Annotated in this window: 96 protein-coding genes and 4 riboswitches (1 of these 100 cut by a window edge); of the genes, 30 read left to right on the top strand and 66 right to left on the bottom strand. The window is 35.9% G+C overall.

Annotation, left to right across the window (positions count from 1 at the left end):
• The 6 genes from MHI47_RS19050 to MHI47_RS19075 all read left to right on the top strand — a co-directional run.
• Window positions 1-411: the final stretch of an alanyl-tRNA editing protein gene (locus MHI47_RS19050; protein ID WP_340831889.1), read on the top strand. It extends 762 nt beyond the left edge of the window; 411 of the gene's 1173 nt are visible here — the last part of the coding sequence; its start codon lies beyond the left edge, outside the window; it ends in the stop codon at window positions 409-411.
• Between the two features lie 67 nt (window positions 412-478).
• Window positions 479-961 (top strand): hypothetical protein, encoded by a 483-nt coding sequence (locus tag MHI47_RS19055; protein ID WP_340771168.1) that lies wholly within the window; start codon window positions 479-481, stop codon window positions 959-961.
• A 148-nt stretch (window positions 962-1109) separates the two neighbouring features.
• The gene (locus MHI47_RS19060; protein WP_340771170.1) at window positions 1110-1505 is read left to right on the top strand and encodes a MarR family winged helix-turn-helix transcriptional regulator; all 396 of its coding nucleotides are present in this window, start codon (window positions 1110-1112) and stop codon (window positions 1503-1505) included.
• A gap of 188 nt (window positions 1506-1693) precedes the next feature.
• Window positions 1694-2866, top strand: coding sequence for an MFS transporter (locus MHI47_RS19065; RefSeq protein WP_340831890.1), 1173 nt, complete (start codon window positions 1694-1696; stop codon window positions 2864-2866).
• Between the two features lie 103 nt (window positions 2867-2969).
• Window positions 2970-3506 carry a superoxide dismutase family protein gene (locus tag MHI47_RS19070; protein ID WP_340764165.1) on the top strand — a complete coding sequence of 179 codons (537 nt, stop codon included), beginning with the start codon at window positions 2970-2972 and terminating at the stop codon, window positions 3504-3506.
• 14 nt (window positions 3507-3520) lie between these two features.
• Window positions 3521-4606 carry a CAP domain-containing protein gene (locus MHI47_RS19075; protein ID WP_340831894.1) on the top strand — a complete coding sequence of 362 codons (1086 nt, stop codon included), beginning with the start codon at window positions 3521-3523 and terminating at the stop codon, window positions 4604-4606.
• Between the two features lie 57 nt (window positions 4607-4663).
• On the opposite strand, the gene MHI47_RS19080 is transcribed toward MHI47_RS19075, so the two are convergent.
• The 4 genes from MHI47_RS19080 to adh all read right to left on the bottom strand — a co-directional run bounded on the left by MHI47_RS19080 (window position 4664) and on the right by adh (window position 8055).
• A complete protein-coding gene (locus tag MHI47_RS19080) occupies window positions 4664-5299 on the bottom strand; it encodes a DNA alkylation repair protein (RefSeq protein ID WP_340771528.1) in 636 nt (211 codons plus the stop codon).
• Between the two features lie 35 nt (window positions 5300-5334).
• Window positions 5335-6066 carry an oxygen-insensitive NADPH nitroreductase gene (gene nfsA / locus MHI47_RS19085; protein ID WP_340831896.1) on the bottom strand — a complete coding sequence of 244 codons (732 nt, stop codon included), beginning with the start codon at window positions 6064-6066 and terminating at the stop codon, window positions 5335-5337.
• Window positions 6067-6154: 88 nt separating this feature from the next.
• Window positions 6155-6511: a DUF779 domain-containing protein gene (locus tag MHI47_RS19090; protein WP_340764170.1), complete on the bottom strand. Its 357-nt coding sequence runs from the start codon at window positions 6509-6511 to the stop codon at window positions 6155-6157.
• A gap of 23 nt (window positions 6512-6534) precedes the next feature.
• On the bottom strand, window positions 6535-8055 hold the full coding sequence (adh, locus tag MHI47_RS19095) for an aldehyde dehydrogenase (RefSeq protein WP_340831898.1): 1521 nt from the start codon (window positions 8053-8055) through the stop codon (window positions 6535-6537).
• 396 nt (window positions 8056-8451) lie between these two features.
• Between adh and MHI47_RS19100 the strand changes: the two genes are divergently transcribed.
• Window positions 8452-9264, top strand: a complete 813-nt coding sequence (locus tag MHI47_RS19100; RefSeq protein WP_093538028.1) for a YitT family protein — start codon at window positions 8452-8454, stop codon at window positions 9262-9264.
• A 68-nt stretch (window positions 9265-9332) separates the two neighbouring features.
• Here the strand turns inward: MHI47_RS19100 and MHI47_RS19105 are convergent, their stop codons facing one another.
• The 3 genes from MHI47_RS19105 to MHI47_RS19115 all read right to left on the bottom strand — a co-directional run bounded on the left by MHI47_RS19105 (window position 9333) and on the right by MHI47_RS19115 (window position 12690).
• Complete coding sequence (locus MHI47_RS19105; protein WP_340764174.1) at window positions 9333-10847, bottom strand: acetyl-CoA hydrolase/transferase family protein; 1515 nt, start codon at window positions 10845-10847, stop codon at window positions 9333-9335.
• A gap of 222 nt (window positions 10848-11069) precedes the next feature.
• Complete coding sequence (locus MHI47_RS19110) at window positions 11070-11714, bottom strand: LytTR family DNA-binding domain-containing protein (protein ID WP_340831899.1); 645 nt, start codon at window positions 11712-11714, stop codon at window positions 11070-11072.
• Window positions 11715-11739: 25 nt separating this feature from the next.
• On the bottom strand, window positions 11740-12690 hold the full coding sequence (locus MHI47_RS19115) for a TRM11 family SAM-dependent methyltransferase (RefSeq protein WP_340832101.1): 951 nt from the start codon (window positions 12688-12690) through the stop codon (window positions 11740-11742).
• 140 nt (window positions 12691-12830) lie between these two features.
• Between MHI47_RS19115 and MHI47_RS19120 the strand changes: the two genes are divergently transcribed.
• On the top strand, window positions 12831-14492 hold the full coding sequence (locus tag MHI47_RS19120; RefSeq protein ID WP_340831900.1) for an FAD-binding dehydrogenase: 1662 nt from the start codon (window positions 12831-12833) through the stop codon (window positions 14490-14492).
• A 76-nt stretch (window positions 14493-14568) separates the two neighbouring features.
• Here MHI47_RS19120 and MHI47_RS19125 read toward each other — a convergent pair whose 3' ends face one another.
• Complete coding sequence (locus tag MHI47_RS19125) at window positions 14569-15369, bottom strand: serine hydrolase (RefSeq protein ID WP_340771191.1); 801 nt, start codon at window positions 15367-15369, stop codon at window positions 14569-14571.
• A gap of 176 nt (window positions 15370-15545) precedes the next feature.
• Window positions 15546-15734, top strand: a riboswitch (cobalamin riboswitch).
• A gap of 36 nt (window positions 15735-15770) precedes the next feature.
• Between MHI47_RS19125 and MHI47_RS19130 the strand changes: the two genes are divergently transcribed.
• Both MHI47_RS19130 and MHI47_RS19135 read left to right on the top strand, forming a co-directional pair.
• Window positions 15771-15902, top strand: coding sequence for a hypothetical protein (locus MHI47_RS19130; protein ID WP_340771192.1), 132 nt, complete (start codon window positions 15771-15773; stop codon window positions 15900-15902).
• 52 nt (window positions 15903-15954) lie between these two features.
• Window positions 15955-16182, top strand: coding sequence for a hypothetical protein (locus MHI47_RS19135; protein WP_340764182.1), 228 nt, complete (start codon window positions 15955-15957; stop codon window positions 16180-16182).
• Between the two features lie 40 nt (window positions 16183-16222).
• On the opposite strand, the gene MHI47_RS19140 is transcribed toward MHI47_RS19135, so the two are convergent.
• Entirely contained in the window at window positions 16223-16399 is a 177-nt protein-coding gene (locus MHI47_RS19140; RefSeq protein ID WP_093537944.1) for a hypothetical protein, read from the bottom strand.
• 98 nt (window positions 16400-16497) lie between these two features.
• Between MHI47_RS19140 and MHI47_RS19145 the strand changes: the two genes are divergently transcribed.
• Window positions 16498-18423, top strand: coding sequence for a translation factor GTPase family protein (locus tag MHI47_RS19145; RefSeq protein WP_340831901.1), 1926 nt, complete (start codon window positions 16498-16500; stop codon window positions 18421-18423).
• Between the two features lie 175 nt (window positions 18424-18598).
• On the opposite strand, the gene MHI47_RS19150 is transcribed toward MHI47_RS19145, so the two are convergent.
• Entirely contained in the window at window positions 18599-19207 is a 609-nt protein-coding gene (locus MHI47_RS19150; protein ID WP_340831903.1) for a class I SAM-dependent methyltransferase, read from the bottom strand.
• A 15-nt stretch (window positions 19208-19222) separates the two neighbouring features.
• On the bottom strand, window positions 19223-20314 hold the full coding sequence (locus tag MHI47_RS19155) for a CapA family protein (protein ID WP_340831904.1): 1092 nt from the start codon (window positions 20312-20314) through the stop codon (window positions 19223-19225).
• Between the two features lie 163 nt (window positions 20315-20477).
• Here MHI47_RS19155 and MHI47_RS19160 point away from each other — a divergent pair, with 163 nt between their 5' ends.
• The 4 genes from MHI47_RS19160 to tatA all read left to right on the top strand — a co-directional run bounded on the left by MHI47_RS19160 (window position 20478) and on the right by tatA (window position 24708).
• Complete coding sequence (locus MHI47_RS19160; protein ID WP_340831905.1) at window positions 20478-22097, top strand: glycosyltransferase family 2 protein; 1620 nt, start codon at window positions 20478-20480, stop codon at window positions 22095-22097.
• Window positions 22094-23212: a non-hydrolyzing UDP-N-acetylglucosamine 2-epimerase gene (gene wecB, locus MHI47_RS19165; RefSeq protein WP_340831907.1), complete on the top strand. Its 1119-nt coding sequence runs from the start codon at window positions 22094-22096 to the stop codon at window positions 23210-23212. Before MHI47_RS19160 ends, wecB begins: the two co-directional genes overlap by 4 nt.
• Window positions 23213-23690: 478 nt before the next feature.
• On the top strand, window positions 23691-24446 hold the full coding sequence (tatC, locus tag MHI47_RS19170; protein WP_340764195.1) for a twin-arginine translocase subunit TatC: 756 nt from the start codon (window positions 23691-23693) through the stop codon (window positions 24444-24446).
• A 58-nt stretch (window positions 24447-24504) separates the two neighbouring features.
• Window positions 24505-24708, top strand: coding sequence for a twin-arginine translocase TatA/TatE family subunit (gene tatA / locus MHI47_RS19175; RefSeq protein ID WP_093537949.1), 204 nt, complete (start codon window positions 24505-24507; stop codon window positions 24706-24708).
• A gap of 65 nt (window positions 24709-24773) precedes the next feature.
• Here the strand turns inward: tatA and MHI47_RS19180 are convergent, their stop codons facing one another.
• From MHI47_RS19180 to mtnK, 7 genes are all read right to left on the bottom strand, one after another.
• A complete protein-coding gene (locus tag MHI47_RS19180; protein ID WP_340831908.1) occupies window positions 24774-25757 on the bottom strand; it encodes an EAL domain-containing protein in 984 nt (327 codons plus the stop codon).
• 84 nt (window positions 25758-25841) lie between these two features.
• A complete protein-coding gene (locus MHI47_RS19185; RefSeq protein WP_340831910.1) occupies window positions 25842-27008 on the bottom strand; it encodes a TraB/GumN family protein in 1167 nt (388 codons plus the stop codon).
• A 158-nt stretch (window positions 27009-27166) separates the two neighbouring features.
• Complete coding sequence (locus MHI47_RS19190) at window positions 27167-28186, bottom strand: ABC transporter permease (RefSeq protein ID WP_093537952.1); 1020 nt, start codon at window positions 28184-28186, stop codon at window positions 27167-27169.
• Window positions 28161-29666, bottom strand: a complete 1506-nt coding sequence (locus MHI47_RS19195; RefSeq protein ID WP_340764203.1) for a sugar ABC transporter ATP-binding protein — start codon at window positions 29664-29666, stop codon at window positions 28161-28163. The genes MHI47_RS19190 and MHI47_RS19195 overlap by 26 nt, the downstream gene beginning before the upstream one ends.
• Window positions 29667-29726: 60 nt before the next feature.
• Window positions 29727-30815, bottom strand: a complete 1089-nt coding sequence (locus tag MHI47_RS19200; RefSeq protein ID WP_340764204.1) for a sugar ABC transporter substrate-binding protein — start codon at window positions 30813-30815, stop codon at window positions 29727-29729.
• Window positions 30802-31872, bottom strand: coding sequence for an S-methyl-5-thioribose-1-phosphate isomerase (gene mtnA, locus MHI47_RS19205; protein WP_340831913.1), 1071 nt, complete (start codon window positions 31870-31872; stop codon window positions 30802-30804). Before mtnA ends, MHI47_RS19200 begins: the two co-directional genes overlap by 14 nt.
• Entirely contained in the window at window positions 31872-33059 is a 1188-nt protein-coding gene (gene mtnK, locus MHI47_RS19210) for an S-methyl-5-thioribose kinase (RefSeq protein ID WP_340831914.1), read from the bottom strand. The genes mtnA and mtnK overlap by 1 nt, the downstream gene beginning before the upstream one ends.
• 75 nt (window positions 33060-33134) lie before the next feature.
• Window positions 33135-33291: riboswitch (SAM riboswitch) on the bottom strand.
• Window positions 33292-33448: 157 nt separating this feature from the next.
• Window positions 33449-33553: riboswitch (SAM riboswitch) on the top strand.
• A 104-nt stretch (window positions 33554-33657) separates the two neighbouring features.
• On the opposite strand from mtnK, the gene mtnW reads away from it, so the two are divergent.
• The 5 genes from mtnW to MHI47_RS19235 all read left to right on the top strand — a co-directional run bounded on the left by mtnW (window position 33658) and on the right by MHI47_RS19235 (window position 37117).
• Window positions 33658-34872, top strand: coding sequence for a 2,3-diketo-5-methylthiopentyl-1-phosphate enolase (mtnW, locus tag MHI47_RS19215; RefSeq protein WP_340831915.1), 1215 nt, complete (start codon window positions 33658-33660; stop codon window positions 34870-34872).
• A 4-nt stretch (window positions 34873-34876) separates the two neighbouring features.
• Window positions 34877-35542 carry a 2-hydroxy-3-keto-5-methylthiopentenyl-1-phosphate phosphatase gene (locus MHI47_RS19220; RefSeq protein WP_340831917.1) on the top strand — a complete coding sequence of 222 codons (666 nt, stop codon included), beginning with the start codon at window positions 34877-34879 and terminating at the stop codon, window positions 35540-35542.
• Window positions 35539-36153, top strand: coding sequence for a methylthioribulose 1-phosphate dehydratase (locus tag MHI47_RS19225; protein ID WP_340764214.1), 615 nt, complete (start codon window positions 35539-35541; stop codon window positions 36151-36153). The genes MHI47_RS19220 and MHI47_RS19225 overlap by 4 nt, the downstream gene beginning before the upstream one ends.
• A gap of 15 nt (window positions 36154-36168) precedes the next feature.
• A complete protein-coding gene (locus MHI47_RS19230; RefSeq protein ID WP_340764216.1) occupies window positions 36169-36702 on the top strand; it encodes a 1,2-dihydroxy-3-keto-5-methylthiopentene dioxygenase in 534 nt (177 codons plus the stop codon).
• Window positions 36703-36778: 76 nt separating this feature from the next.
• Window positions 36779-37117: a heme oxygenase gene (locus MHI47_RS19235; protein WP_093537961.1), complete on the top strand. Its 339-nt coding sequence runs from the start codon at window positions 36779-36781 to the stop codon at window positions 37115-37117.
• 16 nt (window positions 37118-37133) lie between these two features.
• Here the strand turns inward: MHI47_RS19235 and MHI47_RS19240 are convergent, their stop codons facing one another.
• The 4 genes from MHI47_RS19240 to MHI47_RS19255 all read right to left on the bottom strand — a co-directional run bounded on the left by MHI47_RS19240 (window position 37134) and on the right by MHI47_RS19255 (window position 40381).
• The gene (locus MHI47_RS19240; protein ID WP_340831918.1) at window positions 37134-37868 is read right to left on the bottom strand and encodes a hypothetical protein; all 735 of its coding nucleotides are present in this window, start codon (window positions 37866-37868) and stop codon (window positions 37134-37136) included.
• Window positions 37869-37891: 23 nt separating this feature from the next.
• Window positions 37892-38626, bottom strand: coding sequence for an amino acid ABC transporter ATP-binding protein (locus tag MHI47_RS19245; RefSeq protein WP_340764222.1), 735 nt, complete (start codon window positions 38624-38626; stop codon window positions 37892-37894).
• Window positions 38627-38644: 18 nt separating this feature from the next.
• Complete coding sequence (locus MHI47_RS19250; protein WP_340764224.1) at window positions 38645-39406, bottom strand: amino acid ABC transporter permease; 762 nt, start codon at window positions 39404-39406, stop codon at window positions 38645-38647.
• A 129-nt stretch (window positions 39407-39535) separates the two neighbouring features.
• Window positions 39536-40381, bottom strand: a complete 846-nt coding sequence (locus MHI47_RS19255; RefSeq protein WP_340831920.1) for a transporter substrate-binding domain-containing protein — start codon at window positions 40379-40381, stop codon at window positions 39536-39538.
• A 124-nt stretch (window positions 40382-40505) separates the two neighbouring features.
• A riboswitch (Lysine riboswitch) is annotated at window positions 40506-40689 on the bottom strand.
• Between the two features lie 189 nt (window positions 40690-40878).
• Between MHI47_RS19255 and MHI47_RS19260 the strand changes: the two genes are divergently transcribed.
• Complete coding sequence (locus tag MHI47_RS19260; RefSeq protein WP_093537966.1) at window positions 40879-42279, top strand: purine-cytosine permease family protein; 1401 nt, start codon at window positions 40879-40881, stop codon at window positions 42277-42279.
• A gap of 188 nt (window positions 42280-42467) precedes the next feature.
• Here MHI47_RS19260 and MHI47_RS19265 read toward each other — a convergent pair whose 3' ends face one another.
• On the bottom strand, window positions 42468-42632 hold the full coding sequence (locus MHI47_RS19265) for a YvrJ family protein (RefSeq protein WP_093062371.1): 165 nt from the start codon (window positions 42630-42632) through the stop codon (window positions 42468-42470).
• Between the two features lie 442 nt (window positions 42633-43074).
• On the opposite strand from MHI47_RS19265, the gene MHI47_RS19270 reads away from it, so the two are divergent.
• Both MHI47_RS19270 and MHI47_RS19275 read left to right on the top strand, forming a co-directional pair.
• Complete coding sequence (locus MHI47_RS19270) at window positions 43075-44379, top strand: helix-turn-helix domain-containing protein (protein WP_340831922.1); 1305 nt, start codon at window positions 43075-43077, stop codon at window positions 44377-44379.
• 1 nt (window position 44380) lies between these two features.
• Window positions 44381-44512, top strand: coding sequence for a hypothetical protein (locus MHI47_RS19275; protein WP_281249759.1), 132 nt, complete (start codon window positions 44381-44383; stop codon window positions 44510-44512).
• 175 nt (window positions 44513-44687) lie between these two features.
• Here the strand turns inward: MHI47_RS19275 and gltP are convergent, their stop codons facing one another.
• From gltP to MHI47_RS19290, 3 genes are all read right to left on the bottom strand, one after another.
• The gene (gene gltP, locus MHI47_RS19280; RefSeq protein ID WP_093537968.1) at window positions 44688-45968 is read right to left on the bottom strand and encodes a glutamate/aspartate:proton symporter GltP; all 1281 of its coding nucleotides are present in this window, start codon (window positions 45966-45968) and stop codon (window positions 44688-44690) included.
• Between the two features lie 120 nt (window positions 45969-46088).
• Window positions 46089-46973, bottom strand: coding sequence for a response regulator (locus MHI47_RS19285; RefSeq protein ID WP_340831923.1), 885 nt, complete (start codon window positions 46971-46973; stop codon window positions 46089-46091).
• Window positions 46974-46977: 4 nt separating this feature from the next.
• Entirely contained in the window at window positions 46978-48243 is a 1266-nt protein-coding gene (locus MHI47_RS19290) for a sensor histidine kinase (RefSeq protein WP_340831925.1), read from the bottom strand.
• Window positions 48244-48380: 137 nt separating this feature from the next.
• Between MHI47_RS19290 and pgeF the strand changes: the two genes are divergently transcribed.
• Both pgeF and MHI47_RS19300 read left to right on the top strand, forming a co-directional pair.
• Entirely contained in the window at window positions 48381-49142 is a 762-nt protein-coding gene (gene pgeF, locus MHI47_RS19295; RefSeq protein ID WP_340831927.1) for a peptidoglycan editing factor PgeF, read from the top strand.
• 112 nt (window positions 49143-49254) lie between these two features.
• Window positions 49255-50445: a M14 family metallopeptidase gene (locus tag MHI47_RS19300; protein ID WP_340831928.1), complete on the top strand. Its 1191-nt coding sequence runs from the start codon at window positions 49255-49257 to the stop codon at window positions 50443-50445.
• Between the two features lie 77 nt (window positions 50446-50522).
• On the opposite strand, the gene MHI47_RS19305 is transcribed toward MHI47_RS19300, so the two are convergent.
• Window positions 50523-51326, bottom strand: a complete 804-nt coding sequence (locus MHI47_RS19305; protein ID WP_340831930.1) for a hypothetical protein — start codon at window positions 51324-51326, stop codon at window positions 50523-50525.
• A gap of 287 nt (window positions 51327-51613) precedes the next feature.
• Here MHI47_RS19305 and MHI47_RS19310 point away from each other — a divergent pair, with 287 nt between their 5' ends.
• Window positions 51614-52147, top strand: coding sequence for an ECF transporter S component (locus MHI47_RS19310; RefSeq protein ID WP_340831932.1), 534 nt, complete (start codon window positions 51614-51616; stop codon window positions 52145-52147).
• A 120-nt stretch (window positions 52148-52267) separates the two neighbouring features.
• On the opposite strand, the gene MHI47_RS19315 is transcribed toward MHI47_RS19310, so the two are convergent.
• From MHI47_RS19315 to MHI47_RS19350, 8 genes are all read right to left on the bottom strand, one after another.
• On the bottom strand, window positions 52268-52492 hold the full coding sequence (locus MHI47_RS19315) for a DUF1540 domain-containing protein (RefSeq protein WP_093537975.1): 225 nt from the start codon (window positions 52490-52492) through the stop codon (window positions 52268-52270).
• 169 nt (window positions 52493-52661) lie between these two features.
• Entirely contained in the window at window positions 52662-54170 is a 1509-nt protein-coding gene (locus MHI47_RS19320; RefSeq protein ID WP_340831933.1) for a malate:quinone oxidoreductase, read from the bottom strand.
• 369 nt (window positions 54171-54539) lie between these two features.
• Window positions 54540-55364, bottom strand: coding sequence for a MetQ/NlpA family ABC transporter substrate-binding protein (locus MHI47_RS19325; protein ID WP_340764251.1), 825 nt, complete (start codon window positions 55362-55364; stop codon window positions 54540-54542).
• 25 nt (window positions 55365-55389) lie between these two features.
• Window positions 55390-56052, bottom strand: a complete 663-nt coding sequence (locus tag MHI47_RS19330) for a methionine ABC transporter permease (protein WP_340832102.1) — start codon at window positions 56050-56052, stop codon at window positions 55390-55392.
• Window positions 56045-56794, bottom strand: coding sequence for a methionine ABC transporter ATP-binding protein (locus MHI47_RS19335; protein ID WP_340831935.1), 750 nt, complete (start codon window positions 56792-56794; stop codon window positions 56045-56047). The genes MHI47_RS19330 and MHI47_RS19335 overlap by 8 nt, the downstream gene beginning before the upstream one ends.
• 209 nt (window positions 56795-57003) lie before the next feature.
• Window positions 57004-57912 (bottom strand): ABC transporter ATP-binding protein, encoded by a 909-nt coding sequence (locus MHI47_RS19340; protein ID WP_340831937.1) that lies wholly within the window; start codon window positions 57910-57912, stop codon window positions 57004-57006.
• A gap of 15 nt (window positions 57913-57927) precedes the next feature.
• On the bottom strand, window positions 57928-59118 hold the full coding sequence (locus tag MHI47_RS19345) for an ABC transporter permease (RefSeq protein WP_340831939.1): 1191 nt from the start codon (window positions 59116-59118) through the stop codon (window positions 57928-57930).
• Between the two features lie 12 nt (window positions 59119-59130).
• A complete protein-coding gene (locus tag MHI47_RS19350; RefSeq protein WP_340831941.1) occupies window positions 59131-60249 on the bottom strand; it encodes a hypothetical protein in 1119 nt (372 codons plus the stop codon).
• A 231-nt stretch (window positions 60250-60480) separates the two neighbouring features.
• Here MHI47_RS19350 and MHI47_RS19355 point away from each other — a divergent pair, with 231 nt between their 5' ends.
• Entirely contained in the window at window positions 60481-61380 is a 900-nt protein-coding gene (locus MHI47_RS19355; RefSeq protein ID WP_340831943.1) for an EamA family transporter, read from the top strand.
• 427 nt (window positions 61381-61807) lie between these two features.
• A complete protein-coding gene (locus MHI47_RS19360) occupies window positions 61808-62353 on the top strand; it encodes a glutathione peroxidase (protein WP_340831945.1) in 546 nt (181 codons plus the stop codon).
• Between the two features lie 116 nt (window positions 62354-62469).
• Here the strand turns inward: MHI47_RS19360 and rlmH are convergent, their stop codons facing one another.
• From rlmH to rpsF, 17 genes are all read right to left on the bottom strand, one after another.
• Entirely contained in the window at window positions 62470-62949 is a 480-nt protein-coding gene (gene rlmH / locus MHI47_RS19365; RefSeq protein WP_093537986.1) for a 23S rRNA (pseudouridine(1915)-N(3))-methyltransferase RlmH, read from the bottom strand.
• An 87-nt stretch (window positions 62950-63036) separates the two neighbouring features.
• Window positions 63037-63261, bottom strand: coding sequence for a CxxH/CxxC protein (locus MHI47_RS19370; protein ID WP_445678304.1), 225 nt, complete (start codon window positions 63259-63261; stop codon window positions 63037-63039).
• 109 nt (window positions 63262-63370) lie between these two features.
• A complete protein-coding gene (locus MHI47_RS19375) occupies window positions 63371-64603 on the bottom strand; it encodes a S1C family serine protease (protein WP_445678305.1) in 1233 nt (410 codons plus the stop codon).
• 141 nt (window positions 64604-64744) lie between these two features.
• Window positions 64745-65533 (bottom strand): MBL fold metallo-hydrolase, encoded by a 789-nt coding sequence (locus MHI47_RS19380; RefSeq protein WP_093537989.1) that lies wholly within the window; start codon window positions 65531-65533, stop codon window positions 64745-64747.
• A 12-nt stretch (window positions 65534-65545) separates the two neighbouring features.
• On the bottom strand, window positions 65546-66349 hold the full coding sequence (locus MHI47_RS19385) for a two-component system regulatory protein YycI (protein ID WP_340831948.1): 804 nt from the start codon (window positions 66347-66349) through the stop codon (window positions 65546-65548).
• Window positions 66336-67664, bottom strand: a complete 1329-nt coding sequence (locus MHI47_RS19390) for a YycH family regulatory protein (RefSeq protein WP_340831949.1) — start codon at window positions 67662-67664, stop codon at window positions 66336-66338. Before MHI47_RS19390 ends, MHI47_RS19385 begins: the two co-directional genes overlap by 14 nt.
• Window positions 67655-69478 (bottom strand): cell wall metabolism sensor histidine kinase WalK, encoded by a 1824-nt coding sequence (gene walK / locus MHI47_RS19395; protein WP_340831951.1) that lies wholly within the window; start codon window positions 69476-69478, stop codon window positions 67655-67657. The genes MHI47_RS19390 and walK overlap by 10 nt, the downstream gene beginning before the upstream one ends.
• A 5-nt stretch (window positions 69479-69483) precedes the next feature.
• Complete coding sequence (yycF, locus tag MHI47_RS19400; RefSeq protein ID WP_093537993.1) at window positions 69484-70188, bottom strand: response regulator YycF; 705 nt, start codon at window positions 70186-70188, stop codon at window positions 69484-69486.
• Window positions 70189-70435: 247 nt separating this feature from the next.
• Window positions 70436-71914, bottom strand: a complete 1479-nt coding sequence (locus MHI47_RS19405) for a M23 family metallopeptidase (RefSeq protein ID WP_340831953.1) — start codon at window positions 71912-71914, stop codon at window positions 70436-70438.
• A 355-nt stretch (window positions 71915-72269) separates the two neighbouring features.
• Window positions 72270-73556, bottom strand: a complete 1287-nt coding sequence (locus tag MHI47_RS19410; RefSeq protein WP_093537995.1) for an adenylosuccinate synthase — start codon at window positions 73554-73556, stop codon at window positions 72270-72272.
• 202 nt (window positions 73557-73758) lie between these two features.
• A complete protein-coding gene (gene dnaB, locus MHI47_RS19415; protein WP_093537996.1) occupies window positions 73759-75114 on the bottom strand; it encodes a replicative DNA helicase in 1356 nt (451 codons plus the stop codon).
• A gap of 12 nt (window positions 75115-75126) precedes the next feature.
• Entirely contained in the window at window positions 75127-75576 is a 450-nt protein-coding gene (gene rplI, locus MHI47_RS19420; protein ID WP_093537997.1) for a 50S ribosomal protein L9, read from the bottom strand.
• Window positions 75573-77549 carry a DHH family phosphoesterase gene (locus MHI47_RS19425; protein ID WP_340771259.1) on the bottom strand — a complete coding sequence of 659 codons (1977 nt, stop codon included), beginning with the start codon at window positions 77547-77549 and terminating at the stop codon, window positions 75573-75575. Before MHI47_RS19425 ends, rplI begins: the two co-directional genes overlap by 4 nt.
• Before the next feature lie 12 nt (window positions 77550-77561).
• Window positions 77562-78503, bottom strand: a complete 942-nt coding sequence (locus MHI47_RS19430; protein WP_340831955.1) for a YybS family protein — start codon at window positions 78501-78503, stop codon at window positions 77562-77564.
• 232 nt (window positions 78504-78735) lie between these two features.
• Entirely contained in the window at window positions 78736-78972 is a 237-nt protein-coding gene (gene rpsR / locus MHI47_RS19435) for a 30S ribosomal protein S18 (protein WP_093538000.1), read from the bottom strand.
• Between the two features lie 49 nt (window positions 78973-79021).
• Window positions 79022-79522 (bottom strand): single-stranded DNA-binding protein, encoded by a 501-nt coding sequence (gene ssb, locus MHI47_RS19440; RefSeq protein ID WP_093538001.1) that lies wholly within the window; start codon window positions 79520-79522, stop codon window positions 79022-79024.
• Window positions 79523-79561: 39 nt separating this feature from the next.
• Window positions 79562-79870, bottom strand: coding sequence for a 30S ribosomal protein S6 (gene rpsF / locus MHI47_RS19445; RefSeq protein ID WP_093538002.1), 309 nt, complete (start codon window positions 79868-79870; stop codon window positions 79562-79564).
• Between the two features lie 168 nt (window positions 79871-80038).
• Between rpsF and MHI47_RS19450 the strand changes: the two genes are divergently transcribed.
• Window positions 80039-80596 carry a DUF3267 domain-containing protein gene (locus tag MHI47_RS19450; RefSeq protein WP_340831957.1) on the top strand — a complete coding sequence of 186 codons (558 nt, stop codon included), beginning with the start codon at window positions 80039-80041 and terminating at the stop codon, window positions 80594-80596.
• Between the two features lie 214 nt (window positions 80597-80810).
• On the opposite strand, the gene ychF is transcribed toward MHI47_RS19450, so the two are convergent.
• The 3 genes from ychF to MHI47_RS19465 all read right to left on the bottom strand — a co-directional run bounded on the left by ychF (window position 80811) and on the right by MHI47_RS19465 (window position 83050).
• Window positions 80811-81911, bottom strand: a complete 1101-nt coding sequence (ychF, locus tag MHI47_RS19455) for a redox-regulated ATPase YchF (RefSeq protein WP_093538004.1) — start codon at window positions 81909-81911, stop codon at window positions 80811-80813.
• Window positions 81912-81997: 86 nt separating this feature from the next.
• On the bottom strand, window positions 81998-82198 hold the full coding sequence (locus MHI47_RS19460) for a DUF951 domain-containing protein (RefSeq protein WP_093538005.1): 201 nt from the start codon (window positions 82196-82198) through the stop codon (window positions 81998-82000).
• Window positions 82199-82231: 33 nt separating this feature from the next.
• On the bottom strand, window positions 82232-83050 hold the full coding sequence (locus MHI47_RS19465) for a mechanosensitive ion channel family protein (RefSeq protein WP_340831959.1): 819 nt from the start codon (window positions 83048-83050) through the stop codon (window positions 82232-82234).
• A 78-nt stretch (window positions 83051-83128) separates the two neighbouring features.
• On the opposite strand from MHI47_RS19465, the gene yyaC reads away from it, so the two are divergent.
• The gene (gene yyaC, locus MHI47_RS19470; RefSeq protein WP_093538007.1) at window positions 83129-83731 is read left to right on the top strand and encodes a spore protease YyaC; all 603 of its coding nucleotides are present in this window, start codon (window positions 83129-83131) and stop codon (window positions 83729-83731) included.
• On the opposite strand, the gene MHI47_RS19475 is transcribed toward yyaC, so the two are convergent.
• From MHI47_RS19475 to rpmH, 11 genes are all read right to left on the bottom strand, one after another.
• Window positions 83687-84391 carry a DUF554 domain-containing protein gene (locus MHI47_RS19475; RefSeq protein WP_093538029.1) on the bottom strand — a complete coding sequence of 235 codons (705 nt, stop codon included), beginning with the start codon at window positions 84389-84391 and terminating at the stop codon, window positions 83687-83689. The genes yyaC and MHI47_RS19475 overlap by 45 nt on opposite strands.
• Before the next feature lie 64 nt (window positions 84392-84455).
• Entirely contained in the window at window positions 84456-85298 is an 843-nt protein-coding gene (locus tag MHI47_RS19480) for a ParB/RepB/Spo0J family partition protein (protein WP_093538008.1), read from the bottom strand.
• Entirely contained in the window at window positions 85291-86052 is a 762-nt protein-coding gene (locus tag MHI47_RS19485; RefSeq protein WP_093538009.1) for a ParA family protein, read from the bottom strand. Before MHI47_RS19485 ends, MHI47_RS19480 begins: the two co-directional genes overlap by 8 nt.
• Before the next feature lie 134 nt (window positions 86053-86186).
• Window positions 86187-87056, bottom strand: a complete 870-nt coding sequence (gene noc, locus MHI47_RS19490) for a nucleoid occlusion protein (protein ID WP_093538010.1) — start codon at window positions 87054-87056, stop codon at window positions 86187-86189.
• Between the two features lie 88 nt (window positions 87057-87144).
• Complete coding sequence (gene rsmG, locus MHI47_RS19495; protein WP_340764292.1) at window positions 87145-87861, bottom strand: 16S rRNA (guanine(527)-N(7))-methyltransferase RsmG; 717 nt, start codon at window positions 87859-87861, stop codon at window positions 87145-87147.
• 23 nt (window positions 87862-87884) lie between these two features.
• Window positions 87885-89774: a tRNA uridine-5-carboxymethylaminomethyl(34) synthesis enzyme MnmG gene (gene mnmG / locus MHI47_RS19500; protein WP_093538012.1), complete on the bottom strand. Its 1890-nt coding sequence runs from the start codon at window positions 89772-89774 to the stop codon at window positions 87885-87887.
• 22 nt (window positions 89775-89796) lie between these two features.
• Window positions 89797-91182: a tRNA uridine-5-carboxymethylaminomethyl(34) synthesis GTPase MnmE gene (mnmE, locus tag MHI47_RS19505; RefSeq protein ID WP_340831961.1), complete on the bottom strand. Its 1386-nt coding sequence runs from the start codon at window positions 91180-91182 to the stop codon at window positions 89797-89799.
• Window positions 91183-91417: 235 nt separating this feature from the next.
• Window positions 91418-92161, bottom strand: coding sequence for an RNA-binding cell elongation regulator Jag/EloR (jag, locus tag MHI47_RS19510; RefSeq protein ID WP_340831962.1), 744 nt, complete (start codon window positions 92159-92161; stop codon window positions 91418-91420).
• Window positions 92158-92928 carry a membrane protein insertase YidC gene (gene yidC, locus MHI47_RS19515; RefSeq protein WP_340764299.1) on the bottom strand — a complete coding sequence of 257 codons (771 nt, stop codon included), beginning with the start codon at window positions 92926-92928 and terminating at the stop codon, window positions 92158-92160. Before yidC ends, jag begins: the two co-directional genes overlap by 4 nt.
• A gap of 65 nt (window positions 92929-92993) precedes the next feature.
• A complete protein-coding gene (rnpA, locus tag MHI47_RS19520) occupies window positions 92994-93341 on the bottom strand; it encodes a ribonuclease P protein component (protein WP_093538016.1) in 348 nt (115 codons plus the stop codon).
• Window positions 93342-93406: 65 nt separating this feature from the next.
• Window positions 93407-93541, bottom strand: coding sequence for a 50S ribosomal protein L34 (gene rpmH, locus MHI47_RS19525; protein WP_090567297.1), 135 nt, complete (start codon window positions 93539-93541; stop codon window positions 93407-93409).
• Window positions 93542-94057 lie beyond the last annotated feature (516 nt).

Here is a 94057-nt window from a genome sequence, read left to right on the forward strand (position 1 = left end):
GCAGCCAAAAATCTTTTAGCACAAAATTCCGCATTAGAAAAGGAAATAAAAGATCTATCCAATTCTCTTTTAACATATAAAGCAAGAGAGTTAAGAGAAAACTCAGATGGAACTACGATTACTTGTATACTCGAAAATAGATCGATGCAAGAGCTTCAAAAACTAGCTAAATTAGTCATCCAAGACACCCCACAATCTATGTGTATTTTAGTCTCTCACAATGATGACAAGCTACAAATTGTCGTTGCGAAAGGAAGTAATGTAGTACAAAGTATGAAAGATCTCATTACACATATTTTGCCTTTTATCCATGGCAAAGGCGGGGGCAACGAGAACATGGCTCAAGGTGGTGGAGAGAAAATAATAACAAGTGAACAATTAATCGAAATAGCTAAATCATATATCCATTAAGCACCGTTCCACAAATGTCCTCCTGACATATACTAAGTTGATTACTCTATGAAAGGAGGATTAAGCAATGAACAATCAATTTCCTTTTCCACAAGGTCCAGGCGGTCCCCAAGGATTTCCACCTATTGAAGGACAACAATTTAGAAATCCACAGTTTCCTGGAAGTATGATGCCACCATTTGGAAATCAACAATTTCCTGGGAACTTCTTCCCTCCGTTTGGTCAACAACAAGGGCCATCATTCCCTCCTAGCTTTCCACCAGGGGGTCAACAAGGTGGTCAACAAGGCGGTCAACAAGGAGCTCCGACTAGCCCACCACCTTCTTTCGTTCCACAAAGACAAAGTGTCGGGGTATTTGCTGTAGATCCTGGTTCCATCCGAGGTTGTCTATTCCGCAATACGTATGTCTGGCTGAATAACGGCAATTCTTTTTGGCTTTACCCTACGTTTGTCGGCAGAAGATCTGTATCAGGGTTTAGATGGAACGGATTCATGTGGACTTACTACGGAACAGATTTGGAGAGAATTTCCTCTTTTCAATGTTTTTAATCTAGAAAATGTACCGAGCATATTGCTCGGTTTTTTTATTTCACTTAAATAGCATAACTATGTACTCTTTACAAATATTATTTTTCGCCGTAACATATATTTAGTTAGCTAAGTAATTTGGATTTACATAAAAGGAGAGTTTCACTCAATGAATCCACTTATTCACGAGCTTTTTCAAAAATATCGTTTTTTAAAACAGGAAGTTAATCATACTTTAAAAGAATTTAATTTATTCGCTTCGCAGTGGTCAGTTCTTTACTGTATCCAAAAGCATAATGAAATGACATTGACACAGATTTGGAAATACTTAAACGTAGAAGCACCCACTATTACAAGAACGGTTAATAGATTAGCTGAGCTTGGTTGGATTGAAATCTCTTCTGGTAAAGATAGACGAGAAAAAATTGTAAAACTGTCTGAACATGCGCTACAACAGTTTCCAGTTATCAACGAAGCGATGAAGGAATTTGAGGAACGAGTTCTCAATGGCTTGTCCAAAGAAGAAGAACTTCAATTGTTTGAACTGCTACAAAAGGTAAAATAAAGAGATAAATTAAAGTTAGAAGGAAGCGATTGACCTAGACGAAGCCACATGTGGCATCTTCTAGGTTCTACTTCGTGCTTTGATGGGTTAGTATATCTCTGAACTCTTACGATGATATGGACGCCAATGTAGGATTACTGGACTCCCTTTGTTCAGACCATAAATACGAGATATACAGGAGGATTATTATGTTAAAAACTAAAGAGCCTATATGGACGAAAGCATTTATAAGTTTGTTTACTACAAACTTTTCTATTTTTATAATTTTTTATGGACTTGTATCGGCACTTCCACTTTACGCTACAGATGTATTATCGCGCTCAGACGAAGATGCGGGTCTATTAATGACTATCTTTTTAGTTTCTGCAATTGTTACTCGTCCTTTTTCTGGGAAAATATTAGACCTAATTGGAAAGCGCAAGGTATTATGGCTTACTCTGTTCCTGTACTTAGTATGTACAGGCCTTTATTATTTTATTGAACCTTTTGAAGGCTTGTTAGTACTACGATTTGTACAAGGTATTTTCTTTAGTATTGCTACTACCGCTAGTGGTTCGATGGCTGCAGATAATATTCCTATTTCTAGACGTGGTGCTGGACTAGGCTATTTTACGATGTCTACGAATTTAGCAGTTGTAATCGGGCCGTTAATAGCTTTGACCCTTATGCAATCTTTTTCCTATGATGTCATGTTTTTATCTTTAACGGTTTTGCTTCTAATTGGCTCCATCGCAGCATTACTAATACCTGAGGGTAAAAAAGTGGAAGTTACTTCCCCTAGATCGAAGTTAACGTGGAATGATCTTTTTGAAAAAAAGGCATTACCTGTTGCTTTAATAGCCAGTTTAGTTGCTTTTTCTTATGCTAGTGTACTTTCTTACCTATCTATTTACTCCCAAGAAAAAGGTGTACTTCACTTAACTAGTAGCTTTTTTGCTGTCTTTGCTATCGTGATGTTAGCGACACGACCATTTACAGGGCGAATCTTCGATGAAAAGGGACCAAAATATATTGTTATTCCAGGGCTTGTCTCGTTCATGATCGGACTTGCCTTACTTGCTTTTATGAACTCCCCATTCCTTTTCTTACTCTCTGGTGCATTTATCGGCCTAGGTTATGGTGCTGTAGTTCCGAGTTTTCAAACACTTGCAATTCAGTCCACGAAGCATGAACGTAGTGGATACGCTACGGCAACATTTTTCACGCTTTTTGATACTGGTCTAGCTATAGGTTCTTACATTTTAGGACTTATCGCCACTCGACTTGGTTATCAAAATTTATATCTCTTCTCTATTATATCTCTCATTATTGCACTGGTTCTGTTTATTGTAAGAGTAAAAAAAGGACCACGTCCTGTATAGCATAGAGGGTGTACCCTTTATTAGTTAGTTTTTAATCTATGTATATAAAAGCCCTTATTTTGGTAATACTGGAACCATTAAAGTATTTCAAGGAGGACAATACATGAGAAAGCAAATCGTAATTCCATTACTAATAGCAGTCACGGCACTAGGAGGGTGTAATTTCCCTTCTGCAGACGCTGATCTAAAAGATGCAGTGCAGGTTTCATTATTGAATACAGAAGGTAAAGAAGTAGGGAAAGCCACTTTGTCCGAGCATTCCAAAGGAGTGCATATATTATTAAAAGCAGAGGGTCTTACTCCTGGCATTAAAGCAATTCATTTCCATGAAAAGGCAAGCTGCGAAAAACCTACCTTTGAATCCGCGGGTGCTCACTTTAATCCAACTGGAAAAGAGCACGGGTTTGAAAATGCAAAAGGCTATCATTTAGGAGACTTACCAAACATTGAAGTTGGAGAAGATGGTACAGTAGAGTTAGAAACTGTATCTCCGGCGGTTGTTTTGACTGCAGGAAAAAGCAACTCATTATTAGATGCTGATGGAAGTGCCCTTGTTATTCATGAAAATGCGGATGATTATAAAACGGATCCTTCCGGAAATTCTGGTGGAAGAATTGTATGCGGGGAAATTAGCAAGTAGTTTGGAGGTTTAACATGAGAAAAATAGGCTGGTTACTACTTTTTGTTATAGCGCTATTCTTTACTAGACCTTTATGGGAAGAGTACACAGTAGAATACGTTGATCTGGCATTCCTAAACCCCGTGGACGACTGGATTGATTCACTGGAAGTAGAACAATATTTGGATGAAGTAAAAGCATACTGGATGCAGGCAAAAGATGAACCAGCCTCTCATATTGCAGCATCAGATCAAAAAACTTTACCAGGTACTGGAATTGAGTTAGACGAAATAAAAATAGGGATGAAAAAAAGTGAGATTGAGAAAATTCATGGTAATGCTAAACGAGTTAGTCTAAATGAATATAGTTTAGTATGGCATACCTATCATGAAAACTATCAAAACTTTATGATGGTTTCCTATGATAGTAACAACCGGGTAAATGCCATGTTTACCAATCAGCCTTCTGAATCTTCTTTTTTAGGTCTACAAATGAATAGTACTAGGGAAGAAGTAATCTCACAATTGGATGAGCCTATTAAGAAACTGAAAAAAGGGAATATCATCTACCTCCTACCTGATGCAGGTGAATATGATTTGTTCTTAATTGATAATAACTATGTAACTTTTTTCTATGATCTCCATGAAGATAATACAATAACAGCCATTCAAGTAGTCGAAAAATCTGTAGAAAAAAATCATAAATCTACTTTTGGGGTACCTTCGGACGAACTGAAGAAAGGATTTGAATTTCAGCTTTTTGATCTTACGAATGCTGCTCGAGTAGTTCATGGTCTTTCTGTTCTATCTTACGATGAGAGTGTGAGCAACACCGCTCGAAAACATAGTGAGGATATGGCAATTCATAACTATTTTAGTCATGAAAATCTAGAAGGAAAATCTCCATTTAATCGATTAGAGGAAGATGGACTGAGTTTCTCTTATGCCGGAGAAAATCTAGCATATGGACAAACTAGTAGTATTTTTGCTCATGAGGGATTGATGAATTCATTGGGACATCGGAAAAACATTTTAAGTGTTCATTACCAAAATCTTGGTGTCGGCACCGCTTTTGATAAAAAATCGACTCCTTACTACACAGAAAACTTTTTCACGAACTAAGAGGTTGTCTCTAAGTCAGTGTTCACTGATTTTTAGGGACAACCTCTTTTTGTTTACTCATTTAAAATGTTTTAACGCTTCTCTCTTACTTAAGGGAGCAAGTGTATGACTTCCAACAAATTCTTGCACTACTTGGGGACTTGTTTTAGCATATTCCCTCAATACCCAGCCAATGGATTTTTGAAGAAAGAATTCTTTTGATTCTGCATGACGTTGAATGGTCGCAAATAATAACTCTTCATTTGTTTTGTCCTTGTATTTTAACTGATGTAAAATAGATGCTCTATTCGTCCACCTATTCGAGGACTTGGCCCACTCGACCATCACGGCTTCTCCTTCCATTCTGTTTGCCAGGACAATATCCCCTACTATTTTAGGAGCGATAGAATCTACACTATCCCACCAAGATTTCATTTCAATGAGTTTTAGACAAAACAGTAGATCCTTTACAGCTAACTGTTTTTTATAATTGGATAATAATTCAATTGCTATGTAATGATATTCTCGTTCTTCTAACTGGAACAATCCCCATACTTCCTTTTCCATATCTTCATACGGTGGAAGTTCCATTTCATTAGTCATCGCTTTAAAAAGCTGTCGACGTTCTGGTGTTTTAATCCCAAGAAAGGGGAAATGATTTTTCATATACTTGGCCATGGGTAGTGCGATTTCATCATTTCGTTTAGGCTCCATATAACCTTTAACTTGCTCTATTGTCCACTCTTTTTTCACTTGAGAGTAAATCCTTTACTCGCCAAAAATTCTGCCATATGAGGTCTTCTAGGCGTCTCCAGGAATTCAGCCATCGACTTAGTCCAATTTGCGGTTTTCTGATTGGAGCCACGACTTTTATAATAGTCTTCCATTGTTTGATCATACTCAGGTAATAACACTTCATATTTGGCACTATTATAGTTATTTTCATGTAATACTGCAGTCACTGGCAAACGAGGTTTGACCTCATTTTGCTGATCTGGAATACCAAGAGTTATAGCAAATAGAGGGAATACTCCTGTTGGCAATTCAAACAATTGACTAATTGCTGCTGGTTCGTTACGTACTCCCCCTATATAACAAATACCAAAACCTTTTGCTTCTGCTGCAATGACTAAATTTTGCGCAAAAAGAGCAACATCAACTGCTCCTACTAACACATTCTCAGTTGTATCTATAGCAATATCTGTTTGCTGTAATTTACCTGCCACCTGTAAACGGTGAAAATCAGCACATAATAATAATGCCGCTCCAGCAGTTTCAAATTGCGTGGGATTTTTAGATAATCTACCTAGTTCTGCTTTTTTCTGTTCATCACTTACCCAGATAACACTATATGCTTGCACGAAATGTGAACTAGCAGCATGCTGAGCAGTCTCCACAAGTTCGGATACTTCCTCTTTTGTTAATGTATAATCTTTATACTTTCTGACAGACGAATGCTTTCTTAATAATTCTTGAACCAAAGTAAGAACCCTCTTTCATCATAAAATTACTTTTAGTATAACCGAAAATAGCGAAGTAGAGAGTTATACACTCTTTACTTCGCTTCATTCATACTTGTAATTGATTGTTTTCTTCTTGTGTAAATGCTCGAGATCTTGTTAAAAATCGTTTTCCCTCTACACCTTCCAAGGAGAACATTCCACCACGACCTACCACTACATCTATGATTAGCTGCGTATGCTTCCAATAGTCAAACTGACTTTTGTGCATATAAAATGGAACATCCCCAATTTTTCCAAGAAGTACATCTTGGTCACCTATGATTAGATCACCTTCCGGATAACACATAGGAGAAGAACCATCACAACAACCACCAGATTGATGAAACATCAAAGGTCCGTGCTTAACTTTCAATAGATCAATGAGTTCTAGTGCAGCGTCAGTAGCAATTACGCGTTCAACCATCTACACTCACCCTTTCTACAGCATCAGAAGAAGCCTTGCTTGTTTTCACTATAACTTACAAGAAGGTTTTTCGTTTGTTGATAGTGATTAAGCATCATTAGATGATTTTCTCTACCAATACCCGACATTTTGTATCCACCAAATGCTGCATGTGCAGGATACTGATGATAACAATTTGTCCATACACGACCTGCTTGAATTTTACGTCCAAAACGATATGCAGTATTCATATCACGTGTCCAAATACCAGACCCTAAACCGTATAACGTATCATTAGCTATTTCTAGTGCCTCTTCTTTTGTTTTAAATGTCGTTACCGAAACAACAGGTCCAAAAATCTCTTCTTGGAAAATACGCATTTTATTATTTCCTTTAAAGACTGTCGGTTTTATATAGTAGCCTTCTGCTAGTTCTCCGTCTAATTTGTTTTGTTCTCCACCGATTAAACATTCTGCTCCTTCTTGCTTTCCAATATCTAAGTAAGAAAGGATTTTCTCCATTTGTTCAGTTGAAGCTTGTGCTCCCATCATGACAGATGGATCTAGTGGATTTCCTATTTTGATAGCTTCCACGCGCGCTATGACGCGTTCAATGAATTTATCATAAATAGATTCTTGTATTAGAACACGCGAAGGACAAGTACATACCTCTCCTTGGTTCAAGGCGAACATAACAAACCCTTCTACCGCTTTATCCAAAAATGCATCATCTTCGTCCATAATATCTTCGAAGAATATGTTTGGTGATTTCCCACCAAGCTCTAACGTTACTGGTATTAAATTTTGCGATGCATATTGCATAATTAAACGTCCAGTCGTAGTTTCCCCAGTAAATGCAATCTTACTAATTCGTGGACTTGATGCTAAAGGCTTTCCAGCTTCTAATCCAAACCCATTGACAATATTTACTACTCCAGGCGGCAAAAGATCTCCAATTAGTTCCATCAACACTAGGATAGATGCTGGTGTTTGTTCTGCTGGTTTCAAGACCACACAGTTCCCGGCAGCAAGTGCCGGTGCTAGCTTCCATACAGCCATTAGAAGAGGAAAATTCCAAGGAATAATTTGTCCTACCACTCCTAATGGTTCATGGAAATGATAAGCAACGGTATCATTATCAATTTGACTTAAACCACCCTCTTGTGCACGAATGGCACCAGCAAAATAGCGAAAATGGTCAATAGCTAGTGGGATATCCGCATTCAACGTTTCTCTAACTGCTTTCCCATTATCCCAAGTTTCAGCTACTGCTATCAATTCAAGGTTTTCTTCTATTCTATTCGCAATTTTATTTAAGATATTTGCTCTTTCCGCAACTGAAGTGGAGCCCCACGCATCTTTAGCACCATGTGCTGCATCCAATGCTAGCTCAATATCTTCTGAAGTAGAACGGGCAACTTGTGTAAATACTTTACCTGTAATTGGTGTAACATTTTCAAAGTATTGTCCTTTAACAGGGGGTGTCCACTCGCCATTAATATAGTTTTCATACTTGTCCTTAAACGAAACCTTCGAGCCTTCTGTATTCGGAAATGCATAAACCATTTTCTATTTCCTCCCCTTCATATCTATTTAGCACATTCCATATATTATGTAAGACGCAATCTATGTATGCGCTTTCAAAACTATTAAAATAAAAAAATAGTCTTACCGTCATTTTGACAGACTATATGGAATATTACAATAATAACGGTTTCATTAAATATTAAAATTGACTACAATGTCCCTTTTAGAAATAGAACTTTCAATATTACTATTCTCACTTCTTTTAGTAAGGTCAGTAATTCTTCCTTCCTATCTATAGATTTTTTCTATAAAATAAATATATGATTACTTTCAGGAAAGAGGAGATTAACGTTGAGTGATTTAACATGTGAAATCAAACCTATCAAAACTCCCCACCGAAGTACCCCTAAGAAAGTCGTATTTGTTCGCTTATTAATGATAGCAATAGGTGCTATCTTAATGTCTATTGGCTTAGAACTATTTTTAGTCCCTAACCAAATATTAGACGGTGGTGTTGTAGGGGTATCCATCATTATTTCCCACCTAACTGGAGTTCGTTTAGGTATTTTTATATTCATCCTGAACATCCCATTCTTTTTCCTCGGATATAAACAAATAGGAAAAACCTTTGCTTTATCCACATTATTTGGCATAACAATTCTATCGATATGTACTTCTTTCCTCCATAATATTGATGCTATTACACCTGATTTACTACTTGCTACTGTATTTGGAGGTATCGTTCTAGGAACAGGTGTTGGGCTAGTTATTCGTTATGGCGGCTCCCTTGATGGTTCCGAAATACTTGCTATTTTATTTAACAAGGCTACTCCATTTTCAGTTGGAGAAATCATCATGATTATAAATCTTGTCATCTTTGCAATTGCTGGTTTTGTTTTTACTTGGGAACAGGCTATGTATTCGTTTTTAGCATATTTTATTGCTTTTAAAACGATTGATATTGTAATTCAAGGATTAGATGAGTCAAAATCTGTCTATATCATTAGTGAAAATATAGAAGATATCGGTGATGCAATTATGGACCGGTTGGGTCGTGGATTAACTTATTTACACGGTGAAGGAGCATACACTGGGGATAATAAAAAAGTCATTTTCACCGTAATCACTCGATTAGAGGAAGCAAAACTAAAATCCATTGTGGAAGAAATAGACAGTCATGCCTTTTTAGCTGTTGGTAATATTGCTGAGGTTCGAGGAGGCCGCTTTAAAAAGAAAGATATTCATTAGACTGTAAGCTCCGACAAGCTTTATGCTGTAGCTGAAGAAAAAGCCGACTCAAATGAGTCGGCTTTTTTCTATATTAAAGCTTTTTCTTTACTGAGCATCGTTCCATTTTTCGCCAGATCTGTATGGAATGAAAATGCTTTTTCTAGGACATGCGGAGTTTGACCGCCTCTAGTTAATGCTTCTTCATAGTAATCTTGTAACTGCCTTTTGTACATCGGATGTACACAGTTATTAATGATTAACTCTGCACGTTCTCTTGGCGCTAAACCCCGAAGATCTGCATAGCCCTGCTCTGTTACGACTACATCTACATCATGTTCCGTGTGATCGACATGAGCCACGAAAGGTACAATACTGGATATGTTACCGCCTTTGGCAATAGATTTAGTTACAAAAATAGCTATTCTAGAGTTACGAGCGAAATCGCCTGAACCACCGATTCCGTTCATCATTTTGGTACCAGATACATGTGTAGAGTTAACATTTCCGTAAATATCGAACTCTAAAGCTGTATTAATAGAAATAAGCCCTAAACGACGAATGATTTCCGGATGGTTTGTAATTTCTTGTGGTCGTAACACTAATTTATCTCGATATTCCTCCAAGTTACCATACACTTTATCCATCATTTCTTGTGAAAGTGTTATTGAACATGCAGAAGCAAAATTAACTTTGCCAGCATCGATTAGCTCAAATACGGAGTCTTGAAGAACTTCCGAATATACTTGTAGATCTTCAAATTCCGAGTTAATCATGCCGCCAAGCACAGCATTGGCAACAGAACCTATACCCGCTTGAATTGGAGCTAACTTATTAGTTAATCTACCATTGCTCACTTCTTGACGCAAAAAACCGATTAAATGTTGGGCCATTTCCTCTGTTTCTTCATCGGGTGGGACAATAGGAGATGGTGAATCCAAATTGTTAGTAAACACGATTCCTCTTACTTTAGATGCATCAAAAGGAATTCCTATTTGACCAATACGATCCTCTACTTTTGATAAAGGAATTGGTAATCTACTTCCTGGATCTGCAGGTTCGTATATATCATGAAGGCCTTCTAACATTTCCGATTGTGCTACATTAATTTCTATAATTATATTTTTTGCTTGCGAGACAAAAGTTGTAGAGTTACCTACAGATGTGGTTGGAATAATCATTCCATCTGCAGTAATTGAAACCGCTTCCACAATTGCAAAGTCAATAATTGGCAATACACCCGAACGTATTAACTCCGCTGTGTGAGATAAGTGCTGATCCACAAACAAATGATCTCCTGTATTAATATGTTTGCGCATCGTTGCATCCGCTTGAAAAGGTAAGCGTTTATGCACAATTCCTGCTTCGGATAGTAATTTATCAATATCAGATCCTAAAGAAGCACCTGTAAATATATTCACTTTAAATGATTCATTGGCCGCTCTCTCTACTAGTGCAAATGGAACCGCTTTCGCATCTCCCGCACGTGTAAATCCACTTAACCCTAATGTCATCCCATGTTGAATCCATGAAGCAGCTTCTTCTGCTCCTACTACTAAATTATGTAAACTAATATCTTTAACACGATCCAAATTGTTAAACATAAAGTATCCCCCTCAAAAAGTGCATTTAAATTATTTTACCCCCTTTTGTCACAATTTTGTTGAAACTTGTCGAAGACACATTTTATTTGTCCTAAACAGAATATATTCATACCAGAACAGAACAAATTTCCCTAGACAGTGATATTTAAGCGCTTTTTATAGAAATTAACAAAAAAAACGCTTGAATGTCAGAGTAATTACCCCTTATTCAAGCGCTTTGTATTAAAATCCCAACAATTTCCGGAAATAACTTGCATAAGATTGACTAACAGAAATTTTTTCTCCATTTGCCATAGCTAGTACAAAAGTTGAATGTGTATCCGGAAAAATCTCTTTAATTTGATGTACATTAACGATAAAAGAACGATGACAACGTATGAACATTTCTCTTGGCAATCTATACTCAAATTCTTGAAGTGTGTTAGTATGATTTCCTTTGAAAGATGTAGTTACAATATGAGTTTTACGATCTTTTGCCTCTAAGTAAATTACATCGGAAAAAGGAGTTGGAATCCAACCGTCTTGTGTTTTGATAGTTATGACAGATTTCCCCTCTGTAAATGCCGGGTAAATAGCTAGCACACAACCTTCTAGTTCCCCTTTATGTAAGAAAGGAACGGCCATTCCATGATATGGGACACCAAAAACCTCACGATTGATAAATTCCGATACCTTTTGTCTACTTTGCAATGCTTTATAAGCTAAAGTTTCCTCCTTTAACAAATCTCCAGGAAGAATCTTTAAATCGATACGTTTACTAGGGCGATAATAAATATATTTTTCTGTATCAGTAACAGCAATAGACACTTCATCTGAAAATAGTTCACCAATTACATTTAATAAGGCAACTATGGATAAATCCTTCATCCTTCCATCCCCTTTTTTAGTTAATCTACTGACAAACGACTATTTCACGTGTAAATTGTTGTTTTTTCGTTATACACCGGTCTGTGATATGCAAACCTACAGTATTTAGTCGATCATCCATTGACTCAATCGTAACGATAACTACTTTTTTGGCAATTCTACGAGCGTGTTTTAAAATAGTAAACTGGTCTTCCCAAGAAGCATTTGTATATAAATTATACGGTAAATCTATTATTGCGACATCATACATCTCTTCGATGTCTTCAATTGCACTCTTTCGAACATCTCCAGTCAGTCCAAAGTATGCTATATTTTCCCTAGAACCTTCACATACAAGCGGGTTAATATCTCTTCCTACAATATCAATCCCCATAGATAATGCCTCTACTAGTACCGTACCAATACCGCAGCAAGGATCAATAGCTTGAATACCTTTCGGATGTGGAACTGCAATATTCGCTACTGCTCTGGCAACTCTTGTACTTAGTGCAGTAGAATACTCTCGCGGTTTCTTCATATGATTAAACCAAATAGGTTCGCTTTTCGTGTATAACCCGAAATACCAACGACCTTCAAATGGCACTACAGCGAATAACTGATCCGGATTTTGTAGATCAAAGTTACCTTGCATATCACTTCCAATGGCTCTTTCTATACGAAGCCTCTCCGCATTCTCCACCTTATCTTTTCCTTGGCGGTCATTTATCTTTAAAAATATTACTTTATTCGTTTCTTTTTCTGAACCAAAATTGGGTGCTTGGGAGATAATTTCCTCCACTTTGTCCCCTTCAGCTAAAACCTCTAGTCTTCCTTTCATAAAAGGACTTCTACTAGGATCAATTTTTATGAAACTCTTTAAAATTTTTGTTTCGGTGTCTTTGTCAAAAAAAGAGCGCATCTCTAAATGACACAGAGAGCGTTCGGCCTCGTTATAAGCATATGTATATATAAATGCCAGTTGTCGGCTGTTGTTCATCAATATATTCCCTCCAATAGTGCCTCTATTATATCATGGGTCACCGTTCAAATCATTTTTACAACAGTGAATAGTAATTCATAATTTTATAGAATATAATAAAAATAGGTTTCAGAATTATTGGAAAATGAGGGATATGGATGGAGTGGGATGTCATAGTAGTCGGTGCTGGACTAGCAGGACTTGTTGCTACCGCTGAACTTGCGGATGCAGGAAAGAAAGTTTTACTACTGGATCAAGAGTCTGAAGCATCATTTGGAGGTCAAGCCTGGTGGTCATTTGGAGGATTATTTTTAGTAGATTCCCCAGAACAAAAAAGATTAGGTATTCAGGACTCATATGAACTCGCATGGCAGGATTGGCTTGGAACAGCTGGGTTCGATCGGGAAGAGGATCAAGATTACTGGGCGTTGAAATGGGCGGAAGCTTATGTTCGGTTTGCAACCGAGGAAAAACGTGATTGGCTTCACGAACAGGGTGTTCGATTCTTCCCCGTAGTAGGTTGGGCGGAACGAGGAGGCTATCTTGCAGATGGACATGGAAACTCAGTACCAAGGTTTCATATCGTATGGGGTACCGGACCTGGTATTGTGAAACCTTTTGAAACTCGTGTTCGAGCTGCCATATCCAAAGGAAATGTAGAATATAAACCTCGACACCAAGTAGACGAACTTGTCATGGAGAATGGAAAGGTCATTGGTGTGAGTGGTTCATTATTGACTCCTAGTTCTGCTGGTCGTGGAGAACCAAGCCCAAGAGATGTGGTTGGCCATTTTCAATATGTAGCTAAATACGTAATGGTAACGAGTGGTGGAATTGGCGCTAACCACGAACTGGTAAGAGAAAACTGGCCTTCACGGCTTGGGGAACCTCCTAAACGTATGATTTCTGGAGTGCCAGAACACGTGGATGGACGAATGCTAGCCATTACAGAGAAAGCTGGTGGTCGCTTAGTAAATAAAGATCGCATGTGGCATTATACAGAAGGTATTAAAAACTGGAATCCAATCTGGCCACTTCATGGAATACGTATATTGCCAGGCCCATCCTCCATCTGGTTAGATGCCACAGGACAACGATTCTCTGCTCCAAACTTCCCTGGTTTTGATACTTTAGGAACGCTAGAGGCTATCCAAAGAACTGGGTATGACTACTCTTGGTTTATACTTACCGAGAAAATTATTGAAAAAGAATTTGCCCTTTCAGGATCTGAGCAAAATCCAGATTTAACGGGGAAAAGTATCAAACAGGTTTTGAAGCGAATTTTACCAGGACCCACTGCTCCAGTGAAGGCCTTCATGGAAAATGGAGAAGATTTCATAGTATCTAACAATTTATCCGACCTAGTAGATGGGATGAATAAAATTACTGGCGATAATCTCTTAAACTTAGAACATATTGAGAACCAACTACTAGCTAGAGACCGTGAAATGGATAATAAATTTACAAAAGATCTTCAAGTAACGGCTCTTCGAGGAGCTCGAAACTATATAGGTGATAAATTAATACGTGTAGCATCTCCCCATAAATTATTAGATCCTAAAAATGGTCCTTTAATTGCTGTTCGGTTAAATATTGTGACTAGGAAAACACTTGGTGGATTGCAAACTGATCTCGACGGCCGGGTACTAAATGATAAAGGCCTTGCCGTCCCTGGTCTTTATGCTGCCGGTGAAGTAACTGGCTTTGGTGGAGGAGGAGTTCATGGGTATCGCTCTTTAGAAGGGACATTTTTAGGTGGTTGTATCTTTACAGGAAGAGAAGCAGGAAGGGCCTTAGTTCGTAGCCTAAATCAAACTTAACTCGATTACTGAAGTTTCCTATTCTGAATTAGTTACGGACGACATGCGTTGTATATCCATGTCGTCTTTAACCAATTTACCGTAAGTATTTGTATATTTCTTCTCCAATTTGAGCAAGAATTCGTTTCGAAAGTAAATCATCTTCATCCTTTGATAAAACCGTTGCAATTAACTTTCGGTTCCCTACATAAAAGATTCCAGCGTCGTGACGTGTTCCAGGAATCCATCCAGTCTTATTGGCTAACTCCCATGGCGTCATCCCATAATCAAAATTAGAGTATGGAGACGGTAACCTTTCAGGTAAACAATCACGTACCTGTTGTTTCTTCATCACTTCTACCATTTGACGGCTTGCTTTACCACTCACTAAATCTCCCATAGCCATCTTATGTAAAAGTATAGCTATATCCACTGCTGCTATCCGATTAGCACCTTTGGGATTAGACTTACTCAACATGAGCTTGTTATAAAAAGTACTATATATCATTCCTGCTTCCTTCATAGAATTTTGGATATCGTCAACTCCTACAAGGTCGATTAGTAGATTAGTTGCCGTATTATCACTTTGAATAATCATCAGCATTATGATGTCTTGAAGGGGAAGAGATAATCCTGGAGTAAAATGTTGCAATACACCAGAACCTCCCACATACTCTTTTTCATTGAGGATGATTAAGTCCATTAAAGACAAGTCTCCTCGGTCCACTGCTCTATAAACTGAGGCCATGATTGGTACCTTAATGACACTTGCCGCATAAAAAAGCTCCTGTTCATTATGTTCCCATTTCTCCCCTGAATTTAAGTCCTCTAAGACGATTCCCCAAGTGCCTTTTGACTGTTCTACGAGTTTTTGTACCTTGCTCACAAGCTCTTCCACAATTCTTCCCCCCTATAGAAAATCTATTTATTTTATTATAGACTAACACTTATTTGAATATTACATTAATTATAAACTATAAAAAGCAAATAGATTTATAGATTTACAATAAAGCTCGGTTTTAACTTTCTATCAACTGAATATTAAATTTTTTATGTTATAGTAAAAGAACAATTGAATAATGTGTAGACTTAGGTGTTCGTTTACAAAAGTAAATGAACTTAAAAGGGAAGTCGGTGAAAAACCGACGCTGTCCCGCAACTGTAAATGGGATCAATTCTACTATATCCACTGTATGTCATTATGGGAAGGATAGAAAAGCGATGACCATGAGCCAGGAGACCTGCCTATTTCAAGTACACACCAAAAACCTACGCGGATAGGGGGTGTTAAGTGCAGCTATGAACAAGCAAATGCTTGAAATTGCTGTCGTACGAAAAAGCGCAATGAAAACACTGGAGATATTGACTCTTTTCGGTGTGTATTTTGTTACGTTTCAAACGTCTCGACAACAACCAATCATATCCAACTAGCATCTTCTTTTAAAAGAGGATGCTTTTTTATGTTGAAGAAAGGAATGTTGAAATGACTATCGGCACGAAAGAAGATTATATAAATAGATTTAAAAATGTATTAATGACTAATAATATTGGAAGCTCATCCATTTCACTGGATTTGATATTTGAAGCCTTTGGAAAAGAAATTGATACTATCTCAGAAATACACGAACAAGACAAAACTAAATATGTACTCAATTTACAAAAAGCATATAAACAAATTAAAGGTGAGATTTCAGGAATGAAAGAAGATTAAATAAAAAAAAAGCGAACCGATTTTGAATCGGTTCACTTTTTTATAGGTCTTGATAGTCTCTTTGAAATTTACCGCCGTCTTTTACTTCAGAATGATAAAGAGCTTTTAAAGCAAAGCTTTTCTCTAAATCATGCTCCTTCATAACCTCTTTTAAACGTTTGCTTAACTCTGGGCTATATTTCACTAGTTCTTCCATTTTCGATTTCGAATATTGCATGAATTGTACCTTCTTTCTACGTTGTTAGTCTATCTAGTATAGCACTGATACAGGTGTTTTCGCCCTAATTTGCTATAATTAAGTTCAGAGGTGAGTACATGCACAAAACTATTGGAATTCTTGCACATGTAGATGCTGGAAAAACTACTTTTTCAGAGCAACTGCTTTACCATACAAATACCATTAGACATAGAGGACGAGTGGACCACCAAGACTCGTTTCTTGATAGTCATACTATAGAGAAAAATAGAGGAATTACTATATTTGCCGATCAAGGAATCTTTACCTACAACAATTCTACCTACTATATTATCGATACTCCGGGACACGTCGATTTTTCTCCAGAAATGGAACGTGCTATCCAAGTGATGGACTATGCCATCATTATTATTAGTGCTGTAGACGGCATTGAAGGACATACGGAAACTGTTTGGCAATTACTGCGAAAACACCATGTCCCTACCTTTTTCTTTATCAATAAAACCGATTATGAAGGCACGGATCCAACAAGCGTTCTTGCTGAAATTCGCTCCACCTTATCAGAAAATGTGTGTGATATAACGACATCTTTTGACGAAGAACTAATTGAATTTCTTGCAGAGCGAGATGAAGTTCTCTTAGAAACTTATATGGACAGTGGATTCGATAAAGACTTATGGACACAAACGCTTAAACTAATGGTGAAAGAAAACAAAATCTTTCCTTGTGCTAGTGGTTCAGCATTGAAAGATATAGGTATTGTCGAATTTCTAGAAAAACTAGATTCGTTAACCACTACTTCCTATAAATCAGACGATGTATTTGCAGCACAGGTGTATAAGATAAGACATGATGAAAGTGGGAATCGTGTTACCTATTTGAAGTTAGTGAATGGGACATTGAAAGTACGCGACAGTGTAACTTACAATGAACAAACTGAAAAAATAACGCAAATCCGCCAATATAGCGGCAATAAATTTAAAACTACAGATCAGGCTATAGCAGGTGAACTAGTAGCTGTTACTGGCTTAACAAATGCCTCCATTGGGGATGGGCTCGGTGTATTCGCCCAGAAAACTGAATTTGATATGATTCCAACGTTAAAATCTAAAGTACTCTTTGATGCTTCTGTACATGTAAAGGAAATATTACGTTGCTTTAAATTATTAGATGCAGAAGACCCTTCTTTACGTATCTTTTGGGATGAGTACTTTCAAGAAATACACGTTCATGTAATGGGAGTTATTCAACTAGAAGTACTCGAACAAATTGTTTTGGAGCGTTTTGGTTTCCACGTATCTTTTGGAGAGCCTAAAATTCTATACAAAGAAACTATTGGTAACTCCGTACATGGATATGGTCATTTTGAACCTTTAAGACACTATGCAGAAGTGCATTTACTAATCGAGTCTGCTGCAAGAAATAGCGGAATTACCTTTACAAATATATGTCATGCGAATGATCTATCGACAGGCAACCAAAACTTAGTGAAGCACCACCTTTTCGAAAGAGATCATCACGGTTTACTAACAGGCTCCACCTTAACTGATGTGAAAATTACTTTACTCACAGGACGCGGACATAATGAGCATACACACGGTGGAGACTTTCGAGAAGCAACCTACCGTGCACTTCGGCAAGGTCTGGAAAAAGCGGAAAATATACTTTTAGAGCCATTTTATGATTTTACGATTAAAGTAAATATGGACTTAATCGGTCGAATACTCTCTGATATCCAACAAGCAGCAGGAAGCTTTGAACCTCCAGAAAATAGTGGAGATAATGTTTTCATAAAAGGAAGAGTACCCGTAGCGACCTTTATGAATTACAGTACGACATTCGCATCTTTTACCCATGGCAAGGGATCTCTTAGCTTAGTTTATGGAGGTTACGATCGCTGTCATAATACTGAGGAGATAATTGACACACTTGGTTATAACAAAGAAGCAGACCCTGAGTATACATCTACATCTATTTTCTGCGCTAAAGGAAAAGGATATCCTGTCTACTGGCATGAGGCGGAAGCAGCAATGCATTGCCTATAATCTTAAGAAGGAATAATTCATGATAGCAGAAAAAGAAAATAGGAACTATACCGCACAATACGAAAAACAGTTCGAACACCAGTAGAAACAGTATGGGACATACTAGCAGATAACGAGAAATTGCCAATGGTTGGAAGCTACAAAAACACTCCACTATAAGCGGAGTGTTTTATATTTAATCTAATCGGAAAACTAAAAACCGTTCATTATTATTTTCTTCATATAAACCAGGAAGGCGAATCTCCTTCCATAATTCAAATACTGTTTGAATTTCGAGAAAGTGACTATATTCTGAGGTTGGATAGTAGAGAATGACATCCACAGATCGAGGATGGTCTTCAACTGACCGTAGGATATTATCTATAACTTTTTGAAAAATTTGCAAAGAAAACGGATTAAAAAGGTAAAATCGATTATCTTCCTTTTCTATGTCATACCCTTCTGCAAATATATGTTCAAACTGAATCGAAGCTCTTGAACTTTTAGCACGCTCCATATATTTAGCTAAGTTCTCCATTGCCTCCTGATAGAGTTGGCCATTCATTTCTACCCCAACCACTGAAGCATGCAAATGGTGATAAACGTAAAATGGGAACCTCCCCTTGCCACATCCAAAATCTACAAAGCGATCTGTTGATTTCCACTCGTCATATTCGTCAAAAAGAATCTCCAATGCGGAATATGGGGTCGCTTCGTATCGATTATAATGAGACGATTGGTGCTGCCATTCTCTTACACCTTCTGTCTTAATACGTAGTAATCTGTCATGATCTTGTTCTTTCACACGTTCCCCCCTAACTCACTCTCCTCCAAACACATGCTGCTGCACCCATGCATTTGTTTTTCCTATTTCACTTTCAACATCTTTTAAAAAGTTAACCGTATAGGGCTCACCTTTTAAAACAGCCGTAGATATAAAGCTAGGATTTTCTAAAGTCATAATTTGTTTACCATTCACATTTTTCTTTAAAACTTCTATTTTAGCAATTCCACCAATATTAGTATACTCGTCTTTTTGACCAGAAAAAAAGTTTCCTAATGAATAAAACACATGTGTTTTATGACCATTTCCCGACAAAATTTGTTCATATGGTTGGATAACGTGGGGATGGTGACCGAATATAATATTTGCACCAGCGTCTGAAATAGACCTGGCTAGCCTTTTCTGTGTATCATTTGCATCTAAATTGTACTCCGCTCCCCAATGGATGCTAACTACAACAAAGTCTACCTTTGCTTTTAATTCCTTTATTTCTTTTATAATTCGAGTTTCCTCTATTCGGTTCACTAAATAGTCCTTACCAACTGGAGTTTCATGACTATTAGTTCCGTAGGTATAACCTAGAAGTCCAAATGATATATTTTCCACTTTGAATACCCGATCTGTCTGTTGGTCTACTTCTGATTTAAAAGCACCGATATATGGCATTTCAGCCTTTTCCATCTGTTGAATTGCTTCTAAGAGTCCCTCTTCGCCTTGGTCAAGTGAATGATTATTAGCTATCGATAACACATCTACACCAATATCTTTTAAATCACTTATAATATGAGGCGGACTAGAAAAGTTTGGGTATCCAGATACTCCAAATGTTCTTCCGGCCGGTAAGGATTCTTGATTTGCTATTAACAAATCTATGGATTCTAATTCCTGCTGTACAGGAGAAAAGGAAGGAGCAAAGTTTGTATAATTGTAAAGAGGTAAATGGAGTAATACATCTCCAATCATCCCGATTTCTATTTTTTCTTCCTCATATTCCATATAAAATGTCGAAAATTGTTTCCCGTGGAACTCTTCATTAAAATGAATAGGTTTCTCTATTTGTAGATTAAAATATAGCAAGATAGAAATAAGAATGACTAGAAAAGCTACTATGGTTTTAATATATACCACCTCCACCTTAATCATTCTCTACAATATCGTTACTTATACCGAAAAATCTTTATATATATTTATTAGGATATTAGCCGCTTTCTATTCTCAGCCCTTTCATAGTATACAAGACAGCCACTTTAATATATATATTTGTAGCTGAAAACTGTAAAGGAAGGTAGAAATGAACGCAGAAAATAGCAAATGGTACAAGTGGCTACCTAATAAAGATCGCCACTTAAGAGTACGAAAGAAAGGTTCAAATAGCTCAAAATCTAACGATAAAGTAGGCGTTGTGCTTCCTGTATACAACCAAGAAAGAGAGTACTTGTTTGAATGTGTACAGGCTATCGAAAACCAAAAATACCGCAACTTTGAGTTAGTAATTGTTATCGATGGCGCAAACGCCCAAACGGTAAAAGCAGTATATGAAGCATCGAAGCTTCTAACGTGTAAATACACTATTATTCACCGCATTTTCAATAAAGGGATCGCACACTCCTTAAATGAGGGCTTTGAAAGACTATTAGATTGTGCCCTACTTACTTGGATATCTAGTGATAATATACAATGGCCAAACTTTCTTGAAAAGTTAGTAGCGACGATGAAGAATGCTACTCCCGATACAGTTTTAGTATACTCACTTTATCATCCTATCGATGAAAAACGAGTATCTCGAGATATAAATAACACTTGGTATCCTGCACTTACTGAAATGATGAAACGACCAAAAGAAGAAATAATGTTAACTTGTTTTATTGGTGCATCCTTTCTTTTCACTAGAGAAGCATATGAACAAGCCGATGGTTATGATCCTAAATATGGACTAGTTTCTGACTATGAGTTTTGGATAAGATTAATGCCTCTTGGTGAATTTCTATTTTTGCCAGAACCTCTTATGGATTATCGTTTAAACGGGAAATATTCATTAACAACAATAACAGCCTCTGAGGAGCTATTTCTCCAAAGTATGTCTGCAAGTATAGACCATAGAAGAAAAAACGGTGATATCCCGAAAGTTACTGTTATTATTACGGCCTGTAACCATGGGAATTATATAAAAAATTGTATACAAAGTGTACTAAATCAAACCTTTTCAAGCTTCCAGGTTGTTGCTATAGACGTTGGTTCTACCGATTCGACTCTAAGTGAAATATACTCTATTCACGATTCTCGAATCATCCCTATTCACATTAGTAAAAGAACCAAGGCGGAAGCTCTCAATATCGGATTACAATATGTTCTTGGTGAATATGTACTAGAGTTAGACGGAGATGATTGGCTTGATCCTTCTTCGTTAGAGATTATGGTAGGTGAAATGCTCTCACTTCCATCGAATGTAGGTTTAGTCTATGCAAATAGACAAGTTTGGTTTGAAGAGAACGGTGGATTGCTTGAAGGGCCAATTTATAAAGGGATTTCTTATAAGGACAAATATGAAGTGTTGGAAAAATTTCAAACGCATTGTCCAAGATTGTATCGTTCATCCACACTTAAAGAATTGAATGGGTGGATAACAACAATCCAAGGAGAGCCTCTGTTAGCAGATGATTTTGCAATGTTCCTTCGTATTGCTGAGGACTTCGAACTTCACTGGGTTGACAAAGACTTATATCATCAACGCAGACATAGTACCAATATAACTATAAAAGAAAAAGAAATATTAAATAACCAATTTCGTATGATTGCTCAAGAATCATTACTTCGCTGGGGGAATGTGTACGAGGCAAATTTTGAAGTAATTGACGGAACAATAACGAAAATCATGCTTGTTCCTACCGGAAAAGAGATGACTCAACGGTGAAGGTATTAATTATTTTTGGTACTCGACCAGAGGGGATAAAATTTGCTCCAATTATACAGGAACTGGTGAGCTCGAAAGAAATGGATTGCATCCTAGTAAATACAGGACAACATCGTGAAATACTCGATCAAGTATTATCATTATTCTCAATTAGACCGCATTACCAACTAAACCTTATGAAACCAAATCAAACACTGGAAGAAATAACAGCTGAAATGATCAAAAAAATTGGAGAAGTATATGAAAAGGAAAACCCTGATTTAGTGTTGGTACTTGGTGATACTGTAACTACTTTTACAGGTGCCTATACAGCATTCTTACATCGCATTCCTGTTGGCCATGTTGAGGCAGGATTGCGTACATTTAATATGTATTCTCCTTTCCCAGAAGAAATGTACCGAAAACTTGTAACGAGTCTTAGTAGCTATCATTTTGCCCCTACGGAAAAGAGTAAAACAAACCTTTTACATGAGGGAATTCCAGAGAACAGCATTTTTGTAGTAGGTAACCCCGTAATAGACGCACTTTTAGATGTTTCAAGTAGACCATATATCTTCCCACCAAATATACAAAAAATAATAGATAACAAGAGACGTATTATTTTAGTTACGACCCATCGGCGCGAAAATTTCATAAAACTCGAGGGAATCTACCTCGCTTTCAAACAGTTATTAGTGGAATTTGAGGATATTGATATCATTTTCCCAGTTCACCCAAATCCGAATGTCAAAAAACAGGTCCAAGATCATTTGATAACAAATAATATAAACTCCCGTATACACCTGATTGAGCCCTTGGACTATGAATGCTTTTCTCATCTTATGAAACTTTGCCACCTTGTAATTACAGATTCCGGAGGCATACAAGAAGAAGCACCTGCACTTAATGTTCCAGTGCTAGTAGTTAGAGAAAGTACAGAACGAATAGAGGGTATCGAAGCCGGAACCTTACAATTAGTTGGGACAGACAAGGAAAAAATTCTAGCCACAACAAGAAAGCTACTTGAATCTCCAAGTGAACACGCAAAAATAGCAAAAATCCCTAATCCTTATGGGGATGGTACCTCTGCAAAACAAATAATTGAATTACTAAAAAACATAGAAAAGAAGTTATGAGTATACCTACTCATACTTTTTTCTATTTACATATGGGATAACAGTGTAATCACAAAAACGAGGCTACATTTAAAAAAGTAGCCTCGTAATGATTAATGAATATTATTTAACTAATAACCCACCTTGTTGTTATATACAACAGTAGACAAGATGGAGGAACAGTCCAAAATTGGCCACCATTTGCAAAGAGCATTTGTTTAACAACATTAATTCTTCTCTAATGTATTCAGTTATTTATATTCTCCTTTCAATAGCAATCTGATTCTAACTAACTAGTTTTTTAAAAAAGGTTAATAATTTCTTGATACTTGTTTTATTAGTGACAATAAGTTTTCTTTTATTTACAATTTGATCTGAAAGAGTATAATGTGGGATGGTACAAAAGAACATTTACTGGGTATAATGGATTGCAGACAGGTGCTGCGGATAGTATATAAACAAGCTTCACTTTATTTGAGAAAATGGGGTGGTATCAAAAATGAACCAAGAACAACAACTGACGCTTGTTGAACATTTAACAGAACTTAGAAAAAGACTTATCATTGTTACATCGACATTTATCCTCTCACTTGCCTTAGGGTTTTGGTTAGCTCCAAAAACGCTTACGTTTTTAAAACAGCAACCAACTGCTATGAATGTGGAGTGGAATGTTTTCGGTTATACAGATGGCTTAATGATCTATGTAAAATGCGCACTAATACTAGCCATCTTAATTACTCTACCAATTGCATTACATCAGATATGGTTATTCGTAAGACCAGGCTTAAATGAGAACGAGGCAAAAGGGACAGGCTATTTTATCCCTGTGTCATTCCTTCTTTTTTTACTCGGGATTAGTTTCAGTTATTACATTCTTTTCCCTTTAATGCTGAATTTCATGTCGAATATTAATGATTCCATTGGTGCTTTAGAGACATACGGGATGAAACAATATTTCACTTTTATGTTTAACTTAGTGATTCCCGTAGGCATAGTATTTGAATTACCGGTTATTATACTTTTTTTAACCAAATTGGGTATAATAACTCCAGATCGACTGAGAAAAATGAGAAAGATATCTTATTTTGTACTAGTTGTTGTAGGAGTTTCCATTACTCCACCAGACTTCATCTCAGATTTCATCATTGTTATTCCATTGCTGCTGCTATTTGAAGTTAGTATCCTTGTTTCCAGCTGGTCTTATAAAAAACAACTTGCGAGACAAGCGCTTGAGGATCAAATTTTAGACAAATAGTTTGAGACACAATAGCCATTGAAAATTTGTACATCACCATATTAGAGGAGGAACTTCCATGCCAAACATTGGAGTACCAGGATTAATCATCATTTTAATAATTGCTTTAATCGTCTTCGGACCATCAAAATTGCCTCAATTAGGTAAAGCAGTCGGTCAAACATTAAAAGAATTTAAAAATTCCACAAAAGACATCGTGGATGATGTAACACAAGAGTTTAAATTAGATGACAAAGATACGGACACTAAAAAGAAAGCATAAGTGTCTATAGAAAAAACCAACTATTCTTTCGAATAGTTGGTTTTTTTGATTTTATCAAGTTGTATTTAAATAGGAGCTGCAACGGGTTTTCCAAAATAATAACCTTGAAATAACTTATAGCCCGTTTCTTTCAGCCATTCAAAATCTTCTCTCTCCTCTATACCTTCTGCTAGAGGAATCGATCCCACTTCTACTGCCTTTTCTAAGAACTTTTGTGCAACTGCTTGTTTATTTAGATCATTGGAAATTCCTTGCACATATTTCATATCTAACTTCATATAATTTGGTTTTATATCTGCCAGCATTTCCATCGTACTATATCCTTCTCCTACATCATCTAGTGCATATTCAAAACCTTTTTCTTTATAAAATGCAAGAATTTTTTTTAAATGCTCTATGTCTTCTACTTTTTCCGTTTCTACCACTTCAAATACTAGTTGAACTGGATCTATACCTAATTCTTCTGCTAATGCAGTCGTAGATTTCAAACAAAATTCAGGTGAATAAATAGAGGTAGGTATAAAGTTAATAAATGCTTTCTTTCCTTTAAGACTTGTTGCATGTTTTACTGCGGTCATTCGACATGCTCGATCTAAAGAGTATAGCCTTCCTCTTGCCTTAGCAGCGGAAAATATTTCATTTGGATAAATCATAGAACCATCTTCCTTTGGAAATCTAGCTAGTAATTCATAAGCAAATACTTGCTCCTCTATATCTACGATTGGTTGATAATGACAAATCATAAGTTGTTTTTTGATAACTTCATCAATCCATTTAACGTCTAATACTTCATCTATTTTTTCCATAGGCTCCCATGGCTGTTTTGAAATTCTGTATGTAATTTGAGAGGCGTCCATATGATCGTGGCTGAAGTCTATAAAATCTCTCACATCTGATTCTTTAACAATAAACGTATTCCCTTTTGCATCTACTAAAATGTCCCGGCGTTTCATATGCTCTAATACACCAGCTAGTAGGGGGATGTTTGAATCTCCTTCTACCTTGAACTCAATTTTTAACTCATTTACTTGGCAATTATTACACTCCAAATTTTACACTCCTTTTATGTTCTAATAGCTTAGAATCTTAAAAAATCCCCTGTTCAGCACTTTGCTTCACAAGGGATAAGCTACTTAGAAATTTTTGAAAAATACTCGTATAACATCTGCCCCACCTATAAATGTCCCAAGCGATCCAAATAAGTTAGTTAATACAACAACAAGTAATACCCTCGTAACTTTGTTTCTCCAAAACCCTTTGATCGTAAAGACATCTTCTGATAACTTTTCAAAATCAGCTATCGTTGGACGTTTGATATATGCTTGGGCAAGCCCAGAAAACCAGCCTGACGCTAAGATAGGATGAAGCGCTGTAACTGGTGCTGTGACAAATGCAGCTAGAATTGCCAATGGGTGTCCTAACGCTACCGCTGCTCCTACTGCAGCCATAGAACCCGTCCATAGAATCCAACTGAGTGCTTGGTCAAAACCAGCAGAAGGATTTGTAAAGAATGTGATCACTATTAGCGCCACAATTAGAATTGGAATAGCCCAACCGATTATTTTAGGAACAATTGACTTAGGCGGAATAGCCGAAAGCTTTGCTAAATCTTGCTCCTTATGAATTTCCTTTGTAATACCAGGGACATGTGCAGCCCCTAAAACGGCTATAATTTTCTTACCTGGTGCTTCCTTAATTTTTTGAGCCAAGTACTGATCACGCTCATCGATTAAAGGTGTTTTTAACTTTGGAAAGGTTTCCGTAAACTCAGCTAGTACAGCATTTAACGTATCCTTTGATTTCATATTCTCCATTTCTTCTTCCGATATTGTATCCTTACTGAAAATACTAAAGAAAACCGAAGTAAGTAATTGAGATTTTCCAGTCCAGCCAAGATTATGCCATATACGTGAAAAAGTAGTTTGAATATTACGGTCCGCTAATACTATCTCAGACCCGTTCTCATTTGCACTTGCAATACCTTGTATCATTTCTTGGCCAGGTTTAATATCAAACTGTTTAGCCATCCGATTTTGGAATGATGAAATCGCCAAGTTCATTAATAATAGAGTAGCTTTCTTATCCTTAATAACCTTAAAGATATCCGTCTGCCTCCACTTATTATTATCTATAATAGATTGGTACCTTTGCTCATCCAATTCAATACAAACAGAATCTGGTTGTTCTCTATCGATAACTTCCTTTACCTGTTCCGCACTCTGTCTTGATACATGTGCTGTACCGATTAATATAATTTCTTTATCGTTGACATATAAACGTGTAATATTTTCCTCGGACATAAACTACTTCCTTCATTTAGTGTATTATCTCTTAGTCAGAACATTAGAGATTCTCTACCTTTCATAATGAAGTAGATTATCTTAAATTTCAACGATGATTCCATTTTATTTTAATTTTTTTGAAAAAATCTTATTTGGTTAGGAAGATCTTCTTCTTGCTAAGCCCGTGAAAAACGTTTCTTCGCATAAACGTAAGTTGCTGCCAGCGCCAAAACTAATACTGTTCCCTTAATAATATCAAATGCATAGTAAGGCAAATTCAAAATTGTTAGCCCGTTAAGTAGGATGCCAATTACCGCTGCTCCAAAAAAAGTGCCTAACGCATTAGGCTTCCCAATTCCTAATACCGAATAGCCCACGAAAACTGCAGCAACCGCCTCCATTAAAAGTGGGGTACCGGCATCAATTTGACCTGACCCGACTCTTGCAGTAAATAATACTCCAGCCAATGAAGCAAAAATACCAGAAATGATGTACGCAATGAACTTCACTTTGCGTGTGTTCACTCCTGACAATATTGCCGCTTCCTCATTGCCACCTGTCATATATAAAATACGACCCCACCGTGTATGATTGAGAACAATATAAGCTACTACAACGAGTATTAACATAATCCAAACAGGTACAGGTAAACCAAGTAATCTACCTTGACCAATCCAAAGAAATGCCTCTGAGAATTGCCCTGGAGCAGTTCCACCCGAAGTAAGGGGCATATTATTGTAAATAGAATAACCTTCTGTATAAGTTCGATGGAAGCCCGCAACGATATACATCGTACTTAATGTTGCTAGCAAATCAGGTATACCTATAATTACAATAAGGAAACTATTCAACAACCCCACTAATACTCCAACTACAATAGGTACAATCAATACAAGCCATAGAGGCATCTCGTACCAAACCATCAGAGAGGCTGTAACAACTGTAGATAGCGACATAGTTGAACCTACACTTAAATCAAAACCTCCTACTACAAGTGTGAAGGTAACTCCCAATGCTAATAGGGTAACGATTGAAATAGATCGCAGAATATCTGTGAAATTTGCATATGTAAAAAAGGCATCGCTTATTGAACTAAAATAAATAATAATACAAATAAGTAACGCAATAGCTCCAAACTTGAACAAAAAATTTGTACCTCGTTCTTGCAACTTATTCCTCTTTACCGCCGCTTGCATAAAGCAAAATCCTTTCCTGGGTCGCTTCTTTCCGTGATAGTTCCTTCACGATATGACCATCATACATAACTAAAATGCGATCAGAAATCCCTAGAACTTCATGAATTTCACTTGAAAAGTAAAGACAACCCTTCCCTTTTTCAGCAAACTCACGAATCATCCTATAAATATCAGTTTTTGCACCAATATCGACGCCTTTTGTTGGCTCGTCGAACAAATAAAGAGAGGAATCAAGCGAAGTCCATTTGCCGATAGCAACCTTTTGCTGATTTCCTCCGCTCAAATACACAAGTGGTGTCTCAGTACTACTTGTTTTAATTTGTAATCGTTTAATAATCTCTTTTGCAAAGGACTTTTCTTTCTTTTTATCCATAAATAAGAGACGAGAAAAATTTTGTAAATTAGGAAAAGACGCATTGGTTCGTAATGATTCTTGAACAAATAGCCCTTCTTTTCGTCTTTCTTCTGGAATAAGAACTAGACCGGCTTTTATCGCGTCTTTGGGATGCTTTATTTTTAAGGTGTTTCCTAGGATTTCCATACTTCCTTCTGTATATGGAGAATATCCGAATAACGTTTTAGCTAACTCTGTTTTCCCCGCCCCTACAAGACCGACAATCCCAACAATTTCTCCTTCAGACACTTGAAAAGAAATATCCCTTACCTTTTCTCCTCTTGATATATTTTTAACACGAAGTAATGTATTTCCTAATACATGTTTACGAGCAGGAAAATCTTTGCTATAAGAAGTTCCTAGCATAGCTTCAACAATCTCTTCTTGGTTAGTCTCAGAAGTATTATAGGTCCCAACTAACGTACCTTCTGCCATAACGGTCATCCGATCGCAAATCTCAAATACTTCTGGTAGTCGATGTGATATGAATATGCACCCTACTCCTGTCGCTTTTAGCTTTTTAATGACTGAAAATAACTTGGTAGATTCATTTAGGGATAGAGGTGCCGTCGGTTCATCGAAGATAATAACCTTTGCAGAACTTACAAGTGCTCGCGCTATCAATACCAACTGTTTTTCTGCTAGAGAGAGCATAAATGCAGGTATTTCTACTGAAATATTGACTACCTGTAACTGCTTCAGGGCATTCCGTGCTTCCCTATTCAGTTTCTTTTTGGAGATGAACATATTAGAACCAGCAACAATCTTATCCAGCAATATATTCTCTGCAACCGAGAGTTCCGCAACGATGGCAGTATCTACCTCTTGATATACACAATAAATTCCAAAATCCTTTGCGACTTTAGGCGAACGTATACGTATTCTTTCTCCTTCTAACAAAATTTCTCCCACATCTTGCTCATACACACCAGAGAGTACTTTCATAAGCGTGCTTTTCCCTGCGCCATTTACCCCAAGTAAAGCGTGAACCTCGCCTTTTTTAAGTTCAAATTCAGCATTTTTCAGAGCATTTACATTTCCAAATGATTTATCTATAGCTTTCATGGAAAGAAAAGGATTCAGCATCGATTGCTCCTTTCTGAAAAAAGCTGTCCCATTAAACAGGACAGCTTAAATTCTTTTAAGTTATCTGTTTTCCTCTAATCCTTTTAATTCATCTGTGTAACCTTGATCACTTGCTCCCCAACCTTCAATATGATCACTGAGTTCATTAGTTGTTACTGTTTCTTTCGGCAATTTAGATGCTTCTACAAAAACTGGTTCTAATACTACTTTTTCTTCTACATTGCCTCCGCTTATTTTTTGATATAAATAACGAACTTGAATACGGCCGATATCCTTAGGATCCACTGCTGCCGAGGCAACCCAGGGACTATTCTCATTTTGAATCATCTGTAAATCTTCATCACTCATATCGATACTATATACTTTAATATCTGTACGTCCCGCTTGCTCTATCGCCCGAACTGCACCTTTGGCAAACTCGTCCCAAGCAGCCCAAACAGCGGTGATTTCACCTTTGTTGGGATACTGCTTTAATACCGCTTCCATTTGTGACTGGGTATCTAAAGCTGTATTTTGCGTTGCTGCACCGAATGTGGCAATTTCTTTTATCCCTGGATTCTCTCCTAGAAAATTCTCATATGCTACTTGTCGTCTTTCCATTGGAGCAAAACCCGCTACCCATATTTTCACGATATTGGCTTTCCCATTTGAATCTTCCGCTAGTTTTTCTAGCGTCATTTGAGCCATTTTTTCATCGCCTTGTTCTAAAGAGGTTACTCCCTCAACTTCTACTCCCGCATCAAATGCGACAACCGGAATTCCCTTTGCAACCGCATTCTCAACTCCTTGGTTCAGTGATTCTTTTGTGCCATGATCTATTAAAATACCGTCAACTCCTTGATTCACAGCGGCATCCAAATTGGACGCCATTTTAGATAAATCTCCTTCAGAAGTAAACACCGTTACTGTTCCACCAAAATTCTCTACTTGCTCCTTTACCCCTTCAATATATTGAGCTGAAAATGTCCCTAAATTTTGTTGCATAACTAATGCAATTTTCTTGCCGGCTAACGGATTTTCTTTAGCCTTGGCATCACCGTTAGAGCTAGATGACTTAGTTGTTTCTCCTTCAGCTTTTGGCTGACATGCAGCGAGTAAAACCGCTATTACTAAAATCGTAAATATTAACCAGTACTTATTTGTTTTCATAATCCTTCTCCTTTTCAATTGAATCGACTATTTGAGTTGAAATATTTTCAAGATAGTTTGGATAAATAATACCTATTTCTGTAATTATGGCAGTGATATATTTAGCTGGTGTCACATCAAAAGCAGGGTTAAATACTTTTGTGTTTGATGGGGTAATAGCTTTGCCGTTAATATTAATAATTTCCTCTACTTTCCTTTCCTCTATTGGAATTTCTTCTCCATTATTTATGGACAAATCGAATGTAGAGGATGGTGCAGCCACATAAAATGGAATCCCAAATACAGATGCAAGAATTGCTAAGTTTAGGGTTCCTATTTTGTTTGCTGTGTCTCCATTTTTTGCTATCCGATCTGCTCCAACGATAATTGCTTCTATTCCCTTTGCGCCTATCGTATGTGCAGCCATACTATCTGTTATGAGCGTAACATCGACACCTGATTGTTGCAGTTCCCATGCTGTTAAACGGGCGCCCTGAAAGACAGGTCGAGTTTCACATGCAAACACTTCAAATTCTTTTCCACGTTCCTTCCCTAGATGAAAAGGAGCCAAAGCAGTACCATACTTAGCGGTGGCTATAGATCCAGCATTACAAATCGTCATTACCTTCGTTTTATCTTCAAGTAGAGAGAGTGCAAACTCGCCGATACTTTGACAGGACTCCTCATCTTCCTTGTGAATTATTTTTGCTTCTTCAATTAGAATCTGCTTTGCATCCGAAACACTATCTATTGGACTCGCTGCTTTCAACAAACGGTCAAGTGCCCAAACCAAGTTGACAGCAGTAGGTCGAGATTCACCCAAGTATGCTGCATCTCTTTTTAAGTATTCTAGAAAATCTATCATTGAATTTGTTTGATAACTCTGCGCCTCAATAGCTAATCCATACGCTGCCGTAATTCCAATGGCTGGAGCTCCACGAACTTTCAGAGTAATAATTGCATCGTGAACTTCTTTCATATTTTCTAGTGTTATATAGATAATTTCATGGGGAAGTTTCTGTTGATCTAAAATTATTAACCGCTTACCTTCCCACTTAATCGATAATGGAACATTCATTATTGAATTTCTCCTAACAGCTCAATTACAGCATCTATTGAGTTTATTTCATGACGACTCACTATTAGTCTTTCTCCAGCTTTAAGCGTTCGTTTTTTGGTTAAAATTCGTTGCTCATGGTTTTCAATACTATCTAAGTCTTTCACATGTGCTAGTCCAATCGTTCTACGAATTAGCTCACAGCCTGCAAACCCTACGGAATCATGGAATATTTTTTCTAGCACAAATGCCTCATAGCCTTCTATACTTTTATATAAATCGGACTCTCCTTTTTTCCAACACTCTGAAAATTTAGCGCAAAATGTGTTCCATGTATTCTGTATATGGGTATGTATAGCATCCCGTTGGTCATCTTGACGCGTAAAGGATTGAACTATTAAGTTCCCCAAAAATAAGCCAATATCAAATCCAATTGGGCCGTAAAATGCAAATTCCGGGTCAATTACTTTCGTTTCCGCTTCACTCGCAAATATACTTCCGGTATGAAGATCCCCATGTAACAAAGCTTCGGCTTCCGTCAAAAAACTTCTTTTTAGCTTGGCTACTTCCAATTTCAACAAGTTGTTATTCCAAATAGCTTCCACTTCTGCTTGTAATGCTGGCTCAAAGTCATTTGTTTCATGATCAAAAAAAGGATCTGTAAAGATTAAGTCTTCTGTGATCTTACATAGCTCGGGGTTAGAAAATTCTACAACAAGTGACTTTTTTTCAAAGGGGTGGAGTGCAAAGTCAGAAGTATTGAAAAGTGTTAAGGCTAGATATTCGCCAATATCGGTTGATAATTTAGGATAGGACTTTCCTTTTATCAAGCCCTCACGAACTATTTCAAGATGAGACAGATCTTCCATGATTGTGATTGCTAAGCTTTCATCAGTTGCATAAACTTTTGGGACTAATCCAACTGCGTATTCTCCATGTTTTTGTAATGCACTAGCTTCGATCTTTGCCCTTTTCAAAGTAAGTGGCCAGCTCTCCCCGATGACCTTTGCATAGGGTAAGGCCTGTTTAATAATAATGCCTTTCTCACCGGATCCATCTGTTACACGGAATACATAATTTAGATTTCCATCACCAATCTCTTCGCAAACTAATGGAGCTTCGCTAGAAAATAATGATAACTCTATCGCCAGTGAAATTACCGTTTCTTTAGTTAATGATTCATATTCTTTCATTACTACTACCGCCATTATGATCGTCCTCTCATTTACAAAATAAAAAACCTCTTTCCAAAAGAAAGAGGCTTAGAATAAGAGATTCTGAACCTCTTATCTCTCAGAAAGTAAACTTTCTGATGGAATTAGCACCGTGCCTTACGGAATTTTACATTCCGGCGCATAAAGCGCCCCGTCTCACAACGGTATTACGGTCGGTTGCTGGGCGTCATCGGGCCATTATCCCTCTGCCTGCTCTTGATAAGAGTGCGGTACAACTATGATGTTTGTTTAGAATCCTAGCATATTAGAAAAAGCTATGTCAATACAATTTTGAATAATGATAATTTTTCAATTTCTTGTTGACAGAATTTTTAATGCATGGAATAATCAATATAATTTATTAAATACAAACTGAATATTTTTTCTTATTTAGAGCAGGTGGAGGGACAAGCCCTATGATACCCGGCAACCGATTCAATTATGAACACGGTGCTAATTCTTGCAGTCAAATGGCTGAGAAATAAGAAGTTGTTAAGCTATTAACCTCTTCTTATTTGAAGAGGTTTTTTATATTATCTGTCTAGCTCTAGCGCCTAGGCACTTACGCTTTTCTAATATTAGGAGTGAAAAAATGAGTGGAATTACTGCGCACTATCAACTATACGGAAAGTCTGGTTCTTTTGAAAAAAAAGCGGATGATATTGCCCTTGGATTGACTATTGGTTCTTGGACCAATTTAGCTTTTTTAGAACAGGAACAGCTAAAAAAACATAAAGGAACTGTACGATCGGTTACTGAATTTGAAAATATTCTTCACCCCATTCATCCGGAAAGAATTAAAGGAGAAATTAAAGTATTCTATCCTGCCGCAAATTTTTCAGCAGATATACCAGCAATTTTAACTACCGTTTTCGGCAAACTATCTTTGGATGGAGAAGTAAAATTATTGGATTTAGAATTTGACACAAATATATTATCCCATTTCCCTGGCCCTCGCTTCGGCATTCAAGGTATCCGAGAAAGATTGGGAGTTTATGAACGTCCACTCATCATGAGTATCTTCAAAGGTGTCATTGGAAGAGATATCGAGTACCTAGCGCAACAACTGAAGCAACAAGCACTTGGTGGAGTTGACCTTGTAAAAGATGACGAAATCCTATTTGACAATCCACTCACTTCTTTTGAAACACGTATCAATACTGGTCGAGAGGTATTAAGACAAGTCTATGAAGAAACTGGTCATCGTACTCTATACGCAGTAAATTTGTCGGGACGTACATTCAAACTAAAGGACAAGGCCAAAAAAGCACGGGAACTTGGAGCAGATGCGCTCTTATTTAATGTTCATGCATACGGTTTAGACGTTCTTCAGGAGTTAGCAGAGGACGAAGAGATTCAATTACCACTCATGGCTCATCCGGCTTATAGCGGAGCATTCACATCCTCAGGATTTTATGGAGTTTCCACGGCACTTGCGCTTGGTAAACTTACCCGCTATGCAGGAGCAGATTTTTCATTATTCCCTTCTCCTTATGGCAGTGTTGCACTTGAAAAATCTGTAGCTCTTTCTTTAGGGAAAGAACTAACAAAGCCTAGTGAAGTAAAACAAAGCTTTCCGGTGCCTTCTGCAGGCATTCACCCTGGTCTCGTACCACTGTTAATGAATGACTATGGAATCGACAGCATCATTAATGCCGGGGGTGGAGTACACGGTCATCCGGCCGGTGCAACCGGAGGAGGTTTGGCTTTTAGACAGGCAGTATCGGCTGTTTTGGAAGGTATTCCATTAGAAGAAGCAGCTAAAACCCATTGTGAATTAAACACAGCACTTGAATTATGGAGGTGATAATATGAGTAATCTTGTAGTTTTTTGTGACTTCGATGGAACTATTACCAATCAGGATAACATTATGGCAATCATGAAAGAGTTTGCTCCACAAGAATGGACATCGATTAAAGATGATATTTTAGGACAACGAATTTCCATACAAGATGGTGTAGCAAAAATGTTCACACTCCTTCCTGTTGAGTCAAAAGATGACATTATCTCTTTTGTGCTTAAGCAGGCAGTCATCCGTGATGGGTTTAGTGAATTTGTCTCCTATGCAAAAAAACACAACATACCACTCTACATCGTAAGTGGCGGCATAGACTTTTTTGTCCACAAGCTACTAGAACCATTCGGGCCATTTGCAGGAGTCTATTGTAATACATCCGAATTTTTCAAGGATACAATTCACATTGAGTTTCCGTATAGCTGTGATGATCGATGTACTAGCCAAGGCTGTGGTTGCTGTAAACCCTCTATTATTCGTACCCTTCTTGACCAAGATGCTGTGAGCGTTGTGATTGGGGATTCCATCACTGATCTTGAAGCAGCAAAATTAGGTAATGTCGTTATTGCGAGGGATTTCTTAATCGAAAAATGCGATGAATTGAATATTCCCTATGAACCTTTTGAGAACTTCCACGATGTGATAAAAATTATTGACGCAAAGTTAGGTGTGGAAGTATGACTTTACAAGATAAATGGGAAGAACTTGCAGACATAAAAGATGAATTAGCCGTACGGGATTGGTTTATGGGGACGAGCGGTAATCTTGCTATTAAAGTACATGATAATCCTATGGAGTTCTTAGTGACAGCAAGCGGAAAAGATAAAAAAAAGAGAACAGCAGAGGATTTTTTACTTGTTGATGCAGATGGAAACCCAGTCGAAAATACACATTTAACTCCATCAGCCGAAACATTATTACACTGTGCAATATATCGCGAAACAAATGCAGGTTGTAGCTTACACATCCATACAGTTGCAAATAACGTTATTTCCGAATTATATGGTGACAAAGGTTCAGTGGATTTTCAAGGTATTGAACTTATTAAAGCTTTTGGAATGTGGGAAGAGGATGCCATACTATCGATACCCATTATCCCTAACTACGCCCATATACCAAAGCTTGCAGAAGAGTTTACACCGTATATTTCTGCAGACAAGGGAGTTATACTCATTCGAAATCACGGAATAACTGTTTGGGGAAAAGATGGATTTGAGGCAAAAAAATTACTTGAAGCTTGCGAATTTTTATTTCAGTATCAATTAGCACTACATCAAATACACTCAAAATAGAAAGGAAGATTGTTAATGGCTATTATTAAAATTCAAGGAACAAATGAAACAATTAAAGAGCAAAAAGAGGTAGCAGCATTTTTAGAGAACCAAGAAGTAATTTATGAGCATTGGGATATTAACAAACTACCAGAAAACCTTCGTGAAAAATTTGACTTAAGCGACGGAGAAAAGCAAGAGATTCTCCAAGCCTTCCAAATTGAAATAGATGATATCTCTAGTCGCCGTGGCTATCAAGCGGCCGATATTATCTCTCTTTCAGATTCGAACCCAAACTTAGACGAACTATTAAAAAATTTCGAACGCAAACACCTTCATACCGACGATGAAGTTCGTTATATTGTAAGTGGTCACGGTGTCTTCATCATACAAGGCAAGGATGAACGCTACTTTGAAGTTCATCTTTCACCTGGTGATTTGATATCTGTGCCTGAGAATATTACACATTACTTCACATTATCAGAGGACCGTAAAGTTGTTGCTGTACGCATATTTGTAACAACAGAGGGGTGGGTCCCAGTTTATCAAGAGGAAGCAGTAGAACAATAGAGGTAAATGCTCTTTGTAGGAATAAGAAAAAAGGAATGCTATACTAACTTTATCTAATAAGAAAGGAGAATGTACAATGATTATTGTAACGAATCGCATCAAAACCAAACCAGGATTTGCAGAAAAAATGGCTCCAAATTTCACAAAACCAAGCCCCCTTCAAGAAATGGAAGGCTTCATCAAAGTAGAGGTCGCTATTACTCAAGGACCAACTGAATATGATGAAATGAATGTAAATATGTACTGGGAGAAAGAAGAAAACTTCCAAGCATGGAAAGACAGTGATCTCTTCAAAGAATCGCATAAACGTCCCGAGTCTGGCTCTCCTGAAGCTTCTAAAGAATCTCCACTTTTAGGTAATGAATTAATCATTTCTAAAGTTGCCGCTTCAATAGAAGCAATTTCCAAAAACTAAAATAAAAGTGGAGGACTCATCTTCTGAGTTCATCCACTTTTTTCATGTCTATTCGGTAAATCCCCTTTATATCTCGTAATATACATCCATTTGTTTCAAAAATCCGTCTCATAGGGGCATTTCCTGTGTCTGTACTCCCTACATATATCTTGGCACCTAATGTTTTCAAAAGCTCTAAAGAAATAGCATGAAATATCTTTCCATATCCTTTTTGACGTTGCTCTGGAACTACCCCAAAGTAAAACATTCTACCTTCTTCTGTCGTGCATTGTTCAATATGAGGAATACTAATACCGTAGTTTCTGCCATTTTGAGAAAAGATAAAACATTGATCTCGCCAATTAGTACCTAATTCAAGTTCTAATGACTCCATTATTTGACTGATAGAAAACAGCTTATTCTTGTTCGCTGAGCCACTCCTACATGCATCATACAATCTAGCAAAATCAGAATCCGTAACTTGACTCTCAGAGAGAGCATCTACTTGAAAATCACTAGTATTTTTAAATGGTCCTTGTAGTGTCTTTGTGTACTCTACAATAGACGACACTTTTTTGAACCGACGCTTTAAAAGCCAATCCTCATTTTCTTCATCCATCAGAAGGGATAGATATGCTACATTTTGTTCTTTCCACTCTGTTAATAATTGATCGAACGCAACTAAATAATCTATATTTGGAATATGGGATACTTTATGTTGATCCACAAGCCAGTATTCTCGTTCTTTTTTTATCAGATTGAAAAGGTCCACCTTTCGATTCCTCCATACTGTTATTAACTTAATGTTCGTTTTAAAAATGTTTTAGTTCTTTCTTCCCTCGGGTTGTTGAAAATTTGTTCTGGAGGTCCCTCCTCAGCAATTACGCCTTTATCCATAAAAACAACCCGATCGGCTACTTCTTTAGCAAACTCCATTTCATGTGTCACTATTAACATTGTAAGTCCCGTACTTGCTAACTCTTTCATCACTTTTAATACCTCTCCAACCATTTCTGGATCCAGTGCGGAGGTAGGTTCATCAAATAACATGACATCCGGTTCCATGGAAAGTGCTCTTGCTATAGCGACACGTTGCTTTTGACCACCTGATAGTTGCTTAGGCTTGGCATTTACATAATGATCCATTCCCACTACTTTTAAGTATTTTAACGCAATCTTTTCGGCATCCTCTTTAGAACGTTTTAATACCTTTACTTGACCTACCATACAATTGTTTAACGCATTATGGTTATTAAATAAGTTGAACTGTTGAAAAACCATTCCTAACTTTTTTCGGTAGGCATGGATATCATGTTTTTCATCTAAAATATTCTCTCCACGATAAATAATTTGACCGCCACTAGGCTTTTCCAACAAATTTATACAACGAAGTAAAGTAGATTTTCCTGATCCAGAGGAACCGATGATGCAAATAACCTCTCCTTTGTTCACTGAAAAATCTATGTCTCTTAAGACCTCATGATTTCCGAAGGATTTACTTAAATGTTGAACTTCGATGACATTTCCCATAGATTTCTCCTCCTTCGTTTAATCGATATTCGCATTATTTTTAGGTAACATAAGTTGCGGTGGCGGCTGACCAATCATACTGTAGTTTTCCGGGCCGTCTAATCTTCTCTCTATATATCGTAATATTAATGTTACTGTAAACGTCATGACGAAATACAAAATACATGCTATAAAGAATGGTTCAAAGTATTTAAAGCTTATACCTGCAACTGTTTTCGCTTGAAAATATAGTTCCGTAACACCTATTACATTCAAGACAGACGTATCTTTAATATTAATGATAAATTGATTTCCTGTTGCTGGTAAAATATTTCGGATGACTTGAGGTAGAACAACACTCCACATTGTTTGAACATGATTCATACCAATTGCTTGTGCAGCTTCGAATTGCCCCTTATCAATGGAAATAACACCGCCCCGTACAATTTCTGCCATATATGCACCCGTGTTGATCGAAACGATGAATATTGCTGCTGTTGTACGGTCCATATCTATCCCAAAAGCAAGCGCAGATCCATAGAATATTACCATGGCCTGTACGATCATCGGAGTTCCTCTAAAAAACTCAATATATGCAGAAAGTATTAGATTTACTACTTTTAACAAAATACGTTTCATTTTTCTTTCAGGTTTAGGAATTGTACGAATAACCCCTGCTAGCAAGCCAATAACTGCACCAAAAATTGTACCAATAATTGATATTAATAATGTCATTCCTGCTCCACGAAGGAACATCGGCCAGTTATTAGTAATCATCGAAATAATATATTCAATGCTCATACATTTCCCTCCTTTCTTAGAAAAGCCGCAGACGCTGCTGGCGTCTGGAGCTAGATAGTTAATAATTAGAAAGCATATATTCCATATAAAAACCGACTGCAAAAAGATGCAGCCGGTATCACTTCACCCTTATTCTGCCGCTGGTTGGTTATTGATAGCAGCATCCATAATTTCTTGTCTTTCTTCTTCAGAAATTTCCGCTAAAATTTTATTAATATCTTCTGTTAAATTACTATCTTTTTTCAAGCCTACTGCTACTGCTGTATCCTCTTCTGCCGCTTTAAATCCATCCGTAAATTCAACCATTGCAAAGTTGGCATTAGCGGAAGAAGCACTAATTCCTTCTGGACGTTCAGACACATAACCATCAATAACTCCAGATTCTAATGCTACACGCATTGCAGAGAAATTATCAGATGCTGGTTGTTTTTGCACATCTTTGATTTGATCAATTACACCATAGTGAGAAGTATTTAACTGACCTGTAATTTTAGCACCACTAAAGTCTTGAATAGAAGTAGCCCCTTCAAAAGCTCCACCTTTTTTCACTACCATAACAAAGTTGGAAGTATAGTAGTTTTCCGAAAAGTCGATTGTTTCTTTACGCTCTTCTGTAGGTGACATTCCCGCTATAATTGCATCAATCTTGTCTGATTGCAATGATGGCACAAGCCCATCCCACTCTGTTTTAACGATAACTAGTTCCTTTCCTAATCCATCCGCAATACGTTTAGCAATTTCCACATCATATCCACCAGCATACTCTGCGTTTCCATCAATCTTCACTCCACCATTGGAATCGTCTAGTTGAGTCCAGTTAAAAGGTGCATAACCTGCTTCTAAGCCTACTGTAAATGTATCAGCCGTATCTTTAGCTGTTGAAGATCCCGAAGTCTCTTTATCAGCCGTTCCACATGCCGCTAATAACAATGTAATAGATACAAATATCGTTAAAAATGCTAATCTTTTTTTCATTCTAATTTCTCCCTTTTTATCAATATATGTTCTTGCCTATAAAAAAAGACAACTTGTACAAAAAAAGACCTGAGATGAACTCAGGTCGCAATATGTATAGTTGCCCAGGTCCTCTACTTTTCCCAAATGAGATAGCACACCATTATAAACCGGGATGTTTATAGTGGACAGTCCTGCAATTATTAACTACAGACCCAGCAAGTAATAACGAGTAATATTACAAACTTCGGCGACATTTCCTTCTCCCTAGCATCGTAGCTTCTCAAACTCCACTAAGGACTGTTAAATATCGCGCCTCTACCTCACTACACTAAGTGAGGTTATATTCAATTATGTTTCATAGTTTACAATACACATATATTTCTGTCAACTACCTCAGTATTAATACTTAGCTAGGTATATGTTATAATTAATGGTGGAAATATAAAAACAATGAGAATTTAGTTATTAATGTGTCTACTTACATTGGTAATTATTTTTTAAAGGAGAATGATATTATGAGATCTGTCCAAACTACAGATCACAAAGTAACAGAACAAATGGACTCAGATTATTCATTAGAAAAGGTACCCCGTAGCCAAAGAAATATGGGTTGGTTAAGTATAACCAATATTACATTCGGCATAGCCACTGCCATTTTTTACTTTCAAATGGGTAGTGTAATGGCTCTGCAATTTGGGGCACTAAATGCTATTATCTCCTCGATTTACGCAATAGTAGTTGCCGGTATATTAGGAACCTTCATTGCTTACTTATCCGCGAAATCTGGTATGAATGTCAATTTATTATCTAGAGGCGGTGGTTTTGGCTATATAGGTGCTTCCCTAACATCGTTCCTCTACGCGACAAACTTTATTATGTATTGTGCATTTGAAGGACTCATTTTAGTATCCGCGGTTCACACCTTCTTCCCTAACCTACAAGAATGGGCATTAATCATTTTCTTCGGTTTTATCGTTATACCTTTAAACTGGTTTGGAATTAAACAACTAGATAAGTTACAAAAGTGGTCTCTACCTATATTTGTAGTTTTCTTAATAACAGCAGTTGTTATATCATTTTATAAACCTTCCGTATTTGAAGGACCTTTTTGGACTTATTTACCTGAGGGCGTTCAAGTTGGAGGACAAGCCTTACTCCTTTGCATAGGTGTTCAACATGGAATAATGGGTCTAACAGCCCTACTAGCATCTGATTATGCTCGTTTTCTAAAACCAAAAGATATTAAAATTGGTTCGGTGGCAATCGGTTTTATTCCACAGATTTTCTGCTTCGGTATTATGGGGGGTCTTGGTATTTGGTTTGGTGTTCGCTTAGGTGAACCAAATCCAGGAGTTTATATTGTAATGCTTCTAGGTATTGGTGGAGCATTATTCACGATGCTAACTCAACTACGTATAAATATTACTAACATATATAGTAGTTCCCTATCGCTATCAAACTTCTTTGAAAACATTTTTAAATTTACACCTGGACGCAGATTTTGGGTGGTTGTAAGTGCAATTACTGCAATAATTCTAATGCTCGGTGGTATTGTAGATCATTTAGATACAGCTATGACATTTCAAGGTGTATTTTTACTATCATGGGCAGCTATATTGGTGACCGATGCATTGGTCGTTAAAAAAGCTTTGAAAATTGGGAATGGTTATTATGAGGCTCGACAAGAATTTCTCTACAAATGGAATCCTGTTGGAGTTGTTTCTTTAATCGTTGCTAGTGGCATAGGTACATTTGCAGCATTAGGTTATATGGGTTCATTTTTACAAAGTACCGCTGCTTTCTTTGCAGCTATTTTAGCAGCAATTCTTACTGTTTTTATAGCAGTATTAACAAAAGGGAAATATTACAATAAAGGTGCTGCCGACGATATCCCCAAAGAGGATTATATTGCATAACAGTAGTTCCCCTTATTCACATTAAAAAAGTAATCCATTTTTGAGTTATTACTCAGGATGGATTACTTTTCACTTCTAGCATTTTCTTAGAAGAAAATTATAGTTAGTGAAAATAAGCTTAGCTTACCTTTAAAAGAATAATTTTAATCTATATTATCAACAGGAACTCAATCCTTCTTGTTACATGTTCACTTTCTTTTTTCTATACTATTGTTAACAACATTTGCTATATTGTGAATGGTATTTTCGAGAGAGTCTATTTTATTTTCAAAGCGATGTAATAAATAAATAGTGACTACAATAGGAAATCCAAAGTTTCCAATTAATTGTACGATGTTTTCCTCCCCAATCATGTGTACCCCCCTTTCCCTTTTATTTACCATTCCCAAACAATTGATATTCCCGTTGAGTAAAACCAATTAAAGTATGACTGTTGTATTGCTAAAACTTACTTGTCCAAAAACAATTTTATCTCACGTTAGTCTTCTTCCTCCTTTTTATTAATATTTTATTTAATTATACTAAATTTTTGTTATATTTAGAATAATTAAAGGTTGGGAAACATTACCTGAGTTCTTCCTTTATTACTATATAACTCAACCTATTTTCCTATTTTAATGAAAATTTACTACTTCTAAATCAATTCGGATAATTATTGTATCAATATTCTACAAATCTCTACAATATAGTAAGTCTTTCTACAATTTAGTAGTCGTTTTTGGTCGAACGATTGAAAAAGGATATTTAGATTATTTCAAGAATTAGTACATTACTAATTCATAAGGGGTGAAGAAAATGAGTAGTATAGGTCATATAATAAAATCAGAAAGAATAGACCAAAGTATGAAACAAACCACATTGGCCAAAGGAATCTGCTCTACATCCTATTTAAGTAAAATAGAAAATAGTTTAACGGTTCCAAGTGAAGAAGTAGTAAATTTATTACTCAAAAAACTAGATATAGAAATAGATCAAGTGTCCAGTGAAAAGGAAAATAAAGTGATTACATCCCTATCCGAATTATACAAAATAGGAGTTTTGAAGAGAGATAAAAACTTTATAAGGGGAGCTTTACAGAAATACACCGACGAAAAACTACACTTTTTACAACTAAATAATTATTACAGTTATCAACTTTACCTCTTCCGTCTACTGTTAATACTAGATGAGAAGAAGGAAAACCTGCAGTCAATCTATAAGGCAATTGTACAAATAAAAGACGAGATAGACGAGAAAACAAAGTTTATTCTTAATTTGAATTTGGGGATTTATAGTTATTTAGAGGGGAATTACCAAGCTGCATTAAACCGGTTAGAACTTTCATTAGGACACTTAAATAAAGGGAGTATTGAAGAATGGGAATTAGCTGATTTCTATAATGTACTTAGTTTAACGTACTCAAAATGTAATGAATTTTTTAATGCAATTAATTACGCTTCCAAATCACTACTTTACTATAAAGATAATCTGTTATTCGAAAGAGCTATTGATAATTACATTGTTATAGGAATTGCCTATAAAAAAATGAGACAATTTCAAGAAGCGGAAAAGAACTATTATTTAGCGGCAAAGCTTGCGAAAGACTATAAATTGATTAACTATGAGGAGGTGATTTACCAAAACCTTGGGTCCTTATATGCCATTCAAGGGTGTCCTGAAAAAGCAATAGAGTTTTATAAGCTTAGTTTAAAAATTAAAGAAGAAGACTGTAATGCGGAAGGATACTTACTAACAACTTTATCTATTATAAAAGAGTATTCCAAGCAATCTGACCATCAACAGGTTCTGCAATGGTGTCAAAAAGGATTAATAAAAATTGCTCAAGAAAAATCATCTACAAAAAATTACTTTGCTTATTTTTACCACCTTGAAATTTATAGTCATTACCTTAACCAAACGGAAGAACTTGAAATGGTATTAACAGAAGCTATAAGTTATTTTGAAAACGAACAAGATGGACGTCATGTTCAAAAGTATTCTATATTATTGGCAGATTACCTTTTTAAACATCACAAGTTTAAAGCAGCAAGTATATATTATCAAAAAGCAAATCAGGTTTTATTTAAACAAAAATTTATTAAGAATTGGGAGGATTTATAAAATGAAAAAGAAGATTGTATTGCTAACCTTATCAAGTATTGTCGTCCTAGCTCTAAGCTTTACAACGAACATAAAACATATTAGCGAGGACGAAACTCCAAGACCAACATCTATAGACAATTCGTTTATTTAAAAAACTCAACATTTGAAGCACAGTTTCAAGTCAGGTCTTTAACGAAGCACACCATTCATTACTAAATTTATCGTAGAGCTTTTCTGAGACTACAAAAAACCGGTCATCCAATTGGATAACCGGTTTTTTTGTTGTTATGACTCTAGAATATAGTGACCTTTTTCTATAAAAGATGTTACACCGTTTTCTTTAAAGAAAGATAATACGCTTCTTCTTTTTCTTGATCGAATCGGCCTTCCCACTTAGCCATAACGATCGTAGCTAGTGCATTTCCTACAACATTAACAACTGTACGAGCCATGTCTAGAAGACGGTCAATTCCAGCGATGAAGGCTAGACCTTCAAGTGGGATACCAACTGTTCCTAAAGTTGCCAGTAACACAACAAACGAAACCCCTGGAACTCCTGCAATACCTTTAGAAGTGACCATTAGAACTAGTACTAAAGTAATTTGTTGAGAAATACTTAAGTCAATATTATACATCTGAGCTATAAAGATTGCCGCGATTGCTTGATACAACGTAGAACCATCCAAGTTAAACGAATATCCTGTTGGCACTACAAACGATACGATATCTTTTGGTGCTCCGAATTTCTCCATCTTCTCCATTACTTTTGGTAAAACTGTTTCTGAACTTGACGTTGAATACGCTAAAAGAAGTTCGTCCTTTAGTACTTTTAGTAGATGGAATATATTGATTCCAACAAATTTTGCTATACCTCCAAGTACAATGATTATAAAGAATATCATTGTAGCGTACACAAGAATCATTAGCTTGCCCAGCGGCAACAAGGATTCGAGACCAAATTTAGAAACTGTTACTCCGATTAAAGCAAAAACGCCAAAAGGAGCAAATTTCATAATAAGATTTGTGACCCAGAACATCGCATCTGCTGTACCCTGGAAGAAAGCTAAAACAGGCTTTCCTTTTTCACCGATTGCCGCAATACCTAGCCCAAATAATACCGAAAAGAAAATAATTGGAAGCATTTCTCCTGCCGCCATCGCTTGCACGATATTATCAGGAACTATTCCTACAATTATATCTAATATCCCATGATCCTCTTTTTGGACTTGCTCTGTTGTTTGAACATATTGATCGATATCACCTTTAGCAAGGCTTGACATATCTATCCCTTCACCAGGTTGGAAAATGTTTGCTGCAAATAATCCAATGATAATAGCAAAGGTTGTTACAAGCTCAAAGTAAATTAGTGTTTTCCCACCCAATTTACCTAATTGTTTGATATCACCAGTTCCCGCAACACCTAAGATTAAAGTTGAAACAATGATAGGAACAACTATCATTTTAATCATATTGATAAACATGGTTCCTATTGGCTGCAAGTACTTTTCTACTGAAGGATTTCCAAAGAAAACTGCACCCACAATAATCCCTAGGATTAGACCTACTAATATTTGATATGCTAATGTAAACTTGAATTTCTTTTTCATATTATGCTATCCCTCCTAGTTGTAAGCGCTTTCCATATATAAATAGCTTAAAACTATTTTAAAGATAACCTATCAAATCCTACAAAATCCTACATTTTACTTCCCCGGACGAAGAGTCTTCTAAATTTGCTTATAACTTTCCAATACTTCGACGTATAACATTTGAAGAAACTTTTTAATATTAATCTTTATTTTGGAAGAGTTAAAGCGGTTCTCTCCTACCTCAATCATCAACCTTCGAACTTCTTGGAATTCAAAGTATCGGGGTGCATAATGCTCAAATTCTCTACTTGTATAATCGATTGAACCAATTGTAGCCATATGCTGGATTGCTGCTAATATAGTTCTTCGGAGCCGCTGCTCAATTGCTTTCATTTCCTTTTTTATATCTTCTGCATTCCGTCTTCTCGCAAGAGACTCATAAATATCGATTAATGCTGGAAAAACGTTCGACTCATTGTTTCTGTGCACTAACATTTCTATAATCTCTTTCAGGTCATTGCTGCCTACCTCACTCATTATCCCCATATCACCAAGCTTGATACTGACCAATTCTCCCACGTTTACCTTTTTTAGAGGGGGCATAATTGTATTGAAGCTTGCTAATGATTCTTTTATCGTTAAAAGCGAATTCCTTAACCGTTTTTGTTCTGCATTTTTCTGCAATATACTTTGAACCTCTACCCTATTAATTGGTTTATGTATAAAAAATTCAATTCCTTTTTTATAAGCTTCTCCTACCATTTCTTTATTAACAATTTGAGAAATCATGATAAATTGACCTTCAAATCCTCTATTTTTCAATTTTTCAATTGTTTCGATGCCATCTAAATCTGGCATGAGAAAGTCAACCAGCACTACATCTGGAAGTGTAGCAAGTATTGGAACTAAGCTTTTTTCACCATTTTCTGCTTCTCCAATTACTAATCCTAACTCGTCATCTGTTATGATTTTTCTTAGCATCATTCTACTTGCTGGATCATCATCTACAATATAGTAACGCAATATTTTACCCACCTTTTCTTATGTTTTCTGTTGGGATATTTACCTTAAAGGTAGTACCTTTATCAAAAGATTCAATTTGTACTTGGCCTTCCAAGGTTGTAATAATTTCTTTGACGTGGGATAGACCAATACCTGTTGCAGCTACTCCTGAATCATTAAATTTGGTAGTATAGCCTGGTTCAAATACAATGCCATGATCTTCTTTGGAGATACCTCCTCCAGTATCTTTGATAATAAACCACGTTAATTCTGACTCTTCACAAACCTCTATGCTAATTTTGCCTGTAGTTGATATAGCTTCTACTGCATTAGCACATATATTATTCAATAGTGCCAACAATGGAATTTGTTCCTCTGTGTCATAATCGACTAAAATAGTAGAGTGAATGACTATTTCTTTATTAAGTAATTCACTGTATTTTTCGTTCCCTTGAATAACAAGCTGTACAACTTCTGAGAGCGTGTAATGTTTGTTCCTTTCAACTGTTGTGATCTTTTGCAATCCTGCTAAAATCCGTTGAGAGTCCTTTTTTACCTCATGTATTTCTTGAGCAATTTTCAACGCTTGGGTACTTAAAGCAAGATGATCCTGGCTCTTTAATTTGCGGTATAAATCATGGCTAGAAGCAGTAATTTTCTCTATATGATTCATCGATTTTTGTAGATAAAGTGTTTCTGCATATAAGTTTGAACCAACCTTTAACATTTCTTGTATCCGCTTATTTTGCTCCATTATAATAATTGAGCTATATAAGCCTACTACAAAATAACTTCGAAAAATGGCTACCAATGCTAATAGTACCCATTCTTGAACCTCCAGATGCATATTGCTCCATAATAAATATCGAACAATATGCTCCACACTATTAGCTGTAAACTCCAAAACTGTGGCAAACGCTCCTAGAAGCAGAGGCGCCTTTTTAAACCGCTCTATGCGTATAACACTAAAGCCGGTTGCAAAAAGCAAATAAAATAAAAAAGCGGGTATATGATCTACTAATATTAGCCCAAAAGCCTCATCAGTAAATATCATATCCTCCCCAATTCGCACAAGAACAACCGTAACTCCTGTTAAAAAACCCGTGAATATTAAAGACGTCGGTTGAAATATTAACAGAAGAAAGAAAAAAGCAGCACTTCCTAATCCAAAACGGAAATCCTCCCCATTAAAAGGAATCACTTTAAATTCGCTAGCTATTACAGTTATTAATATCGTTAAAATTAGTACACTCCATTTATTAGCGACTAATTGGTGTCGTTTAAAAACCATAAAACTCTCCTATATGGATATATTTATTAGATATAAGTATAGCATTTCCAACGAAACTTTAGACAAAAGTACAATCATCCCATTGTATTATATATACATTTAAAACCCGCTATTATATAGTGAATTTAGGTGATGACATGAAAATGAAAATGTACGTTAATAATGACAAGATAGTTGCAGGAATGACCTTGAAAAATATTACAGAACTAGAACAAGGAAACATGGCTCTACATATTTGTGAAAATACGGAGTACATCCTTGAAAACCGAAAAAAACTAGCGACTTCTCTTTCTAGTGAAATGGACAATTTCGTTTGCGCCAATCAAACGCATAGTGCCAACTTTCATCGAGTAACGATTGAAGATAAAGGTCGTGGAGCTAGAACAAAGAATACCGCCATACCTGACACGGATGCTTTGTATACTTTTGAGTCAAATATTATTTTAACCAGTTTCTCCGCTGATTGTGTTCCCGTCATCTTTTACAACAAAGTGAACGGTCTTATTGGTGTGATTCATTCGGGCTGGCAAGGGACGATTAAGGAAGTGACCCTAAAGCTGTTTAGACACTTAAAAAAGGTAGAAAACTGTAACCCAAGTGACTTCCATGTACAAATAGGTGCTGCCCTGAGCCAAGAGAAGTTCGAAGTAGATCTAGATGTCTATAAAAAGTTTAATAACTTAGGCTATGCTAAAGACTTTATATATTTTAAGAGTTCAACTAACAAGTATCATATCGACAACCAGTTAACAGTGAAAAAACAGTGCGAGCTCGCCGGAATTCCTACAGACCATATTACAATTGATCCAACCTGTACGTTCATAAGTCCAGATGGATTCTCTTATCGAGAGGATCGACAATCAGGTCGGCATTTAAGTTTTATTATGAAAAAAGATTAACCTCCCAAAAGCACATCGACTTCGATGTGCTTTTTACTTATTGCACTCCTCACTAATTTTGAGTTATTTTCATATACTTTTATGATTGGTTTTTTTAAAAAGGAGGAACGACATGAACGTATACGTTAGATCCGGGGATTCGCTTTGGTATTATAGTCAATTATTCAAGGTTCCTTTTCGGCTTATTATTGACTCTAATCGGAATATCGACCCACAAACACTATCAATAGGTGCGCGTATTCAAATCCCAGGATATGTTACTACTTCTTACCAAATTAAATCGGGGGATTCACTGTGGTCTATTGCTAGTAGCAGAAATCTTCCACTGGATACACTTTTCCTTGTTAATCCTACACTTAATCCAGCGTTTTTAAGAATCGGACAGTCAATCAACATTCCCATTAGAGTGACATGGAGAATAGTGAATGGAAAACAGAATTATGATTATAGCACATTGATGAATGATATGAGACAACTACAAACTGTTTACCCGTTTTTAAGGATATCTTCTATCGGTAATTCAGTTGAGGGGCGGGAAATACCTGAAGTATTAATAGGAGATGGAGAAAAAAGAGTTCATTATAATGCTTCCTTCCATGCAAATGAATGGATTACAACTCCCATCATATTAACTTTTTTAAATGATTACGCATTGTCTCTCACTAACCAAACTCCTATTCGAGGGCTCAATACGCTTCCACTATACTCACAAGCCTCTCTGTCTATAGTTCCCATGGTTAATCCGGATGGTGTGGATCTTGTACTAAATGGTCTACCAGAAGAAAGTCCATGGAGAGATAGAGTAATTGAATGGAATAATGGCAGCTCTGATTTTTCAGGATGGAAAGCAAATATTCGAGGAGTCGATCTGAATGATCAATTTCCTGCTGAATGGGAATTAGAACGTGCCCGTAATCCTCAGGTACCAGGTCCCAGAGATTACGGAGGGGAAAGCCCCTTGTCTGAACCCGAAGCAATTGCAATGGCAGATTTGACTAGAAATAGTGATTTTGCAAGAGTACTTGCATTTCATACACAAGGAGAAGTTATCTATTGGGGATTTGAAAACCTCGAGCCACCCGAGTCTGAAGCAATGGTCACAGAATTTAGTAGAGTCAGTGGCTACGAGCCTGTGCAAACGATTGATAGCTATGCAGGCTATAAAGACTGGTTTATCCAGGATTGGCGCAGACCAGGATTTACGGTTGAGCTTGGCACAGGTATAAATCCACTACCCCTCTCCCAATTTGATGAAATCTATGAAGAGGCATTAGGTATTTTCTTAGCAGGTCTGTATGTATAAAATTTTAAATAGAATTGCATATATATTATCAGTCAGTCATCGTGATTATCATATCTCGACGACTGACTATATAGACTCTAATAGCTGAACACTAAAGATATTAACCAAATAAAGAAAACTATTCCCACAAAACCGAGTTCGAGAAAATGTATTCTTAATACCTTTTCATAACTCTGTGTTGCTTGTCGAACACCTAAAAAATCTACGTGGTGGATAATATAGACAAACCCACATAAAAAAATAAGGCCAGCTAAGCTATATACTCCACCCTCTAAAGTCATTACATTCATACCACTTATTTCGGCAAATGTATAACCTAGATCCTTAGCGAATAAATAAGAGAAGATTATTATTATAAATAGGAGCAAGGACAAGCTAAAGAGGTGATTTCTATAATCAAGTAAACTCATAAGCTTTCGGATTTTAGCAGTTTTGGGTTTTAGTTGTTCATCATCTTCCACTTGCATTTCTTCATGATACATTGCATAGAGGAAAGCTACTACAACCATTCCACAGAATAAGATTGGTGATAATAATTGAACGGCTAGCCCAAAATCGAAAACAGCTATAATTATTAAAATAATCAAGAGAACTACCATTGCCCTTTCGCCAAGTTCCTCTCTTTTTTCCCATACTTTGCGAATATACACTCTATTATCTATCTTAGCTTCGCGATCCTTCGGTATTTCTATGCTTAGAGGCTTTTTAAATTTGAAAAAGAAATAGGAAATAACGATCAAACATATCCCTATTAACAAATAAACAAATACCTCTCTTGGATAAGAAATAGACGAATCATATGACTCTACAATCCAAAGTCCATCCAATACTATACAGAATAGACCAACTACCAAAATATATGGAGCAATTTTACGAGCCATCTCTCCACCCCCTATATACAAGTTTGGATGATTAAATTGTATCATGTCCTATAACAATACTAATACGACATATGTATAAAAAATAAACGTTAAAGGATATTTGCCTTTGAACGTTTTTTTGTTCGAGATTTAAATCCACTAGTTATATTGAATTTTGCTCTTAAGTTTTCTGTTTCCTTACAAACTGACCACTACAGTTTTCTTTATATTGGTACTTTTAAAAACATCAATTCATTGCTAATGTAAATTCAATCTAAAAAATAATTTGAAAAAGGAAGGATTCAACTATGCAAAAAACAACAAGCTATTCTCATGTACGTACTTTCGATTTAATTATTACATCTATGTTAATTGCACTTGTCTTCGTTGCTACTATTTTGTTAAACATTAAATTACCTATCACAGCTAATGGAGGGTTAGTTCATCTTGGAACGGCCGTACTCTTTATCTCTTCTATTTTATTTGGCCCTAAAAAAGGTGCTATTGCTGGTGCTATTGGTATGGGCTTATTCGATTTAGTAGGTCCTTGGGTTTTATGGGCACCAATTACGTTTTTAGCACGTGGCTTGCAGGGTTATATCGTGGGAAAAGTTGCTTGGTCGAAGGGACGCAACGGAAGTAGTTTAGCACTCAATCTAATTGCTACAATTCTGTCGATTCCTTTTATGCTAGCTGTCTATTATCTTGGAGAAGCAATCATCTTTAAAAGTTGGATCATACCAGCAGCCTCTATTCCTGGAAACATCGTACAAAATGTGGTAGGACTCTGTGTTGCCATTCCAGTTTGTGTAGTACTAAAAAAAATTCCGTATTTCAAATAGCTATATAAAGAGGGACTAAAGATAATATTCTTTAGTCCCTCCATCTCAATGATCAGGTTATTTTCGCCAATATAATCTAAAAAACAGGGCTGCTTTTATCATTAGTATGATTTACTAATACTATTCACAAGCTACATCTTTAGATTTGAACGTTTTACAGCAAGTATCTGCAGAATGACTAGCTTCTTCAGAAATAGAGCGGTAATCAAATTCAGAAGCGAACTCTGTATTATTGTGGTTTGCATGGTAATCCATATCTATTTCAATTTTTTCGGCACCACAAACATTCCCTTTTGCGTGAAAAATACAATTTGATACAGCGCATTTCACTTCTACATTTGGCATAAATGTCCTCCTCATTGAAATTTATTAAGAAATACAAAATGTATTCCTTATAAAGTATCTTGTCCCATTCTACGATATTAATTTATAAGAATTTTTCTTCTGAAAGTCCTAGAAATCAAAAAAGAATCTTTAATCCATCAATAGACAGATTAAAGATTCTTTGGAAGACTTAATTATGAGCTTTCTCTTTCTTGCTTGGTAGAAGTGTTTCTGCAGTTGAAGCATGAACTTCCTGTAAAAGCTCAGGATTCTCCATTAACGATACGCCATATGATGGAATCATTTCTTTAATTTTTGGTTCCCACTCATCTACATGTTGTGGGAAGCATCTATAAAGTATCTCGATCATGGCATGTACAGCAGTTGAGGCACCTGGAGAGGCACCTAGCAATGCTGCGATAGAGCCATCCTCTGCGGTAACAATCTCTGTACCAAATTGAAGTGTGCCTTTACCACCAGTCTCTGTGTCTTTTATAACTTGTACACGTTGACCTGCAACTACTGTATCCCAATCTTCAAGTTTAGCATTAGGGATAAACTCACGTAATTCTTCAATACGTTTTTCTTTTGACAACATAACTTGTTGGATTAAGTATTTTGTTAATGATAACTCTTTTGCGCCTGCTGCCAACATAGTTGTTAAGTTATCTGGTTTCACAGAAGTTACTAAATCCATCATGGAACCAGTTTTTAAAAACTTCGGTGAGAAACCTGCAAATGGTCCGAATAGTAACGATTTTTTATTGTCAATAAATCGAGTATCAAGATGCGGAACAGACATTGGTGGAGCACCAACTTTAGCTTTCCCGTATACTTTTGCATGGTGTTGTTCTACAACCTTTGGTTTGTTACATACTAAGAATAGTCCACTTACTGGGAATCCACCAATATGCTTCCCTTCAGGAATACCGGATTTTTGTAATAAATGAAGACTTCCACCTCCGCCTCCAACGAAGACAAATTTTGCGGTATGGTATTCAATTTTACCTTCAGCGTCATTCTTTACTTTTACTTCCCATTTACCATCACTCGTGCGTTTAAGATTTTCCACACTATGATTATAATTTATATCAACGTTTTGGTTTTTTAGATGGTCAAGCAACATACGTGTTAAAGCTCCAAAGTTAACATCTGTTCCAGAGTCAATTTTTGTAGCTGCAATTGCTTCTGTTGCTGGACGGTCTTGCATAATCAGCGGAATCCATTCTTTCAGTTTTTCTGGATTATCGGAAAATTCCATTCCTTGGAATAAAGGGTTATTTGACATTGCTTCAAAACGTTTCTTTAAAAATGCGACGTTCTCTTCTCCTTGTACCATGCTCATGTGAGGTAACGGCATGATAAAATCTTCCGGATTATTTAGTAGCTTACTGTTTACCAGAAAAGACCAAAACTGCATGGAAAGTTGGAACTGTTCATTAATATTAATAGCTTTAGTAATATTCATAGAGCCATCAGGATTTTCTGAAGTATAGTTTAGCTCGCACAGTGCTGCATGCCCTGTTCCAGCATTATTCCATTCGTTAGAGCTTTCTTCCCCTGCTTTATCGAGTTTCTCAAATACTTTAACTTTCCACTCTGGTTTTAATTGCTTCAATAATGTTCCTAAAGTAGCACTCATAATTCCGGCACCTATTAAGATAACTTCTGTTTCTATTTCAGTTTCTCTCTTGTTCATATAAACCTTCCTTACTCCGTATTTGTTTAAAGGATGTACACTACTTAGGCATAACTTTATGTCAAGTTAAATTACAGAAATACATCTTTTCTATTCTAATATAACCATATCATAAATTACAATTATAAATATTCTATCTTCTACTACGAGTCCATTATAAGCTATTTGTAAGCGATTTTAAAGTCAGCAAAAAATGTGACTACTTCCAGTCAGGTAATGACATACAAAATCGCTGACTATATCTGCATTCATATAAGAATTAGTATGTTGGCTACTGTCACCAGAGCTAAATGCCCTTCTATAATTTTCTCCTCACAAAAAAAGCTATTCAGAGTGTAAATCCACTCGAATAGCTCTTTTTAAGTTATATTAGAATGCTGGAATTGCCGTTTCATCATAGTTTTTCTCTAAAAACTCACGTACTTCAGTACTTGTCATAGCTTCCGCTAGTTTTTTAATTGCTTCTGAATCCTTATTATCTTCGCGCGCAACTAAAGTAATAGCAAAGTCGTTGTCGTCTCCTTCTGTAAGGAGGGCATCACTTTTGGGCGTCAAATTCAATGGTGCAGCATATGCTGGTGTCATTACTACTGCATCTGCATCATCGTACATTCTCGCTAGCATCAACAAGTCTACTTCCTCAAACTTATAGTTTTTCGGATTTTCCAGGATGTCAGCTTTCGTATAGTAGGAACCTGTTTTTTCTTTTAAAGTGATGACATTATGCTGGGCTAACAATGCTAGTGAACGATCTATATTTGAAACGTCATTTGCTATTGCAATTACAGCTTCTTCCGGTAATTCATCCATCGAATTATACTCTTTAGAATATGTACCATAATTCGCAAAGTATATAGGAATAATTGGCACTAGATTTGCATCGTTATTTCTATTGAATTCCTCCATATAGGGAACGTGTTGGAAGAAGTTCGCATCTACTTCTTCTGCTGCTAGTGCAGTGTTAGGTTGAACATTATCTCCTAAAACAACTATTTCAAGATTAATTGATTGCTCTGCTAACTTCGGTTTAATAAGTTCAAGAATTTCTGTCATTGGAGGGATTAATGACGCTACTTTTAATGTTACTTCTTCATCATTTCCCTGCACTTTTTCTTTATCATTCTTCTCTTTCTCTTGGCTACAACCAGCTAAAATTACCACTAACAATGTTATTAATAAAAGAATTTTTCTCATATGTTCCTCCTGTTATCCCTGTTATCTAACGCTTATCTATTATTCTGGCGATAGTAGTACCAGTAAACTGAATGAGCTGTACTAGTATAATCATAATAATAATCATATAAATCATTAAATCCGTCTTAAATTGTTGATATCCATACCGTATAGCAAAGTCACCAATACCACCGCCTCCTACTACTCCCATAATGGTCGAGTAAGAAATAAAACTAATTATTGATGTAGTTAGTCCAAGAACAAGACCAGATCTAGTCTCTACATAAAGAAATTTAAATACTATTTCTTTAACAGAAGCACCCATTGAAATTGCTGCTTCCATTACACCTTTAGGTACGTCCAATAAAGATTGCTCGACTAGTCTTGAATAATGTGCAATAGCAATGATTGCTAAGGGAACAATTGCAGCTGTTGTGCCGATAGCTGTCCCTATGATTAATCTTGTAAAAGGAATTAAAAAAACAACTAGTAGTAAGAATGGAAAAGATCGAATTATATTTACCAATAAATTTAAAACAGTAAAAACCAATCGATTTTCAATTACTTCTCCCTTGCGACAAAGGAAAAGTAAAGTCCCAACCGGGAGACCGAATAGTATCGCTGCTCCTATAGATGCCCCAACCATTATAAATGTTTCACCAATGGATAACCAAATTTCAGCTTCATATTGAACCAATATATCAGGCATCATCCATCTCACCAGCCTTTGCTAATTGCTCTACAAAATAGCTAGGGCTCTTATCTATATGGTGGATCCCAATTGGTTCAGTTGATACGGTATCATAAATTTCTCCATTTGCCATAACCGTTACTCGATTACATATACTTTTAATTACTTCCATCTCATGGCTGACGATAACAATTGTAACACCTAGAACTTTATTAATGTTTTCTAATACTCCTAGTATTTCAGCACTTATATTTGGATCCAGTGAAGAGGTTGGTTCATCACATAACAAAACTTGTGGTTTGTTCGCTAATGCTCTTGCAATTGCAACACGCTGTTTTTGACCACCGCTTAATTGTGCTGGATATTGCTTTATTAAATCTTCTAATCCAACAAATTGAAGACACTCCATTATCCGATCCCTACGTTCCTTCTTTGGATAGTTAGCCAACTCTAACGATACTGCTACATTCTCGTAAACAGTTTTATTTGCCACTAGGTTAAAGTGTTGAAAAATCATTCCGATTGACTTGCGGGCTCGTCGAAGTTCTTTGCTGCTAAGATTTGTTAGCTTTTGACCATTCACTTCTACTTCCCCTTGATCCGGGAGTTCTAACAAATTCACAAGCCTTAACAAGGTGGATTTCCCTGCTCCACTAGCTCCGATAATCCCATGGACCTCACCCTTATCTATCGTTAGAGATACAGATTTAATGACTTTAAACTGCGAAAAGCTTTTACTGACATTAACTAATTTAATCATAAAAAAAACCCCTTTCTTTTAGTTGAAGGGTGATTACAATGTGGTTAATTATAACGCATTATGGTTGTACTGTCATTAAGCTAATACTATGGGACTAATCGTATCAAAATACTCCACAATTTTGTCCATAGCATAATAAGCGCAACTCAAACAGAGCAAATCGCAAGGTCCCATTGGGAATCGCAAGTCTGCTCTGTTTCAAGAAGTAATTAGCTTTGCTGGTACTCCAACGAATATAAATCATTCAATGTCAACTTACCAAAGCTAAAATCAGTTAGTCTTTGTGCTATTAAATACTGGGTAATGGCACCTAAAGTTATTGTGTCTTGCTCCTTTACATCAATAAGCGTTTTACCGTTTGGTAATGTCTGCACTGCTAGTTCTGGAAACTGCTCTTTAAAAACTATAAGGAACTCCTGCGAGAAATTTGATACACGAACCGTTGTTACCTTGTTGTCACTAAAACCAGGTGACACATCGTCTACTAACTTTAGTTCACCATTTTTCATAAAGAATATACGATCTGCGTATTGCTCTAGGTTCTCCAATAAATGAGAGGCAATAATAATTGTTTTACCTTCTGCTTTTTTTTGTAAAAGTATTTGAGATATTAGCTCTACGTGCGTTGGATCCAATCCATTCATCACTTCATCCATCAGCATCACTTGTGTATTGGAAACAATTTGCATAGCAAAGCATAGACGCTGACGCATTCCTAAAGAATAAGTGCCTGTTTTTTTCTTTACATAAGATTCCATACCAAGTTTTACAATTGTGTCATCTATTAATTTCGGATCGCTATTCCACATTTCCTGATAGATTTTCAGATGATTCTTACCAGAAACATGATTATATAAATCACTTTGGTCCGGCATCATAGATACATCCTGATGTATCTTCACCTCATTTGCTTTACTTGAATATTGTAGTTCATGATTTAAAATCACCTTTCCTTGATTGGGAGGTAAATAATTCATGATCACATTCATCAATGTCGATTTCCCTGTGCCATTTGGTGCTACTAAACCAATGATTTCCCCTGGTTGAAATTTAATCGATATATCCTTTAATACCTGTTTGTCTCCAAACTGTACACCTATTTTTTTTAGTTGCAACAAGTCTATCACCCTTTCCTAGGCTATTAACTTAAACCTTTTAAATTTACTCACAATCAGCGTCAATATCATCAAAAAGAGTGTACAACCTCCTACTATTGTTAACCCGTATTGATAGGTTAAATCAGGCGACTCATAAACAAAGTTTCTATATCCTGAAATGACTTGTCCTACTTGTACATATGATGTTGGATAACGTTCAATATCTGAATATGCCCCCATAACTCGTTCAAAATATATCCACTCAGCAGCAATTAGGAGAAAACTGACAAATAAATTAGCAAACTCCGCTTTCACAATTATACTTAGGAACAAACTGATCACTATAAAGAATAAGAACCAAATAGCCATAAACAAGACATTTTTTAATATAAATGTAATCATGGGCATATTAGTAAAGGTTTCTTCTATGTAAGAATAGATAGGCACCGGCAGTGAAAAATCACCAAATCCATTTTGTAATCCAATAACTATAAAACCTACGCATAGAGGAATAAATGTTAGAACACTTCCTATAAAAGCAACTATTCCTTTCATCAATAGCTTTTTCCAATCAGCTATGGGAAATCCTTTTAATAAACTAGGGTTACGACGATCTTTCAACACAATATCTACAGATAAAAAGATACAGCTTATAAATAATACGATTGGCAAATAATCATTTAGCATCCGTTGTAAAGTTTGCAGAGCAGTTCTTTCTTCAAACAACTGCATAGACAGCTCCGAGCTTCCCTCTACGTAACCAGTAAACCTGCTAGCTGTATAACCATAACCATAATGTCCATCAGCATGAGCATAATTATTACCATAGGTGTAATAGAGAGGGTTGTAGAAGAAGTCACCACTGTTGACAATTAGTTGGTCTGAATACAGATACCATCCCGCTGTTGCTTCTGCATATTTTAAGTAATCCTTATCACCAATTGCATCAATTCTTGCCTTATCATATTCATTCCACCGTGGGAATATGGCCAGTGCAAATGCAACGGAAGGATGTATATTGTCTTTCCCTTCGACACTTTTGATAAAATCATCTCTCGTCGTGTAACGTGCTTCCATCTCTGCTACATCGACTTTTTCAATAGGTTCGTATGAAGGTGCAATTTTTAATACAAAGTATATAGCTAAAAATAGTAAAATCACGTATACAGCTATGTTTTTCTTATTCGTAAAAAATTGACTCAACTCCCATTTAAAATAGGCCCACATTTTATCCACCTCCTATATTTTCTGTAGCTTACCTGTCGATAAAACCCATTTTATAATAGCCATTAGCAATCCAATGCTAATACACAAATAAAGCAATCCTGCATTGCTATTTAAGGCGACTGGCGTAGCTAAATTCAAAGACTCTCCATTTAAGACACTCGGAAAGTTAACATAGTTAAATGGATTAAACGGTATCAGCTCGATTAGCCCCGGGAACAAAATGGGTAAAACAACAAGCATAACTTGTACAAAAATAGTTAAATAAACATTTTTTAATAGTACATTTAAAATTACAGACAATAAAATCGCAAAAATCGCCAGAACAATCATATAAATAATCGAAACTGCTATGTATTTATAAATAGGATAAATCATTACGTCCCCATTAAAAACGGCTACAGGATAGGATGCCTGACCTAATCCTTTAAAATAGATTAGAGGTAAACTACATATGATGAGCTCAATTATGAAAATAACTACTATACTCATCGAAGTCATACATTTCGCTAACACATACTTACTAAAAGCAATAGGATAACCTTTTATAATAGAAATATGGCGGAAATCTTCTATCATAATATTAGACGAGTAAATACAAATTAGAACAAACCATACTGAGCCTACTACACTAAATAAAAACGCTAAAAATGGATAGAAACTTAGGGAGCCAAAAGACACTTCTAAACTATGTTTTTTTAAATATTTATAATAGGAAGAGTCCATTTCATTCTCTATCTTTGATGGCAAATTTCCAGCTACCAGATTATAATTGTCCATTTCAAATGCTTGTTTACGTAATTCTGTAAGCTCTATTGCGGTATCTATAAATAATTCTGGTTGTTCTGTTTTTAAGGCCATCCCTTGTTTCGGATATGTATAATATTGTTTAACGATATTTTTGTATATATCACTACCATCTCCGTACTCACTGGCATCTACAATTTGAAATTTATTCATAGCTACCTTAACTGGTAATGATTCACTTGATTTTTCTTTAATAGGATTACCTAACTCTGTTGAATTCGCATAAACAACCATCCCAATAATACAAAGCGCCACAATCAGACAAGCAAAAATATTTTTATTATTTGTTTTCTCTATAATAAATAGCGTTTTTAACATACTTCTCACATAATCCACCCCTTTTAACAAAAACAAACAAATAATTTGAATATTAAGTTAATTTTTATTACATATCTCCTATATTAACCATTCTCTATGTACTAGGAAAATACCTTTTTCAGAAAAAATAATCTGTAAAATGACTGTAATTTTTCTATAATTTGTTCCTCATTTTAGGTATTTATAGAAAATCTCTTTTTTCATGATATGATGATGTATTGGCGCGAAGGAGGTCATATCGTGAAATTAAATAAAGGTGTTATTTATATATTATTAGGTGCATCCTTTTTCGGCTTTACACCTATATTTGCTAAACTTGGATTTAGCTTTGGCTACTCGCTCGGGCAAATCAATATTGTACAAATGGTCATTTCCTTCTTTTTATTATGGTCCCTAACTCTAATCAAACGCGCCAGCTTCAAAGGCCTGAATAAGAAGAATATTGTTCAAATAATAATTACCGGTTGCTTAATCGGTTTAACTAGTATTTTTTATTATGGTTCGATGGAATATTTGCCGGCGTCACTGGCTATTATTTTAATGTTCCAGTTTGTTTGGATAGGCATTATTTTAGAATGGATTTTCAGCAAAATAAAACCTGCGCCTATAACTATATTGTCCATCATACTAATCTTAATAGGGGTCTTTTTTGCTTCCAATTTTGTAAATGGCGATATAGGTGGTCTACCACTTAAAGGGTTAATCTTTGGAATCCTCTCAGCATTCACTTATGCAGGGTTTATATTTTGCAGTGGTAAAGTTGCTGTAAATGTGGACCCATGGACGCGAAGCTCTTTAATGGTGACTGGTTCAACCATTTTAGTGTTCATTGTATTCATGCATGACATTCCTACGGTACTGCCATTGGAGAGTGACTTGTTGTCGATTGCTGTTGGTGTTTCGTTATTCGGAGCAGTGCTACCACCATTATTTTTCGCCGCTGGTGCTCCGTTAGTTTCAGGTGGAGTCGCCAATATATTAACGTCTATTGAATTGCCTATTGCCATTCTCTCAGCGAGTCTTATTTTGTCAGAAGTAGTAACGCCTTTGCAGTGGTTAGGCATCGCTATCATACTAGTAGCTATCGCTTGTAATGAACTAGGTACTAAACTGGTCCAAAGAATTAAAGAATATCCTTAATGCTAAGAAGAGTATTTACTCAAATATGTTGATATTTTTGTGTCTTCAAGCGGATGGAATATGGATCAGATCGAATTAATGAATTTGATATAAACTTCTCCTTACTAGTAAAAAAACCAGTCTGACTTTATTTAGTCAGACTGATTTTTTATTCACCTTTTTCTATTAGTGTAGTCTTCGCTTTATCTTTTAGCTTTTTATCTAGCAAGTCTATTTTAAAAGAATAAAGACTGTAAGCAGACTCAAATTTCAAGAGTTTGTCTATTGTCTACAGGCTGAAACACCCATAATTGATTCAAGACCAGATTAAAGTCTTCTCTTTTAAAAGTTCTCCTCAATTTTGTCTTTTTTTAACCTTTTAAACAAACTTTTGGACTATTAATGAGTATTCTTATATACTAATATCCTATAAAGGGGGTTAATAAAAATGAGTATTTATAATTATAAAGTGAAGAAGCCTAACGGGGATATTCTTTCTATGGAAACTTACAAAGATAAAGTGATGCTAATTTGCAACACTGCTAGTCAATGTGAATTCACCTATCAGTACGAAGATTTACAGAAGTTATATGAAAGACAGTTAAAGGATGGTTTTACAGTACTTTCTTTTCCTTGTGACCAATTTGGCAATCAAAATCCCGAGGATGGCGTGCAAACTGCCGCACAATGTAAGCTACAATTTGGTGTAAGCTATCCAGTTTTTGATAAAATTAATGTCAACGGCGACAACACGCACCCTTTATTTAATTATTTAAAGCATGAAATTGATGCACCGGAAATCGAAAAAAATACGTTTCAACAAAAAATGTTATTTGAAAATATCGAAAAGTATTATCCAGAATTTTTAATTGGTAATAATATTCGTTGGAACTTTACAAAGTTCTTAGTAGATCGTAAAGGAAAAGTTGTTGCTCGTTTTGAGCCAGATGCTTCTATGGTTGATATCCAAGATGCTATTAAAGCATTACTTTAATCAAGCATTATATAAAAAGTCCTTTTACAAGGGGTACCCTTTGTAAAAGGACTTTTTAAAATTCAATACATATTGGGCTTTCTTTAACATAACTAAATACCTAATCTAAATCTAGCCTATTTGTGATACGGTTCATTTTTCATAATTCTAAAAGCACGATAAATCTGCTCCACCAACACCAACTTCATCAATTGGTGAGGCAAGGTCATTTTACTAAAGGAAAGTTTTTCATCAGAGCGTTTCATGACATCTTCATGTAATCCTAAAGATCCTCCTATAACAAACGCAATTTTGCTTCTTCCATATGTCATGAGAGATTCTATATCGCCAGCCAATTGCTCCGAAGTTTTCATCTTCCCTTCAATTGCAAGAGCAATAACATATGTATCTGCTCCTATTTTTGCTAGAATTCGGTCACCTTCTTTTTTCTTTACAATTTCCATATCAGCTTCACTTAGATTTTCAGGCGCTTTTTCATCAGCTACCTCTACTAAATCTATTTTGGCGTATGCCCCTAGTCTCTTCGTATATTCTTCAATTCCCATTTTTAAGTACTTTTCTTTTAATTTACCTACTGATACAATTTGTATATTCACAGGTTATCCACCTTTACATTTCGTTTACAAACAAGTTATGCACAGCACTTATGCACATATCCACAACAGTTATCTACATCTTGTGTTTCAATTTTCATTAGCCACAATATATAATGCGGAGTTTTCACAGTATGAACAAACTGTGGATAACTTTTCCTCTTCTTTTAATTCCTCTAACATAGGAAAAGTTTTTTGTTCTGCCACAAACATGTCTAAAGCGTGGTTTATATGGGTTTCACAACTGAATATTCTCACTTCCATCACTCCTTTTATTGTCCGAATACTTTTAATAGTTATACACAAATCACTCATTGTTATCCACAACCTATTTTACCAAAGAAAAAACGAGTAGGAAAGCCACGCTTTTTTTTCCTACTCGTTGTGTACATCTTTTATTTACACTAATAAGTTATCCACATGTTTATAGTTCTGTTGTTTCCTTTAAAAGTAATGTTAACTCTACTAGTTTTCCCTGTCTATAGACTTTTACTTTTAGTTCTTCTCCTGTTTCTTTTTCGTTGTACAGATGTTTGCGGAGTTCAATAGTATTTTCTATTTTTTCACCATCCATTTCTACAATGACATCGTATGATTTCATCCCTGCTGCTGCCGCTGGAGTTCCTTCCACTACTTCATCAACTACAACACCAGTTGTAACTTCAGCCGGTAATTTTAATGTTTCCTTTTGGTGAACCGCCGGTACATTCGTTAAATCAATAAGTGTTATTCCCATAGAAGGGCGATTAACTTTTCCGTTTTGCTCTAAATCTTCTATAATTGGAATGGCTGTATTAACTGGTATTGCAAGACCTATACCTTCTACCGTGGATTCAGAAATCTTCATCGAATTTATTCCGATAAGCTGCCCCGCTAAGTTAATCAGAGCACCACCGCTGTTTCCAGGGTTAATCGCAGCATCCGTTTGTAAAACCTCTGACTGCCAATCCTCTAAACCATCGCCATTTAAATCTACTGGTATTGCACGGTCTTTACCAGATACCACTCCTGTTGTAACCGAGCCATAAAAATCAAGTCCTAGAGGATTTCCTATAGCAATAACTGTTTCACCTTGTTTTAATATATCTGAGTCACCAAACTCTATAACCGCTTCTACACCAGTATCATCAATTTCAAGCACCGCTAAGTCAGACCAAATATCTCCTCCTACAATACTTGCTTCTGCTTTAGATCCATCAGCTAATGTTACTTCTACTGATTTTGCATCTTCAATAACATGATAATTTGTAATAACATAAGCTTTACCATTTTCTTTCTTATAAATTACGCCGGAGCCTGTTCCCGCATCCTGAGTTGCTTCTGATTGGTTCCAGAAATTTGTTACGGACTGAATATTAGTTATCCCAACAACTGCACTTGAAGCTTTTTCTACAGCATCAGTGACATCTGTAGTAACATCTACTGAAAGCTGTTGTGTTTGTTTTGTTGTATCTTTTGACTTTGTTTCACTGTCTGATGGTAGGTTTGTTACTACAGAAGGTATTAAGAACCATACGAGTAAGGCACCAACAAGTACGCCTGCAAGTCCACTAAAGAAATAGCCAGCCATGCCTCGTTTTTTTCCATTCCTTTTCTTGGGTTCTATCGTGGGTTGTTCATTTGGCAATTGTGGTCCATAGGGATTATTTATATCCATCTTTCTCTTCCTCTCTATTTCTAATATGTCTGATACTAACAATGTACCCATTACACATTAAAATAAGATGAAAATTTCTTAAAAAATAAATAAAAGTTCCAAATACTACACCCATAGTATTCGGAACTTCGATTTTTATTTTTATACAAATACTAGCTCTGTAGGTTTATTGGCATCTGTGTCATGTAGATGCACATACTCTCCTGCAATCACACCACAGGATTGAAGTGTTTGCGTAACACTCATACGAGCTAAGTCTTTCATATTATTATCTTTACTTAAATGTGATAAATAGATATTCGTATTCTTCACATCAATTACTTCACTCATAGCAACTGCAGCATCCTCATTAGAGACATGTCCAACATCACTTAATATTCTTCGTTTAACGGACCAAGGATAACGACCCATCTGCAACATGCTAACATCATGATTACTCTCAAAGACAAAGGAGTCTGCTCCTTTAATAAGCCCTTTCATACGATCGCTCACATATCCTGTATCCGTGATTAAAACAAGTTTTCGATCATTTTCATGGAAAATATAAAACATAGGGTCGGCTGCATCATGAGATACTGCAAAAGATTGTATATCAATAGAGCCAAACTGTTTTACAGTTTCCATATCAAATTGAAATCTTTGGTCTAATGGTACGTTACCGATTAGTGGATCCATAGCAGACCATGTTTTTTCATTTGCAAAAATAGGAATACCATACTTTCTAGCTAAGACCCCTAACCCTTTAATATGATCGCTATGCTCATGGGTGATAAAAATTCCAGAGAGCTTTTTAATATCCCGATCAATTTCTTGAAATAACTGATCCATCTTTTTCCCACTTAGTCCTACGTCTACTAAAAATGAATGTTCCTCATTTTCCACATAAACAGCATTACCACTACTACCACTTGCTAACACACTAAACTTCATCTTTAAAACTCCTTATTCTACTGCTGATTGTTCCGTCTCTTTTTGCATCTCAATTACTCTTCCTTCTACTGCATTTACAAAGTATTCTTCCATTGTGCCATCTATTAGTTCTACAAGAATATGCCAAGTTGGTGCAAAAACTTGTGTCTCTGTTACCTGGGCTAACGTCGAATATCCAAGTTCAATATCTTTAATCATGGAGTCTGGTTTTAAAAGAATATTATCATACAGTATTTTTATCACCTGTAAATGAGGCAACAATTTTTGGGACTCATTATAATTTTCTAAGTCATCCAGTATAGTCTGTTCATAACCAATGAGCTCATTATTATCATTCCAGTGAACTACTAGCTTCGCATTCGTATTATAGTATACCAACCGTTTATTTACTTGCTGAAATAATATAGCTGTTTTGCTTTCTTCATCTATTTTCCATAGACCATAAGCTGAACCTCTTATCACTTGCTCTTGTACTATTTTTTCAATGGTATTTTCATCGGTTATTTTTATAGGTTCTTTAAAGGTACTCACTAGTTTATCTGTATTAAGGTTTTCTATTTCTTGATTCTCTAATTCTTCTATTTCCTCTAGAGTAAATTTATGGACAGTTCCTGACACATACGAAGCCTCTTGTATGGCATGATCAGTCTCTAAAATTTTTATATTATCGATAGCGAGTTTCTCTGAGATAGGTGTATCTGTCGGTTTGTCCATTTGTTGAGATTCATTATACCGACCTAAATATAAAGAAAGTAAGAATACGTTTAAAATAGAAAAGACAATTATAAAGATAGTTTTCGTTTTATTCCAGTCCATATTTCATCCCTCCTAATAATTCAGGAGATATGGGAATCCAGCTTCCACTCTCTAAGTAATACCAGGAAGGTTCTAAATTGAAGTGAGGTTGAGTCTCATCTCGAGATAAGTAATATCCTATTATGACATCATCTATAGTGTCCGTATTAATATCAGTTGCATTAGATAAAAAGTCATAAACAGACTGTCCTGAAGCTAGCTCTACTTCCCGTGTTTTAAAAGGGACAGCAGCAGCAAGTGTATAAAGAGGATGATAATATTGATACACTCGCTCAACTCCCCACTTCTGAGAGATTTCCGTTGATATCTCTCTACCAAAAACCGGTAAGTCTGCAAAATACAACTGATAGTTGATTTGACTATTGTCAGTGTTCATTCTGTAATACCGATAGTCATCTGTCCATCCGTTATGCTCATTGACAAAGTTCAAGCTATTTTGAATGAGATCTACTGGGACCCCTGGATTATCATTCTCCGAAGCAGGATGCACATAGCCAAAACTTCTACTATTATAATTCACTTTCATTAATGCGCTATCATCGGTGAATTGCAGTTCGTTCGTACCAACTGAATTACTTCTCACTAAGCTTGGGTTATTGAACAGAGCATCTTTGAATTTTTCTGATTCAATCTCTTTAATAGAATAGGTATAACTCAATATTTTTTCTGGTGACGATGAAACGTATAATGATAATTTATTGTCTGTAATTATTTCATTATATACTTGCATGTTTTCTGTGTACTTTAAGATACGATCCGTAAATCCTAATTTATTCACCTGTTCTGCGGTCGCTGTATACATCTTCTGTTGTGATGTACTTATAAAATACAAGTTCATGTGCTCCGGGGTTTCCTCACTCCAATCGATTATTAATCGATTAAAATAAGCATCCGGAAAAGCCGGATTTGCAAACTTTAAGGTCGTGCCTAAAACCTCTACAGGAACATCCGCCGCAAAAAACAAACTTGCACGATTAGGCTTTTTGATAAACTCATTTATTTGATCGGTATTTAGTTTATTACTTGCTAATTCAACCGTTTGAATTTCCCAATTTTTCATATTGTCGAGTATAAACTCAATAGGCTTACTGTTAAAAGATCCTTTTAACTCACCTTCTTGACTTATAATCATACGATAAGGTTTAATAACGTCTTCTATTTTCTTTTTTTGAGCAATGGATATATCTACAGTGGTTCCTTCGCTTGTTTGAATAACAGGAGAATATGTCCAGATAGCAAAAGTTAATGTAAAGCTAAGGAAAATAAGTAAGACCAGAACAACTGATTTTAATTGCTCAATATATTTCAATCCCACTCACCTTCCTCTTCAGTTAAAATATCTAGTGTGAAGAAAATAGTCGTTCCTTTCCCTTCATCGCTTTCTGCCCAAATTTTACCGCCATGGGCCTCAATCATTTCCCGGGCAATTGCTAAGCCTAGGCCTGTACCACCCATTGATCTTGCTCTCGCACGATCCACTCTGTAGAAACGATCAAAGACTCGATCTACATTTTCAGATGGAATCCCCATACCATCATCAGAAATCATAACTTTTAAGATAGAGTCTGAAACTACTACACCAAACCGTATGTTGCCCCCATCTGGAGAATACTTAATAGCATTTGAGATAATATTATCGATTACTTGTGTTAACTTATCTGTATCAATATCCACGTAATAAGCATTGTCAGAAAGCATTCGTACAAAGCTTACATGATCTGACTTAGAAAGTTCAAATCTATCGATAATTCTATTGAAAAACTGATTGAAGTTAACAATTTCTCTATTCAAATCATAATCTCTACTATCCATTTTAGATAATTGAAGTAGGTCATTTACTAGTCGAATCATTCTTTGTGTTTCTGTCTGAGTTACCTGTAAAAATGATGGTGCAATTTCTTCATCTTGCCAAGCACCATCAGCCAAAGCTTCTAAATAACTACTCATTGTTGTAAGAGGTGTACGGAGTTCATGAGACACGTTTGCTACGAACTCTCTTCTTTCCATATCAACTTTTTCATGTTCTGTATTGTCATGTAATACTGCTATTAATCCGTTGACAAAACCAGTTTCTTTTTGAATGACCGAAAAGTTGGCACGTAAAATAAAAGGTCTTTCTTTTGAGCTTAAATCCAAATTAATTGCTTCTTTTAAATGGATTAAATCTTCAAATGAATAGACTGGATCTATTCCAAGTACTGAAATGATCGGACGATTTAAAACCATTTCTCTTGGTATACGTAATAATCTTAGAGCCGGATCGTTTATAAGGATAACCCTACCTTTACGATCTGTCGCTATTACCCCGTCAGTCATGTTGGTTAAAACAGATGCTAGCTTTCTACGCTCTGCTTCCGTTGTTGATTGAGCTTCCTGTAATCTATTCGTTAAATGGTTAAAGGCAATTGCCAGCTGTCCGATTTCATCATTACCATAAACTCGTACTTTTCTAGAAAAGTTCCCTTTTGCCATTGCTTGTGCTTGTCTTCTCATATCGGAGATAGGACGTGTAATAGTCTGGGCAATTAGTATCCCTAATATTACTGTAATAACTAATGCTACTGCGGTACCTCCAGCAAGTATTCGATTAATTTCATTCATCTGACCAAAAACATTTTCAATATTAGACTCTACATATAATGTTCCAATTACTTCACCCTTATAAATAATCGGTGTAGCTAAATTCCAAATTCTATTTGTTGTTTCTCTATCTACCGATATATTATTAAAGGTGGCTTCTGCCGTAATGGATTTACGAACTAAATCATCCATTGATCGTTGGCCAACAATCGATTGGTTGTTTGAATCTGAGGTTGCTAAAATCTGATACCTAGCATCTATAACACGTACTTCTTTAATATCAATTGAATTGAGTTCAGACAAAATAGAATATAAACTTTGTTCTTTTGTTTGGTCTTCTTCGCTTCGTACTTTGATCATTTCTTCCCGGGCACTATATTCTATTAAGCTAACACGATCGGATATAGAGTCTTGAAAGTTTTTTCTCAGTGTTATTTCTAGTTCACGAACAAAATATAAACCTATAATTTGCATCGCAATAACAATAAGTAATACATAAATCAGCACAATCTTAACGTGAATCGATTTAAAGTAGCCAACTTTTTGCATTCCTTCTACTCCTGTTCAGGACTTCTTAAATAATATCCTACACCTCTTCTAGTTACGATATAGGTAGGATGACTTGGGCTATCTTCAATTTTCTCACGTAGACGTCGAATTGTTACATCCACTGTACGCACATCCCCAAAATAGTCATACCCCCAGACCGTTTGTAGTAAATGTTCGCGAGTCATCACTTGTCCTATATGTTTCGCCAAATAATGCAATAACTCGAATTCTCGATGTGTAAGCTCGATTGTCTCTTCTCTTTTTAACACTTGATAAGCATCTGGCTGTATCGTTAGTGGACCAATAACAATGTCATTTGTCACTACTTCTGCATCTTCTTGAATAGTTTGGTGTCTGCGCATATTCGCTTTAACTCTAGCAATTAATTCTCTTGTGCTAAATGGTTTTGTTACATAATCATCAGCACCAAGTTCTAAACCAAGTACTTTATCTATCTCTGAATCTTTTGCTGTTAGCATGATTATAGGAAAATCATATTTTTTTCGGATTTCTCTACAAACTTCCATTCCATCTTTGTTAGGAAGCATAATATCCAATAACATTAAGTCAGGTTGATCTTCCTCCACCTTTTTTAATGCCTCATCACCATTGTAGGCACAAACTACTTGATACCCTTCTTTTTTCAAGTTAAATTGCAGTATGTCTGCAATTGGTTTTTCATCATCTACAACTAATATTTTTTTACTCATTTTAAATTCCCCTTTTTCTATTATCTATATTTATTTTAAGTAAATTTTTTTAATAATAATCATATCTACTTTAACATTGTTTTAAACTTCCTGCATCCCTGACAGGTCATGGCCCCATAATTCGACTCACTTTGTCGAATTATTTCCCAGGAAATTTAATAAAGTGCAAATTCCGCCAGTGGGGATTTGCACTCTATTTTACTTGGATAAAAAAGAGACAGTCCATATTACGACTGTCTCCTATATATTATTGATTTAATACAGTTAATGGGTTAATCGTCACACCATTTTTTTCCACTTCGAAATGGAGATGAGTTCCTGTAGAACGTCCAGTGCTTCCCATTACACCAATTTTAGTGCCGGTTGGTACTACTTGACCTACTTTTGCAGAAATAGAAGACAGATGAGCATAAGTTGTTTTGTATCCATTTTGATGGTCAATGATTACACGGTTGCCATATGTCCCATCCGAACCAGCAGCAACTACTATTCCATTATCTGCAGCTTTTATCGTAAACCCACTTGGTCGTGCAATATCAATGCCTTCATGTTGGCGCCCCCAACGATGTCCCATTTTACTAGAAATATATCCACCTTCAGCTGGCCAAGCGAACACACCCGAGCCACGTGAGGGAATTACTTTCGTTCCTTTTAAAACGATATGATCTTTTGGCTCCACAAGAATTGTCTCTTCAATAACAGATTGCCCAACTTGTACCCCATTCACTTTACTAATTAAGTATGTCGCCTCTTTTTGACCATCCGAGCCTTCTTGTTTTACCTTCGTATCGCCTTTATACATATCTTCTGTTTCTTCTACTTTTTTTGTATGTAATATAGTTTCTACAGCCTTTTTCTCATACTGTACTTCTATATTAATAAGTGGTTTTAAGACTGTAACGTTTAACTCTTGGCCTATTTGTAATACGGTAGAATCTGTTATCCCAGGATTAAGTGCCATTAGTCCAGCAGATGTTAAACTATGCTTGTCAGCAATAGTTCCTAATACGTCACCTGTAGCAACTGTATATAACTCTTTTTCTAAAGTTCCTTCTAAAAGAAGTTTCACGGCATCGTCTGGTGAAACAATCTGACTAGGGTTTGTTTCTACTGTCACCCCTGATACCTTTTCTTTTATTGTTAAATTAGAAATACGAGTTTCGATTTCTTTTAAGTCGGGTAAAGTGTCACTAGTATTATTTCTAGCTTCCAGTATATTTAATTCTGCTTCTGAAACAAAGTGTAATTTTAGTTTTCTTAGAGCTTCGTTGTAAGCATCTAAGTCTTTGACGTAGACTGCCATCTCGTCATTGATTGATAATGCAAATGCTTTTGCTTCTACTTCTACTAAGCTCTCAAGCTTTTGAAGAGTAGCTTTATCATCAGTATTAGGAGTAAAAACTTGTTCCGGTACTACCGATAACTTAGATCCTGCCGTTAAAGACAAATCCTTAAACTGGGAGCTAGATTCTTCAACCTTTTTGTTAAGCATTGACTGTACTTTTGTTTGATCCGAAACAGCCCCGACATATTGACCATTCGTATATATATGGTATATTTCTTTTAATGTGCTGCTCTCACTTTCTTTTGCAAAAGCCATATTAAATGAAATACTTGAGATAAGTAAAACTGATACGGCTGCTTTTTTCACCATATTTGACTTTCCGTTTGATAGAACATTCAGTTTTGATAACTTTTGTTCCTCATTCTTACTTTTCAAAAACATGATAAAGCCCCTTCCAAACTATATATAAACTTTTACTTCATTTCACGCTACTCTAATTTAACATATTTGAAATGAAGATGTGTAGGATAACAGGACGTTGTAAAGAAACTGTAGTATTACTTCCATATACTAGTTATTTTTTACATATTTTATAATAAAATAATCCTTTTAACCTATTGCCTCTATTTATATAAATTAGTAATCTCCAAAATATTCATATATTATACATATACCGCCAAATATCTTTGTTATATTTGTCATAATAGAAGACTTATATAATAGCGAATTCCCGAATTTCTACATTAACAGACAAAAAACCGTCATAAAGCATGCTTTATGACGGTTTTTTTGCTTATTATTTCCAAACACTTGTAATGATGTTTGTTTGAGTGCGATCTGGACCTACTGAGAAAATCGAGATTTGCACACCTGTAAGTTGTGAAATTCGTTCCAAGTAATGACGAGCTGTTTCAGGAAGTTCATCAAGTGATTTACACTTAGTAATGTCTTCACTCCATCCTGGCATCTCTTCATAAATTGGTTCACATTCACCTAAAATACGAAGGTTAGCTGGATACTCTGTGATTAATTCATCTTTATATTTATAAGCAGTACATATTTTAACGGTATCTAATCCAGTCAAAACATCAATAGAGTTAACAGTTAAATCAGTTAACCCGCTTACACGACGTGCATGTCTGATAACTACTGTATCAAACCAGCCAATTCGACGTGGTCTGCCAGTAGTTGTCCCATACTCTTTACCAACTTCACGGATTTGATTTCCAACTTCATCAAATAGCTCCGTAGGGAAAGGACCATCACCTACACGTGATGTATAAGCTTTACAAACTCCTACTACATGACTGATCTTGGTTGGACCTACTCCTGCACCAATTGTTACTCCTCCAGCTACTGGATTGGAAGAAGTTACAAACGGGTAAGTGCCTTGGTCTATATCCAACATAACTCCTTGTGCACCTTCAAATAATACACGACGACCATCATCTAATGCGTCATTTAATACCTTTGATGTATCTGTAACGTACTTAGCAATCTCTTGTCCATAACCATAAAACTCTTCTAAAATTTCTTCTAATGTAAAGCCGTCTGTTTCATAAAACTTCTCAAACATTCTATTCTTTTCTTGTAAGTTAAGTTCTAACTTTTCTTTAAAAACTTCGTAATCCAGAAGATCTGCAATACGGATTCCTACACGAGCAGCTTTGTCCATATAAGCTGGTCCAATACCTTTACCTGTAGTACCGATTTTATTTGCTCCTCTACGAGCCTCTTCAACTTCATCTTGTTTTAAATGATATGGCAGAATAACATGCGCACGATTTGAAATGCGTAAGTTTTCAGTTGTAACACCACGATCATGTAATCCCTTTAGCTCTTTTACAAGCGCTCTCGGATCCACTACCATTCCGTTTCCTATAACAGAAATTTTATCTTTATAGAAAATACCTGAAGGAATTAAGTGAAGCTTGTAAGTTTCTCCTCCAAAAATAATCGTATGACCTGCATTATTACCGCCTTGGTAACGTGCGATTACTTCTGAGTGTTCGGATAGAAAGTCTGTGATTTTCCCTTTACCTTCGTCTCCCCATTGTGTTCCAACTACTACTACTGATGGCATTTGCCAGCACCTCCGTCAGACATTTTGTATGTCCTGATTCAAACATTGTTATTGTACCAATCTAAGTGTCCTTAGTCAACTGATTTAACACAAAAACACGAACAGAAAATGTGTAAGCGCATTTATTGTTCGTGTTTTCGATATAAAGTTCTATTCTCATTATAAATTATTAATGGAATTTTAAGTTCTTGCTCTTTTCTAATTATGCAGGTGGTGCTTGATGTTGACTCCAATCAATATTAACGAATTTGTTGAACTCTTTAACGAATGCAAGTGTAACTGTTCCAGTCGGACCATTACGTTGTTTTGCAATAATGATTTCGATCATGTTCTGATTTTCGGTTTCTTTGTCATAATAATCTTCACGGTATAGGAAGGATACAATATCCGCATCCTGCTCAATAGAACCAGATTCACGTAAGTCAGACATCATCGGTCGCTTGTCTTGACGCTGCTCCACTCCACGAGATAGCTGAGACAGTGCAATAACAGGAACCTGCAGTTCACGCGCTAAGCCTTTTAATGATCGAGAAATTTCTGATACCTCTTGTTGACGGTTAGCTTGGCTTCCACCACTACCTTGGATTAACTGTAAATAATCAATTAGAATCATTCCAAGTCCGTGCTCTTGCTTCAAGCGACGACATTTAGCTCGAATTTCATTAACTCGAATACCTGGAGTATCATCAATGAAAATTCCTGCATTTGAAAGACTTCCCATTGCCATTGTTAACTTGCGCCAATCTTCGGTTGTCAATGCCCCGGTACGGAGTACTTGAGCATCTATATTCCCCTCCGCGCAAAGCATACGCATGACTAACTGTTCTGCACCCATCTCTAAACTAAAGATTGCTACATTTTCATCTGTTTTGGTCGCTACATTTTGTGCTACATTTAGTGCAAATGCAGTTTTCCCTACAGATGGACGGGCAGCTACAATGATTAAATCATTTCGTTGGAAACCAGCTGTAATTCGATCCAAATCACGGAACCCTGTTGCTATACCAGTAACATCACCTTTTCTTGTATGAAGTTTTTCTATATTATCGTATGTTTCCACTAAAACGTCTTTAATATGCTCGAAATCACCAGCATTTTTGCGGCTGGCAACTTCCATCATTTTACGTTCTGCTTCTGCTAACAATGCTTCTACTTCGTCTTCCCGAGTAAAACCATCTTCTACTATGGTAGTTGCTACTCGGATTAAACGACGTAAAATAGATTTCTCTTCTACAATCTTGGCGTAATATGCTATATTTGCTGCGGTTGGAACGGCGTTAGCAATCTCACTAATATACGAAATGCCACCTACATCTTCTAATTCCTTCTTAGCAGAAAGTTCTTCCGTCACGGTTACAACATCGATTGCCTTCCCTTTGTCGCTTAAATGAAGCATCGTCTGGAAGATTTTTTGATGTGCTACACGATAAAAATCTTCAGCTAGTAAGATCTCGCCTGCAGTAATTAATGCCTGTGGTTCTAAAAATATTGCTCCTATAACAGATTGTTCGGCTTCTTGGTTATGTGGCGGTACACGGTCCAACATTGGATCGCTCATTTACCTCTCTCCTTACGCTTCTTCTGCAACAAGAACTTTTAATGTTGCTACAACTTCATGATGAAGTTTCACAGGAACATTAGTATATCCTAATGCTCGAATTGCATCATCTAATTCCATTTTGCGTTTGTCTAATTTTATACCATGTGACTTTTCTAATTGAGAAGCAATTTGTTTTGTTGTAATTGAGCCAAATAGTCGACCATCATTTCCAGACTTTGCTTTTAACTCTACTGTTAATTGCTCTATTGTTTCTTTTAATTGTTGTGCATCTGCTAGCTCTTGAGCTGCTTCTTTTTCTGATTTTTTCTTTTGCCCTTCAAGAGCACTTAATGCAGCTGCATTTACTTCTACCGCTAATTTGTTTTTTAGTAAGAAGTTGTGTGCATAACCATCTGCAACATTTTTAACCTCGCCTTTTTTCCCTTTACCTTTTACGTCTTTTAAGAATACTACTTTCATTCTTCATTTCCTCCTTCGATTGTATCTATAATTGCATTTTTTAGAAGTATTATTGCTTCGTCTATCGTGGTATCTTCTAACTGACAGGCGGCATTAGTTAAGTGCCCTCCACCATTTAGCTTTTCCATTATAACTTGAACATTTACATCACCCAATGATCGGGCACTGATTCCTATAGTAGATTCACTTCTCCGGCCTATTACAAAAGAGGCACCAATATTATTCATCGTCAATAAGATATCAGCGGTTTGAGCAAGCAATACTTGACTATAAGAGATGTCTTCCATACCATGTGCAATAGCAATGCCTTCTCTAAAGAATTCTACCGTCTGAACAATTTTAGAGCGTTCAATATAGGTATCAATGTCTTCCTTCAACATACGTTGAACAAGAATTGTATCTGCACCATGCGTACGCAAATAGGATGCTGCTTCAAATGTTCTTGCTCCCGTACGTAGCGTAAAGCTTTTCGTATCAACAATAATACCAGCTAACATGGATGTTGCTTCCAACATAGATAACTTTTCATTTTTCGGTTGATACTCAATTAGTTCAGTTACCAACTCTGAAGTAGAGGATGCATAAGGTTCCATGTAAACAAGCATCGTGTTGGAGATGAATTCTTCTCCACGTCGATGATGATCGATCACAACTACCTTCTCTGCTTTTTGAAGCAGCTTTTCATCAATAACTAGGCTAGGCTTATGTGTATCTACTACTACTAATAATGTTTTGTCTGTAATTTTGCTTATTGCCTCTTCTGGGCTTATAAAACGGTTATATAACTCTGGTTGTTCTTTGATCTCATCCATTAAACGAACAACACTATTATCCAACTCATTAGTATCCAATACAACATAACCTTCTACTTTGTTCATACCAACCATTTTTCTTACTCCAACAGCAGAGCCAATTGCATCCATATCGGGCATTCTATGCCCCATAACAAATACTTGGTCACTATCCTGGATAAGATCACGTAGCGCATGGGAAATAACTCTTGCTCTTACTCGCGTACGTTTTTCTACTGGATTTGTTTTCCCACCATAAAACTTCACTTTTCCACTTGAATGCTTTATCGCTACCTGATCTCCACCACGTCCTAATACTAAATCTAAGCTGGACTGAGCAAGTTCTCCAAGTTCTACTAGGGAAGTGGACCCAGCACCAACACCTACGCTTAAAGTAAGGGAAAATCCGAATTTAGCAGTAGTTTCTCTTATATCATCTAATATAGAGAATTTACTTTTTTCTACTTCTACTAATATGGATTCATTAAAAACGGCTAAAAAACGATCCGAGGAAATTCGTTTTACATAAATTCCGTATTTGGCTCCCCAGTCGTTCACAGAGGAAGTTACCAGACTGTTAAGCCTTCCTCGAGTTTGATCATCTATCCCTTGTGATATTTCATCATAGTTATCTATAAACAGAACACCAATAACTGTTCGATCTCCATAATAGAGCGATTCCATTTCGATCTGTTCGGTTATATCAAAGAAGTATAGAAGCTTTTCTTCCGCTTTATAAAACACTTTATAATTTTTTTCATCTAAGGAAATAACCATTTCTTTAGATTCTTCCTGTTTTTTAAGCTGTTGAAAATCCTTTGATATCGAAAGGAGCTCCTCACCAATAATCGTATCGAATGGAAGTTGTTGGGTCATGTACGGATTGGCCCATTCAATGATGTACTGATCATTTATGAGTAATATTCCGATTGGCATTTCTAATAAGGCTTCTTCTCCTACCCTTTTCATCCGGTAAGAAAGAGTTTCTATATGTTTTTCTGTCTCTTCATACACACGTTGTTCAATCATCCATGCATAGATGAATACACCAATTACCATTAGAGCGAACAATAGTCCAATCAATGTGTTGGTAGACAGTAATAAATAAGTTGCAACCCCACTAAGTAGTAAAAACAATATGAGTGGATATCGAATTGGCCGTTTTCTAAAAAAAGATGCCACTAGATCAGCTCCTTATTTTTTGTATCTGTCTTTTATAAAATCTCTGATATTAAATCCTAAATCTAATACCCCTACTATAATAGTAAATGTATATAGTGGAACTGCAAAGATTGTCGCAAGAATCATTGACCATTTTGGCCATCCCTCTATATAAAAATAGTAGTGTATTAGAGAAACACCTTGTAAAAACAAAAGAGCTCGTAATATTAATGCTGCATTCACCAAAGCTAAATAGCCAAACGTTCCTACGTCAAATGATACAAACAATGAGAAAATCGATACGATTAAATAATACCATAACACTGCTTTAGGTAGTCTAAAATCCATGAATTTAGGGAACTTAGGTACACTTAATTTCAACTTTTTTAATAGAGATAAATTAATGATTAAATATAACCAAGCACTAATAAACACCCCGCCAATAAAATAGCTGGGCATAATTGATTCGATAAGCATTATGCTTTGTTCAACTAACTCGTCATAACCCTCAGGCAATTGACCAAAGGAAGACATAATATTTCCCAGTTGTTCGTAGTATACTTCAATGGTCGTGATTAATTGCTTCAAAACATTCATATTTAAAAACAAAATGGATATTATGTATTGTACAGCAGTCATTAAAAGTAAAAACAACCCTGTTGACATGAGCATATACAATTTGGACTTTTTAGCCTGAATTGCATATCCAATGAGAAAACCTAACGGACCAACTAGTAATCCAAAGATAAATCCAAAAACTCCGCCAATAACAAAAGAAATAATAATCGCAATCACCGTGACAAATACAGCTTGTTTTCTTTCAAACTTTGCACTGTACCATGCAAGGGGTAACGGTACAATAAATGACGTGAAAAATCCTAGTACTGGAACATAAACTGACATTGCCAACAAAATAGCAAATAGCGCAATCATCATAGATCCATAAGTTAAATAATTTGTTTGATTTCTTTGCATTTAGGAACCTTCCTTTAATGTAATCATCTATTCATTGTAACAGATTGTTTACAACAACTAAAATTCCACATACTGTATAGAAAAGTGCAAACGTCTATGTTTGCATTGAAATGCGGTGAAGTATGAAGGTAAAGGCACACTTTTCCTTTATCTGTCATTAAAAGTGAAGGACTTGAAGTATTTTAAAAGTTCACAAAAAAAAGACCGGTTTCCCGGTCTTTCTAATTTATACTTATCTCTCTTCAGAAGAGAATGGAAGTAAAGCCATGATACGAGATACTTTAATAGCTCGTGTTAATTTACGTTGATACTTCGCACTAGTTCCTGTCACACGACGTGGAAGAATTTTCCCACGTTCTGACACGAATTTTTTCAACAAATCTACATCTTTATAATCAATGTGTACGATATTGTTTGATGTGAAGTAACAAACTTTACGGCGTCTTTTGCCTCCGCGACGAATTGCCATATCGAGTTGCCTCCTTTTCGATTAAAGTAAACATGCTAAGTAATGCTTTTTAGAACGGTAAGTCGTCATCCGATACTTCGATTGGTCCACTACTATTAGAAAAAGGATCCTCATCTACACGTGTATAATTTTGCTGATTCGATGGTTGGTTTTGCTGATATGAAGGTGCTGAATATTGCTGCTGGCCATTCCCCGAAGATGATTGTCCACCTTGGTTGCCTCCAGAGCTATTACGTGGTTCTAAGAACTGAACGCTGTCTGCAACAACGTCTGTAGTATAAACACGTTTTCCATCTTGTCCTTCATAACTACCCGTTTGAATGCGCCCTTCAACACCAGCTAAACTTCCTTTTTTCAAGTAGTTTGCTGTGTTCTCAGCTTGCTTTCTCCAAACGACACAGTTGATAAAATCAGCTTCTCTTTCACCTTGTTGGTTGGAGAATGTACGATTTACAGCTAGTGTAAATCTAGCCATTGCAACACCACTTGGTGTATAGCGAAGTTCCGGATCTTTTGTTAGTCTTCCAACTAATACGACACGGTTAATCATCAGTAAACAACCTCCCTCGATCAGCTTTTTTAGTCAGTTTTATTTTTTTGCTTTAACTTTAATATCATCGATACGAACAGCAATGTGACGGATAATGTCTTCATTGATGTTAGCTAAACGTGTGTATTCATCGATTGCTTTTGAATCAGCAGTTACTTTAAGGATTTGGTAGAATCCTTCACGTAAGTCATTGATTTCGTAAGCTAAACGGCGTTTACCCCACTCTTTTGCTTCGATGATTTCTGCACCATTTGAAGTTAAGATATCTTGGAAACGCTCTACTAAAGCTTTCTTCGCATCTTCTTCGATTGCTGGTTGAATAATGTACATTAATTCGTACTTTCTCATCTATTTACACCTCCCTATGGTCTTTGGCCGACTATTGAAAGCCGACAAGGAGCAAGTAATTCTATTACTCACATCAATGAATTGTAACATAGTTTATCTAACGTATCAAGGATGATTGTCATTATTTTACTCATTGAGGTATATTTATTTTAAATAGGAGGCACGTATATGGAAAACAATGAAGAAACTTTAGCCGTAATTGATATCAATTTAAAAAAGGTCGCATGGGAAAGCATTGGACTAACTGTGGGTTTATCTATAACAGGGCTAATTCTATTTCCTTGGTTAACTAGTATTACCGAAATAACTTTCTCTTTTTGGAACTTCCTCTGGTTCTTTATCGGTTATGTAGTATTAATCATATTGCATGAGTGCCTTCATCTCGTTGGATTCTGGCTTTTTGGGAAAGCACCTTGGAATAGTATGGACTATGGGGTCAATCTTAAAATGGGGGTAGCATATGCTACTACAACTATGCCTATCCCAAACGGTGCCATGAAAAAAGCATTGTTACTTCCTTTTTGGGCTACTGGATTTTTACCAATGATTTTTGGTTTTTGGATTGGATCTCTTTCACTTGTCCTGTTGGGTGCCTGGTTAATCGCTGGAGCAGCTGGAGACTTTGCCATGTATAAGGAGCTCAGAAAATATCCAAATGATTTATTGATAAAAGATGATCCAGTGAAGCCTAGGTTATATGTATTAAGAAAAAGCGCGCAAAATTAAAAGGGTGATATGCGATTGATTTGCGCTCCAATCAATTAGATCTCTACTTTATATAATTGGATATAAAACCAATTTGGCTACTGTTAACATCTAAGCAGAAGCTATGCTCTATCTAATGATGAGAGTACTTCTCAATTAATTGATTGTGTACATTTTATATACTTATTATTCAATAGAAAAAAGGATTAGTGATTTCTCACTAATCCTTTTTCTATTATACGTTGAAGCGGAATAACATTACGTCTCCGTCTTGTACGATATACTCTTTTCCTTCTAAACGAACTTTACCAGCTTCTTTTGCAGCTGCCATAGATCCAGTTTCAACCAAATCATCATAAGCTACTGTTTCCGCACGGATAAAACCTTTTTCAAAGTCAGAGTGAATTACACCTGCACATTGAGGTGCTTTCATACCCTTAAGGTATGTCCAAGCACGAACTTCTTGTACTCCAGCTGTGAAGTAAGTAGCTAAACCTATTAATGAGTAAGAAGCTTTAATTAACTGATCTAAACCAGATTCTTTAATTCCTAATTCTTCTAGGAACATTGCTTTCTCCTCATCTTCTAGTGCTGCCATTTCTTCTTCAATTTTTGCACATATAAGTATTACCTCTGCGCCTTCTTCTGCTGCAAATGCACGCACTTTTTGTACATATTCATTTTCGCCATCAGCCATAATATCATCTTCTGATACGTTCGCAACATAAAGCATTGGTTTTGTTGTCAGCAAATGAAATCCTTTAACTACGCGTTGTTCTTCTTCCGTAAATTCAACCGAACGACCCGATTTTCCAGCTTCGAAAGCTTCTTTTAAGCGAGTAAGAACTGGTTCTTCTGCTAGTGCTTCTTTATCTCTTTGTTTTACCATTTTAGTTACACGAGCTAAGCGTTTATCTACGCTCTCTAAATCCGCTAATATTAACTCTAGGTTAATCACTTCAATATCTGAGATTGGATCTACTTTTCCAGATACATGTGTAATATTTTCATCTTCGAAGCAACGAACAACCTGACAAATTGCATCTACTTCACGTATATGAGCAAGGAATTTGTTTCCAAGTCCTTCCCCTTTACTAGCGCCTTCTACAATTCCCGCGATGTCCGTAAATTCAAATGCTGTAGGAACTGTTTTCTTTGGTACTACTAGCTCTGTCAATTTATCTAAACGCTTATCAGGTACTTCTACTACCCCTACGTTAGGATCAATCGTTGCAAATGGGTAGTTTGCTGCCAATGCTCCAGCTTTTGTTATTGCATTAAACAATGTAGATTTCCCTACGTTTGGTAGTCCTACGATTCCTGCAGTTAAAGCCATATATGTCACAACCCTTCATTATTTTAAACCATAAACTTTATATACAACTTGTTCATTATATTGATTTTAGTTATAAAAGTCTATCATTACTCAGCATCCGCTTGCACAAGGAGCTTTTTCATCTTCTTTTCAAATTCTTTTCTAGGAATCATTACACTATGTTGGCATCCTTCACACTTTATACGTATATCCGCACCCATTCGAATGATTTTCCAAGCGTTTGTTCCACAAGGGTGTTGTTTTTTCATTTCTACAATATCATTTAGTTGAAATTGCTTCTTTTCCATTTCGTCACCTACTCATTTTAAATAGTTATCGGGTTATGAAATCTTAATGCCTTTCAATTCGAAAAATTCTATTAAATCTCTCCTAATTTTTCTAGCAATACTATTTTGTTTAGTTGGTAAAGTCTCAGCGGTGAAACGCACTACTATTTCAGATGCATCAAAACTTTGTACCCCAAGATAACTAGGTGTTTTCACAAGTTCTTCATACCTGTTTGGTAGCCCTTCAAGAAATTCTTCAATATTCTTTTCCATAGATGGAATATCATTTTCAGGTGCTATACTAATGTCTATTAAAGCTAGTGAGTTATAAATGGAATAGTTTATAACAACTAAAATGCTACCATTAGGAATTATATGAAGTTCTCCGGTATAACTCTTCACTTTTGTCGTTCGTAAACCTATTTCTTGTACAATTCCATTCGCTGTTCCTATTTGTACTTGATCTCCAACTGCAAATTGATCTTCAAACACTATAAAAAAACCAGTAATAACGTCTTTTACTAAGCTTTGGGCACCAAAACCAACTGCTAGACCGACAATTCCCGCCCCAGCCAACAATCCGGCTACTTTTATACCAAATGTAGTTAAAATAGCTATAATAGCACTGAAATAAATAACATAAGTTAAAACATTTTGAAGCAGTTTTAGTAATGTATTTTGTCTACGCTCTGAATAGCCTAAAGGGCTTCTTTGTCTGACCGCAAATACCTTTTGGATGATGTGTTTTCCAAACTTCACCGCAATAGCAGTTAATAATAAGATTAGTATTACTTTTAAAAAGGTAAGTCCTAGTTGAATCCAAGTCTCTTCTGTAAATAAATAATCCTTCAAACTTTGTAGCCTTTCTTCCATAAACTTGTTACCACCTCATTTGAATAAATAATTTCCTAGATGCATATACTGACTTAAAAAGAAAGTGAGTAAAATTATATGAACTCTTCTGCTATTAATACTATTTCCGAATCTTCTACAATTTATTATAAAGAAACAGGTGCAGTTTGGCGATTAAGTAACTACTTTATAGAACAAATACCATTTGATCATCCAAATCTAGTGTTTTGTTGTATAGGTACTGATCGCTCAACTGGGGATGCACTTGGACCAATGACTGGCTCTTTTTTATCGCAACTCAAGTCATTCCCTTTTGAAATTGTAGGTACATTGGACAATCCTTTACATGCATTAAATATTGAAGAAATTACAGATACACTCCTTAGCTCTTCCATAGCCCCATACATTATTGCTATAGATGCATGCTTAGGAAATGTGAATAATATTGGACAAATCATTGTTCAACGTGGTCCCTTGTTTCCAGGAAAAGCAGTTAAAAAAGATTTACCACCAATAGGTGATGTATCTATTAAGGCTATTGTTAATATCGGAGGTTTTATGGAATATAATGTTTTACAAAGTACTCGTCTCAGCCTTACTTACGATATGGGTAAAATCATATCTCGTTCTCTACTTTTAGCATGGCATCGTTATAATTTAAAAGTTATAAATAATAGTAACAGCAATGCCGACGACAACTAAACTTGGTAATAGATTTGCCACTCTCACTTTCGTTACTCCTAAAAGATTAAGACCAATAGCAATAATCATAATACCACCAGTTGCTGTCATTTCTTGAAGAAATAATTCAAGTGCAGCCTCTGGTATTATTTTTGTTATTTGAGTAGCAAACAAAGCTATTACTCCTTGATAGATGGCTACAGGAATTGCAGAAAAAAGAACACCTATTCCTAAAGTTGCAGCAAGAACAATAGAGGTAAATCCGTCAATTATCCCTTTACTTATTAATAATTCATGGTCGTTTTGTAAACCTCCGTTGAGAGCTCCAAGTACTCCCATTGCTCCTATTACAAATATCAACGTTCCTGCAACAAATCCCTGGGCAATTCCTGCCCCCTGCTTTGGAGATCCCATTTTAGTTTCTAAAAATTGTGCGAATCGGTTTAACCATTTATCCAGATCTATCCATTCCCCGATGACTCCACCAAAAACAATACATATAATGACTAAAACAAAATTATCACTTTCTAAGCCCATTTGAATACCTAACAAAGCTACCGCTATACCAATTGCATTCATAACAGTTTGTTTCATATTTTCCGGGATTCCTTTTAATAATCTACCTATAATAGCCCCTACTACTATTAATAGAGCATTTATCAATGTTCCAAATAGTGCCATTACCATGCCTCATTCCACCGCTAAAAATATAACCTATTCTTAGGCATTGCCTAAGAATAGGTTTTTAATCTTCTAACAATTGCAATATTCTTTCCAGATCATCATCTGAGTAGAACTCAATTTCAATTTTACCTTTATCTTTGTTTTTCACGATAGAAACAGGAGTTCCAAATAATTCTCTTAACTCAGATTCCTTTTCTTTAGTAAAAATATCCTTCTGAACTTTTTTTGTTTCACGTGGAACATTTTCATTAAGGCGCTGAACTAAAGCCTCTAGCTGTCTAACATTTAAGTTTTCTTTTATGGACTTTTGCATAATTAGTGGAATGTTTTTTTTCTTCTTTAATCCAAGAAGTGCTTTACCATGTCCCATTGAAAAAATCCCATCAGAGATAGCATCTCTAACAACCTGAGGTAATGAGAGTAAACGAATATGATTGGCTATATGAGGTCTACTTTTCCCTAATCTAAAAGCAAGTTGTTCTTGAGTTAAGTTTAAATGCTCCAGTAGATTTTGATACGCCTCTGCCTCTTCAATCGCAGTTAAATCTTCTCGCTGAAGATTTTCAAGAATTGCAAGTTCCATCATTTGCTGATCATTTAGTTCTCTTATAACTGCAGGAATAGCTTCTAAATTTGCTAACTGAGATGCTCTATATCTTCTTTCCCCTACTACTATTTCAAACTTCGATCCTTTTTTTCTTAATATAATAGGTTGCAGAACACCATGTTCCTTAATAGATTCAGAAAGTTCTTTCAGAGCTTCTTCGTCAAATATTTTACGAGGTTGAAAAGGATTTGGTTTAATATCGATGATTAGAATCTGTTCAACCTGTTCTAATTGATCTAAATCTAAATCTTCTCCAGGGAATAATGCATTAATACCCTTTCCTAATCCTTTAGCCATTACGAATCACTTCCTTCGCTAATTCTAAATATACCTCTGCCCCTCTAGATTTTGGATCATATATAATGATTGGTTCTCCATGACTTGGTGCTTCACTTAAACGAACATTTCTAGGAATTATTGTTTTGTATACTTTATCTTGGAAGTATTTTTTTACTTCTTCAATTACTTGAATACCAAGGTTTGTACGAGCATCAAACATTGTTAGTAATACACCATCAATAGCGAGATTTTTATTTAAATGCTTTTGAACCAAGCGAATTGTACTTAATAATTGGCTTAAACCTTCCAACGCATAAAATTCACATTGTACCGGAATAATAATTGCATCTGCAGCAGTTAATGAATTAATCGTTAATAATCCCAAAGATGGCGGGCAATCTATAACAATATAATCATATAAACTTTGTACTTCCTGTAAGGCTCTTTTTAAACGAACTTCTCTAGAAATTGTAGAGACTAATTCTATTTCAGCACCGGCTAAAGAAATAGTAGCAGGAACAATATGTAAATTTTCAACTTTTGTTTCTAAGATTGTATCTTTCACACTAACATCATCAATGAGGACATCATAAATACATTGCTGAACCTCACCTTTATTAACCCCTACTCCACTAGAAGCATTCCCCTGTGGATCTATATCAACTAGTAATACTTTTTTCCCCAAGTATGCAAGGCAGGCACTTAAATTCACGGATGTAGTTGTCTTTCCTACCCCACCTTTTTGATTGGCGATTGCTATAATTCTTCCCACACTTGCACCAACTTCCTTACTATATAATAGCCACTTCTTTATTCTATCAAATTTTGAATAGAAATGGATGTTATTCTTGTTACAAAAGAAAAAACTCTCGCAAAATTATGCGAGAGTTAAAGTAAAATAGTATATTATGATTTCTTTTTAGGGATTCTTACAGTAATTTGATAGAATTCTTCTGTATCTTCTTCTTCAGTTTTTATATTAATACCACTTTTAGTGACCATAGATAAAGATTGTTTAATCGTATTTAATGCTATTCGAACATCTTTACTTACTACTTTTCTTCTTGATTTTACTTTCTTATCTTCTTTAACTGGTGGGTTATTAATTTCATTAACCCTTTCTTCTAGTTGTTTCACATTCCAATGTTTCTCAATGGAAGTATTCATCAATTCTAGTTGTACTTCTTTTTCTTTAATAGCCATTAACGCACGAGCATGTCTTTCCGAAAGTTCTTTTTTCATAATAGCTTCTTGAACTTCTTGAGGTAACTTTAGTAATCTCAGTTTGTTTGCAACTGTAGACTGCCCCTTACCTAGACGTTGGGCCAGTGCTTCTTGAGTTAGATCATGAAGTTTTAATAACTTCTGATATGCTACCGCTTCCTCAATTGCCGTTAACTCTTCACGTTGTAAGTTTTCTATTAATGCAATAGAAGCAGTTTCTTTATCACTTAAGTTACGGATTATTGCTGGAACTTCTGCCCACTTAAGCTTTGTCATCGCTCTAAAGCGACGTTCTCCAGCAATAATCTCGTACTTTTCATCTTCCATTTTTCGAATAATGATTGGTTGAATCACACCGTGAGTATGAATAGTTCTAGCTAGTTCTTCAATTTTATCATCATCAAAAACAGTTCTAGGTTGATATCTATTAGGTACTATTTTCTCAATTGCTATATTTAAAACTTCTTCTAAGTGATTTTGCCTTGGCTCAATCAGCTCTTCTTGCCCTTGTTTTTCAGAACTTCCAAAAAAACGTGAAAACGGACTTTTCATCTTACTCGCACCACCTTTTCGAAACTCTATACACAAAATATTCACGATTAAATTTATACCTTAAATGTTTCACGTGGAACGTTCCTCATTAAATAATTGGTGTTTTGTTTGGAATACCTGGTTTTCGAGGGTATCTTTTCGGTGTGCTTTTAGTTTTAGAAAAGACATACAACGTTCTTTCACTATTTTCTAATGGTAATAAAAAAGAATAATCTGATGTTTTTTCTGCACCTAATACGGATAAAGCTTTAGAAGCATCTTTTAGTTCTTCAGAAGCACTTGCTGCTTTCATCGCTATAAACTTCCCTCCAACTTTAACGAGAGGAAGACAGAGTTCAGATAACACAGAAAGTCTCGCAACAGCTCTAGCAGTTACTATATCAAAATTTTCTCTATATTCCTTATTTTGTCCAAAATCTTCTGCTCGAGAATGAACAAAGTGAACATTTTTTAACCCAAGTTCTTTACTAAGATGTGTTAAGAATTGAATTCGCTTATTTAAAGAGTCTACTATTGTAACACTTAAATTAGGAAAACAAATTTTCAAAGGAATACTAGGAAAACCTGCACCTGCTCCAACGTCACAAATTGAGTATTTTCCTGTGAAATCCTCATAAAAAGAAGCACTAATGGAATCGAAGAAATGCTTTAAATAAACAGAAGGCTCGTCCGTTATGGCAGTTAAGTTCATCTTCTCGTTCCATTCCACTAGTAACTTAAAATAAATTTGGAATTGTTCTACTTGAGTACTACTCAAATCTATTCCTTTTTCTTGAAGGGCTTTTACAAATTGTTCTTCGTTCATGTAGTTCTCCTTATCATTTTAGACTACCCAGAAATTTTCGCTATTTTTCCTTGTTCTATATATATAAGTAAAATAGATATATCTGCTGGATTTACTCCTGAAATTCGAGATGCTTGAGCAATCGACAATGGTCGGACTTGCATCAGTTTCTGTTTTGCCTCTGTAGCAATACCGTTAATAGCATTATAATCGATATTCTCAGGAATTTTTTTGTCTTCCATTTTTTTAAGTTTTTCTACTTGCTGAAGAGATTTATCGATATACCCTTCATACTTAACTTGTATCTCTACTTGTTCTTTTTCTTCTATAGATAATTCTACCTCAGAAGGTGACAATTGAGCTACTAAATCATAGTTCATTTCTGTTCGTTTTAAAAGATCTGCTGCACGAATTCCATCTTTCAATTCGCTACCAGCTACACTTTTTATCAAATCTTGAGTTACTTCATTTGGTTTTATCATTGTTGATCGTAAACGAACTAACTCATCTTCTACTCTTTTCTTTTTCTCTAAGAATTTACTATATCGTGATTCCGGAACTAATCCAATTTCATATCCAATTTCCAACAGTCTTAAATCAGCATTGTCATGACGAAGTAATAAACGATATTCTGCACGGGAAGTAAGTAAACGATATGGTTCATTAGTTCCTTTCGTTACTAAGTCATCAATTAATACACCGATATATGCATCTGATCTACTCAATACCTTTTCTTCTTTTTTAAGTGCACGTAAACCAGCATTTATTCCTGCCATTAAACCTTGACCTGCTGCTTCTTCATAACCAGAAGTACCGTTTATTTGACCCGCTGTATATAGATTTTTTACTTTTTTAGTTTCTAATGTTGGCCATAATTGAGTTGGTACCATTGCATCATACTCAATTGCGTATCCAGCTCGCATCATTTCTGCATTTTCAAGTCCTGGAACAGAGGCTAACAGCTGACGTTGTACATGTTCTGGAAGACTAGTAGATAACCCTTGAACATACACCTCTCGTGTATTTCTACCTTCTGGCTCTAAGAAAATTTGATGACGAGGCTTGTCGTTAAAGCGTACAACCTTATCTTCAATTGAAGGGCAATACCTTGGACCAGTTCCTTTAATCATACCAGAATACATCGGTGATAAATGTAAATTATCATTAATAATTTGATGCGTTACTTCACTTGTATAAGTTAACCAGCAAGGTAATTGATCCATGATAAATTCTGTCGTCTCAAAACTAAAAGCTCTTGGAACATCATCCCCAGGTTGGATTTCTGTTTTACTATAATCTATAGTTTTACTATTTACACGCGGTGGAGTACCTGTTTTGAAACGAACTAGATCAAAACCTAAGTCACGGATACTATCCGCTAATTTTATAGAAGGTTGCTGATTATTAGGTCCACTTGAGTACTTCAAGTCGCCTATAATAATTTCACCACGTAAGAAAGTCCCCGTCGTAATTACGACTGTTTCTGCACGGTAAACTGCTCCTACTTGTGTCACTAGACCAGCAATTTTGTCGTCTTCCACTAGTAATTCCTCTACTACAGCTTGATGAATTGTTAAGTTCTCTTGCTCTTCTAAAAGACGCTTCATCTCATTTTGGTAAAGTACTTTATCAGCTTGTGCACGTAATGCTCGAACAGCAGGTCCTTTCCCTGTATTAAGCATTCTCATTTGAATATGTGTTTTGTCTATAACTTTTCCCATGGCCCCGCCAAGTGCATCTATTTCACGCACAACAATTCCTTTTGCAGGTCCTCCGATCGATGGATTACAAGGCATAAATGCAATCATATCAAGATTTATTGTTAGAACTAAGGTTTTTGCACCCATTTTAGCAGCTGCTAAAGCCGCTTCCACACCTGCATGTCCTGCTCCAACAACAATCACATCGAACTTGCCCGCTTCAAACTTCGGCATGTTCGTAACTTCCTCTCGTCTCTTATTTTCCTAAACAGAATTGTGAGAACAGTTGATCAATCAAACTTTCTTCGACTGTATCCCCTGTTATTTCACCTAGTATTTCCCATGTTCTAGTAACATCTATTTGAATCATATCTACAGGCACATCATTCTGTGCCGCTTCTAACGCATCTGTAATAGTTGATTTTGCCAAAGTCAATAATGATATATGTCGAGCATTCGATACATATGTCAGATCACTGGCTTCAATTGTGCCCTCAAAGAACAAAGAGGCAATCGCTTCTTCTAATTCATTTACCCCTTGTTCCTCTAGTAAAGAAGTAGTAACAATACGTTTATGACCTGATAATTTTCTTACTTCATCTATCTCTATTTCGGTTGGTAAATCAGTTTTGTTTATAATAACGATATAGTCCATTCCTTCAATTGCTTCAAACAATCTTCTGTCTTCTATCGTTAACTTCTCAGCACTATTTAAAACAAGTAATATAAGATCTGCTTCTTTTAGTACCTGTCTAGACTTTTCTACGCCGATTCTTTCTACAATATCTTCTGTTTCTCGAATACCTGCAGTATCGACCAGTTTTAATGGGACGCCTCGTACATTAACGTACTCTTCTATAATATCCCTAGTTGTTCCTGCTATATCCGTCACAATTGCTTTATTTTCTTGTATTAAACTATTTAAAAGAGAAGACTTCCCTACATTCGGTCTACCTATAATCGCAGTAGATAATCCTTCTCGTAGTATTTTCCCCTGAGATGATGTCAAAAGTAGTTTGTCGATTTCTTCACTAACCCACGTACATTTATCTATCATTAATGGAAGTGTCATTTCCTCTACATCATCGTATTCTGGATAGTCGATATTTACTTCTACTTGCGCCAATGTTTCTAAGAGTGCTTGCCTCAATGTAGCAATAAGTCTAGATAATCGACCTTCCATTTGCCCTAATGCAACATTCATCGCTTTGTCTGTTTTTGCTCTTATTAAGTCCATTACAGCTTCAGCTTGTGAAAGATCAATTCTCCCATTTAAAAAAGCACGTTTGGTAAACTCACCCGGTTCTGCTAGTCGGGCACCATTTATTAAGGCTAGCTGAAGTACTCGATTAACAGAAACTAGTCCTCCATGGCAGTTTATCTCAATGACATCTTCTCTTGTAAATGTTTTGGGCCCTTTCATAAGGGACAGCATAACTTCCTCTACAACCTCACCATTTTTAGGATCAATTAGATGACCATAATGAATGGTATGAGAACTTTGTTCAAATAAACTTTTTCCGCTTGGTGAACGAAATATTTTATCTGCTATAGCTATTGCACTAGATCCGCTTAATCTCACTATAGCAATGGCACCTTCTCCCATTGGAGTTGAGATAGCAGTTATTGTATCAAATTCCACAAGTGTCCACCTCCTTACAAATCCTTACTTATCCACATGTGTATAAGTAAACCGAACAAGACTATCTAACATATAACAATACCATAAAACGACTAAAATCAGAAGTATAGATACTTTTTCATATGTGAACAAAAATACCTAAAGTTCGCTAATAGATAGCAAGACTCGAGATAAAATTATTTAATGCAATAAAAACGGATTTCAGTGTTTAACATAGCTGAAATCCGTTGGAATATTATATAATTGGTTCGATAACTAAATAACGATTTGGATCCGTTCCCACTGAATAGGTTTCAATATCCACTCGTACAGACAATGCATTATGAATTATTTTCCGTTCAAATGAGGACATTGGTTCAAATTCTACCTTACTACCAGTTCGAATAGCTTTGTCTGCCATTCTTTCTGCCAGTTGCTCCAATGATTCTTGTCTTCGTTCTCTGTAATCACCAACGTCTAACTTTATAATGATAAAAGAATTAGAAAATTTATTTGCAACTAATTGTGATAAGTTTTCTAATGCATTTAACGTTTGTCCACGCTTTCCAATTAATATAGCAGCTTTCTCACTATTTAAATGAAGATAGATAAACTTCCCGTCTCTTTTCTCATTAATAACTAGATCATTTATATTCATTTCTTTTGCAATCTCTTTTATATAACTTTTTGTTTCTTCCACTGCTTGTTCATTTGTAATTATTGGTACATCTTCCATAACCGATTCTTTTTTGACTGTCTCTTCTAATTCGGTTACTTCTTCAACCTTTTCTACTTCTTGTACTTTTACTTCTTTTATTTCTTGTTCTTTTTTCAAAACAGTTACTTCAACAACTGCAGGCTTTTTTCCAAATCCAAGAAAACCTTTTTTACCTGCTTCCACTAATATAATTGACACGTCATCTCTGGAAACGCCAAGCTTTTCCAGTGCAACCGTTATAGCTTCTTCTTTTGTAGGTGCAGTTTGTGTAATCTGATTCATTTTTTTGGTCCTCCCGTTTTAACAGGTTCTGTTTTTGGTCTGTTCCAAGGTTTGTAAATGAATAAATTTTGAATGATGGAAATAATATTTCCGATAACCCAATACAACGTCAAGGCAGCTGGTAAAACGACACCAAATCCCATAATCATAAATGGCATAATGTACATCATTAACTTCATTTGAGGATTATCCATTGCTGGACCTGTGCGTAAAACAATTAATTGCATAAGACCTGCCAAGATAGCTAGGAAAATACTTGGTTCCGCTAAAGCAAAGCCAATAAAATCTCCAAGATTAATTTCTGGTGTATTATTCATACGGCTAATGGCATGATAGAAACCGATCAATATCGGCATTTGAATGAATACCGGTAAACATCCAGCAGCAGGATTAACTCCTCTTTCTTTAAAGAGGGCCATCATCTCTTGCTGATACTTTTGCTGCGTTACAGCATCTTTCGAGCTATATTTTTCTTTTAGCTTTGTTAACTCGGGTTGGACTTCTTGCATATTTTTAGAGCTTTTCGTTTGTTTTATCATTAATGGTAGTAACACTAAACGAATAATTATTGTTACGGCAATAATACCCAAACCATATGTCCCTAATAATTCTTTAAAAAACGTTATAGATGATACTAATGGCCATACGATGTATTCATTCCAAAACCCTTCTGATTTATCATAGATTGGCTCATTGAACTCTGTACATCCTGCAAGCAAAGCAGTAGTTACTACTAATAATAGTACAAGTGATAAACGTTTATTCAACCTTCTTCCCCCTAATAAGTCTTATATATCTCTTCATTGTATTTTAACATTTCCTTGGAAAGTTACTACTTACTTTTCTTATTTAAAGCTTTAGCAACTTTTAAAACATGCTCTATACTTTTTTTAGTTTCATGAAAGTCTAATTTGGCCGCCGGATTTCTGGCGATAATAATATAGTCCATGTTTGGAAATACTTGATCATGTATTTCTAGGAAGGTTTGTCTAATATATCGTTTAATGCGGTTACGAACTACTGCATTCCCAACCTTTTTGCTGACTGATAATCCAACTCGGTAGTAGTCTTCTTCTTTATTTAAACAGTAAACAACAAATTGTCTATTCGCAAAAGACTTCCCCTTTTTAAAAATGGTTTGGAATTCTGCATTCTTTTTAATACGTTGTTTCTTATTCATGTTCTCACCAGCTCCAACTAATTCGTTTTAAAAGAAAAAAAAGACCACTGAAATGGTCAGTGGACTTATGCTGATAATACTTTTCTTCCTTTAGCACGACGGGCTGCAATAACGCGTCGACCGTTTTTAGTACTCATACGTGCGCGGAAACCGTGATTTTTGGCACGTTTACGTGTATTTGGTTGGAATGTACGTTTCATCTTATATGACACCTCCTGAGTGATCATCTTCAATCTTCGTAAGACAGTCTCCGATATTATATATAACTTCTAGTGGTTTTGTCAATGGCTTTCAATAATTAGCTAATGAACAAACTACAATTAGTTATCCACAATTCGCAAGGTATTAAATTATAGCACTGTGTGTAACAAATTTCCCTAAAAAATTATCCACAACACTTATGAACATATTCTGCACATATAATTGCGTTGTGGACAACTTATATTGTTAATAATTAAATAATTGTGGATAACCCTTAAATTTCTTGTAATCTCAATGATTTTTTGTTACGATATTTGTGTTTTACTTTTTCAAAAATTTTTCGTTCCTTTTTCTTATCCACAGTTGTTAGTAATCTGTGGATAAGTTTATTCCCATAACTTTATAACGTTTATCCACAGGCAGTGGATTTGTGTATATGTCGAATTTTGTAATACATATATTATTTTTTGAAAAAAAGTTTAACTAACAAATCCGCAGTAAAGGAGACTAGATAA

It is taken from the genome of Psychrobacillus sp. FSL H8-0487, assembly GCF_038008385.1.
Classification (GTDB): Bacteria; Bacillota; Bacilli; order Bacillales_A; family Planococcaceae; genus Psychrobacillus; species Psychrobacillus psychrotolerans.

Coding starts and splice junctions, on each gene's coding strand:
- MHI47_RS19055 (WP_340771168.1), top strand. CDS start 479: ATGAACAATCAATTTCCTTTTCCACAAGGTCCAGGCGGTCCCCAAGGA.
- MHI47_RS19060 (WP_340771170.1), top strand. CDS start 1,110: ATGAATCCACTTATTCACGAGCTTTTTCAAAAATATCGTTTTTTAAAA.
- MHI47_RS19065 (WP_340831890.1), top strand. CDS start 1,694: ATGTTAAAAACTAAAGAGCCTATATGGACGAAAGCATTTATAAGTTTG.
- MHI47_RS19070 (WP_340764165.1), top strand. CDS start 2,970: ATGAGAAAGCAAATCGTAATTCCATTACTAATAGCAGTCACGGCACTA.
- MHI47_RS19075 (WP_340831894.1), top strand. CDS start 3,521: ATGAGAAAAATAGGCTGGTTACTACTTTTTGTTATAGCGCTATTCTTT.
- MHI47_RS19080 (WP_340771528.1), bottom strand. CDS start 5,299: ATGGAGCCTAAACGAAATGATGAAATCGCACTACCCATGGCCAAGTAT.
- MHI47_RS19090 (WP_340764170.1), bottom strand. CDS start 6,511: ATGGTTGAACGCGTAATTGCTACTGACGCTGCACTAGAACTCATTGAT.
- adh (WP_340831898.1), bottom strand. CDS start 8,055: ATGGTTTATGCATTTCCGAATACAGAAGGCTCGAAGGTTTCGTTTAAG.
- MHI47_RS19100 (WP_093538028.1), top strand. CDS start 8,452: ATGATAGCAATAGGTGCTATCTTAATGTCTATTGGCTTAGAACTATTT.
- MHI47_RS19105 (WP_340764174.1), bottom strand. CDS start 10,847: ATGTTTAACAATTTGGATCGTGTTAAAGATATTAGTTTACATAATTTA.
- MHI47_RS19110 (WP_340831899.1), bottom strand. CDS start 11,714: ATGAAGGATTTATCCATAGTTGCCTTATTAAATGTAATTGGTGAACTA.
- MHI47_RS19115 (WP_340832101.1), bottom strand. CDS start 12,690: ATGAACAACAGCCGACAACTGGCATTTATATATACATATGCTTATAAC.
- MHI47_RS19120 (WP_340831900.1), top strand. CDS start 12,831: ATGGAGTGGGATGTCATAGTAGTCGGTGCTGGACTAGCAGGACTTGTT.
- MHI47_RS19130 (WP_340771192.1), top strand. CDS start 15,771: ATGAACAAGCAAATGCTTGAAATTGCTGTCGTACGAAAAAGCGCAATG.
- MHI47_RS19135 (WP_340764182.1), top strand. CDS start 15,955: ATGACTATCGGCACGAAAGAAGATTATATAAATAGATTTAAAAATGTA.
- MHI47_RS19140 (WP_093537944.1), bottom strand. CDS start 16,399: ATGCAATATTCGAAATCGAAAATGGAAGAACTAGTGAAATATAGCCCA.
- MHI47_RS19145 (WP_340831901.1), top strand. CDS start 16,498: ATGCACAAAACTATTGGAATTCTTGCACATGTAGATGCTGGAAAAACT.
- MHI47_RS19160 (WP_340831905.1), top strand. CDS start 20,478: ATGAACGCAGAAAATAGCAAATGGTACAAGTGGCTACCTAATAAAGAT.
- tatC (WP_340764195.1), top strand. CDS start 23,691: ATGAACCAAGAACAACAACTGACGCTTGTTGAACATTTAACAGAACTT.
- tatA (WP_093537949.1), top strand. CDS start 24,505: ATGCCAAACATTGGAGTACCAGGATTAATCATCATTTTAATAATTGCT.
- MHI47_RS19185 (WP_340831910.1), bottom strand. CDS start 27,008: ATGTCCGAGGAAAATATTACACGTTTATATGTCAACGATAAAGAAATT.
- MHI47_RS19190 (WP_093537952.1), bottom strand. CDS start 28,186: ATGCAAGCGGCGGTAAAGAGGAATAAGTTGCAAGAACGAGGTACAAAT.
- MHI47_RS19195 (WP_340764203.1), bottom strand. CDS start 29,666: ATGCTGAATCCTTTTCTTTCCATGAAAGCTATAGATAAATCATTTGGA.
- MHI47_RS19200 (WP_340764204.1), bottom strand. CDS start 30,815: ATGAAAACAAATAAGTACTGGTTAATATTTACGATTTTAGTAATAGCG.
- mtnA (WP_340831913.1), bottom strand. CDS start 31,872: ATGAATGTTCCATTATCGATTAAGTGGGAAGGTAAGCGGTTAATAATT.
- mtnK (WP_340831914.1), bottom strand. CDS start 33,059: ATGGCGGTAGTAGTAATGAAAGAATATGAATCATTAACTAAAGAAACG.
- mtnW (WP_340831915.1), top strand. CDS start 33,658: ATGAGTGGAATTACTGCGCACTATCAACTATACGGAAAGTCTGGTTCT.
- MHI47_RS19220 (WP_340831917.1), top strand. CDS start 34,877: ATGAGTAATCTTGTAGTTTTTTGTGACTTCGATGGAACTATTACCAAT.
- MHI47_RS19225 (WP_340764214.1), top strand. CDS start 35,539: ATGACTTTACAAGATAAATGGGAAGAACTTGCAGACATAAAAGATGAA.
- MHI47_RS19230 (WP_340764216.1), top strand. CDS start 36,169: ATGGCTATTATTAAAATTCAAGGAACAAATGAAACAATTAAAGAGCAA.
- MHI47_RS19235 (WP_093537961.1), top strand. CDS start 36,779: ATGATTATTGTAACGAATCGCATCAAAACCAAACCAGGATTTGCAGAA.
- MHI47_RS19245 (WP_340764222.1), bottom strand. CDS start 38,626: ATGGGAAATGTCATCGAAGTTCAACATTTAAGTAAATCCTTCGGAAAT.
- MHI47_RS19250 (WP_340764224.1), bottom strand. CDS start 39,406: ATGAGCATTGAATATATTATTTCGATGATTACTAATAACTGGCCGATG.
- MHI47_RS19255 (WP_340831920.1), bottom strand. CDS start 40,381: ATGAAAAAAAGATTAGCATTTTTAACGATATTTGTATCTATTACATTG.
- MHI47_RS19260 (WP_093537966.1), top strand. CDS start 40,879: ATGAGATCTGTCCAAACTACAGATCACAAAGTAACAGAACAAATGGAC.
- MHI47_RS19265 (WP_093062371.1), bottom strand. CDS start 42,632: ATGATTGGGGAGGAAAACATCGTACAATTAATTGGAAACTTTGGATTT.
- MHI47_RS19270 (WP_340831922.1), top strand. CDS start 43,075: ATGAGTAGTATAGGTCATATAATAAAATCAGAAAGAATAGACCAAAGT.
- MHI47_RS19275 (WP_281249759.1), top strand. CDS start 44,381: ATGAAAAAGAAGATTGTATTGCTAACCTTATCAAGTATTGTCGTCCTA.
- gltP (WP_093537968.1), bottom strand. CDS start 45,968: ATGAAAAAGAAATTCAAGTTTACATTAGCATATCAAATATTAGTAGGT.
- MHI47_RS19290 (WP_340831925.1), bottom strand. CDS start 48,243: ATGGTTTTTAAACGACACCAATTAGTCGCTAATAAATGGAGTGTACTA.
- pgeF (WP_340831927.1), top strand. CDS start 48,381: ATGAAAATGAAAATGTACGTTAATAATGACAAGATAGTTGCAGGAATG.
- MHI47_RS19300 (WP_340831928.1), top strand. CDS start 49,255: ATGAACGTATACGTTAGATCCGGGGATTCGCTTTGGTATTATAGTCAA.
- MHI47_RS19305 (WP_340831930.1), bottom strand. CDS start 51,326: ATGGCTCGTAAAATTGCTCCATATATTTTGGTAGTTGGTCTATTCTGT.
- MHI47_RS19310 (WP_340831932.1), top strand. CDS start 51,614: ATGCAAAAAACAACAAGCTATTCTCATGTACGTACTTTCGATTTAATT.
- MHI47_RS19315 (WP_093537975.1), bottom strand. CDS start 52,492: ATGCCAAATGTAGAAGTGAAATGCGCTGTATCAAATTGTATTTTTCAC.
- MHI47_RS19320 (WP_340831933.1), bottom strand. CDS start 54,170: ATGAACAAGAGAGAAACTGAAATAGAAACAGAAGTTATCTTAATAGGT.
- MHI47_RS19325 (WP_340764251.1), bottom strand. CDS start 55,364: ATGAGAAAAATTCTTTTATTAATAACATTGTTAGTGGTAATTTTAGCT.
- MHI47_RS19330 (WP_340832102.1), bottom strand. CDS start 56,052: ATGCCTGATATATTGGTTCAATATGAAGCTGAAATTTGGTTATCCATT.
- MHI47_RS19335 (WP_340831935.1), bottom strand. CDS start 56,794: ATGATTAAATTAGTTAATGTCAGTAAAAGCTTTTCGCAGTTTAAAGTC.
- MHI47_RS19345 (WP_340831939.1), bottom strand. CDS start 59,118: ATGTGGGCCTATTTTAAATGGGAGTTGAGTCAATTTTTTACGAATAAG.
- MHI47_RS19360 (WP_340831945.1), top strand. CDS start 61,808: ATGAGTATTTATAATTATAAAGTGAAGAAGCCTAACGGGGATATTCTT.
- MHI47_RS19370 (WP_445678304.1), bottom strand. CDS start 63,261: ATGAGTGATTTGTGTATAACTATTAAAAGTATTCGGACAATAAAAGGA.
- MHI47_RS19375 (WP_445678305.1), bottom strand. CDS start 64,603: ATGGATATAAATAATCCCTATGGACCACAATTGCCAAATGAACAACCC.
- MHI47_RS19380 (WP_093537989.1), bottom strand. CDS start 65,533: ATGAAGTTTAGTGTGTTAGCAAGTGGTAGTAGTGGTAATGCTGTTTAT.
- MHI47_RS19385 (WP_340831948.1), bottom strand. CDS start 66,349: ATGGACTGGAATAAAACGAAAACTATCTTTATAATTGTCTTTTCTATT.
- walK (WP_340831951.1), bottom strand. CDS start 69,478: ATGCAAAAAGTTGGCTACTTTAAATCGATTCACGTTAAGATTGTGCTG.
- yycF (WP_093537993.1), bottom strand. CDS start 70,188: ATGAGTAAAAAAATATTAGTTGTAGATGATGAAAAACCAATTGCAGAC.
- MHI47_RS19405 (WP_340831953.1), bottom strand. CDS start 71,914: ATGTTTTTGAAAAGTAAGAATGAGGAACAAAAGTTATCAAAACTGAAT.
- MHI47_RS19410 (WP_093537995.1), bottom strand. CDS start 73,556: ATGCCATCAGTAGTAGTAGTTGGAACACAATGGGGAGACGAAGGTAAA.
- dnaB (WP_093537996.1), bottom strand. CDS start 75,114: ATGAGCGATCCAATGTTGGACCGTGTACCGCCACATAACCAAGAAGCC.
- rplI (WP_093537997.1), bottom strand. CDS start 75,576: ATGAAAGTAGTATTCTTAAAAGACGTAAAAGGTAAAGGGAAAAAAGGC.
- MHI47_RS19430 (WP_340831955.1), bottom strand. CDS start 78,503: ATGCAAAGAAATCAAACAAATTATTTAACTTATGGATCTATGATGATT.
- rpsR (WP_093538000.1), bottom strand. CDS start 78,972: ATGGCAATTCGTCGCGGAGGCAAAAGACGCCGTAAAGTTTGTTACTTC.
- ssb (WP_093538001.1), bottom strand. CDS start 79,522: ATGATTAACCGTGTCGTATTAGTTGGAAGACTAACAAAAGATCCGGAA.
- rpsF (WP_093538002.1), bottom strand. CDS start 79,870: ATGAGAAAGTACGAATTAATGTACATTATTCAACCAGCAATCGAAGAA.
- MHI47_RS19450 (WP_340831957.1), top strand. CDS start 80,039: ATGGAAAACAATGAAGAAACTTTAGCCGTAATTGATATCAATTTAAAA.
- ychF (WP_093538004.1), bottom strand. CDS start 81,911: ATGGCTTTAACTGCAGGAATCGTAGGACTACCAAACGTAGGGAAATCT.
- MHI47_RS19460 (WP_093538005.1), bottom strand. CDS start 82,198: ATGGAAAAGAAGCAATTTCAACTAAATGATATTGTAGAAATGAAAAAA.
- MHI47_RS19465 (WP_340831959.1), bottom strand. CDS start 83,050: ATGGAAGAAAGGCTACAAAGTTTGAAGGATTATTTATTTACAGAAGAG.
- yyaC (WP_093538007.1), top strand. CDS start 83,129: ATGAACTCTTCTGCTATTAATACTATTTCCGAATCTTCTACAATTTAT.
- MHI47_RS19475 (WP_093538029.1), bottom strand. CDS start 84,391: ATGGCACTATTTGGAACATTGATAAATGCTCTATTAATAGTAGTAGGG.
- MHI47_RS19480 (WP_093538008.1), bottom strand. CDS start 85,298: ATGGCTAAAGGATTAGGAAAGGGTATTAATGCATTATTCCCTGGAGAA.
- noc (WP_093538010.1), bottom strand. CDS start 87,056: ATGAAAAGTCCGTTTTCACGTTTTTTTGGAAGTTCTGAAAAACAAGGG.
- rsmG (WP_340764292.1), bottom strand. CDS start 87,861: ATGAACGAAGAACAATTTGTAAAAGCCCTTCAAGAAAAAGGAATAGAT.
- mnmG (WP_093538012.1), bottom strand. CDS start 89,774: ATGCCGAAGTTTGAAGCGGGCAAGTTCGATGTGATTGTTGTTGGAGCA.
- jag (WP_340831962.1), bottom strand. CDS start 92,161: ATGAATCAGATTACACAAACTGCACCTACAAAAGAAGAAGCTATAACG.
- rnpA (WP_093538016.1), bottom strand. CDS start 93,341: ATGAATAAGAAACAACGTATTAAAAAGAATGCAGAATTCCAAACCATT.
- rpmH (WP_090567297.1), bottom strand. CDS start 93,541: ATGAAACGTACATTCCAACCAAATACACGTAAACGTGCCAAAAATCAC.